Origin of the sequence: Streptomyces sp. LBL, from assembly GCF_029893585.1 — a bacterium.
Lineage (GTDB): Bacteria > Actinomycetota > Actinomycetes > Streptomycetales > Streptomycetaceae > Streptomyces.
Genome location: NZ_JARXYX010000010.1, coordinates 1 through 114,651, shown reverse-complemented (window position 1 = coordinate 114,651; position 114,651 = coordinate 1). Strand labels below are relative to the sequence as shown.

The window sequence follows — 114,651 nt, the reverse complement described above, 5'->3', positions numbered from 1 at the left end:
CTCGATCAACCAGCCGTTGACGACCAGCGTCTTGAGGCAGGGGTACAGCGTTCCGTAGCTGAACGCACGGAACACACCCAGCGATGTGTTGAGTCGTTTTCGCAGCTCATAGCCGTGCATCGGGGACTCGCGGAGCAGGCCGAGTACGGCGAACTCAAGGATCCCGGAACGCCGGCTCATGGTCGCCTCCTCTCTGCCGCGGACGGGCCGTGACGGTCTTATGCCGAGCTGATGTATCGACTCGATACATCAAGACGATAGAACGGCCTTCCGGATGGGACAAGTGGGGGAACGGTGAACGGGGTCACATCATTGATTCAAGGGAAGCAAGTTGCCTGTTTTGGGGTGACCTTCGTCGCTGGGCCGGTTTTGAAGGTGCGTAGTCTGTGCGCCATGCACACCACCGGGAACCGAGTGACGCCTGCGGAGCGTCGTTGTCCTCGGTGCAGTACGGGTGAATGCGAGACCTACCGCATCCGTACTTCGGGGGGACCGGAAACCAGCCGCCGTTTCCAGGCGCGCACGGGTGCGCCTGCCCGAGGAGTAGTCGTTCGATGAGTGAGCACCGTCGCAAACCGCCGCAGCCGCAGGGAGGCGGACGTGCCGCGGCCCGACGCGGCCAGTCCGGCTCGTCCTCCGGCCGCCGTGCGGCACCGCGAGGCGCCACCGGGTCTCTCTCCGACTCCTATGGGACGAGTTCCCAGGAGTCGGAGTCCTACGACCCGGGAGGTGAGGAGCGGCCGTACAGCAGCCGCGCCGAGGCCCGCCGGGCCTCGCAGAGAAGTACGGGCGGCCGGCGCAGAGCGGCCGAACCAACAGGTGGGCGCGGTGGCCCCCACGGCTCCGCGGGGCGCGGTCGCGCGGTCGCGCCCGGCAAGAGGCGGATCATCGACTATCCGCGCGCCGGCAAGTACGGCGCGGCGCGCTGGATGCCCTCGTGGAAGCTGGTGACCGGACTCTTCATCGGCTTCTTCGGCAGCATGGTGGCCGTCGCGGGCATCGGGTACGCCATGGTGCAGGTGCCCGACGTCGCGAAGACCGCGAAAGCCCAGAACAATGTCTTCTACTGGGCCGACGACAGCGTGATGGTGGCCACCGGTGGTGAGACCAACCGCCAGGAACTCAACCTTTCGCAGATCCCGAAGAACATGCAGTACGCCGTCATCTCGCAGGAGAACAAGACCTTCGAGACCGACAGCGGCATCGACCCGAAGGGCATCGCCCGCGCCGTCCTCAACATGGCCAGGGGCGGCGAGACGCAGGGTGGCTCCACCATCACCCAGCAGTACGTGAAGAACGCGATGCTCAACGACCAGTCGCAGACGGTCTCCCGGAAGTTCAAGGAGATCTTCGTCTCCGTCAAGGTCGGCACCACGGTCCCCAAGGACAAGATCATGGAGGGGTACCTGAACTCGGCGTACTACGGTCGTAGTGCGTACGGGATCCAGGCGGCCGCGCGCGCGTACTTCAACAAGGACGCGGAGAAACTGGACGCGGGGCAGTGCGCCTTCCTGGCAGCGATGCTGAAGGGTGCCACCTACTACGATCCTGCGGGCTCGCAGTCCATCGACCCGGCCGCCGCTACCCCTGACGCCAACAGGAAGCGGGCCCTGCGGCAGATGCAGGACACCTTGGACAAGATGGTCGAGTACGGCCATCTGAGCCCGACGGAGCGGGCCAAGTTCACCACGCTCCCCACATCGCAGAACCCGCGCTCGAACAACCAACTGAGCGGCCAGGTCGGCTACCTGGTCGACCTCGCCAAGGCGTACCTGATCAACAACACGAACATCAGCGCCGACGACCTGCAGCAGGGTGGCTACTCGATCCATACGACCTTCGACAAGAAGAAGGTCGACGAGCTCGAGAAGGCGGTGCAAAAGGTCCGGAAGGCGAACATCAAGCCCAAGGAGCGACCGGATACGGACAAACACGTTCAGTTCGGTGGCGCCTCCGTGGATCCCGCGACCGGCGCGATCAAGGCCATCTACGGCGGCGAGGACGCGACAAAGCACTTCACCAACAACGCCGACGCGACGGGCGCCCAGGTCGGTTCGACGTTCAAGCCGTTCGTCCTCGCGGCGGCGATGAAGTGGGGCGTGCGGGATCCTGATGGTCTTCCGGAGCAAGCGCAGGACGAACGGACCCAGGTCAACCCGCAGAGCCTGTACAGCGGCAAGAACGATCTCAAGATCAAGGAATACGACGGATCGATCTGGAAGAACGAGAAGGGCAAGGAGTGGCTCCAGGAGAACGACGGCAGGAAGTCGGTCGGCTCTCCACCGAGCTACAAGATTGACCTCCGTGAGGCGATGCGGGAGTCCGTGAACTCCGCCTTCGTACAGCTCGGTATGGACGTCGGGCTGGACAAGGTGAAGGAGTCGGCGGAGGAGGCCGGCCTCCTGGAGAACAGCCTGGCCGGCACCAACTACCCGTCCTTCTCCATCGGTATCTCCGACCCCAGCGCGATCCGTATGGCCGGTGCCTACGCCACCTTCGCGGCCAGCGGCAAGCAGAACGACCCGTTCTCGGTCGTGAAAGTCACGAGCAAGAACGGCACGGAGTACACGCACGAGGCCAAGACGAAGGAGGCGTTCGCTGCCAAGGTCGCCGACAACGTCACGGACGTGCTCAAGACCGTGGTCGACAAGGGCACGGGTACCAACGCCAAGCTGAGCGACCGTGAAGTAGCCGGCAAGACCGGTACCACCGACGGCAACAAGTCCGCCTGGTTCGTCGGATACACGCCGCAGCTGTCCACGTCGATCACCATGTTCCGCCTGGACGACGACGAGACCAAGAAGAACCGCGAGTTTCTGAAGATGTACGGAACAGGTGGCCAAAAGAAGATCCACGGCGCCTCGTTCCCGTCCGAGATCTGGCACGACTACATGGAAGAGGCGCTGAAGAACACGCCGCCGAAGAACTTCCCGACGCCGGAGCCCATCGGTGAGGTCATCAACGATGATCCGATCTCGACGCCCACTCCGACGTTCAGCCAGACCGAGGAACCCAGCCCGACGCAGAGCCCGTCGCCCAGCGATTCGCCGACCGCCTCCCCCTCCTCCTCTCCCTCCTCGTCGCCGACACCGACGGAGTCCTGCCAGTTCGACTGGCAGTGCCCCGGCCAGGGTCAGGACAACGGCGGAACGGGCAATGGTGGCACCGACGGGGGCGTGACGTCCTCGCCCACAGGAACCGCGACGGACGGGACCGGGACCACCAGAGGGAACGGCAACAACGGAGGCCTCTTCCAAGGGCCGACCGGTTAGGCGCCATATCGCCCATCGAGGGTGTTTCACGTGAAACATGGGCCGCCGCACCTACCAGGTGTGGCGGCCCTCAGCGTCTTCCTGGGCGCGTACGGCAGGATGTGCCCCATGCCCAGCGCAGAATCGACGCAAGCGAGTGTGCACGAGCCGGAGCGGGTGCGGCCGACGAAGGATGACGCGGTCGCCGCGGCCGCCAGTGAGTTCATCGGTGGCCCTGTGGGACGGCGGGCCCTGCTCGGGACGTCCTGGTGGACTCCCGTCCGGGTGATCGCGCTGGTGGCGATCGGTATGTTCGCCCTCGGTCTGGTCCAGAAGGCGCCCTGCTACAACGGCGCCTGGTTCTTCGGAGCCAGCTCGCAGTACACGCACGCCTGCTACTCGGACATCCCGCATCTCTATCAGGGGCGCGGCTTCGCCGACGGGCTCGTCCCGTATTTCGACAAGCTGCCCGGCGACATGCAGTACCTCGAATACCCGGTGCTGACCGGTGTGTTCATGGAGGCCGCCTCGTGGTTCACGCCCGGCAGCGGCAGCATCCAGGACCAGGAGCAGTGGTACTGGATGGTCAACGCCGGGATGCTGATGGTGTGCGCGGCCGTCATCATCGTATGCGTGACCCGTACGCACGCCCGGCGTCCCTGGGACGGTCTGCTGGTCGCTCTGGCGCCCGCCCTCGCGTTGACCGCCACCATCAACTGGGACCTCCTGGCGGTCGCTCTGACCGCCGCGGCGATGCTGATGTGGTCCCGGAGCCGCTCCCTCGCCTTCGGTGTCCTGCTGGGGCTTGCGACGGCCGCCAAGCTCTATCCCGTCTTCCTGCTCGGGCCGCTCTTCGTGCTGTGCTGGCGGGCGGGCAAATGGCGGGACTTCGGAAAGGCTCTTGGAGGCACGGCCGTCGCCTGGCTGGTCGTGAACCTTCCGGTGATGCTGTTCGCCTTCGACGGCTGGTCGAAGTTCTACACGTTCAGCCAGGAGCGAGGCGTGGACTTCGGGTCCTTCTGGCTCATCCTGGCCCAGAACTCGAAGAACCCGCTCACCACGGACTCCGTCAACATGTTCGCCACGCTGCTGGTGCTGCTGTGCTGCGTGGGTATCGCGGCACTGGCGTTGACCGCGCCGCGTCGGCCGCGCTTCGCTCAGCTCGCCTTCCTGATCGTCGCGGCGTTCATCCTCACCAACAAGGTCTACTCGCCGCAGTACGTCCTGTGGTTGGTGCCGCTGGCCGTGCTGGCCCGGCCGAAGTGGCGGGACTTCCTGATCTGGCAGGCCTGCGAGGTCGCGTACTTCCTGGGGATCTGGATGTACCTCGCGTATACGACCAGTGGCGATGCTCACAAGGGCCTGCCGACGGACGGTTATCACTGGACCATCGCCCTGCACCTGCTGGGCACGCTGTATCTGTGTGCGGTGATCGTGCGCGACATCCTCATGCCGGAGCGGGACGTGGTGCGTCGGGCAGGCGACGACGACCCCTCGGGCGGTGTGCTCGACGGCGCGGAGGACGTCTTCGTATTCGGCCCCGCCGCACATCGTCCGCGGCACGCGGCTGACTTCGAGGGGCCTCAGGTGGAGTGGGGCGGCCGGGGATCGACCTCCCCCGCGGGGCCGCCCATGGACGGTTCGCTCTGAGTGAACACAGTGTGAGCCGGTCTGCGTGAGTCACACAAAAGGCCGTACACGAGGTTCCGTGTACGGCCTTTCCGTTGTCCGAGGGTGCTCAGCGGTCGACGATCCGGTCGAACTGCGTGGTGGTGTGCCGCAGATGAGCCACGAGTTCCTCGCCCACCTTCGGCTCCGCGGCGTCCGCGGGCACGAACAGGATCGAGACCTGCATGTGCGGCGGCTCGGCGAACCAGCGCTGCTTGCCGTCCCAGACGAACGGGGAAAGGTTCCGGTTGACCGTGGCGAGGCCGGCGCGGGCGACGCCTTTGGCACGCGGCATGACGCCGTGCAGAGCCTTGGGGGCCTCCAGACCCACCCCGTGCGACGTACCGCCCGCCACGACCACCAGGAAGCCGTCGGAGGCCGCCTTCTGCTGCCGGTAGCCGAAGCGGTCGCCCTTGGCCACACGCGTGACGTCCAGGACGGCACCGCGGTACTCCGTGGCCTCGTGGTCGCCGAGCCACAGCCGCGTGCCGATACGGGCCCGGAACCGGGTTTGCGGGAACTGCTGCTGCAGCCGAGCGAGATCCTCGGCCTTGAGGTGGCTGACGAACATCGTGTGCAGCGGCAGGCGGGCCGCGCGCAGCCGGTCCATCCAGCCGATGACCTCCTCGACGGCGTCCGAGCCGTCGGTGCGGTCCAGCGGCAGGTGGATGGCGAAGCCCTCCAGGCGGACGTTCTCTATGGCGGTGTGCAGCAGGGGCAGGTCCTGCTCGCTGATGCCATGGCGCTTCATCGAGGACATCACCTCGATGACCACGCGAGCGCCCACGAGACCGTAGACCCCGTCGATCGACGACACCGAGCGGATGACCCGGTCGGGCAGCGGCACCGGCTCCTCGCCGCGCCGGTACGGCGTCAGCACCAGCAGGTCACCGCCGAACCAGTCCTTGATCCGCGCGGCCTCGTACGTCGTACCCACGGCGAGGACGTCCGATCCCAGGCGCGTGGCCTCCTCCGCCAGCCGCTCGTGTCCGAAGCCGTAACCGTTGCCCTTGCAGACCGGGACCAGCCACGGGAACTGCTCCTGCACGTGCTTGTGGTGCGCCCGCCAGCGCGCGGTGTCGACGTAGAGCGTGAGCGCCATGGCCGGACCTGGAACCTTTCTGGTGGCTGCGGTGTATCAGAGATATGGGAGCTATTGAAGCGAAGAACGCGACATCAGCGGCGCGACATGTAGATGTCGAGCGCCTTGTGGAGCAGCTTGTTGAGCGGGAAGTCCCACTCGCCGAGGTACTCGGCGGCCTGACCGCCAGTGCCCACCTTGAACTGGATCAGGCCGAAGAGGTGGTCGGTCTCGTCCAGCGAGTCGGAGATGCCGCGCAGGTCGTAGGCGGTCGCGCCGAGCGCGTAGGCGTCACGCAGCATGCGCCACTGCATCGCGTTCGAGGGCCGGACCTCCCGGCCGATGTTGTCGGAGGCGCCGTAGGAGTACCAGACGTGCCCACCGACGATCAGCATCGTCGCCGCCGACAGGTTCACGCCGTTGTGCTGGGCGAAGTACAGCCGCATGCGATTGGGGTCCTCGGTGTTGAGGGCCGTCCACATGCGCTGGAAGTACGACAGCGGGCGGGGCCGGAAGTGGTCGCGCACAGCAGTGATCTCGTACAGGCGCTGCCATTCCTCGAGGTCGTGGTAGCCGCCCTGGACGACCTCGACGCCCGCCTTCTCGGCCTTCTTGATGTTGCGGCGCCACAGCTGGTTGAAGTTCTTGTGCACCTCTTCCAGGGAGCGGTTCGCCAGCGGGACCTGGAAGACATATCGGGGCTGTACGTCACCGAATCCGGCGCCCCCGTCCTCACCCTGCTGCCAGCCCATGCGGCGCAGCTTGTCGGAGACTTCGAAGGCACGCGGTTCGATGAAGTCGGCCTCGATGTCCCGCAGTCGCTTCACGTCCGGGTTCTGGATGCCCTGCTTGATGGAGACCGCGTCCCAGCGCCGGATGATCACCGGCGGGCCCATCTTCACGGAGAAGGCGCCCTGCTGCTTGAGGTGCGCGAGCATCGGTTCCAGCCAGTCGGTCAGATTTGGCGCGAACCAGTTGATGACCGGGCCCTCGGGCAGGTAGGCGAGGTAGCGCTTGATCTTGGGAAGCTGCCGGTAGAGCACCAGCCCCGCGCCGACCATCTCACCGGTGCGGTCGTCGAACCAGCCGAGGCTCTCAGAGCGCCACTCGGCCTTGACATCCGCCCAGGCCGGAACCTGCATGTGGCTCGCCGACGGCAGGCTCTGGATGTACGCCAGATGCTGCTCGCGACTGATCGTCCTCAGGGTCAGGCTCATTCGGGGCGCTCCTCGGGCTGGTGTGTCCCCATGGGTACAGGGGCTCCGGCTCTAGCGCCGAAGCCTACTGCGCCTTTCGAGCGCCCCGACTGGGCATGCGGCACCTTCGCTCCGGCTCCTGAGTCGCCGGGCGTACCGCGGTGCCTTATGAGGGATGTGGAGTGAGCCGTCCGTGGCGTCAGAAGACCCCGCCGAAGAGACCACCGTGCGCCATGCCGAGGAAGAAGCCGACCCCCGACGCGCCCAGACCGAGGATCAGCCCGAACCGTTCCCGGGTCGTCACCGAGATCCACTGCCCGAACGCGCCGGTGAGGATCCCCACGAGGCCGGTCCAGGAGCTGAGCAGGTGCAGGTCGTTGAACATCGCCGTGACGAACGACGTGATACCGAGCACCAGGGTCACCGCGAGCAGCGTGTCCTGGAGTGGGTGGGGCTTGCCGTCCGTGGCGAACAGCCCTCCGACGGTGTTGGGTCGCAATGCCTGTGCCATGGGGCACCTCCTGCGAAAGCGGCGCATCGTAGCGCCATACACACCCGATGTGTACAGATTGACGGCCCTCACGGCCGGATTTCAACTGGAAGCCGGTGTGCGGGTAGTCTGTACCCTCTGCACCGATGTCTGCCCACGTCGCGACAGAGGACTCCCCTTCGGGACTCCGATTGTCAGTGGCGGCCGATACCGTTGCGTACGCATCACAACCCTCCTGCCACGGAACCGCCGTGGCCGTTGAGTCCGAAGGAGGTGGGTTCCACATGCGTCACTACGAGGTGATGGTCATCCTCGACCCCGATCTGGAGGAGCGCGCTGTCTCCCCCTTGATCGAAAACTTCCTCTCCGTCGTCCGTGAGGGCAGCGGAAAGGTCGAGAAGGTCGACACCTGGGGCCGTCGTCGTCTCTCGTACGAGATCAAGAAGAAGCCTGAGGGCATCTACTCGGTCATCGACCTGCAGGCCGAGCCTGCGGTCGTCAAGGAGCTCGACCGCCAGATGAACCTGAACGAGTCGGTCCTCCGGACCAAGGTCCTCCGTCCCGAGACTCACTGAGCTCTCCGCTCAGCCGAACTCGGGATTCGAGTAGCAGCACAAGCAGCCAGCAGCAAACCCGCCGAGAGGTTCCCCCATGGCAGGCGAGACCGTCATCACGGTCGTCGGCAATCTTGTCGACGACCCCGAGCTGCGCTTCACCCCTTCCGGTGCGGCGGTCGCGAAGTTCCGTGTCGCGTCCACCCCCCGCACCTTCGACCGTCAGACGAACGAGTGGAAGGACGGCGAGAGCCTGTTCCTGACCTGCTCGGTCTGGCGTCAGGCGGCGGAGAACGTTGCCGAGTCGCTCCAGCGAGGCATGCGCGTCATCGTGCAGGGCCGGCTGAAGCAGCGGTCCTACGAGGACCGTGAGGGTGTCAAGCGCACGGTCTACGAACTGGACGTCGAGGAAGTCGGCGCCAGCCTGCGCAGTGCCACGGCCAAGGTCACCAAGACCACCGGCCGTGGTGGCCAGGGCCAGGGTGGTTACGGCGGTGGTGGCGGCGGCGCCCAGGGTGGCGGCGGCTGGGGCGGAAGCCCCGGTGGCGGCGCCCAGCAGGGCGGCGGCGGTGCTCCCGCCGACGACCCGTGGGCGACCAGCGCTCCCGCCGGTGGCAACCAGGGCAGCGGTGGCGGCGGCGGTGGTGGCGGCTGGGGTGGAAACTCCGGCGGCACCAGCGGTGGCGGCTACTCGGACGAACCCCCCTTCTAGGCCTCACGGCCGAGGGTGGGTCGTACCCACACTTCTTGATCACACAGGAGATACACCATGGCGAAGCCGCCTGTGCGCAAGCCGAAGAAGAAGGTCTGCGCTTTCTGCAAGGACAAGGTCACGTACGTGGACTACAAGGACACGAACATGCTGCGGAAGTTCATTTCCGACCGCGGCAAGATCCGTGCCCGCCGCGTGACCGGCAACTGCACGCAGCACCAGCGTGACGTCGCCACGGCTGTGAAGAACAGCCGTGAGATGGCGCTGCTGCCCTACACCTCCACCGCGCGATAAGGGAAGGGTGACCGACTCATGAAGATCATCCTCACCCACGAGGTCTCCGGCCTCGGTGCCGCGGGTGACGTCGTCGACGTCAAGGACGGTTACGCTCGCAATTACCTGATCCCGCGGAAGTTCGCTATCCGCTGGACCAAGGGTGGCGAGCAGGACGTCGAGCAGATCCGTCGCGCTCGCAAGATCCACGAAATCCAGACCATCGAGCAGGCCAACGCTGTGAAGGCCCGGCTCGAGGGCGTCAAGGTCCGTCTGGCCGTCCGCTCCGGCGACGCCGGTCGTCTCTTCGGTTCCGTCACCCCGGCCGACATCGCTTCCGCGATCAAGGCTTCCGGTGGCCCCGAGGTCGACAAGCGCCGCATCGAGCTGGGTGCGCCGATCAAGACGCTGGGCGCCCACGAGACGTCCGTCCGTCTGCACCCTGAGGTTGCCGCCAAGGTCAACCTCGAGGTCGTCGCGGCCTGATCGTCGCGCTCGGCTTGGACAGCTGGAAAGGGGCCGCACCTGCCGGGTGCGGCCCCTTTGACGTGTTTGTGGCACGGCCAGGTCGGCATGTTTCACGTGAAACGACCGAGTTGACCGGGTGGGTACGTTTCACGTGAAACGGTCAGCGCGTTGCACCCGTCACCAGCCAGCGGCCGGAGCGGGTGCGTAGCCCCAAGGTCAGCATGCGCACCGTCATCATCAGTGTCATGGCGACCCAGAGGGCGGTCAGCCCACCGTCCAGCACAGGAACGAGCAGAGCGACCGGGGCGAAGGCCGCCAAGGTGAGCAGCATGGCCCACGCGAGGTACGGACCGTCACCGGCACCCATGAGTACTCCGTCCAGGACATAGACGATGCCGCAGATCGGCTGCGAGATCGCCACGATCACCAGAGCGGGCAGAGCGGTGTCCTTGACCACGGAGTCGCTGGTGAACAGTGGCAAAAAGACCGGCCGACTCATCACGACCAGCATCCCGAGCAGGAAACCGACCGCGGCACCCCACTCCACCATGCGACGGCACGCCTGACGGGCGCCTTGGGGATCACCGGCCCCCAGATAGCGACCGATGATCGCCTGTCCGGCGATGGCGATGGCGTCGAGGGCGAAGGCCAGCAGACTCCACAGGGACAGGATGATTTGGTGGGCAGCGATGTCGGCATCGCCGAGGCGGGCCGCGACGGCCGTGGCAATCATCAGGACCGCGCGCAGAGACAGCGTGCGGACCAGCAACGGGACGCCGGCCTGAGCTGAGGACCGGATCCCGCCGGCGTCAGGACGTAGGGAGGCTCCGAACCGACGGGCACCGCGGACGACCACCACCAGATAGGCGGCAGCCATGGAGCACTGGGCGATGACGGTGCCCCAGGCGGAGCCTGCGATACCGAGGTTGGCGCCATAGACGAGGCCCACATTGAGAGCGGCGTTGGCGACGAAGCCTGCAACGGCGACGTACAGAGGTGTCTTGGTGTCCTGTAGCCCGCGGAGAACACCGGTCGCTGCGAGAACGACGAGCATGGCCGGGATACCGAGGGACGAGATCCGGAGATAGGTGGTCGCATACGAAGCGGCCGTGTCGGATGCGCCGAAGAGTTCCACGATCCTCGGTGCGGTGGGCAGGACGACGGCGATGACGGCGGCACCGAGCAACAGCGCCAGCCAGACGCCGTCCATACCCTGACGAATGGCGGCCTGGAGATCACCTGCGCCGACGCGCCGGGCGACGGCGGCCGTGGTGGCGTAGGCGAGGAAGACGAAGATGCTGACGGCTGTCGTGAGGAGGGCCGAGGCGATGCCGAGACCGGCGAGTTGTGCCGTCCCGAGATGGCCGACGATCGCACTGTCGGCCATGACGAAGAGGGGCTCGGCGACGAGCGCGCCGAAGGCCGGTAGGGCCAGTGCGATGATCTCTCGGTCGTGCTGTCGCCGGGCAGCCCTGGGGGTCGCGGGAGCCTGTGTCATGCGCACCAATCTAATCGTCCACAGGTAAGAGATGCAATGCACATATGACCCTTACTCAACTTCTTGCGATACCCGCTTCGGTGTGCGGATGGAGCTGATCTTGGTCCCATCGGGAAAGTTTTTCTTCTACACAGCCGGTGGATGGGGAATTCGCAGGTCAGAGCCGCATTCGCGAGTGAGGTCCAGGCTTGTTCACAGGCCTGTCCACCGGGTCGTGCACAGGTTTTACGGAGTTCTCCACAGCATCTGGGCCGTCGTCCACATGGCCTGTGGATAACCAGATTGGCTGACGGTGCCTGCGGGCCTACGGTGGTCCGACGCCCACTCCCGTTCGTCGGCCGGTAAACCGCCACAAAACCGACGTGCCTGAACCGGAGTTGGGCGTCTCATTTGTCAGTGGCGTGCCGTAGACAAGAGTGGCACGCGAGGTCCGCTCCGCGGACGGGAGGAGGTGTCTCGGTGAGTATTTCCGAGCCCTTGGACGATCCTTGGGCCGACAGCGGTCCCAGTGATCGTCTGCCCCCGTCCCGCCGACGCAATGACGGAGCCCGGGGCCGCGACGAGCAGCACGACCGCGGCGGGGAGAACGGCTCCTGGGACGGCTCCGGTTCGGCCTTCGAACGGGTTCCGCCGCAGGATCTCGACGCCGAGCAGTCCGTGCTCGGCGGCATGCTCCTGTCGAAGGACGCCATCGCCGACGTCGTCGAGGTCCTCAAGGGCCACGACTTCTACAAGCCCGCGCACGAGACGATCTACCAGGCGATTCTCGACGTCTACGCCAAGGGCGAGCCGGCCGACCCCATCACGATCGCCGCCGAGCTCACCAAGCGTGGCGAGATCAACAAGGTCGGCGGCGCATCGTATCTGCACACCCTTGTCCAGACCGTGCCGACGGCGGCCAACGCTGAGTACTACGCCGAGATCGTCCACGAGCGGGCGGTCCTGCGCCGTCTGGTCGAGGCCGGCACACGCATCACGCAGATGGGATACGCGGCCGACGACGACGTTGACGAGATCGTCAACCGCGCCCAGGCGGAGATCTACGCGGTCACCGAGCAGCGCACCAGTGAGGACTACCTGCCGCTCGGCGACATCATGGAGGGCGCGCTCGACGAGATCGAGGCGATCGGCTCGCGCAGCGGCGAGATGACCGGTGTCCCCACCGGCTTCACGGACCTCGATTCGCTGACCAACGGCCTGCACCCGGGGCAGATGATCGTCATCGCGGCCCGCCCCGCCATGGGCAAGTCCACGCTGGCGCTGGACTTCGCACGCGCGGCGTCGATCAAGCACAACCTGCCCAGTGTCATTTTCTCTCTCGAAATGGGCCGCAACGAGATCGCGATGCGTCTGTTGTCCGCCGAGGCGCGCGTAGCACTGCACCACATGCGCTCCGGCACGATGACGGACGAGGACTGGACACGCCTTGCGCGTCGGATGCCCGAAGTGTCATCGGCGCCGCTCTACATCGACGACTCCCCGAACCTCTCCATGATGGAGATCCGCGCGAAGTGCCGCCGGCTGAAGCAGCGCAGCGACATCAAGCTGGTGATCATCGACTATCTGCAGCTGATGCAGGCCGGTGGTTCGAAGCGTTCCGAGAGCCGTCAGCAGGAGGTCTCGGACATGTCCCGAAACCTCAAGCTCCTGGCCAAGGAACTGGAAGTCCCGGTGATCGCGCTCTCACAGCTCAACCGTGGTCCCGAGCAACGTACGGACAAGAAGCCGATGGTGTCCGACCTGCGTGAGTCGGGCTCCATCGAGCAGGACGCCGACATGGTGATCCTGCTCCACCGCGAGGACGCCTACGAGAAGGAGTCGCCGCGCGCGGGCGAGGCGGACATCATCGTGGGCAAGCACCGTAACGGCCCGACGGCCACGATCACGGTTGCCTTCCAGGGGCACTACTCGCGGTTCGTGGACATGGCGCAGACCTGATCCACCGCTCTTGTAGGTTTCCAGATCCCGTGGCCACTTTCCACCGGCGATGGCCACTATGTGGCCAATAGGACACGGGTCTGGAAATCATGCCGATTGAGCGAGTAGTTCCGCCCTTCGTGTACAGGACCTCACCAGTTATCGTCTCAGCGGGCCAGAGCCCGCTCACCGGTGTAATTGATGATCATGGAAGAGACATCAAGTGACTGACACCGTGACCGAGTTCGTGGCCGCCGATGACCAGGCGGATCCGTCGCCGGAGGCCGCGACGGTCGAGCAGAAACTGATCGACCAGCTCGTCGGGCAGGCCCGCAGCAAGGGGCTGCAGCTGACCGGCGAGGGCGGGCTGCTGCAGCAGCTGACCAAGGCGGTTCTGGAGTCCGCCCTGGAGGGCGAGATCACCGACCATCTCGGGTATGACAAGCACGACCCGGCGGGCAAGGACGGCGGCAACTCCCGTAACGGCACGCGGTCCAAGACGGTGCTGACGGACATCGGGCCGGTCGAGATCGACGTGCCGCGCGACCGGGAGGGCTCCTTCGAGCCGGCCATCGTCAAGAAGCGGCAGCGCCGGCTGACCGGCGTGGACGAGATGGTGCTCTCGCTGTCCGCGAAGGGCCTCACGCACGGGGAGATCTCCGCGCACCTGGCCGAGGTCTACGGCGCGAACGTGTCCAAGACGACCATCAGCACGATCACCGACAAGGTGATGGACGTCATGGCGGAATGGCAGAACCGTCCGCTCGACCGCGCTTGAATTCCATCGATGGTTGCGAACGCCCCGGAAGGAGATCGTTCGCATGCCTCGTGGAGGAGCCAACCGCAAGCCCACTGCCGCCAGGCGGCAGTACTTCGAGCTGGTGCGTCAGGGATTGAAGGGGGCTGCGGCAGCCCGCCAAGTGGGCGTATCCACCAGCTGCGGATCCAAGTGGTTCATCGAAGCTGGAAGCATGATCATCCCCGATGTCTCCGTCTCACCACGCTTCCTCACCCAGGACGACCGCATCGCCGGCCCGGTGGACCTGGATAAGTCGGGTTCCAGGATGCATGTCCTGCCCTACGCCGACGGACTGCCTCTACGCGTCGGACTCTCCGCGGCCAACAACCCACGACAGGCTCGCCCTGAAGCCGACACTGCCCCATTTGCCCATGGCTGTGACAGTCGATTCGCGCATCTCGGGGAGCCGTTCAGGATCGCGGCAGTGCCGACGAGCCCTCATGATCCACGACCGTGATCGCAGATGCCTCGCAGAACCCGGCCGGCCCCGTCCCGTCCCGTCCCGTCCTTGACGACACCACAGCAACAGCGTCAGTACCCAGCGCAGTGCGGGGACCGCGGATCGACCTCGAACGGGGCGGAATGGCGGGCAGCAGGTACGGGCATCTGCCGGTCGGTCGCAGACGCGATGGGGGTCCGTCTCTGGGGCCAGGGCCTTGACCGCTTGCTCGACTTCGGCGGGACTGGACGGGGCGAGTCGCTTCAGCGATCCCGAGGCCGGGAGGCCACCGCCTCGGGGCCTTGACCGTCAAGCGCTGCAAGGGGTGTTGCCCGGGCAGAAGCGGAAGTCAGGCCACCCACTCCTTGAGTTGGCGCACGAGCCCGGCGGGGTCGTCGCCGGTCGGGGTCACCTGGAGATTGGTGACGCCGGACTCGCGGAACGCTTCGATCCGCTCCCGGACGTAAGAGGCTGGGCCGACGAGGTTGATCTGTTCAAGGAGTTGGAATGGGACCTTGGCCTCGGCTTCCTTCTTCTTGCCGTCGAGGTAGAGGTCCTGGATCTCCTTGGCCTCGGCTTCGTAGCCGTAGCGTCGGACGAGGTCGTTGAAGAAGTTCTTGCCGCGGGCGCCCATGCCTCCGATGTAGAGCGCGAGTACCGGCCGCGCGAGGTCGAGTATCTCCTTCACGTCCTCGCCGACAGCGACGATGCCACCGGCGACGACCTCCAGGGGCGCGAGGTTCTCGGAGCGCTTCGCGGTTCCCGCGGCAAGCGCGTCGCCCCATACTCCGGCGGCGCCCTCGGGGGAATACAGGAAAGGCAGCCAGCCGTCGGCGTACTCCGCCGCGCCTTCGACTGATTTCGGTCCCAGCGCGGCGAGGTAGAGCGGAACCGAGGGGCGTAGCGGCCTGGTCATGATCTTCAGCGGCTCGCCAACACCGGTGCCCTGACCGGCGGGGAGCGGGATCTCGAAGGAGCGGCCGCTGTAGTCGACCGCCTCGCGCCGCAGCGCCGCGCGGATGATCTCGACGGTCTCCTTGGAACGGCCGGTCGACTGTACGAAGGGCATGCCGTGCCACCCCTCGATGATCTTCGGGTTGGAGGCGCCGAGGCCGATGATGGCGCGACCGCCGGACACGCTGTCGAGGCCGGCCGCGGTCGATGCGAGCATGGTCGGGGTGCGGGAGTAGACGTTGAGGATGGCTGCCCCGATCTCCACGCTTGAGGTGCGGGCGGCCAGGTAGCCCATCAGGGTCGGCGAGTCGTAGCCGTACCCTTCGGCGACCCAGACGGTGTCGAGCCCGGCGGCCTCAAGTCGAGCGATGTGGTCAGCGGCCTCGCGCGGGGCGGTGCCGTAGGTGAGCATCGTCGAGATCTTCATGGTCCGCTTCATGAACAGTGCCTCACTTCGAAGTCGGCGAGTCGAAGCTCGCGCCCATGCCGATGCCGGCGCCGCCGTCGACGGGGATCACCGCGCCGGTGACGAATCGCAAGTTGGGTGACACGAGCGCACCGACCAGGTCGGCGAACTCACGGGGCTCCCCGATGCGTCCCATCGGTACCCCGTTCCCGAGGCCGGCTTTGGACAGCTCTGGCTGCCGTTCCAGCATTCCGCCCAGCAGGGCGGTGTCGAAGAATCCGGACAGCAGAGTGTTGACGTTGATGTCCTGCCTGGCGACCTCCAGGGCGAGGGTCCTGGCGTAGCCGATCACCGCCGACCACACGCTGACGGGCGCCGCCATGCCGACGGCCGGGCGTTCGACGACGCCGGAGACCACGTTGAGGATGCTGCCGCCTTCGGCGGTCATGTACGGCAAGGTGGCTCGCACGGATCTGACGACGTAGAAGAAGTGGCGCTCGAAGGCCTTCAGCCACACCTCGTCGGTGAGCTCGGAGATGCGCCGGATCGGTGGTCCGCCGTCGTTGGTGACCAGAACGTGAACGGCTGGACCGAACCGCTCAAGGGTCGAGGCGGTGACACGCTCGATGTCGGTGTCGGCTGAGCAGTCGGCGGCCAGCCCGAGGACTTTCTCCTCGCCGTAGGCGCCGGCAAGCCGTTGCGCGGCGGCTGTGACCTTCTCCGCGCGTCGCGCGAAGATCGTGACATTGGCGCCTTCCTTCAGAAGACGATCGGCGATGGCGTATCCGAGGCCGTCGCTGCCGCCGCCGACGATGGCGACCTTGCCGGTCAGTCCGACGTCCATCACTGAACTCCGATCGAGGTGAGGAAGGTTTCGGCGTTGCCGGAGAACACGTCATCGAGGACGTCGCAGGAGAAGCCCTCCTCGCGCCACTCCTTGACCAGCCTCTCGTGGGTGAGCATCGGGTAGTCGGCTCCGAAGAAGACCTTCTTGCGCAGGCGCTTACCGATCTCGCGCTTGAGCTCGTCGGGGAAGTAGCGCGGTGACCAACCGTGGAGCTCCATCCACACGTTCGCCTTGTGCAGTGCGACCGCGATCATCTCCGACTGCCAGGGCCACGCCACCCGAGCCGCGATCACGTTCAGATCGGGATACTTGGCCGCGACGCGGTCGACGTAACGGGGGTGGCAGCCCTCCAGGGTGATGCCCATGCCTCCGCGGGTGCCGGCCCCGGTGGCCGACATGCCGACATGGACCAGGATGGGACGGTTGGCCTCGATGCACATGTTCAGACAGGTCTCCCATTCCGGCTGGTCGGGTGTCCCGGCCGGTGTGAAGGAGTGGACCGTCAGTCCGACGAGTCCCGTCCCCTCGCTCAGGCAACGCTCAAGTTCCCTGACATGAGCTGGTTGCGTGGGATCGATACCGATCCAGTTGCCCAGTACGACGTCGGGGTGCTTGCGCGCATAGTCGAAGGCGTAGTCATGCTGGTCGCGCAGTGCACCGGCGTCCATGGTGTAGGTGAACGCGAAGTCGAGCATCGCCTTGACGTTGGCGCGGCGGAACTGGACGGCCTGCTCCTCGTCGCTGACGAAGCTCATGTCCCACTTGAAGTAGCCCCGCAGGGCCTCGCGGTCCTCGGCGGTCTCGTACGGGCTTCCCTTCCATCCTCGCTCTGTGCCCCAGTGGGAGTGGAAGTCGATCAGTCGGGCCGGCGGTACGTTCACGCTGAGTGCCTTTCGGAATGGCCGTGGGAAGGGCATCGGGATGGTCAGTGGACATTGCGGTTCGAGTCGCCCCAGAACGGCGCGCGCAGGCGCTTCTTGTCGATCTTTCCCACCGGCGTGGCGGGAAGTGAGTCCACGACGACGACCTTCTTGGGCGCGTACATCGAGCCCTTGACCTGCTTCACGTAGGACTGGAGCGCGGGAATGTCGATCTGTCGCCCCGGTCGCGGGACCACGAACGCGGTGACGATCTCGCCCCAGCGGCTGTCCGGCACGCCGATGACGGCGGCTGAGCCCACCGAAGGGTGCGCTGTCAGAACGGCCTCGACTTCGCTGGCGTAGATGTTGAAACCGCCCGAGATGATCATGTCCTTCTTGCGGTCCACGATGTAGATCAGGCCCTCGGCGTCCTGGCGGGCGAGGTCTCCGGTGTGGAGCCATCCCCCCTTGAGTGCCGCTTCTGTCTCGTCGGGGAGGTTCTTGTAGCCCTGCATCACCCCGCGGCTCTGCATGACGATCTCTCCCACCTCGCCCGGAGGAACGTCGTGGCCGTGGTCGTCGATGAGCCTGATGCGGTTGCCGACCACGGAACGGCCACAGGAGGCGAGTTGCTCAAGGCTCGCGGTGTCGTGTGCGGCCTTGGTCAGGACCGTCCCGATGCCGGCCGACTCCGTCTGCCCGTAGATCTGGGAGAAGACCGGACCGATCCGCTCGCGAGCCTCCGCCAGGCGCACCGGCGACATCGGTCCGGTGGCGTACCAGATGACCTCAAGGCTGGAGAGGTCTCTGGTCTCCGGACGCTCCTGATCCAGCAAGGTGTAGATCATCGTCGGAAGGCCGCTCACACAGTTGATGTGCTCGGCCTCGATGACGTCGAGGAACCGGCTGGGTTCGAAGCCCTGCTCGATCACGACCGTGCCGCCACGCAACAGTGCCGGGATGACGGCCAGCCCGGCCGCGTGGGTGAGCGGGGCCGCTGCCAGGTACCGCGGGAGGTGTGGCTGCTCGAAGTCGGCCATGTACACATGGACCATCTGCACCATCGACCGATGAGGCTGCATCACGCCCTTGGGTCTGCCGGTCGTCCCCCCGGTGTACTGCAGCCAGGCGACATCCGTCTCCGTCGCCGGACCACGGTCGAGCGATCGAACCGCCGAGGGCTCGCCCTCGGGCAGGCCACCGGCGGCGGGGATCACCATCAGGTGTCGCAGGGAGTCGACCTCGGCGAGGACCTGGCGTCCATGCTCCTCCAGGGGCGCGGTCACCACCAGCACCGTGGCCTCCGCGTCCTCGCAGACGGTGATGTGGTCCGTGACCGAGGCCAGCGTCTGCAGCCCGGTGAAGCGGCCGCCCAAGAGATACGTCGCGGCCTGGACGATCCACGATTCAGGCATGTTCGGACTGAGCATCGTGACCCCCGCGCCGAGCCCCACGCCCCGACGGGCCAGCGCGGAAACGTACTGCGAGAGAAGGTCCCTGACGTGTGCATAGGTCAGTCGCCGGTCGCCGGCCACGAAGGCCTCGGACGAGCTGTGCCGGCTGAGCGCCTGCATGATCAGGTCACCTAGCGTGACTCCGGAGGATGCCGTCGTGGCGGCTGCCGAAGCCACAGCGCCGTGACCTGGAAGGTGGTGTGCCATGCCTCAAAGCGTGGCCGCCGAGCGGGCGGGCGCGCCACCGAAGTTCCGCCTCGAATTTCGGATAACCCGCCAGACCGGCGGAGGCAGTGCTCAGCGGTGAGCTGCACCCGCAGTGGAGCGGTAACGACCGGGCGTCTGACCGACGAGATCGGTGAAGGCGTTGATGAAGCTGCCGGGGTTCGCCCAGCCAAGTCGCATCGCCGTCTCGGTGACCGAAGTACCTTCACAGAGTTCGAGCAGCGCTCGCTGAATCCGCAGCAGCGTGCGCCACTGGTGGAAGCTCATCGACAGTTCGCTGCCGAACAGCCGACTGAGAGTCCGTTCGCTCGAACCGGTTCGGTGCCCCAGCTCCGCCAGCGTCGCCGAAATGGCCGGGTCGGCGTGCAGCAGGTCGGTGACGGCCTTGAGGCGAGAATCGCCAGGCTCCGGCAGCCGTAGTGGCTCCTGCGGGGCGCGGATCAGCTCCGCGCCGATCACTGCGAGCAGCAGACGGCCACGCTCACCGGCGGCAGGCTCTTGCTCGCTGCTCATCGCCAGGTATGCCTCGCGCAGCAGCGCACTGGCCACGAAGACCGAGGGCTCGGGCGGTAGTTCCTCGGACAGCGCTGCCGGAACCGGGAGCACGCGGACATCGGTCTCGCCGTAGGAGCGACTGCTGTGGACATAGAAGGGCGGCACCCACGTGATGCGGTTCGCCGGCGCCACCCAGGTGCCGACCCTGGTCGTCGTGACGAGCGCCCCGGAGGCGGCGTACCTCAGCTGGCCGTAGTCATGGAAGTGCGCGGCGATGTCCTCACCGTGCGCCATGGGCTCGCAGACCGGCGAGTCGTCGGTCCAGAACACTGGCTGCTGCGCAACCTCAGTCATCAGCGGACAGCATAGCTCGCGTTGGCGGGCCATCAGAATAGGAGCTTACGAATTCAGTGACGCGCCTGTGAGGGCCCACTCCTCATCGTTCATGTCCGAGGCGTACCGGGGCCTGGCCCCGGTACGCGGAGGCCTCCTGTGGCACCTGCGGAGCAACCGCTGACCCTCCGGCGTCTGGTCCGCTCGGCGTGCACCTGCGTGCACGCCGAGCGGACCACCCTCGCGGTGCGCGTGGCCGGTTGCCCGGCGGATACGGACTCAGGGAGGTCAGACCACCTCCACGCTGTCCAGCTCGGCGAAGTGCTCGCCCTTGGGCAGGCGGACCGTGGCTCGGCGACCTCCCCCAGGATCAGGCCTTCCACAGCGAAGGGCTTACGGGCAGGAGACTTCACCTCTCCCGACGCCCGTGAGGGCCTGTCCGCGTTCGCCGAACGCCGGCAACCGGACTTTCCCTTCGCGCCGTGACGCGAGGGGCGACGCTCACTGATGAGCCGGGGCATTCCGAGCAGGGCGGGGCTCGTGAGATGGCTCCACCGCCGGGCCCGCTCACCGCGCCCGGAAAGCTGTTTGGACAGCTTCCCGGGCATCACGGACAGGGCACCGGCACCGGTCGGTTCACCACGTACAGCTTCTTCGGCCAGCCGATGCGGTCCAGGCGATTGAACAGAGCCTTGATGTTGGTCGGGTTGAGCTTGATGCAGCCGTTGGAGTAGTAGTCGTTGGGGCTGCTGTTGGTCCACCGCTCGGACTCGACGGTGCCCTGCGCGCCGTTCGGCTTCATCTCGCTGTGGATGAACTGGTGCGCTGGACCAGCTCAAGACGGGAGTTAGTGACCGAACCCTTGTCGAAGCGCAGGTAGTAGGCGTCGGTCGCCTGGGCGGATGTCCGGTTCTCGTCGCGCGCTTGTGCCGGGGTGGCCGCGGTGGCGCCGAGACCACCGACGAGGACGGCAGCGAGTGCGAGAGGGACGATGCGTGCGGGCTTCACGTTATTACGCATGAGAGGTCGTTAAGTCCGTTTCTGTTAGCGGCCTCGTCCGGGTTGGGTGAGGCCAGGACGACGTCGCCGATGACCAGCCCCAGCACGTCGACGGCCAGTCCCCGCTTGCGGCCCGACACCTTCTTGTTGGCGTCCAGTCCCGTCGTGGTCTTCGGGACACCCGTGGCCGCGCGGACGGACTGGGTGTCGATGATTACGAGGGACGGGTCCTCTCATCGCCGGGCTCTCTCCCGCACCTGGCAGCGCGGGAGTTCCTGGATCCGCTGGTCAAGACCGTCTTCGCGCCACAGGCCGAAGTAGTAGAGCACTGCCGACCAGGCCGGCAGGTCATGGGGCAGATAGCGCCACTGACAGCCCGTCCGGTTCTGGTAGAAGATCGCGTTCACGACCTCCCTCAGATCGCAGGCCCCGGGATCGCCGGTTGCCGACCGTGCCACCCTGTCCTGCTTCCAGGCCGTGATCATCGGCTCGATCAACGCCCAATGCTCATCCGACAAGTCGCTCGGATACGGCCTTCGGTCCATACCCGCATCCCGGCATGCACATGACGAACGAACGGCCCGTACGGGAACCAGTACCACGATCGAGCGATCACCAACCGGGAAAGATCGGACTTAACGACCTCTCAGGGCGGTGCAGCCAAAGGTGCTCAGCTTCTCGAGACGAGGATGCTCGGCGTAATCGGGAGGCGATATGGGCGTTGGATGCGGAACACTTCGCAAGCTGATCAAGATGCAGCCCGTCCTGGAGATTTGTACCCCTGACGGCTTCGACCTCTGGCCTGTCGCTGCGATCGAGCCGTTCGGCTTCCTGCCTCTCAGCGGGGAACTCTCACCCGCTGAGGTCGGGACGGTGGTGATGCGCATCGCCGACTACAACAACGTCGACTCCGATGGCGACCCGGCACCACAATCGGCCAACGCGCTCGGCTCTTTCTTGCACGGACTTCTCACGGTTGAGGACGACGTCGTCGCGCCCGGCGGCCTGCGAGTCATCGACACCTCCACCGGTATCACCTTCCTGCCTGGCTGCTGTGACGGTCTGGAGAGCTGGCGGGACTGGCATCGGTTCGTCGACGACGGCAACCCGCTTGGATTCGGGCACGATCCCGTGTCACCTATTGCGGAGCGCTTCGGCGACACCGTCAGGCTCACTGTCAACGCCGACCAGCGCGACAGTCCAGTGATTGCGCTGTCCGTCACCGAGTTCCGCCACCTACTCGCCAGTGCCGAGCGCGACTTGGCTGAATTCCTCGCGCTGGCCGCAGACTGGGCGTCCGGGCACCTGCCTGACTACTGTGCTCCCGTCACGGCTGCTCTCGCCTGCGTTCTCGACCTGCCCGTTCCGACCGTGCTGCCGAAGTCGTAGGACGGCCGGCTCGGCTTCCCCAGCCAAGAAGTCGGCGCCGGGGAGAGCCATCGTGCGCGACGCGGTGAGCACGTTCGCGCGACGTGTACACAGACAGGTGACCCTCCTGTCACGGTCCTGCAGGGAGTAACCCGGCTTGCGGCGTCTGCGGTTGGCACGGGCGCGGCCTCTACAGCTGGAGCTTCTGACCGTCCGGTGAACCTTTTCTTGGGCAGCGGTGTCGCCGTTTCGGCCGGGCGAGCTAGGAAAATGGCTGATGTGAGACCCGCAGCTCGGAGCGTTCACTCGTATGGGGAAGTGTGTAGGGTCTCGCGGCTGATGTCGTAACCTCACGGCCGTGCCGTACCGATGTCGTATACGACATCACTGTGAGACTAGCGCGTGGGTGCTGCTGCTCAGCGCCTCGTCTCGTACCTGGTCAGGACCACGCCGCCGGGAAACGTCCGCGTCTCCACCAGGTTCAGGTTCACCCAGCTGTCCAGCGCGGTGATGAACGGCGTGCCGCCGCCCACCAGGACCGGATGGGCGGCGATCACGTACTCGTCGATCAGCCCGGCGCGCATGGCCGCCCCGGCGAGCGTTGCGCCGCCGATGTTCATTGGGCCGCCGTCCTCGGCCTTGAGCCGGGTGATCTCGGCGATCGCGTCGCCGGTGACCAGGCGGGCGTTCCAATCGACCTTGTCGATCGTCGAGGAGAACACCACCTTCGGCGTGTCCCGCCAGTTCCGCGCGAACTCGATCTCCGCCGGGGTGGCGTTGGGCTGCTGGTCGCCGGTCGGCCAGTAGGAGCTCATCGTCTCCCACAGCTTGCGCCCGTACAGCGACAGGCCACTCGCCTGCTCGTGGTCGAGCCACCACTGGAACAGCTCGTGGCTCGGCGTTCCGCTCCAGCCGATGTCGTCGCCGGCCGCGGCGATGTAGCCGTCCAGGGTCAGGTTCATGCCGTAGATCAGTTTCCGCATGGCCTAGCCTTCCGTCCGTGGGTGTCCGGCGTATAGACCAGCGCGGCGCGGGAAACTCATCGGTGCGCGATCTGGGCTCGCCGGTAGTCCTCGTGCTCGGGGCTCAGCGTGGTGTACTCGGCCGACACGGGCGAGCCGCCTGATCTCGACCTCGCCCTTGCGAGGAAATGCCACGGATCTGAGACTGATCGTGGGTGACAAGGCCGTGAGACAGCCAAGAACGCCCAGGTCACGCAAGATCGACATATCACGAGCGGCGAGACCTTACAGTATTCGGTTACATTCAGCCAGGTTGGAAGAAGGCGAGCATTTTCTGGCTGGCGTCCGGTGACGTCAGGATTTCCTGAACGTCCGCGGACATCCGGGCGGCAGCGCTGGTGCGTTCGAACATCTCGCGTTCGTATTCTTTGACGGCGGCCCGAAAATCGTCCGGGTGCGCGGCCAGCGCGAGAGCGAGCAGGGCGCCGTCGAGCAGCGCCATGTTGGCGCCCTCTCCCACCGGCGGCATCAGGTGCGCGGCATCGCCGAGCAGCGTGACGCCTGGCGTCGACGGCCAGGTCAGGCCGACCGGGAGAGTGGTGATCGACCGCGGCACGACCGTGTCGTCGCAGGCCGCGATCAGCGCGGTGAACCGTGAGTCCCAGCCGGGGAGCAGGTCGATCAGTCGCGCCCGGGTGGCGGCAGGGTCGTCGAACGGGATCCCGCTGGTGGCGAACCAGTCCTCGGCGGTGTTGTAGAAGCTGAGGCCGATGCGAACGCGGCCGTCGTCGTTGCGCTGCGCCGCCAGGGACAGTCCGTTGCCGAGCACCGAGTAGTTGCCGCGCCCGACCATCGCCGCGAGGAAGTGGTCCGCTGGGGGCACGCGTTCACATCCGCCGACAACGGCCTGCTGCACTTCGCCGACGGCAGGCAGCGCCCGCTGGCCGGAGTGGATGTCGAGCATGCCGCCCTGACCGCGCGCGCCGCGTGACGATTCACGTTCATACACGACGGAATCCACGCCGTTCACGTGCAACACCCGGGCGAGAGCCAGGCCGCCGAGGCCGGCTCCGAGCGGCGATCCAGTTGGCCGACGCGGACGGCCTGGAGGCGGTGTCCCTACGCAAGGTCGCCGCCGCGCTGGGCGTCGGGCCGATGCGGCTGTACAGCTACATCGCCGGCAAGGAGGAGTTGCTCGACCTGATGGTCGACGCGATCCACGCCGAGATCCGGCCGGTCGGCGAAGGCTGGCGGGAGGTGCTGCGGTCTCTTGCCGAAACCACCCGGCAGGCCGCTCACGAGCATGAATGGCTCGCCGATCTGCTCGGCGGGCGACCGCAGCTCGGGCCGCACGCGCTGGCCAGGGGGGAGGCTGTGGTGGCCGCGCTGGGCGGCGTTGAGGTGGACGCCATCATGCCGGTGGTCACCACGGTCGACGCGTACGTGATCGGCGCGGTGCGCCGGGAGATCGCCGAGCGGCGTGCCGAGCGGGCCACGGGGATGGACGAGAAAGCGTGGCAGGCCTCACTCGGGCCCTATCCGGAGCGCACCTTCGCCACCGGCCGATTCCCCGCGCTGGCCACGGTGGTGCGCGACGCCGCCCACCTGGACGCCGACCACACCTTCCGGATCGGCCTCGGCTTCCTGCTCGACGGCATCGAAGCCCGCATCTCAAGGTGACGCGCGGCCGAAGGACCGGACCGGTACCGCCGTGCCAGGTCGGCGCTGACGCGTTGAGACGACGCAACCTCACCAAAGCGCGTGGAAACTGAAGAAAAGCCACAGACCTGAGATTCGCGCCGCATTTCATCCCGTGCGCAACGCAGGGATCCGCTGGTAGCTGAGATCAACCTGTCAGCGGCAGTGTGAGTCTGGGAATGAGCGCCGTGTCGAGGCGATGCGCGAATTCGACAAGATCGTCGACACCCGGAGGTCTGGCCCGAGCGGTCTGTGATCAGCGGCCGTCGGCCACAGGAAAAATGAGTTCGACGGCCCGGTGCCCTGCGGGGTGGACTGGCGGCATGACGACATCTCAGGAAGAGTTGCTGCCCGCCACGCGCCGGGCGTTGCTGCACCGGATTGCCGTGGCCCAGGCCGAAGGACGTGCCCCGTCGCTGGTGGCGGCGGTGGTCCGGGACGGGCGGGCCGTGTGGCACGGCGCCAGGACATCGGTGGACGGACATGGGCCGGACGAGAACGTGCAGTACCGGATCGGCTCGATCACCAAGACCTTCACCGCGGTGCTCGTACTACGGCTGCGAGACGAGGGCGTGCTCGATCTGGCTGACCCGCTGGAGAAGTATCTTCCGGGCACCGACGCGGGGGAGGCCACTGTCGCCGAACTGCTTGCCCACACCAGCGGGCTGGCTGCGGAGGCGCCCGCGCCGTGGTGGGAGCGCACTCCGGGGGCCCTGCGTCCCGAACTCGCCGACGTACTGGGCGACCGGCCCTTCCTGCATCCGGCCGGCCGCCGCCACCACTACTCCAACCCGGGTTACACGCTGCTGGGGGCGCTCGTGGAGAAGCTGCGCGGGGCTCCTTGGGAGGAGGTGCTGCGGTGCGAAGTGCTCGAACCGCTGGGCCTCGACCGTACGAGCGCGCAGCCGCGAGCACCTCATGCGGGCGGATGGGCGGTGCATCCCTGGGCGGATGTGGTGCTGGCCGAACCGGTCGAAGATCTTGGCCGGATGGCTCCTGCTGGTCAACTCTGGTCCACCACCGCGGATTTGGCGCGGTTCGCAGTCTTCCTGGCACGGGGGGACGAACGGGTGCTCAGCGCGCGGACCGTCCAGGAGATGCGGTCACCCGCGGCGCCGGCGGAGGCTGCGGATGTCGCGGACGGCGCCACCTACGGTCTCGGCCTGCAGATCCAGTACCGGAATGGCCGCCTGCTCGTGGGGCACTCGGGCTCACTGCCAGGATTCCTGGGCTGTCTCACCCTCAGCGTGGCGGACGACGTCGCGGCGGTGGTCCTGGCCAACTGCACCTCCGGTCCACTGCTGGGGAGCGTGGCCGCCGATCTCGTACGGATCGTCGCCGAGGCGGAGCCGCGTATTCCCGAGCCCTGGCGACCCCTCACCGAAGTCGACGCGTCCGTACTGGAGTTGGCGGGTCAGTGGTACTGGGGGACCCATGCTTTCGGCCTGCGGGTGACAGCCGACGGTCTCCTCTCGCTGGAGCCGCTGTCCGGCAAGGGGCGCCGCTCGCGGTTCAGGGCCAACGCCGACGGTACCTGGACCGGCCTGGAGGGCTATTACGCGGGAGAGCTCCTGAAGGCCGTACGACGGCCTGACGGGGCCGTCAGCCACCTGGACCTCGGTTCGTTCGTGTTCACACGCCAGCCGTACGACGAGGGGGCTGCTCTGCCAGGTGGAATGGATCCCGAGGGGTGGCGGGGCATCGGTTAGGCGTCCTTGTGTGCCGACGGCCTGTTTCACGTGAAACAGGCCGCCGTTCATGCGGCTGCCGCGCCATGGCGGCTGCAAGGTCATAGGTGGAGCTTGAAACCCACATGTGAGGCCATGAAGCCGAGCCGCTCATAGAAGCGGTGGGCATCCGTGCGGGTGTTGTCCGAGGTCAACTGAACCAGCTGGCACTCCTGTCGACGGGATTCGCCGATCGCCCACTCGATGAGGCGCGTGCCCAGGCCGCTGCCGCGTTCATCGGCGTGAATGCGCACCCCTTCGATGATCGACCTGGTGGAACCGCGCCGGGACAGCCCTGGGATGACCGTGAGCTGCAACGTACCGACGACACGACCCTCGCGTGCCCCGACGACCAGGTGCTGGTTCGGATCGGACGCGAGACGGTCCAGTGCCGCCAGGTACGGGGTCACATCGTCCGATGACTCCCGCTGGGCGCCCAAGGGGTCGTCGGCGAGCATCGCGACGATCGCCGGGATGTCCTCCGCCGTGGCGGGACGTATCTCAAGATCTTCCATGGGCGCACCTTAGGCGCAGGGCACCGGACAGGGCAGATGCGCTGAGTGAGATACTCGTCGTTTGCACATAAAGCGCGTCTGCAACTATCGTCTTCATCGGTAACACGCTCTTGCAACTACCCGGGAAGGTGCCATCCTGTGCCGCTCGCGCTTCTGGCTCTCGCGATCGGGGCCTTCGGAATCGGGACGACCGAGTTCGTGATCATGGGTCTGCTGCCCGAGGTCGCAGGCGACTTCGGGGTCTCCATCCCCACGGCCGGGTTCCTGGTGACCGGCTACGCGCTCGGCGTCGTGTTCGGTGCCCCGCTGATGACCGTGCTGGGCACGAAGATCTCCCGGAAGCGGATGCTGATGCTGCTGATGGGGCTGTTCATCGTCGGCAATCTGCTGTCCGCCCTCGCCCCGGCCTTCGCCGTCATGCTGATCGGCCGTGTGGTTGCCTCGCTCGCGCACGGGGCCTTCTTCGGCATCGGCTCGGTCGTCGCGGCCGACCTGGTCGCCCCCGACAAGAAAGCCGGGGCGATCGCGATGATGTTCACCGGCCTGACCGTCGCCAATGTGGTCGGCGTCCCGGTGGGCACGCTCGTCGGGCAATCTGTCGGCTGGCGAGTCACCTTCGGGATCGTCGCGGCCCTCGGCGTCGTCGGTCTGCTCGGCGTCGCCAAGCTCGTTCCCGAGATACCCAGGGCGGAAGGCGTACGCCTGCGGCACGAACTGGCCGCCTTCAAAAACGCACAGGTACTGCTCGCGATGGCGATGACGGTCCTCGGCTTCGGCGGCGTCTTCGCGGCCATCACCTACATCACGCCGATGATGACCCACGTCACCGGCTTCGCCGACGGCTCGGTCACCTGGCTGCTGGTCCTCTTCGGCCTCGGCATGGTCGGCGGCAACCTCATCGGCGGCAGGTACGCCGACCGCGCCCTGATGCCCATGCTGTACGTATCCCTGGGCGCCCTGGCCATCGTCCTCGCGTTCTTCACGCTCACCGCCCATCACAAGGCCCTGGCGGCCGTCACCATCGCGCTGATCGGCGCCCTGGGCTTCGCCACCGTCCCGCCCCTGCAGAAGCGTGTCCTCGACCAGGCGCAGGGCGCACCGACCCTGGCGTCGGCCGTGAACATCGGCGCCTTCAACCTCGGCAACGCACTGTCCGCTTGGCTCGGCGGGCTCGTCATCTCGGCCGGCTACGGCTACACCGCTCCCAGCTGGGTCGGCGCCGCTCTGGCCGCGGCCGCTCTGCTCCTGGCCTTCCTCTCGGCCGCGCTGGAGCGCCGTGACAGCACGCTCAGCACGGTGGTCACGCAGACCGATTCGGCGGATCAGCGGGCTGCCGTCCACCAGTGAGCGGTACAGACGGAAGAGCTGAGCTGTTCAGACGGGAGGGCCTGAGTTGTGCAGGGCCGAAGGTCTGGGCCGTGCAGAGCTGAGCCAGACGTGGGTGCTCCGGTGCCCGGAATCTCCGGGGACCGGCGTCGTCGTGCCGGAACCTCTCAGCCCGCTGCCACCGTCAGCGGAGCGAACCGTCGGCTCCAGTCGCCGGGCAGTTCCGGGATGCCGTACGTCATGATCGCGTTGAAGGCCACAGATGCCAGGCCGTGCTCTTTCGCCCACGCCAGCAGTTCTTCGTGTCGTACGTCGATGTCGGTGCGCAGCGGGCGGTCCGTGTGGGCGGCGAGGGAAGTGATCAGGGCCTTGGCCGTCCTGGTGTCGCGGGCGATCAGCGGACCGACGACGTGGGTGTCCATGTTGGGCCACGCGGCCGCGTATCCGATGATCCGGCCGTTCTCCTCGGCGACGCGCAACTGGTCGGCGAAGGCGGGCAGCCGGGTGATGATGTGCGTGCGATCGGCGCCGAATGCCTCAGCGTCAAGTCGCAGGAGGGTGGTGAGGTCCTCGGCGGTGGCCGCACGTGTGGCGATCCGCAGGTCCGTTTCCTCGGGCGTGACGTGCCCGCACAGCATCTCGGCCCGGCCGGTGACCTTGAAACCGAGCTCCTCGTAGAGCGGGCGTCCGTTCGGCGTCGCGTGCAGGGTCAGCGGCGTCATGCCCATCGTCGAGACGATGTGACGCATGAGCCGGCGCCCCACTCCCTGGCGGGCATGGCGTTCAGCGACCAGGACCATTCCGATGGCACCGAGGTCGGGGCGATCCCGCGATCCGTACTCGGTGACGACACAGGCGGCGACGAGTCCGCCGTCGGGGTCGTCAATGCCGTAGCCGTTCCCGGCAGTGAGGAGAAAGGCCCACTTGTGCTCTTCGCGGGGCCACCCCCGGTCCTGGGACAAGTCGGCACAGGCGGCGTGATCGCGAAGCGTCAGACGGCGGATGGGCAGAGCGCTGAGGGAAGGAGTCGGCACGCAGGTCAGGCTGTCCGAAGTGGGCCCTCGACGTCTACCTGTTTCCGTGGGGACGTACGAGCTTTTGGCCACGTCATGGCCAACTGCACCGCGCCTGAACAGGCGTTGGGTGTTTCACGTGAAACATCGGCGAACAGGGCCTGCATGGAGGGGAGCGACTACTGAGCCGTCACCCCTCGTGGCAATCCGCAGTGCCGCTGCATCTTCGCCGCGGTCAATGCGGACCGCCATCTGTTCCGTCTGTCGCCCAATATGTATATGGGGAGAGATCTGCGGGAATCTCATGAAATGGTATGGCGCTTCTGGTAATTGAAGAAATCCATGGTTCGCCCCTCTCTTCATTCATGGCGGAGGAGGGGGGACTTGTCTGCGGACCGGCGGCCGGTATGGTCGACTCCGGTTCGCGTCGGGGCGAGGTGTACATCCTGTGCGCCCTGTGCGAACCCAGAACAAGGCAATGCAGCCCAACGAGACGGAGAGATCGAAGACCTGATTTTCCGGTCATACGACCGGGCGGGCGGTTCGCCGGAGGCGGGTCCCTACCGACTGGGACGCTGCGGTGAGAGTACTGCGGCCAATGTCACACTCTCGCCTTACTTGTCCGTACGGAGCCGGAACACGGGTTGAATGTGGCCGCATTGGCTGCGGCAACGAACGGGGAAAGCAAGCCGTCTGCGGGGGAAAGCAGGCATCTTCCGACCGAGGAAGTGCGCAGACCGACTGAAAGATGTTCGAGGCGAGGCACACCATGGACGCTCCGACCACCATGTCGGCCGACAACGGCACTTCCGGCGGCGGGGCCGGCTGGTTCACGCCGCGCAAGCAGCCGCCGACGACTCCTGGCAGCGCACCGGAGGCGACCGAGGGCAGCCGCCTGGCCGGGATGCGCCCCATGGGCCGGACCCCGACCGGCACGACCCCGTCGCCGAAGGCGCCCACACCGCCCGACAGGACCGACGAAACGCAGCGGCCCCCTTCGACGACCGACGAAACGCAGCGGCCTCCTTCGACGACCGACGAAACGCAGCGGCCCCCTTCGACGACCGGGGACATACTGTCGCCCGCTCCCACCACGGACGACATAGCGAGGCCTACGACAGTCGGCAGCCCGGCCCCGACAGAGACTGCCCCCCTACAGTTCTCCGGCCTGCAACAGCCCGTCGGCACACAGCCCTCAGGCACACAGACTGTTGGACTCCAGGACGCCGCGATACAAGCCCCCGAGATATCGTCCCCCGGCCGTGCAACTGTCCCTGCCTCGCGAAAGGCGCCGCCCTCGGAAACTCTCCTCGCCGAAACCCCACGCGCCGAAGCCCCGCCCACAGAGGCCCCACCTGCCGAAGTCCCTCGCGTCGATCAGCGCGTACCCGACCAGCGGTCCGCCCCGTCCCCGGAAGCCTCTCCGGACGCTGTCCTCATCCGCCGGACCATGGCTGAGATCAGCCCCGTCGCCGACAAGGTCACGTCGTACTTCTACGCGCTGCTCTTCGTACGCCACCCCGACCTCCGGCCACTGTTCCCGGCGGCGATGGACACCCAGCGGGACCGGTTGCTCAAGGCGCTCCTCACCGCGGCCGAGCACATCGACAACACCGAGATCCTCGTCGACTACCTGCAGAACCTCGGCCGCGGTCACCGAAAGTACGGCACCCGGGCCGAGCACTATCCGGCGGTCGGCGAATGCCTGATCGGAGCCCTGAGCAAGTACTCCTCCGGCTGGGACACGGAGATGGAGGGAGCCTGGGTACGGGCGTACACCACGATCTCGCAGGTGATGATCGACGCGGCGGCCGCGGACGAACTGCGCGCTCCGGCCTGGTGGTACGCGGAGGTCGTCTCGCACGACCTCAGAACGCCGGACGTCGCGGTCGTCACCGTCCGTCCCGATCAGCCCTATCCCTTCCTCGCCGGGCAGTACACGAGCGTGGAGACGCCCTGGTGGCCGCGGATCTGGCGGCACTACTCCTTCGCCTCAGCACCCCGCTCCGACGGCCTGCTGTCGTTCCACGTGAAGGCCGTCCCCGCCGGCTGGGTCTCCAACGCCCTGGTGCATCGCGCCCGCCCCGGAGACAGCATCCGGCTCGGCCCGCCGGCCGGTTCGATGACCGTGGATCACACCTCCGACAGCGGACTGCTCTGCCTCGGTGGCGGCACCGGGATAGCGCCGATCAAAGCGCTGGTCGAGGACGTCGCCGAGCACGGGACGCGGCGGCCGGTCGATGTGTTTTACGGCGCCCGCACCGACCACGATCTCTACGACATCAACACGATGCTCCGGCTCCAGCAGTCCCATCCCTGGCTCTCGGTCCGCGCAGTCGTCGACCAGCAGGCGCATCTCCAGCTCCCCGACGCCATACGCGAGTACGGCCCATGGGGCGAGTACGACGCCTATCTTTCGGGCCCGCCCGGCATGATCCGCAGCGGGCTGGACGCGCTCAGGGACATCGGCATCCCGTTTGAGCGCATACGCCATGACTCGTTGGAGGAACTCGTCGCCGCCTCGTCGTGAGGCGGGGATCAGCCCAGGTCCGGCGCGTGCATGGCACGTACGCCCTCGATGTTGCCGTCCAGATAGTGCCGTAGCGACAGGGGCACGAGATGGACGGACGCGATGCCCACCCGGGTGAAGGGCACCCGCACGATCTCGTACTCGCCGATGGGCTCGTCCACCTCGGGGCCGTGCCGCAGAGCCGGGTCCATCGACGCCAGATGGCAGACGAAGAAGTGCTGCACCTTCACGCCGGTCGCGCTGCTGTCCGCGCCGATGTGTTCGACGGTGTCGACGAAGCAGGGCACCACATCAGTGATCTTGGCGCCGAGCTCCTCGTACACCTCGCGGTGCAGGGCATCGACGACGGTCGTGTCCTCCGGCTCGACCCCGCCGCCGGGAGTGAGCCAGTAGGGATCCATGCCGGGCTTGGTGCGCCTGATCAGGATCAGGTCGTCACCGTCCAGCAGAACGGCGCGTGCGGTGCGCTTGACCACGGGTCGGACGGTCATGGGAGAAATGTGGCCCGGCTGGTTCCACGTGAAACATCTCGAAACGTGACCAGCTGAGCTCACCCGGTGATAAGCCCGCATCAGACCTCAGACCCAGCCGCGTGCGGCCCGTAGAAGCCATTGGTGAGCCCGCGTGATGTGCGGCATGGCGAGCGTTCCGGTGCGAACCACCAGGAAATACGTTCGCAGGGGCGGCACCGCGGGCTCGTGCAGCGCGACGACGTCCCCGCGCCGCAGGGCAGTCGCGCACAGATAACGGGGCAGCACCGCGAACCCGGCGCCTGCGACCGCGCAGGCGAGGACCGCACGCAGGTCGGGGACGATGACGGTGCCCGGGGCGGCCGGACGGGAATCGAAGACAGAGGCCCAGTAGCGGGAGACGAAGGGCAGCGTCTCGTGCACCTCGACGACCGGGACGCTCTCCAGCGCGTGCGCTCCCTCGACCGTGAGGACGCTCTCCAGCGACCGTGTTCCCTTGCGGCGCGCCCTTCCGGTGCCGAGCAGATCGACCCAGCGCGGAGCGGCCACCAGAACGTGCTCCTCGTCGCAGAGCGGAGTCGCCGTGAGCAGGGCACCGCGCGGACGGGCCGTGCTGATGGCCAGATCGTGATGCCCGGCGGACAGTCCGTCCAGCGCCTCCTCGGCGTTCCCGAAAGAGGCACGCAGCGCGAAGCCCTGGCCGTCCTCGCCGGTCAGCGTGGTGAGTGCGGGCAACGCCCGCTCGGCGGTGAACTCGGGAGGGCCGACGAGATGCAGCGTGCGCAGGGAAGACTCGTCTTCCAGCCCGGTCTCGGCTATCTCCACCAGGGCATCGAGATGCGGCGCCGCCTTGTGGGCGAGTTCGTCGCCGATGGTCGTCGGGATGACCCCGCGGGCCTGGCGCAAAAACAACGGTCGGCCGAGCTGCCGCTCCAGGGTGCGGATCTGCGAGGTGACGGCCGGCTGGGACAGGCCGAGCAGTGCGGCGGCGCGAGTGAAGGAACCGGCCCTGTGCACCGTCACGAAGGTGCGCAGCAAGGCCAGATCCATGGCGACGCCCTCCTCTTCCCTGCCCTTCTCCCGGCCCCGAGGCAGGGCCCAACTATAAATATGTCGATAGGCCCCTGTCGCTACCGTGATTGGACACTGACACAGAGTCAACTAGCCTTGGTCGCGCGGTTCTTGCGCGCGGAACCGAGGACGGTCCGAGCCACGAGGGGGGAGGCTCGGACCGTCCGTTGTACGGAGCCGGAGACCGTTCGGCGCGGGTGCGAAGCGGACTTGGAGACGAAGCGCAGAGGGCCCCAAGTGGGTCAGAAGGCCGACTCGTCCAGCGCCCGCAGCACGTCCGCCACCAGGTCCTCGGAATCCTCGGCACCGACCGAGAAGCGGATGAAGCCCTCCGGCACGGCGTCTCCGCCCCACCGCCCGCGACGCTCGGCCGTGGAGCGCACCCCGCCGAAACTGGTCGCGTCGTCCACCAGCCGCAGCGCGTCGAGGAAACGGTCGGCACGCGCGCGCGTGGGCAGCGTGAAGGAGACCACGCACCCATAGCGCCGCATCTGCTGCGAGGCGACCTTGTGCGAGGGATCGCCGGGCAGTCCCGGATAACGCAGCCCGGTCACCTCGGTACGCTCCCGCAGCGCCTCGGCGAGCACCAGGGCGCTCGCGTTCTGCCGCTCGACCCGCAGTTGGAGCGTGGCGATCGAACGGTGCGCGAGCCACGCCTCCATGGGCCCCGCGATCGCCCCGACGATCTTGCGCCAGCGGCGTACGGCGGCCATGGCCTCGGTGTCACGGCCGGTGACGTATCCCAGGAGGACGTCGCCGTGCCCGGTCAGCTGCTTGGTGCCGCTGGCCACGGAGAAGTCGGCGCCCAGCTCCAGCGGACGCTGTCCGAGCGGTGTCGCGAGCGTGTTGTCGACCGCCACCAGGGCGCCACGCGCGTGTGCCGCCTCGACGAGCCGCCGGATGTCGCACACGTCGAGCCCGGGGTTCGACGGGCTCTCGATCCACAGCAGCCGCGCGCCCTCGAGGGCGTCGAGCTGTCCATCGCCCGCGGTCGGCGCGGTGCGCACCTCGATGCCGTACGCCTCCAGCTGGCCACGGACCAGGGGCAGCGCCTGGTAGCCGTCCTCAGGCAGGACGACCGTCTGCCCGGCGCTCAGCTGCGAGAAGAGCACCGAGGAGACGGCAGCCATCCCGGAGGCGAAGACGAGCGTTTCGACGCCGTCCTGCCCGGGCGCCTCCAGTTCGCCGATCGCTCGCTCCAACAGGGTCCAGGTGGGATTGTCGTCGCGGCCGTAGGCGTACGGACCCGTCACCTCACCCGGCAGATGGAAGTGCGCGGCGAACACCGGGCCCGGCAGGGTCGGTTCGTGTTTGACCGGCTCGGGCAGCCCGGCCCGCACCGCGCGGGTGCCGTCACCGGCGCCTGGAGGACCCGCCGGACCGGCCTCGTCATCCTTGCCCAAGTCGCTCCTGCCCGAGTCACTCATGCCGCCCGCCCCTCCACGTCCTCGCGTACCGCGGCAAGCAGACCCTCGCTCGCGGCCTCCACCATCTCAAGGCACTCCTCGAAGCCGTCCATGCCTCCGTAGTACGGGTCCGGAACGTCGAGGTCATCACCCGCGGACGAGTCGTAGGAACGCAGCAGCCGCACCTTCTCCGCGTCCTGTGCGGTCGGGGCGAGGCGGCGCAGGGCCTTGAGGTGGCCGGTGTCGAGGGCGATGACGAGATCCAGGCGGGAGAACCAGGAGGGCTGAAACCGGCGTGCGGTGTGCGCGCTGTCGTAGCCGTTGTTCACGAGGACGGTGACGGTACGCGGGTCGGCACCGTCTCCCTCGTGCCAGCCGCCCGTGCCGGCGCTGTCGACCTCCACCTGGTTCTCGAGCCCGGCCTCCTGTACGCGGGCGCGGAAAACGGACTCGGCCATCGGGGAGCGGCAGATGTTGCCGGTGCAGACGAAACAGACGCGGTAGGTCATGGCGTGCTCAGTCCTCGTCGGGCAGGACGAGGTGCAGCGCCCAGGACACGATCGAGATGATCAGGCCGCCGAGGACGGCGGTCCAGAAGCCCTCCACATGGAAGCTCAGGTCGAGTTTGTCTGCCAGCCACGAGGTGAGCAGCAGCATCAGGGCGTTGACCACCAGGGTGATCAGGCCGAGCGTCAGGATGAACAGCGGGAAGGTGAGCACCTTCACGATGGGCTTGACCAGGAAGTTCACCAGGCCGAACAGCAGGGCGACGAGGAGCAGGGCCCAAATCTCCTTCCCCGTGTTGTCGCCCGTCAGGGTTATCTTGTCGAGCAGCCATACGGCGACTGCCAGGGCGCCCGCGTTGGCGATCGTCTTGACTACGAAATTCTTCATGTGTCTGATCGTGGCAGACGAGATCGGTTACGAGCACAAGCAGGGGCGGACGAAGTCGATGAAGGCATTCCGGTTGGATGAACTGGAGGCGGAGCGCGCCGCCAATGACGGCGCCTACCTGCAGTTCCTGCGGGAACGGAACATGTCGGTCGGCCTGTACGCGCTCGACGCGGGCGAGGGCGACCCGCAGCAGCCGCACAACCAGGACGAGGTGTACTTCGTGGTCAGCGGCCGCGCCGCGATCACCGTCGGCATGGAGACCACCCAGGTCGCGCGCGGCAGCGTGGTGTACGTGCCGGCCGGTGTCGCGCACAAGTTCCACCACATCAGCGAGGACCTCAGGGTGATGGTGGTGTTCTCTCCGCCCGAGAGCTGACCTGGGACCTCGGGGTTCCCTAGGGGATCAGTCAGGGGCGGGCAAGGGGTGCGAGGCCCCCGCCGGACCCCTCTTCGCCCTAGCATCGAGTGCAGGACATCAGATGGACTCGGCACCAGGAGTGCCGGGATCCTGGACAGGCATCAGAGAGGTTGGGGCGATGGGAGAGATCTTCGCGGGACTGCCGTGGTGGGTGAAGTGGGTCGCGGTGCCGGTCATCGCCCTGGTCGTGTTCGGCGGGTTGATAGCCACTGTCGTCGGCTTCGTCATCGGAGTGCTGTTCAAGCTGCTGGTCTTCGTGGCACTGGTCGGCGGACTGATCTACGTCGTACGGAAGTTCATGTCGAGCTCCTCGTCGCGCAGCGACTGGTGAGGTGACCGGGGCTCCCGGTGCGACAGGGCAGCCGGGGCGCCCGAAGAGCCTGATGGGATCAGGGCGACCGGAGCGGTGAGTGAGAGGTAGGCACGGGGCAACCGGCGATCGGTAACAGGAATCACCGGTTCCCTCGCGCGAGGGAAGTTTCCGAGCAGGCCGTCTGCGAGCGGCGGCGGACGAATAGAGTCCGGAACTCGTCGCGGGGGACAACCCCCGTGAGCGGCGAACACCCACTCCCGTGTTCCCCGCACGGGCCGCCCTCACGCTATGGGAGTGCCCCTTGGCCACGGTTGACACCGCCCACACGGAAACCCCCGCACCCACCCGGGCCGCCGACCCGACTCCGGGGCCCCGCATCCGGCCCCCCGAGCAACCCACTCCTCCGACCGGACGGTTGCGCTCGACTCCACCTACCGAGCGATCCGCACCGTCGGCGCAGTCCCTCTCGACAACGACCCCTCCCGTACAGCGGCACACGACGGAACCCTCCGCTCCGCTCCACTCCGCAACCCTCATCGGGTCGGTGCAGCGTGCGATGCGCCTGCTGGAGGCCGTCGCCGAGCACGAATACGGAGCGCCGGCCAAACAGCTGGCCCGCGAGACGGGTCTGGCCCTCCCCACGGCCTACCACCTGCTGCGCACCCTCGTGTACGAGGGCTATCTGAGCCGGGACAAAGGGCTTTTCTTCCTCGGCGAGGCGGCCGAGCGACTGGGCAGCAGCGGAGCGCGGCAGAAACGTCGCAGCACCGTCGTGGACACCCTCGCCGACTGGCGCGACACCATCGGCGCCCCCGTGTACTACGCCATGTACCGCGACGGTGAGATCGAGGTCGTCTGCGTCTCCGACACCCCGTGCAATCCGGCGGTCGAGGAGTGGGCCGACTTCCGCGAGACCGGCCACGCGCACGCCATCGGTCAGTGTCTTCTCGCCCAACTGGACGAGGACGCCCGCCGTGACCACCTCGACCGCCACCCCGTGCAGTCCATCACCCCGTACACGGTGCGTGACAGCCACAGCCTGCTCCGGCGGCTCGAACGCATGCGGCGCATGGACCCCGTGACGGAACGGCAGGAGTACGCGCTGGGCACGGTGTGCGCGGCCATTCCGATCACCGTGGGCACTACGGCCGCGACCATGGCCATTTCTCTCCCCGCGCACCAGGCAGATCGTCTACCTGCGGCGACGCAGCAGTTGCAGCACGCCATGGGGCGACTGCTGGGGTCACTCGCGATCTCTATCAGTATCTGAAAACTCACTCCTTGTGATCTGGTGTATACGTTCAGCAAGATGCCATCAGTGTCAGAGGGACCATTCCCGGCCAGTCGACGTCACACGACGGGGTAGCGATGCGCGAGACCGTACAGGCAGAGGTCATGATGAGCTTTCTCGTGTCCGAGGAGCTCTCCTTCCGCATCCCGGTGGAGCTGCGCTACGAGACCTGCGATCCCTATGCCGTCCGGCTGACCTTTCATTTGCCCGGCGATGCACCCGTGACCTGGGCCTTCGGTCGTGAGCTGTTGATCGACGGGGTGGGCCGGCCGTGCGGGGAAGGAGACGTACGGGTCTCGCCCGCCGACGCGGACACACTGGGTGACGTACTGATCCGGTTGCAGGTCGGCGGCGACCAGGCGCTGTTCCGTTCGTCCACGGCCCCGCTGGTCGCCTTCCTCGACCGAACCGACAAGCTGGTGCCGCTGGGTCAGGAGGGCGCGCTGGCTGACTTCGACGCCCACCTCGACGAGGCGCTGGACCGCATCCTGGCGGAGGAACAGAGCGCCGGCTGAAGCGTTCCGCCACCGTCGGTGCCGGAACGCTTCACCGCTGTCGCATGGCGGCAGGAACGCTTCTGCTCGGGTGACGGGACGGGATGGCGACCCGCGAGGCGCCGCGGGGGCGCCGAATGGGGCGGGATGTGGCTCGTGAGGGGGTGCGGGGAGGGACGGCGCGTCTGGTGGCTGCGAGTCCTTGCGGAGGCCGACCCGGCGGGTCGGCGCTCCGGCTGACTGCTCAGGTCGGGCGGACGTCCCGCGTCAGCGCTTGCGCCGACGTCCCTTTCCGCCGCGTGCCGGAGCCGGGCGCTCGCCGGCCGCGACCGGTTCCGTGCCCGTCATAGCACCCGCCCCAGCGGTCACCGGCTCACGACCCGGCCGGTCGGCCGAGACCACCAGGGCCGCGAGGGCCGTGGTGACCGGTACCGACGCGACCAGGCCGATCGAGCCCACCAGGGTGCGCACGATCTCCTCCGCGACCAACTCGCTGTTGGCGACCGTCCCCACGCTGCTCTGGGCGATCGAGAAGAGCAACAGCAACGGCAGCGCGGCACCCGCGTACGCGAGGACGAGCGTGTTGACGACGGACGCGATGTGGTCACGGCCGATGCGGATGCCCGCCCGGTACAGCCCGCGCCAGCCCGTCGACGGGTTGGCCTCGTGCAGCTCCCAGACCGCCGAGGTCTGCGTGACCGTCACGTCGTCCAGGACACCGAGCGAACCGATGATGACGCCGGCGAGCAGCAGACCGCTCATGTCGATCGACGGGTACAGGCCATGGATCAGACCGGTGTTGTCGTCCGTGTTGCCGGTGAGCGCGGCCCAGCCGATGAACAGCGAGCCGAGGACGCCGATCAGCAGCAGCGATATCAGGGTGCCCAGTACCGCCACGGAGGTTCTGGCCGACAGGCCGTGGCACAGATAGAGCGCGATCAGCATGATGGCGCTCGCCCCGATCACCGCCACGACCAGCGGGTTCGAGCCCTGCAGGATCGCCGGCATGATGAAGAAGTTCAGGATCAGGAAGCTGATGGCGAGCGCGACCAGCGCCATGAGACCGCGCAGTCGGCCCACCACCACGACGGCGAGCGCGAAGATCCCGGCGAGCAGGGACATCGGCAGGCGACGGTTCACATCGGTGACCGAGTACTGCAGGTTCCTGGGAGCGGAGGGCTCGTAGGCGACCACGACCTTCTCGCCCTCATGCAACTGCCGTGACTGGTCCGGCTGCACGATCTCGGTGAACGTACGGCCCTTGTCCTTCCCGGTGTCGACCCGGATCGTCGCCCTCTTGCAGGTGCCGTTCGCCTGCTGCTGCGCGGACGGGCCCTCGGCGGTGGAGGTGTCACCGGTCGGGGTTTCCCCGGAGGCGTTGGCGGACTGGCAGCTGATGCTCTCGACTTTGCTGACCGTCGCTTGCTGGCTCTGCCGGTCGAAGCCGACACCAGTGCGCTCGTGCGCCGGCGCACCGCCCGGCCACAGCACCGCGAGCCCGACCACCACCGCGGCACCGAACGGGATCAGGATCGCCGCGATGACCTTGCGCAGGTGCTTGGAGACGGGTGCGGCAGGCCCGTGACTGTGCGAGTGGCCGTGCCCGCCACCGGGCCCCGGACCGTGGCCGTCGCCAAGGCCGCGACCGTCGGCAAGGCCATGACCGTCACCCGGGCCGTGACCGGTGTGCGGGGCCGGCCCGTCGCCGGAGCCGCGACCGTTGACCGGGCCCGGCTCATCGCTGTGACCGTTGCCATCGCCTGACCCGTGCCCGTGCCCGTGCCCGTGCCCGTGTCCCTGCCCACCACCGGCCCCTGAACCGGGGACGTATCCACCACCGCCTCTGGAGCCGTGGTCCTCTTCGTGCGCGTCACCGTGGTCGTTCCCGGCTCCGGTGCCGAACCAGCCGCTGTGTCCACCACCGGAACCGCCGCCGTCTCCACGGCGTGTACCGTTCCCGGCTCCGGGCCTTCGGGGCGGTTCGGGTGGCGGGTACGGGGGCTGATGTGTTGTGGTCACCGACCGATCATCGCAAGAACGGACAGAGGCCCACTGTTCACCGCGCCATAAAAGAAGTTAGCGTGGGGGCACCTTTGCACACGCGGGAGCTCGGAGCACCGGGCTGAGAGGGCGCTGACCTCCGTCCCAGCGATGTTTCACGTGGAACGTCAACTGGATCCAGTGATGTTCCACGTGAGATGCCGACAGACGGAAGCCGCTGCGTCGACCGCCGAACCTGTTACCGGGTAATGCCGGCGTAGGGAGTAGGTCTCATGGCCAACAAGGACGCACGCACGTCTGTCTCCAGCCAGGACGAAACGCCTGTTCAGGGCGAACAGTCCCAGGAGGCCGGAAAGTCCATCGGCTGGCACAAAGCGTACGTCGAGGGCTCACGCCCCGACCTGCGGGTGCCGGTCCGTCAGGTGCACCTCACCAACGGGCAGTCGGTCACGCTGTACGACACATCGGGCCCGTACACCGATCCGCTCGTCGAGACCGATGTCCGCAGGGGCCTGTCGCCGCTGCGGGAGAACTGGATCCTCGCCCGTGGCGACACCGAGGAGTACGCGGGTCGCCCCGTCCGCCCCGAGGACGACGGGATCAAGCACACCTCGCCGCGAGGCGGGCTGCGCAACCTCGATGCCGTCTTCCCCGGACGGTCCCGTCTGCCTCGCCGCAGCCGCGACGGAAACGCGGTTACCCAACTCGCGTACGCCCGGCGCGGCGAGATCACGCCCGAGATGGAGTACGTGGCCATCCGGGAGAGCGTCTCACCCGAAGTGGTCCGCGAGGAGATCGCGGCGGGCCGGGCCGTGCTGCCGGCCAACGTCAACCACCCGGAGATCGAGCCGATGATCATCGGCAAGCGGTTTCTGGTGAAGGTCAACGCCAATATCGGCAACTCCGCGGTCACCTCCTCCATCGAGGAGGAGGTCGACAAGATGACCTGGTCGACCCGTTGGGGCGCCGACACGGTCATGGACCTGTCCACCGGCCGCAACATCCACACCACTCGGGAATGGGTGCTGCGCAACTCCTCCGTTCCCATCGGCACGGTGCCGCTCTATCAGGCGCTGGAGAAGGTGGACGGCCGTGCTGAGGAGCTGACCTGGGAGATCTACAAGGACACGGTCATCGAACAGGCCGAGCAGGGCGTGGACTACATGACCGTCCACGCGGGTGTGCGCCTGCCGTACGTGCCGCTGACGGCGAACCGTAAGACGGGCATCGTCTCCCGCGGCGGCTCGATCATGGCCGCGTGGTGCCTCGCTCACCACAGGGAGAGCTTCCTGTACGAGAACTTCGAGGAACTCTGCGAGATCCTCGCCGCCTACGACGTCACGTACTCGCTGGGCGACGGGCTGCGGCCGGGCTCCATCGCGGACGCCAACGACGAGGCACAGTTCGTGGAGTTGCGCACGCTCGGGGAACTCAACCGGATCGCCAAGCGTTTCAACGTACAGACCATGATCGAGGGCCCGGGCCATGTCCCGATGCACAAGATCAAGGAGAACATCGACCTTCAGCAGGAGATCTGTGATGAAGCTCCGTTCTATACGCTCGGCCCGCTGACCACGGACGTCGCGCCGGCGTACGACCACATCACCTCCGGCATCGGTGCCGCGATGATCGCCTGGTGGGGCACGGCCATGCTCTGCTATGTCACGCCCAAGGAGCACTTGGGCCTGCCCAATCGTGACGACGTCAAGACCGGCGTCATCACCTACAAGATCGCCGCCCACGCAGCCGACCTCGCCAAGGGGCACCCAGGCGCGCAGGAGTGGGACGACGCGCTGTCCGACGCCCGCTTCGAGTTCCGGTGGGAGGACCAGTTCAACCTGGCCCTCGACCCGGACACGGCACGCGAGTTCCACGACGAGACCCTCCCGGCCGAGCCCGCCAAGACCGCTCACTTCTGCTCGATGTGCGGGCCCAAATTCTGTTCGATGAAGATCTCCCAGGACATCCGCCGCCGGCACGGCGGGAGTCAGGAGGAGATCGAGGAGGGCATGGCCCAGAAGTCGAAGGAGTTCGCGGCGGCGGGCAACCGCGTGTACCTGCCGCTCGCGGACTGACGGCAGCCCACAGGTAGGGCCCGCGTACGCCCTCAGCGCGCGCCTGACCGGCTCCAGGGCCCCACCCGGCCGCGGCGGGGCCATTCCCGGTGCAGCGGAAGGAACGAGCGGCTGCGGGGGGAAGGAAGCACGGAAGGAAGCATCCCGATCGGAAACGGGCCGCGCCCGGACCTTCGGCTTGCGCTCCCCTGGAGGCTGGTGGGGGCGCAAGCCGAGGGGCCGCTCCGGCTACTCCGGCTTGTGCTCCGGTCCCCCGAAGTCCGGGCTGGTGTAGTCCGGGCTCGTGAAGCTCGGGCGCGAGCCGGTGGCGCCGTCGTCCGGGCTGCTGAAGCCGGGCCGGTCGTAGCCGAGGTGCGGGATGCGGCTGATCGGCGCCGGCGGTGCCGTACGCGGCAGTGCAGCGGTGCCGGGGCCGGCGAGGGCCTCCCGCAGAAACGGCAGGATGCCGCGCTCCAGCAGCGCCTCGCACCATGCTTCCCTGGCTCGCGTCACCTCCGCGCTCATCTCGCCGTACGGTCCGGCGGTGAGCGAGGGCCGGTTGCGCAGGGCGGTGAGGAGCAGCCCGACGGCGGCGACGAGGATCGAGGCCGCGGTCATGGCGCCGAACACCCATCCGATGGTGAGCATGGTCTGGGCGAACGCCCGCTCGGGGTCGAGCACTTTGAGGATGTACCCCACGAGCAGGAAGATCGCCGCGGCGGTTCCGGCCAGGACGGGTGCCAGGACCGCGGCGACGGCGATGGCGCCCGCGCCGGTGGTCTCGGCGACCTCTCCCATGGTGGTGGCGAGCCCCATCGCGTCGCTGCCCGGCTCCGCTGAGCCGGTGTCGCGGTTGGACGACGGGGTGGACGGCGCCGGGTGACGCAGTTCCTCGCGGACCTTCACGTAGTGCTGGTACTCGGTCGCCGCGGCCGCCGTGATGAGTGCGGTGGCGTTGAGCGCCATGGTGCGCAGCTGTTCCGGGTTGAGCCGCTGTCCGACAGCGGTCAGTTCCGGGCGGTCGGGTGCGGAGCGCAGCACCTCCTCGAGGAGCCGCTCGTATTCCTGGCGGTCCTCGCTCAGCAGGTGCTGCGGAACGCTGTTCATGTGCATCCCCCGATGCTCCGTAGGGCTTGGGGCTCGCACGCTGACGAGCCGTCGGGCAGAAACGGAGGGGAGCCTGCTACGGATAAGCCGATGGTAGAGCGATGACGGTACGGCGTGACAGGGGGTTTACCGAAAATGCGCTGTGGCCTGTGCCGTTGCCGGTCGGTCCGGCATGGGGAACGTTTGTCCCGGGAACGTTCAGATATCCAGCGGCAGTTGCTGGACCAGCAGCTTTCCGGCCATGGTCACTCCGCCGTCCATCGCGATGGCGAGTCCGTCGGCGTACAGATGCGGTCCCTCGACCGCGGGACCGGCCCGGTCCTCGCCCTCGTCGGATCCGATCTCGCCCAGCAGGTACGGAATGGGACTGTGGCCGTGAACGATGCGGCCGCCGCCGTACATGTCGAGCAGCGAGCGCACATGGTCGGCGCCGCCCTCGTCGCGGAAGGAGAAGCGCTTGGTGAGCTTGCGGAACAGGTCCCACACCTCGTCCGGGTCGTTGCGCGTGATCGTCTCGCGGACGGTGTCGTTGACCGCTTCGATCGAGTCGCCGTAGTCGAGGTAGGCGGTGGTGTCGGAGTGGACGAGGAGGTGTGCGTCGACCTCCTCCATGGCGTCCAGGCGGGCCATCCACTGCAGATGATGGTCCTGCAGACGGTCCATGTCGGTCTTCTGACCGCCGTTGAGCAACCAGGCCGCCTGGAAAGTGGCGGTGCCCGCGCCGGAGTTGACGGGGGTGTCGCCGAACCGCTTGGCGCCGAGCAGGAGGAGCTCGTGGTTGCCCATGAGGGCCTTGCAATAGCCGCCGGCCGCGGCGGCCTCGGCGGACAGCCGCATCACGAGGTCGATGACGCCGATGCCGTCCGGGCCGCGGTCGGTGAAGTCGCCGAGGAACCACAGCCGGGCGGTGCCCGCGCACCAGTTGCCTTCGGCGTCGAGGAGGCCCTTGTCCTGGAGGGCGGCCACCAGTTCGTCGAGGTAGCCGTGCACGTCCCCGACGACGAACAAGGGGCCGGGGCCGGACGTCGGCTGCGGCGCCGGGAGGGCGTCGGCTTCGGTGACCATCTGCAGCGTGTCACCCCGGTTGATGACCGGCAGGTCGCGCTCCGTGGGCGTGTACCCCTCCGGGTGATCCACCGGTTCCTCGAGCGGGCTGACCGTGTCACCGGTGGGCACGCCCTGCGGGAACGGACCGGTCTCGTGGACGTACGCGGGTACCCGGAAGTCGCGCAACGTCGCCGTCCGCTCCACCTCGGGTCCCTGACCGGCCCCCTGAGTCATCAGACCCCTCCACCATCGCGCCGCATCTGCACCGCTTCGGACTGCCTGGTCGCAGCGGCCCGCGGTGTCGTGGGCCCATCATAGGAATGCGGATCGCGCCGTGTGATGACCCAGGGGTGCTGAATCGGCGCAGGACTCCGGTTCACCGTGGCTTTCGCCCCGATTGGGCAGGGGTTCGACCGCCCGGTGACCGAGCGGTGAGAGTCCGGTCACCGTCTCTGTTCCGCCCTGCCGCACGCGTCTGCCGCCTTCCTCGACCGCCTGCGCTACTTCCCCTCGGGCGAGCGCGGCGGACTGACCGTCGTCCGTGGCGGACGTCGCTGGGACGAGGTACGCACGATCAGCTCGGTCGGTATCACCTGCTCGACCGGCTGGTCCGACTCGACCCCCTCGATGGCGTCGATGAGGAGCTGGACCACGGCGGTGCCGATGCGGCGCGGTTTCAGGGAGAGCGTGGTGACGGGCGGCTCGGTTTTGGCGTACACGGTGGACTCGCTGCAGCAGACCAGAAGCAGGTCCTCCGGCACGCGCAGTCCGTAGCGACGGGCGGCGGCGAGCAGGTCGGTGCCGTTCGGGTCGAACAGGCCGTAGACGGCGTCCGGGCGGTCGGGGCGGGCGAGCAGCCGGTCGGCGGCGACGGCGCCGGCGCACGGATCGTGCGCCGGGTAGGCCTCGTACACCGGATTCTGGCCCACCCGCTCGCACCAGCGCAGGTATGCGGTGGTCGACAGGTGGGTGTACGTGTCCGTGGTGGTCCCGGTCAGCAGGCCGATGCGGCGGGCGCCGGCGGAGGCCAGGTGGTCGAGGATGCCGAGGACGGCGGCCTCGTGGTCGTTGTCGACCCAGGCGGTGACCGGGAGCGCACCGGCCGGGCGGCCGTCGGAGACGACCGGTAACCCCTGCCGGACCAACTCGCTGACCACCGGGTCCTGGTCGGACGGGTCGATGACGACCGTGCCGTCGAGGGCGACGTTCGACCACACGTCGTGGCGGGAGGTCGCGGGGAGGATCACGAGCGCGTAGCCGCGGGCGAGCGCGGCCGAGGTGGCGGCTCGGGCCATCTCGGCGAAGTACGCGAACTCGGTGAAGGTGAAAGGTTCATCCCCGTATGTCGTCACGGTCAGACCGATCAGTCCGGATTTGCCGGTACGGAGGGTGCGGGCGGCGGCCGAGGGTCGGTAACCCAGCCGGTCGGCGACTTCGCGGACATGGCGTCGGGTGGCGTCCGGGAGCCTGCCTTTCCCGTTGAGGGCATCGGAGACGGTCGTGATGGAGACTCCGGCGGCGGCGGCCACGTCTCTGATGCCCGCCCGTCCCGGCCGGCTGCCTCGCCGTGAGGTTTCCGCGCGACTCACCTGGTGCTTCCCTGCTGCTGTCATGGCGAGCCGATAGTAGGGCTCATACGGTGGGGTAGGGCGGACGCATATGCACACATTGACAGGCACGTTTCTGCAAGGTCATGTAGGGTCAATTACCTTAGAAAGCAAGGGAGTTGATGGGTTCAGCGGTAGGACGTGACGTATCGGCGCGCACCAGCCTGCCAAGTCGCTGATGTTTCGAAGAGGTCTCAACTCACCTTCATGAGGGATGCGCGCCACGGCGTGAGCCACCGGCGCACAGATATATGTGACCGCGCCCTCGGATTCGTGTGCCTTCGTACGGCGATACGGCTGATGCCCAGGTGGCAGCTGAGGCGGGACGGGCGGCGGACGAGGTGACGGCGCACCTGTACGCAGCGGCGCCGAATCCTCATATGGTGAGGAGTAATGAAAGTCGGCGGTTCTGACGGTCCGCCGGTGGTCACGAGGAGGACTGCGGTGAGTGAGACGAGCCCCAAGCTGCGCGCCGAGCTGGAGGGTGTCCCCACCTATGTGCCGGGCAAGCCCGCCGCTGCCGACGGCCCGGTGGCCTACAAGCTGTCCTCCAACGAGAACCCGTATCCGCCGCTGCCCGGTGTGATGGAGACGGTGATGGCCGCGGCGTCGTCGTTCAACCGCTACCCCGACATGGCCTGCACGGCCCTGATGGGCGAGTTGTCGGAGCGCTTCGGCGTCCCGCTCTCCCACCTGGCCACCGGCACCGGCTCGGTCGGTGTCGCCCAGCAACTGATCCAGGCGACGGCCGGAGCCGGCGACGAGGTGATGTACGCCTGGCGGTCCTTCGAGGCGTATCCGATCATCACGCAGATCAGCGGGGCCGCTTCGGTGCGGGTGCCGCTGACACCGGGCGATGTGCACGACCTGGATGCCATGGCGGACGCGATCACCGACCGGACCCGGCTGATCTTCGTCTGCAATCCCAACAACCCCACGGGCACGGTCGTGCGTCGGGCCGAACTGGAACGGTTCCTCGATCGGGTGCCCGGTGATGTGCTGGTCGTGCTGGACGAGGCGTACCGCGAATTCATCCGCGACCCCGAGGTCCCGGACGGAGTGGAGCTGTACCGCGAGCGGCCGAACGTCTGTGTGCTGCGCACGTTCTCCAAGGCGTACGGCCTCGCCGGTCTGCGCGTCGGCTTCGCGATCGCCCATGAGCCGGTGGCGGCGGCGCTGCGTAAGACGGCCGTGCCCTTCGGTGTGAGTCATCTCGCACAGGAGGCGGCGATCGCTTCGCTGCGTGCGGAGGACGCGCTGTTCGGCAGGGTCGGCTCCCTGGTGTGTGAGCGCACGCGGGTGGTCGACGCGCTGCGCGCCCAGGGCTGGACGGTGCCCGAGACGCAGGCCAATTTCGTGTGGCTGCGCCTGGGAGAGCGCACGGTCGAGTTCGCGCAGGCGTGTGAGCAGGCGGGCGTGGTGATCCGGCCGTTCGCGGGTGAGGGCGTCAGGGTCACGGTCGGGGAGACCGAGGCGAACGACATCTTCCTGAAGGCGGCGGAGGGGTTCCGGAAGGAGCTGTAGGGCTCCGCGAGGTCGGTCAGGCGTCCACCAGGCACCCGCGTACCAGCGTGAGGGCCTGGTGGGCGCCTGTTTCACGTGGAACAGGGGCCCCCTTGACGCGGGGAGAACGAGGTGCTGCATAATTGCTTGTGAATGTGAACGCTTTCACAAGCGGGTGAGTAAGGAGCGGTAACGTGGACCTGGCTTTGGCGCCGGAGACCCTGGCGCGCTGGCAGTTCGGCATCACGACCGTCTACCACTTCCTGTTCGTCCCCCTGACGATCTCGCTGGCCGCCCTCACGGCCGGGCTGCAGACCGCCTGGGTGCGCACGGAGAAGGAGAAGTACCTCAGGGCCACCAAGTTCTGGGGCAAGCTCTTCCTGATCAACATCGCCATGGGCGTGGTCACCGGCATCGTGCAGGAGTTCCAGTTCGGCATGAACTGGTCCGACTACTCGCGCTTCGTCGGCGACGTCTTCGGTGCCCCGCTCGCGTTCGAGGCACTGATCGCCTTCTTCTTCGAATCCACCTTCATCGGCCTGTGGATCTTCGGCTGGGACAAGCTGCCCAAGAAGATCCATCTGGCCTGCATATGGATGGTCTCGATCGGCACGATCCTGTCGGCGTACTTCATCCTCGCGGCCAACTCGTGGATGCAGCACCCCGTCGGCTACAAGATCAACGAGGCGAAGGGGCGGGCCGAGCTCACCGACTTCTGGCTCGTACTGACCCAGAACACCGCGCTCGCCCAGGCCTTCCACACCCTCTCCGCGGCCTTTCTCACGGGCGGCGCCTTCATGGTCGGCATCTCCGCCTTCCACCTGCTGCGCAAGAAGCACATCCGCGAGATGAAGACCTCGTTGCGCCTCGGTCTCGTCACCGTGGTCATCGGCGGCATGCTCACCGCGATCAGCGGTGACACCCTCGGCAAGATCATGTTCGAGCAGCAGCCGATGAAGATGGCCGCCGCCGAGGCCCTGTGGGACGGCGAGTCACCCGCCCCGTTCTCCGTCTTCGCCTACGGCGACGTCGACGCCGGCCACAACAAGGTCGCCGTGGAGATCCCCGGCCTGCTGTCCTTCCTCGCCAAGGACGACTTCACCTCGTACGTCCCCGGCATCAACGACGTCAATAAGTCCGAGCAGGAGAAGTTCGGGCCCGGCGACTACCGGCCCAACATCCCGGTCGCCTACTGGGGCTTCCGCTGGATGATCGGCTTCGGTATGACGTCCTTCGCCCTCGGACTGGCCGGACTCTGGCTGACCCGCAAGAAGTTCCTGCTGCCGCAGCACCTCAGGGTCGACGACGACGAGGTGCCGCGTCTGGTCCTCTTCAGGAAGAAGGCGCTCGGTCCGACGCTCACCACCTGGTACTGGCGCATCGCGATCCTGACCCTGGCCTTCCCGCTGATCGCCAACTCCTGGGGCTGGATCTTCACCGAGATGGGCCGCCAGCCGTGGGTCGTCTACGGCCTCTTCCAGACCCGCGACGCGGTCTCCCCCGGGGTCTCCCAGGGCGAGGTCCTCACCTCGATGATCGTCTTCACCAGCCTGTACGCCATCCTCGCCGTCATCGAGGTCAAGCTGCTCGCGAAGTACGTGAAGGTCGGCCCGCCCGAGCTCACCGAGGCCGACCTCAACCCGCCCACGAAGATCGGCGGCGACTCCCGTGACGCCGACAAGCCGATGGCCTTCTCGTACTAGGCCGAGGGAGCTGCACAGTCATGGAACTGCACGACGTCTGGTTCGTCCTCATCGCCGCCCTGTGGACCGGGTACTTCTTCCTGGAGGGCTTCGACTTCGGGGTCGGCATCCTCACCAAGCTGCTCGCCCGGAACCGGGCCGAGAAGCGGGTGCTGATCAACACCATCGGTCCCGTCTGGGACGGCAACGAGGTGTGGCTGCTCACGGCCGGCGGCGCGACCTTCGCCGCCTTCCCCGAGTGGTACGCCACGCTCTTCTCCGGCTTCTACCTGCCCCTGCTGCTCATCCTGGTCTGCCTGATCGTCCGGGGTGTCGCCTTCGAGTACCGGGCGAAGCGGCCCGAGGAGAACTGGCAGCGTAACTGGGAGACCGCGATCTTCTGGACCTCACTGCTCCCGGCGTTCCTGTGGGGCGTGGCCTTCGGCAACATCGTGCATGGCGTGAAGATCGACCAGAACTTCGACTACGTCGGTACCGTCTGGAACCTGCTCAATCCGTACGCGCTCCTCGGCGGTCTGGTGACGCTGACGCTGTTCACCTTCCACGGCGCGGTGTTCACGGCGCTCAAGACCGTAGGGGACATCCGGAAGCGGGCGCGGAAGCTGGCGTCGGGCGTGGGTCTGGTCACCGCGGTGCTGGCGCTGATCTTCCTGCTGTGGACGCAGGCCGACGGCGGTGACGGCAAGAGCCTGGTCGCGCTCGCCGTGGCGGTCGCCGCACTGGTGGCGGCCCTCGTGGCCAACCAGGCAGGGCGTGAGGGCTGGTCGTTCGCCCTGTCCGGGATCACCATCGTCGCCACGGTGGCCATGCTCTTCCTGACGCTCTTCCCGAACGTCATGCCGTCCTCGCTCAACGCGGAATGGAACCTGACCGTCACCAACGCCTCGTCGAGCCCGTACACCCTGAAGATCATGACGTGGTGCGCGGCGATCGCCACGCCGATCGTGATGCTCTACCAGGGCTGGACCTACTGGGTGTTCCGCAAGCGGATCGGCACGCAGCACATCGCTGAAACCGTGCACTGAGGTGTGTTTCACGTGAAACCAATCGATCCACGTCTGCTCCGGTACGCCCGTGCCACCCGGTTCTTCCTGGTGGCGGTGGTCGGCCTGGGCGCCGTCGGGGCCCTTCTGGTCATCGCGCAGGCGATGCTCATCGCCGAGATCGTGGTGGGCGCCTTCCAGCACGGGTTGCCGGTCACCGAACTCCGTACTCCCCTGCTGCTGTTGGTGGCCGTCGCGGGCGGCCGCGCGCTGGTCTCCTGGCTCACCGAGCTCGCCGCGCACCGGGCGAGCGCGGCGGTGAAGTCGGAGCTGCGTGGACGGCTGCTGGAGCGTGCGGTCGCGCTGGGGCCCGGGTGGCTGAGCGGGCAGCGGACCGGGTCGCTGGTCGCCCTCGCCACGCGGGGGGTCGATGCCCTGGACGACTACTTCTCGCGCTACCTCCCGCAGTTGGGGCTCGCGGTGGTCGTGCCGGTGGCGGTGCTGGCGCGGATCGTCACCGAGGACTGGGTCTCGGCGGCCATCATCGTCGGGACCCTGCCGCTCATCCCGGTCTTCATGGTGCTGATCGGCTGGGCCACACAGTCCCGGATGGACCGTCAGTGGCGGCTGTTGTCCCGGCTGTCCGGGCACTTCCTGGACGTGGTGGCCGGCCTGCCGACCCTCAAGGTCTTCGGGCGGGCGAAGGCGCAGGCCGAGTCCATCCGGAGCATCACCGGGGAGTACCGGCAGGCGACCATGCGGACGCTGCGGATCGCCTTCATCTCGTCGTTCGCGCTGGAGTTGCTGTCGACGCTGTCGGTGGCGCTGGTCGCGGTGACCATCGGGATGCGGCTCGTGCACGGGGACATGGACCTGTACATCGGCCTGGTCGTCCTCATGCTCGCGCCCGAGGCCTATCTGCCGCTGCGGCAGGTGGGGGCGCAGTACCACGCGGCGGCGGAGGGCCTGGCCGCCGCCGAGGAGATCTTCTCGGTGCTGGAGACGCCGGTGCCGGTCTCGGGTTCCGGGACCGTGCCGAGGGGTGCCCTGGTCTTCGAGGCGGTGACCGTCCGGTACCCCGGGCGGTCGGAGGACGCCGTGACGGAGGTGTCCTTCGCCGTCGAGCCCGGGGAGACGGTCGCGCTCGTCGGGCCGAGCGGTGCGGGTAAGTCGACGCTGCTGAACGTGGTGCTGGGCTTCGTCCGCCCCGGTGAGGGACGGGTGTCGGCCGGGGGAGTCGATCTCGCCGAGGCCGACCTGGAGGAGTGGCGGTCGCGGATCGCGTGGGTGCCGCAGCAGCCGCACCTGTTCGCCGGGACGATTTCCGAGAACGTACGGCTGGTCCGGCCCGACGCCGACGATGCCGCCGTACGACGGGCGTTGGCGGACGCGGGGGCGCTGGAGTTCGTGGACGCGTTGTCCCACGGCACAGGGACCGTGCTCGGTGAGGACGGGGCCGGGCTGTCCGCCGGGCAGCGGCAGCGGCTCGCGCTGGCCCGGGCGTTCCTCGCCGATCGGCCCGTGCTGCTGCTCGACGAACCGACGGCGGCGCTCGACGGGGCCACCGAGGGCGAGGTCGTGGAAGCGGTACGGCGACTGGCGGTAGGACGGACGGTCCTGCTGGTGGTGCACCGGCCGGCGCTGCTCTCGGTGGCGGACCGGGTGGTGCGGCTGGCCGAGCCGGTTTCCCCCGCCCGGAGGGAGCCAGGGCCCAGGGCGGCCGAGGTGCGCACGCTCGAGGCCGGACCGGCCCTCGCACCCGGCGGACCGGAGACGAGGGAGCTGATGGTGGCCGCCCGCGGTGTCCTGCCCCGCGTGCGGGCCATGTCCGGTGCCCGGCGGGGACGGCTGATGCTCGCCCTGCTGCTCGGGAGCCTCGCGCTCGGCAGTGCCGTCGGCCTCATGGCGACCTCGGGGTGGCTCATCTCGCGGGCCTCGCAGCAGCCGCCCGTGCTCTATCTGATGGTGGCCGTGACCGCGACGCGGGCCTTCGGGATCGGGCGGGCCGTCTTCCGGTACGCCGAGCGGCTCGTGTCGCACGATGCCGTGCTGCGGATGCTGGCCGACACCAGGGTCGCCGTGTACCGGCGTCTGGAGCGGCTGGCGCCCGCGGGGCTGCGCCGTACTCGGCGGGGCGATCTGCTCTCCCGGCTGGTCGCCGACGTGGACGCCCTGCAGGACTACTGGCTGCGTTGGCTGCTGCCCGCCGGTGCTGCCGTGGTCGTGTCCGCCGCCTCCGTCGGCTTCACCGCGTGGTTGCTGCCGGAGGCCGGAGTGGCTCTCGCCGCCGGACTGCTGGCCGCGGGTGCCGGTGTCCCCCTGGTCACCGGTTCCGTGGCCCGACGGTCCGAGCGCAGGCTGGCGCCGGCCCGGGGCGAGCTGGCGACCCGAGTGACCGACCTGCTCACCGGGACCGCCGAGCTGTCCGTCGCCGGTGCCCTGCCCGGACGTACCGCCGAGGCGCGGCGGGCCGACGGGACGCTCACCCGGATCGCCTCACGCGCCGCCACCGCCACCGCGCTCGGTGACGGACTGACCGCGCTGTTCGCCGGTCTGACCCTCGCCGCCACCGCGCTCGTGAGTGCCCAGGCGGTCGCCGACGGGCGGCTGGACGGCGTGGTGATGGCGGTCGTCGTCCTCACCCCGCTGGCTGCTTTCGAGGCCGTCCTCGGACTGCCCCTCGCCGTGCGGTACCGGCAGCGGGTGCGCCGGAGCGCGGAGCGTGTGTACGAGGTGCTGGACGCGCCCGAGCCGGTCAAGGAGCCGGCGCGTCCCCGGCAGGCGCCCGCGGCACCGTTCCCCGTCGTGGTCCGAGGCCTCGTGGCCCGGCACGCCGGGCAGGGCCGGGACGCGCTCGCCGGAGTCGACCTCACCCTGGCGGAGGGGCACCGGATCGCCGTGGTGGGGTCGTCCGGGTCCGGCAAGACGACGCTCGCGCAGATTCTTCTGCGCTTCCTGGACACGGACGCGGGGTCGTACACGCTGGGCGGCGTGGACGCGTACGGGCTGGACGGCGACGCCGTACGGCGGCTCGTCGGGCTGTGTGCGCAGGACGCGCACCTCTTCGACAGCTCGGTGCGCGAGAACCTCCTCCTTGCCAGGAAGGACGCGAGCGAGGACCAACTGCGCGACGCGCTGAGGCGGGCCCGGCTGCTGGACTGGGCCGACGGTCTGCCCGACGGGCTCGACACGCTGGTCGGCGAGCACGGAGCGCGGTTGTCCGGCGGGCAGCGGCAGCGGCTGGCGCTGGCCAGGGCCTTGCTGGCCGACTTCCCCGTCCTGGTGCTCGACGAGCCCGCCGAGCACCTCGACCTGCCGACGGCCGACGCGCTCACCGCCGACCTGCTGGCCGCCACCGAGGGTCGTACCACCCTGTTGATCACTCACCGGCTGGCCGGCCTGGCGGCGGTGGACGAGGTGATCGTGCTGGACGAGGGGCGTGTGGTGCAGCGGGGGACGTACGCGGAGCTGGCGGCGGCGGAGGGGCCGCTGCGGAGGATGGCGGAGCGGGAGGAAGCGGCGGATCTGCTGATGGGGGCGCGGTAGGAAGCCGTGCCGGCGACCGTGCGGTCCGTCGCCGGCCGGCTGGAGCCGCACTCCACGCCGGACCGGATCTGCGAGACCGCTGCGGCCCTGGCGGTCACGTCCCGAGGTCGTTCGGCGCAGCGGTCCGAGCTTCCCCGTGACCCGTCTGCCGCAACCGGTCCCCCAGCCGTACGACTTGAACAGGACCGCACCCCCATGGCCGGGTCACGATCGCTGATATGCGCTCACTTCGCTGTCACCCGCTGCTTGTTCCGGCGCTGCTGTGCGCGGTGGCCGTCTTCGCGGTCCGTCCCGCCGACGCGCGCGACGGCGGTGAGGGCGAGGGCGCGCACGGGCCCGCGGGCTCCGGGGTCAGCGGGCAGGTGGCCCGGTTGTACGAGGACGCGGCGGTGGCGACGCAGCGGTACGAGGCGGCACGGCGCGAGGCCGACGGTCAGCGGGCGCGGGCGCTGCGGGCGGAGGCGCTCCTCGACCGGGAGCGGGGGGAGATCGCGGTGGTGCACGAGGAGCTGGGCCGCATCGCACGGGCCCAGTACCGCAGCGGTGGCGGACTGCCGATCACCGCGCAGATCATCCTCGCCGGCAGCCCGGACGAGCTGATGCGCGGTCAGCACGTCTTCTCCCGGACGCAGCTGGCCCTCGAGAACGCGATCGACAAGAGCCGCCGAGCCGAGCGCCGGCTCGCCGCGGACGAGGCGAAGGCCGTCGCGGTCCGGCGGGCCCTGGAGCAGCGGAATGCCCAACTCGCCGGTCTGAAGAAGGACATCGAGCAGAAACTCGACCAGGCTCGCCGGCAGTTGCAGGGGCAGGCGGACGCGTCCGTCGCGGCCGGTGCCTGCCGTGGTGCCGTCCGCCTGGATCAGCCGCAGGCGGCCTTCAAGAGCGCGTGGGTCGTTCCGGTGGAGGCGTACGAGCTCTCCGCCGGCTTCGGCAGCGGCGGTGCCCGGTGGGCCAGTCGGCACACCGGGCAGGACTTCGCGGTGCCGATCGGCACACCGGTGCGGGCGGCCGGCGCGGGCCGGGTGGTGAAGGTGTCGTGCGGGGGCGCCTTCGGCATCGAAGTGGTCGTGGAGCACATGGGCGGCTACTACACGCAGTACGCCCATCTCGCCGCCGTCACCGTCGACCAGGGCGACCAGGTGAGCCCGGGTCAGTGGATCGGGCAGTCGGGCACGTCCGGCAACTCCACCGGCCCGCACCTGCACTTCGAGGTGCGGGTCACCCCCGAGATGGGCTCGGCGGTGGATCCGGTGCCGTGGTTGGCGGCGCGCGGGGTGCCGTTGGGACAGTGACCGGACGAGGACCGCCGGGAGCTATCCGTGGTCTGCCAGCAGCTGCTCGATCACGACCGCGACACCGTCCTCGTTGTTGGCGACCGTCCGGCCGCCGGCAGCCGCGATCACATCCGGGTGCGCGTTGCCCATCGCGTACGACCGGCCCGCCCACGTGAGCATCTCGACATCGTTGGGCATGTCCCCGAAGGCGACGACCTCATCGTGCGAGATGCCGCGCTCGGCGCAGCACAGGGCGAGCGTGCTGGCCTTGGAGACCTCGGGACCGCTGATCTCCAGCAGGGCGCTGGGGCTGGAGCGGGTGACGCCGGCCCGCTCACCGATGGCGAGGCGGGCGAGAGTGAGGAAGGCGTCCGGGTCGACCGTGGGGTGGTAGGCGAGGATCTTGAGGACCGGCTCATGGGCACCGGGGGCGTCCGGCGCCAGCAGATCCTCGGCCGGTGCCAGGGAGTCGGGGACCTCCAGGTGCAGCTTCGGATAGTCCGGCTCCTGGTAGAAGCCGTACGTCTGCTCCACGGCGTACACCGTGCCCGGCGCCGCCTCGCGCAGCAGCCGTACGGCGTCCAGGGCGTTCTCCCGGGCCAGTTCCCGTACCTTCACGAACCGGTGCGCGCCCGGGCCGCCGTGCAGGTCGACCACGGCGGCGCCGTTGCCGCAGATGGCCAGGCCGTGGCCGTGGACATGGTCGCTGACGACGTCCATCCAGCGGGCCGGGCGACCCGTGACGAAGAAGACCTCGATGCCCGCCTGCTCGGCGGCGGCGAGGGCGGCGACGGTGCGTGGGGAGACCGACTTGTCGTCGCGCAGCAGGGTGCCGTCCAGATCGGTGGCGATCAGGCGCGGCGGAACGGAGGCGGCCGGGGTCTCGGGCTGTCGAGTCGCTGAGGTCACCCGGCCATTCTCCTGCAGAGGGTCGGCACGTCCGCGCGGGCCATCGCGGATCTGCGGTACCACCGTCCTCACCTGCGCTGTTACCGCAGCTGAGCGGGTGCCTCCATGGCGATCCGCTCGAAGACCTTCTGGTCCGCGGCGAAGTCCGAGTCGGGGATCGGCCAGTGCGTCACGATCTCGGTGAAGCCCAGTTCCCGGTGCCGGCCCGCGAAGTCCACGAACGCGTCGAGGGAGTCGAGCGGACGGGCGCGGTCCGGGGTGAAGCCGGTCAGCAGGATCCTGTCCAGGTCCTGCACGTCCCGCCCGAGCGCGGCGCACGCGTCGGCCAGCTTCTCGGTCTGTCCGCGAAGGGCCTGAACCGACTGTGCGGGAGTGCCGCTTTCGTACAGCCTGGGGTCGCCGGTGGTCACCCAGGCCTGTCCGTACCGAGCGGCGAGCTTGAGCCCGCGTGGACCGGTCGCGGCCACCGCGAAGGGCAGCCGGGGCCGCTGTACGCACCCGGGGATGTTGCGCGCCTCGTGCGCCGCATAGTGGTCACCCTCGTGCGACACGCCCTCGGCGCCGTCCTCGGTCAGCAGCCGGTCGAGGAGTGACACGAACTCGGCGAAGCGGTCGGCACGCTCGCGCGGGGTCCACGGCTCTTGCCCGAGCGTGGTGGCGTCGAAACCGGTGCTGCCCGCGCCGACACCGAGTGTGATCCGCCCGCCGGAGATGTCGTCGAGGGAGATCAGCTCCTTGGCGAGGGTCACCGGATGCCGGAAGTTGGGCGAGGTGACGAGAGTACCCAGCCGCATACTCTGCGTAGCTGTCGCTGCTGCGGTCAACGTGGGTACGGCCCCGAACCACGGGCCGTTCCGGAAGGTGCGCCAGGAGAGGTGGTCGTAGGTGTAGGCGGTGTGAAAGCCGAGTTCTTCGGCGCGCTGCCAGACCTTCTGTCCCTCGCCCCACCTGTGGATGGGAAGGATTACGGTGCTCAGTTGCATGCCTACGACCCTATGCTCCGGTGACTGCGAGCAGTGCTGATGGATTTGTACTACATCCCGGTGCGCTGCCAGATCGCGGTGAGCGCGGTAACGGGGTCGGTGTCGGCCGGTGCCGCCGGCCACCATTCGCCGTCGTTCTCCTGGAGGTAGGGGTACCAGCGGGCGTCGGGCCCCAGGCGCAGCTGGATGCCGTGGTCGAGGAGGGTGAGGCGGTTGCGCCAGGCCCTGAGGCGGACGGGGGCGTCGGTCATCTCGGCGAGGGCCGTGGTCAGGGCGGTACGGGCTGCTGTCATCGCCGACGGTTCCGGGCTGTGGGGCTGTTCGGCGACGGTGATGCCGGTGGGGCCGCCGTGGCGCCATGCGCGGGTGAGACGGGCGAAGGCGATCGGGCTGGCGCCGGTGTTCTGGACCAGGTGGTGGAACCACTCGGGGCCGGGGCCGCTCGCGGCGATGCGTACGGCGTCCTGGTGCTGGGTCAGCCGCAGGGTGGTGGCGTCGCCTGACAGCAGCCGTGCCGCGCGTGCGGAGACATCGGTCATCAGGCGCTCCAGGTCCGCGCCGACGAGACCGCTGCCGGTGGGCGGGGGGACCGGCAGCGCGGCGGCGTGGGCGGACGGTTCGGGCAGGTCGGGCCACCCCGGATCGTGTTCGGTCAGGACGGTCCACGCGGCGTAGGCGCCGGCCGCGTGGATACCGGCCGGAGCGGGCGGCGCGTCGACGGTCCGGCCCGCAGTGCGGCGTGCGCGCAGCTCCGCGAGGACGTCGTCCCGTCCGCGGCCCCGCAGCGCGAACAGCACGAACGGGTCGTCGTCGATGGTGGCGGCGATCGCGTAGCAGAGCGCGGCGGCGTGTTTGCAGGGGTGGCCCCAGTCGGGGCAGGAGCATTCGGGGTCGAGCTCGGTGGGTTGCGGGAGGAGGGGGACGCCGGCGTGGCGGGCGTCGTCGATGAGCTCTGCGGGCATCTCACCGTCGAGGAGTGCGGCGAGATGCCCGGCTCGGGCCGCGATGGTGTCGAGGAGGGTGTCCCACTGGGCGTCGGTGAGGACGGGCAGGTGGACGGCGGAGCGGTACGGGCGCGGGCGGCTGCCCTGGACGGCGGCCTTGACCTGGCCGGGGGCGATGGTGACCGGGCCGACCATGCCCTGGCGGGCGTAGGTGCGTCCGCGGGCCAGGCGCCCCGAGTCGAGGGTGGAGTCCTCCAGGGCCGTCACCCATGCCTGCCCCCACCAGGTCGCGGCGAAGGCCCGCCTGCCGCGGGCGGGTGCACGGCGAGGTCCGGGGACGGACGGGCTCATGACTGCCTCCCCAGGGCGACGAGTTCGGCGAGGTCGGCGTCTGACAGTTCGGTCAGAGTGGCCTCGCCGGAGCCGACGACGGCGTCGGCGAGCGCCCGCTTGGATTCCAGCAGCTTCGCCACCCTGTCCTCCACGGTGCCTTCGGCGATGAGCTTGTGGACCTGGACGGGCTTGTCCTGGCCGATGCGGTAGGCACGGTCGGTGGCCTGGTCCTCGACAGCGGGGTTCCACCAGCGGTCGTAGTGCACGACATGGGTGGCGCGGGTGAGGTTGAGGCCGGTGCCGGCCGCCTTCAACGACAGCAGGAATACCGGCACTTCGCCTCTCTGGAAGCGTTCCACCATCTCCTCGCGTGTGGTGACGGGCGTGCCGCCGTGCAGGAAGAGGGTGGGGATGCCGCGTTCCGCGAGATGTTTCTCCAGCAGAGTCGCCATCTGCTTGTACTGGGTGAAGACCAGCACGGACTCGCCCTCGGCGGTGATGGTGTCGACGAGTTCGTCGAGGAGGTCGAGTTTGCCCGAGCGGCCGTGCAGCGGTGTGGACTGACGCAGGCTGTGCTCTTTCAAATACTGGGCGGGGTGGTTGCAGATCTGCTTCAGCGCGGTGAGGAGCTTGAGGATCAGACCGCGGCGGGCGATGCCCTCGGCTTCGGCGATCTCCGCCATGGTCTCGCGAACCACCGCCTCGTACAGACTCGCCTGCTCGGTGGTCAGCGGGACGACTCGGTCGGTCTCGGTCTTGGCGGGCAATTCGGGCGCGATGCCAGGGTCGGACTTCCTGCGGCGCAGCAGGAACGGGCGGACGAGGCGGGACAGCCGTTCGGCGGCCTGTGCGTCCTCGCCCGACTCGATCGCGCGGGCGTGGCGGTCGCGGAAGGCGGCGAGGGGGCCGAGGAGTCCGGGGGTGGTCCAGTCGAGGAGCGCCCACAGTTCGGAGAGGTTGTTCTCCACGGGGGTGCCGGTGAGGGCGACGCGCGCGCGGGCGGGCAGGGCGCGCAGTTCGCGGGCGGTGACGGCGTAGGGGTTCTTGACGTGCTGTGCCTCGTCGGCGGCGATCAGTGACCAGGCGTTCTCGGCGAGGGCATCGCGGTCGCGGCGCAGCACTCCGTAGGTGACCAGGACGATCTCGTCCCTGGCCAGATCCTTCAGATGGCGGTCGCCGCCGTGGTAGCGGCGCACGGGGGTGGTCGGCGCGAACCGGGCGGCCTCGCGCTGCCAGTTGCCGAGCAGCGAGGTGGGGCAGACGACGAGGGTGGGGCCCGCGGTGGCGGGGTCGGTCTGGCGGTGCAGATGCAGCGAGAGCAGGGTGATGGTCTTGCCCAGGCCCATGTCGTCGGCGAGACAGCCGCCGAGGCCGAGCTCGCACATCTCGGCCAGCCAGGCCAGGCCCCGCTTCTGGTAGTCGCGCAGCGTGGCCTTCAGAGCGGCTGGCTGGGTGGCGGGCATACGGGATTCGGGGTCGCGGATACGGGCGACGAGGTCGCCGAGCGCCCCGACCGCAGCGCAGGTGATGGTCTCCCCGTCCCGCTCCACCTCGCCGGTCAGCGCGGCGCCCAGGGCCTCCATGGGAGTGAGCGGTTCCATCCGGCGGCGTCTGGCGCGGGCCACCAGTTTCGGGTCGGCGACCACCCACTGATCGCGCAGCCTGACGAGGGGGCGGCGTGCCTCGGCGAGGGCGTCCATCTCGGTCTCGGTGAGCGGGTCGCCGCCGAGCGAGAGCTGCCAGCGGAAGTCGAGGAGGGCGTCGGCGTCGAGCATGCCGCCGGCACTGGAGCCGGGCGCGGTGCGCTGCCCGATCTCGGTAGTCGCGGTGAGTGCCTTGACGAGCTCGCGCGGCCAGTGCACGTCGATACCGGCGGCGCGCAGCGTGTCGGTGGCGTCGCCCAGCAGGTCGAACGCCTCGTCGTCGGTCAGTCGTAGCTGGTCCGGGGTGGCGTCCTTCAGCAGTCGGTCGAGCGGTGACCAGACGCGGGCGCCTCGGCGCAGTGCGAGCAGCGTCTCGGTCTCGGCGCGCGGGCCGAGAAGGCGATCGGTCTCGGCCGGTTCGCTCCAGAGCCGTGCGGCCTCCACGACGAGCGACGGATCGGCCGCGGTGTGCAGTTGCAGCACGGCCCGGAACTGCCGACGCCGACCCTCGGGTACGTCGACCCGCAGCGAGACGCCGACGTCGGCGGTGAACGCGGCGGCGGTCTCCTCGGCCCACTCCCGCAGCGCGGGCACGGCGCGCGTCTCGCGCCAGGCGTACGGCAGCGCTCCCATCGCGAGCGGCGCCGCCGGGGTACGGACCAGATCGTCCGCGACAGCGTCGCAGAACTGGCGTACCAGCGCGACCGGTTCCGCGATGCGCAGTGGAGCCGGGCCGGGCTCGGGCAGGCAGTGGGCGTGGGGTGGGAAGGCGGCGCCGAGCGCGTCCAGCGTCTGCCGCTGTACGACGGTGAGGGGACCCGCCTGCCAGGTGTCGTAGCCGACGTCGGTGAGGGCCGGATGGAGACGGCCGTCGGCGAGCAGCCGCAGCGCGAAACTGGAGGCGGCCTGCCAGGCCGCGGCGGACGGATGCGCCGGCCGGGCGTCGGCCAGGGCGGCGACAGCGACGGCGGCGGACAGCGCGTAGCCCTCGACTCTGCGGCGTCGGACCGACCGGCCGTGCGGCAGTACCAGTTCCACCGACTCGGATTCGATGCCCTCGGGCACTGTGCCGTCTGCCGCCGCTGCCCCGGTGGGCTTCCAGAGCAGCAGCCGTCCGAGGCGGGCGGGTTCGCCGGGCAGGAACACCGCCGCCCAGCCGCCGTCGAGCAGGGCGACCGCGAAGGCGGTTGCCTCCGGTGTGGCGAGCGGTGGCGTGATCCTCGTGCTGGTGCGTGGTTCTCGTACGACGACCCGTGCCACGCTCATTCGCCCCATCGTGTTCCAGGCGGCCCTCGCCGCGTCCCGCTCACCAGGCAGTCCCATCATGGAGGGTCGGCGCCACCTTGCTCAAACCCGGATGTCCGCGGCTGTTACCTTTCGGCACGCATGGCCCCGGTGTCACTGGCAGTGGGTACGATGCACCCGCGTGCGGACGTGTGCCGAGCGAGACGGCCATGGGGCGCATATCGCAGTGTGCTCGGGTCATGGCGGACACGACACGTATCACGGTGACGCTCGAAGCCGCCGGTCTGCACGGCCACAAGTACGCGATCGACGCGACCGTGGCCGAGGTGGCCCTGCGTCAGCCGGGCCCGGTGGTCATGCTGACCTCCGATGTCGACGACATGGCCCGGCTGTGTGGCGACCGTGTCCGGCTCATCGGCATCTGAGAGGGGCAGCTGCCAAAGCTGACCGAAGGAAATCCTCGCAGGTCACGCCGCGGTAGGTGAAAAAGCCTCGACCGAGGTGACGAGGGTGCCGAGGCGGATTCGCTCGGTGACGGCCGCGGCGGCGGTCAGGGTGGGTACGGCACCGAACCAGGGCCCGTCGCGAAAGCTACGCCAGGACAGGTGGTCGTAGGCGTACGCGGCGTGGAAGCCGAGTCGTTCGGCACGAGTCCAGGTCGGACGGCCGCCTTCGTGCCAGCGGCGGTGAGGGAGGATCACAGTGCTCAGGCGCATAACCCGTCGACAGGTGAGATCGTCGACGGAGCCCGCCTGGAGGAGCTCGGGTGCCCCTGACCGGTCCGCGCGCCGGGAGAGACGTGAATCACGCGAATGGTTTTGCTTCCGATGTTTGATCCACAGCCAAGTGGAGTTATCCACAGGGGAATTGGCGATTCTGTGGACAACCACCCTTCGTTTCAAGGGGCTTCGTCAAAATCAACTGATGGGTCGTGACTTATGACGAGCCAGTCCAAGGCCCTTGCCCGCAGCTCCGGTTCGAGGGCGGACGCGATGAACTGAACGACGCCCTCCACACCAACGAGCTCTTCGACGGCCCGCATTGTCTTGGCGGGGATCGTCACGGAACGGGTCCGGACGTGGGGTGCCGGGGTCCCCTCCGTTCCGGGGTGCAGCAGCGGATGCCGTACCGCGAACAAGCGCATGGCCCGGGCGAGTTCGGCGACCACTGTCTGCTGCGCGAGGGGGCGCACCTCGTCGTACGAGAGAAGCCGCGATGGCCGCATCCACGTCGGTCGGGCGGTGCGGTTCGTCGGGGCAGCGGGCGACGACGTACTCGGTGGTGAACTCCAGGAAACCGGGGCGATGTGCTCGACCTGGGCCCTCAACTCCTTGAGCGGACCAGGGATCGCGGGCAGCGTAACGCCTGCCGCGTGCAACTCCAGTGCGACAGCAAGCTCTTGGGGGCTCGAGAAGATGGCGTCGTCGTCCCCGGGGACCGACTTCTGCTCGCCCTGCTCGCCCAGTTCCACGGCCGCGGCAACCCCCGCGGCAACCCCCGCGGCAAACCCCGCGGCAACCCCCGCGTCGACCGACGTGTCGCCGAGCCGTCGACCAGCTCGGCCCGGGAGATCGGTACCGCCGCCGTCCGCGCCCGGCGCTCCCGCGCGCCCTCAAGAGGCGCCTGGGTCACTTCTCCTCCACCCGGCGCCGCGTGTCGATCGCGGTACGTGTCCGTAACGTGACACTGGTGAATGCGACAGTCATGGGAGGCTGCGTCAACGACGCCTGTGCCGGACTGTGGACAACCGGGCGGATGTGGAAAACCGGGGCCGCGTTGTTCGACCTCAGGGGGACCCCTAGGGCCCCGTACGACTCGAGGCTGATACCAAGACAGCTCTGCGGAGTGATGACCGGCGTGGTCCGCGTCACTATGGTCGAAGACGTGACTGTGATCGCGACCGAAAGCCTGAGCAAGCGGTACCCCAGGGTGACCGCGCTTGACCGGCTCTCCGTGGATGTCGGGCCCGGTGTGACCGGACTCGTCGGAGCCAACGGAGCCGGCAAGTCCACACTGATCAAGATCCTGCTGGGTCTGTCCCCCGCCACCGAGGGCCGCGCCGAAGTGCTCGGCCTCGATGTCGCCACCAAGGGCGCCGCCATCCGCGAACGCGTCGGCTATATGCCGGAGCACGACTGCCTGCCGCCCGACGTCTCGGCCACCGAGTTCGTCGTGCACATGGCGCGCATGTCCGGCCTGCCGCCGACCGCCGCCCGCGAACGCACCGCGGACACCCTCCGCCACGTCGGCCTGTACGAGGAGCGCTATCGCCCCATCGGCGGCTACTCCACCGGCATGAAGCAGCGCGTGAAGCTCGCGCAGGCCCTCGTGCACGACCCGCAGCTGGTCCTCCTGGACGAGCCGACCAACGGCCTCGACCCGGTGGGCCGCGACGAGATGCTCGGCCTCATCCGCCGCATCCACACCGACTTCGGTATATCGGTCCTGGTCACCTCCCACCTGCTGGGCGAACTGGAGCGCACCTGCGACCACGTGGTCGTGGTCGACGGTGGCAAGCTGCTGCGCTCCAGCTCCACCACCGACTTCACCCAGATCACCGCAACCCTCGCGATCGAGGTCACCGACACCGACGAGCACCCGGACGGCACCCGCGCGGTGCGCGAGGCGCTGCACGCGCGCGGGGTGGACGTCCTCGACGGTGCCGGCGCCCTGCCGGGCGCCGGACACGTGCTGCTGCTCACCGCACAGGGCGAGGAGACATACGACGTGGTGCGCGATGTGGTCGCCGACCTCGGCCTCGGCCTGGTGCGCATGGAACAGCGCCGGCACCACATCTCGGAGGTCTTCACGGACAGCGACGAAGAGCGCGACGCAGAGCGGAAGGAGGCGGTCGGCCATGGCAACTGAGCACTCCGTAGTACCTTCGGGTGACCAGACCCGAATCCACAACATCGGCTACCGCAGCTACGACGGCGCCCGCCTGGGCCGCGCCTACGCCCGACGCTCCCTCTACTCGCAGTCCCTGCGCGGCTCCTACGGCCTCGGCCGCTCGGCCAAGTCCAAGGTGCTGCCGATGCTGCTGTTCGTGGTGATGTGCGTACCCGCGGCCATCATGGTGGCGGTCGCGGTGGCCACGAAGGCCAAGGAACTGCCCCTCGACTACACGCGCTACGCGATCGTCATGCAAGCCGTCATCAGCCTGTACGTCGCCTCGCAGGCACCTCAGTCCGTCTCGCGCGACCTGCGCTTCAAGACCGTGCCGCTGTACTTCTCGCGGCCCATCGAGACCGCGGACTACGTACGGGCCAAGTTCGCGGCGATGGCCTCGGCGCTGTTCATTCTCACCGCCGCCCCGCTGCTGGTGCTCTATGTGGGCGCGCTGCTGGCCAAGCTCGACTTCGCCGACCAGACCAAGGGGTTCGCGCAGGGACTCGTCTCCGTGGCACTGCTCTCGCTGCTCTTCGCCGGCCTCGGCCTCGTGATCGCCGCGGCCACCCCGCGCCGCGGCTTCGGCATCGCGGCCGTGATCGCCGTCCTGACCATCTCCTACGGCGCCGTCTCCACCCTCCAGGCCATCGCCGAGGCGCAGAGCAGCACCGGATCCATAGCCTGGATCGGCCTGTTCTCGCCCATCACGCTCATCGACGGGGTGCAGTCCGCGTTCCTGGGCGCCAGTTCGGCGTTCCCCGGAGGGGGCGGCCCGACCAACGGGGAGGGCACGGTCTACGTCCTCGTCGCGCTGGGCATGATCGCCGCCTGCTACGGCCTCCTGATGCGCCGCTACCGAAAGGTCGGACTGTGACCACGCTCAACATCGACCACGTATCGCGCTGGTTCGGCAACGTGGTCGCCGTCAACGACATCACCATGACCATCGGCCCCGGCGTCACCGGCCTCCTCGGCCCCAACGGCGCCGGAAAATCCACCCTCATCAACATGATGGGTGGCTTCCTTGCCCCCTCCACCGGCACCGTCACCCTCGACGGACAGCAGGTGTGGCGCAACGAGGCGATCTACAAGCACATCGGTATCGTCCCCGAGCGCGAGGCGATGTACGACTTTCTCACCGGGCGCGAATTCGTCGTCGCCAACGCCGAGTTGCACGGCCTGGGCGCCAAGGCGGCCCAGAAGGCGCTGGCCACGGTCGAGATGGAGTACGCGCAGGACCGCAAGATCTCGACGTACTCCAAGGGCATGCGGCAGCGCGTGAAGATGGCGAGCGCCCTGGTCCACGACCCGTCGCTGCTGCTGCTGGACGAGCCGTTCAACGGCATGGACCCACGCCAGCGCATGCAGCTGATGGACCTGCTGCGGCGCATGGGCGACGAGGGCCGCACCGTGCTGTTCTCGTCCCACATCCTCGAAGAGGTCGAGCAACTTGCCTGGCACATCGAGGTCGTGGTGGCCGGACGGCACGCGGCCAGCGGCGACTTCCGCAAGATCCGCCGCCTGATGACCGACCGCCCGCACCGCTACCTGGTGCGCTCCAGCGACGACCGCGCTCTCGCGGCCGCGCTGATCGCCGACCCGTCGACGTCCGGCATCGAGGTCGACCTCGCCGAGGGCGCCCTGCGCGTCCAGGCCGTCGACTTCGGCCGCTTCACGGCCCTGCTGCCGAGGGTCGCGAGGGACCACGGCATCCGGCTGCTCACGGTCTCGCCGTCCGACGAGTCCCTCGAGTCCGTCTTCTCGTATCTCGTCGCGGCGTAGGAGGCCCAAGATGTACGACCCCACAGTCGCCCGGCTCACCTACCGGGCCCTGCTCGGCCGGCGCCGGGCCCTCATCCTGAGCGCGTTGCCCCTGCTGCTGATCGCGATCTCGGTCGTGGTGCGCGGCCTCGCCGGTGCCGACGACCAGACAGCGGCCGACCTGCTCGGCGGGCTCGCGCTCGCCACCATGGTGCCGATCATCGGCGTCGTCGCGGGCACGGGAGCGATCGGCCCGGAGATCGACGACGGCTCGGTGGTCTACCTGCTGTCCAAGCCCATCAAACGGCCGACGATCATCTTCACGAAGCTGATCGTCGCGATCGCCGTGACCATGGTGTTCTCGGCCGTGCCGACGCTGATCGCCGGTTTCATCCTGAACGGCAACGGTCAACAGATCGCCGTCGCCTACACGGTGGCCGCCCTGGTCGCCTCCATCGCCTATGCGGCGCTCTTCCTGCTGCTCGGCACGGTGTCGCGGCACGCGGTGGTGTTCGGGCTGGTCTACGCGCTCGTCTGGGAGGCCCTGTTCGGCTCCCTGGTGGCCGGGGCCCGCACGCTCAGTGTCCAGCAGTGGTCGCTGGCCGTCGCCCACAAGGTGGCCGGCGGGGACCTGGTGACCTCGGACGTCGGACTGACGACGTCGGCGGTCCTGCTCGTCGGGGTCACCGTCCTCGCGACCTGGTACGCCGGACAGAAGCTCCGGTCACTGAAGCTTGCGGGCGAGGAGTAGACGCCCGCTTGTTGACTGGGACTTCACCTCTGTCCGGCCACACTGGGCAAACGGGACGTTCGGCTGGGAGGACGGGGATGGCAGGCGAGACACCGCAGCACGACGGCCGCGGCCAGTCCGGGGACGTATGGGACGACTTGGTCCTCGACGAGGACTTCATACGGTCCGCCGACACGTCCGAACCGTCCGCCCGGGCCCGGATGCTCGCCGCCCGCTGGCGCAACGAGCAGCCGGAGCCCCAGCCCTGGCGCTCCGACGAGCCGCCCGCGGGGTGGTTCTTCAGCAAACGCCGGCGCAGGTGGCGCCGCCGGTAGTACCCGGCCTCGGGGATGTTGCGGCCCACCGGTTCCGGGGGGTTTGCGGTCGCCTGTTAATCAGTGGCGTCGAACTCGGCGTCCAGGCACAGTGGTTGTGTCCAGGACGCCGGGTTCGAACCGGCGCCACGCACTGGGGAGGGGCCGGACGATGTCCATGCACGACAGTTCGTCCTGCTCCCATCAGGGCAGCCCATGGCGGACTCCGGAGTAGTTACTCCTCCGTCGAGTCCGTCCGTACCGGGAGCTGCCCGGGGCGGCCGCTTCGAGCGCGCGACGCGCTGCGTTCGCGTGAGGCCGCCCACCCGGAGGATTGGCCGAGTGGTAAGGCACTGGCTTGCGCTGCGTTCCCTGACAGGCGAGTCATGGTCGGGCCTGGAAAGCCCGCGCACGTTCGATTCGTGCATCCTCCGCGAGACGTTGTCACTGGGACTGGGCCGACATTGCAGGGCCGGCCCCCCGCCCTGCGGAACAACCGCCACGGCGGCGAACATCCGAGCGACCGCCCTCAGCCAGCCAGCCAGCTCAGCAACAGCCCTCAGCTAGTGCCGCGGCAGGCAATGTTTGCCCGAGAAGGAGCGGCGTCTGGTGCGTGCTATCGGCGTGCCGGGCGGAAGCCCTCGTACTGGATGTACTTGGGCTTTCGCCCGGTGCGGCGAGAGTGCGTGCCAGGCGTCGCGACGGGGCGAACATTGCCTGTCGCGGCACTAGCCAGCCAGCTCAGCTCAGCCACCGCTCCAACACCACCGCGATCCCGTCCTCCTCGTTCGAGGACGTCACCTCGTTCGCCACCGCCTTGAGCTCCTCGTGGGCGTTGGACATGGCCACGCCGTACGAGGACCAGGCGAACATCGGGATGTCGTTGGGCATGTCACCGAAGGCGATGGTGTCGGCGGCCTTCATACCGAGGCGGCGGGCCGCGAGGGAGAGACCCGTGGCTTTGGAGAGGCCGAGGGGGAGGAGCTCGACGATGCCCTCACCGGCCATCGCGACCGTGACGAAGCCGCCCGCGGCGTGGCGGGAGGCCTCGGCGAGCTCGTCGTCCGTGAGCGTGGGGTGCTGAATGTAGATCTTGTTCAGCGGGGCCGTCCACAGGTCGGACGCGTCCGTGAACGGTGTCGCGGGAAGCCTGCCGGTGACCGCGTAACCGGGGCCCACCAGCACCTCGCCGTCCAGTCCGTCCCGGCTCGCCGCGAGGTACAGCGGGCCGACCTCCGCCTCGATCTTCGCCAGCGCCACCCCGGCCAGCTGCCGGTCGAGCGTCACCGACGTCAGCAGGCGATGCTCGCCGGCGTCGTACACCTGTGCGCCCTGGCCGCAGACCGCGAGGCCGTCGTAGCCGAGATCGTCGAGGATGTGCCGGGTCCACGGGACCGCGCGGCCCGTGACGACGATGTGGGCGGCGCCCGCCGCGGTGGCTGCGGCGAGCGCCTCACGGGTGCGCTGCGATACCGACTCGTCGGAGCGCAGGAGCGTTCCGTCGAGGTCGGTCGCGATCAGGCGGTAGGGAAAGGCCGGGGCAGCGGACGTACTCACTTGGCGACCGGCTCCAGGACCTCACGGCCGCCCAGGTACGGACGCAGCACCTCCGGCACCCGTACGGAGCCGTCGGCCTGCTGGTGGTTCTCCAGGATCGCGACGATCGTGCGCGGTACGGCGCACAGCGTGCCGTTGAGCGTCGCCAGCGGCTTGACCTGCTTGCCGTCCCGCATACGGATCGACAGCCGGCGGGACTGGAACTCGGTGCAGTCCGAGGTCGAGGTCAGCTCGCGGTACTTGCCCTGGGTCGGGATCCACGCCTCACAGTCGAACTTGCGGGCGGCCGAGGAGCCGAGGTCGGCCGAGGCGACGTCGATCACCCGGAACGGCAGCTCCAGGGACGTCAGCCACTGCTTCTCCCACTCCAGCAGACGCTGGTGCTCGGCCCGCGAGTCCGCGGGGTCGACGTACGAGAACATCTCGACCTTGTCGAACTGGTGGACGCGGAAGATGCCCCGGGTGTCCTTGCCGTGCGAGCCGGCCTCGCGGCGGAAGCAGGGCGAGAAGCCCGCGTACCGCAGGGGGAGCCGGTCGGCGTCGATGATCTCGTCCATGTGGTACGCCGCGAGGGGGACCTCGGACGTGCCGACGAGGTAGAGGTCGTCATCGGCGAGGTGATAGACGTCCTGGGCCGCCTGACCGAGGAAACCGGTGCCGGCCATCGACTGCGGGCGGACCAGCGCGGGCGTCAGCATCGGCGTGAACCCGGCCGCCGTGGCCTGCCCGATCGCCGCGTTCACGAGCGCGAGTTCGAGGAGCGCGCCGACTCCCGTCAGGAAGTAGAAGCGCGAACCCGAGACCTTGGCGCCGCGCTCGACGTCGATCGCGCCGAGAATGGTGCCGAGCTCCAGGTGGTCCTTCGGCTCGAAGCCCTCGGCGCCGAAGTCACGGACCGTGCCGTGCGTCTCCAGCGTGACGAAGTCCTCCTCGCCGCCCACGGGTACCTCGGGGTGGACGAGGTTACTGAGCCTGAGGCCGAGTTCCTGGGCGGCGGCGTCGGCGGCGGCGCGCTCGGCGTCCGCGGCCTTGACGTCGGCGGCGAGCTGGCTCGCCTTCCTCAGCAGCTCGGCCTTCTCGTCGCCGGAGGCCTTGGGGATGAGCTTGCCGAGCGCCTTCTGCTCGGCGCGCAGCTCGTCGAAGCGGACGCCGGACGACCTGCGCAGCTCGTCGGCAGACAGGAGGGAGTCGACGAGCGCGACGTCCTCTCCACGGGCGCGCTGGGACGCGCGCACACGGTCGGGGTCCTCACGGAGCAGGCGAAGGTCAATCACGCGCTCAAGGCTACCGGTGCGGGGTGACGGCTCACGACTCACTATTCCGAGGCGTGCGCCGAATCGCGCCTTACGTTTCTTTATCAGCCGAATTGCCCTCTGTATTGCTGAGTGCCCCCCGTGTTCCCTGTGTCAATAAAACGGTGTCTCACTCCCTGGGACGAGTCATATGAGGGGCGTCGGGTTGACTCGATATTCCTTGTGCGGGAGGGGACTTGAGGGCCTCTCCGGTCGCCGGAATCCACAGCCCCGAAAAGTTATCCACAGGCTGTGCGAAAGATCTGTGGATACTGGATGTGATCATTCCGAATCGGCTGTGCGGCACGAGGAATTCCCCGCCCAAACCGGTCGCACACCCACTTTCGGGTGGAAATAGGTCACCCCGGGGGATGGACCGAGGGAAACGGGTGGACGAAGGGTGACCTACGAGGCGGTGGCGAGCCGGGGGTCGAAGGGTGATATGTCGACCGAATGGCACTTCGTTGTCGACTTGTCCCCAGGTCGAGAAGCTGACCTGTGGATAACTTCTGTGGATAACTAAAATCAGCAGGTAGGACAGGTGTGACTGGCCGGAAACACCCTAGAAACGTCCGTCCTGGCACCGCGTCACCCAGTCCGCCGCCGCGACGAACTCCTCGTCGGAGGTCCCCACCAGCGGCAGCCGTACGTCCGCCACCTCGGCATCCGCCCGCGGGTACGAACCGAGGAAGCGCACGTTGAGACAGATCCGTTTGAGCCCCATCAGGGTCTCGGCAACCCGGCGGTCGGAGATATGGCCCTCGGCGTCGATGCAGAAGCAGTAGTTGCCGATGCCGGCGCCGGTGGGCCGGGACTGCAGCAGCATCAGGTTGATGCCGCGCGTGGCGAACTCGCCCAGCAGGTCGCGCAGGGCGCCGGGATGGTCGTCGCGCTGCCACAGCACGACGGAGGTCTTGTCGGCACCGGTGCGCGCGGCGGGCCGGGCCGGGCGGCCGACCAGGACGAATCGCGTCTGGGCGTTCTCCGCGTCGTGGATCCCGGTCTCCAGGGCCTGCAGGCCGTACCGGGTGGCGGCGAACTCGCCCGCGAAGGCGGCGTCGTACTGGCCCTCCTGGACCAGACGGGCGCCGTCCGCGTTCGAGGCGGCCGACTCCCAGTGGGCGTCCGGGAGGTTCCTCTTGAGCCAGTTGCGCACCTGCGGCTGGGCGGCCGGATGCGCGGAGACCGTCTTGATGTCGGACAGTTCGGTGCCCGGGCGGACCAGCAGCGCGAAGGTGATCGACAGCAGCACCTCGCGGTAGATCATCAGGGGTGCGCCCGCGACCAGTTCGTCGAGCGTGGTGGTGATCCCGCCCTCGACGGAGTTCTCGATCGGCACGAACGCGGCCTCGGCCTCGCCGCCGCGGACCGCGTCGAGCGCGGACTGTACGGACACATACGGAATCAGCTCCCGCGTCGCCGCCTCAGGAAGGGTGCGCAGAGCGACTTCTGTGAAGGTGCCCTCGGGACCGAGATACGCATAGCTCGCTGGCATGACCTCACCCTAATGGGCCTTGCGAAACGCAGTGCACGCATCTCGCAACCGCCACCCCTCAGAGCGACGGAGTCACCCCTCCAGCAGCCGCTGCCCCACGTACTCCCCCTGAGCTGCCCCGCCCGGTACGGCGAAGAGGCCGCTGGCCTCGTGGCGGATGAACGGGGACAGGGCGTCACCGCGGTCGAGCTTGCGCTGGACCGGGACGAAGCCACGCAGCGGGTCGGCCTGCCAGCAGATGAAGAGGAGGCCGGCGTCGGGGATCCCGTCCTGGTCGAAGCCGTCGTGGTAGGAGAACGGCCGGCGGAGCATCGCCGCGCCCCCGTTCCGGTCGGGGCGTGTGATGCGGGCGTGCGCGTTGACGGGGACCACCAGGTTGCCCTTGGCGTCCGTCTTCTCCAGGTCCATCTCGGTCGTCTCGCTGCCCCCGGTCAGCGCCGCCCCGTCGGACTTGCGGCGCCCGATCACGTTCTCCTGGGCCGTGACCGAGAGCTTCTCCCAGTCGTCGAGGAGCATGCGGATCCGGCGTACGACGGCGTAGGAGCCGTTCGCCATCCACGCGGGCGTGCCGGACTCGGGTACGAAGACGCGCTGGTCGAAGTCGACCTCGTTCGGCTTCGGATTGCGGGTGCCGTCCATCTGGCCCATGAGGTTGCGGGCCGTCATGGGATGGGACGTGGCCCCCGGTGAGCGGTTGAAGCCGTTCATCTGCCAGCGGAGCCGGGCGGCGCTCCCCGCGCCCTTCTGGAGGGCGCGCAGCGCGTGGAAGGCGACCAGTGCGTCATGGGCGCCGATCTGCACCCACAGGTCGCCGTCGCTGCGCTTCTTGTCGAGGTGGTCGGAGGAGAAGTCGGGCAGCGGGTCGAGCGCGACCGGGTGTTCTTTCTGCAGGCCCGTCCGGCCGAAGAAGCTGTGGCCGAAGCCGAAGGTGATCGTCAGCGAGGACGGGCCTGCGTCCCGGGCCACGTCTGTGTCGTCGTGAGGCGCCGCCTCGCCCGCCATCAGCCGCTGGGCCGTCTGCGACCAGCGGCGCAGCAGCGCGGCGGCCTCCTTGCGGCCCGCCCCGGCGGCCAGGTCGAAGGCGGCGAGGTGGCCGCGGGCCTGGAGGCCGTCAGTGATCCCGGGCTGATGTTTCCCGTGAAACATCACCCGCTCGGAGCCCAGAGAGGTGAGCGGCGTGGCCTGGGCCGGCTGGGCCGTGTAGCCGACGACCCCGCCGGCCGCACCGAGGACGAGCCCGGTGGCCCCGGCGGTCCCGAGCAGCTTCCGCCGGGTGAGGCCCTCCACGGAGGTGGCCGTTTCGGAGGCGCCCTCCTCGAGTGCGGGAGTGCGGGCCTCCGGAATGGACTGGTCAGGCATGATGATGGGTCAGCCGATCTGCGCGTTCTTGGAGACGGTCGTCTGGTCGATGTCGGAGGTCCGCACGGTCACCGCGATCTTCCACTCGCCCGCCACGGGGATCTGCACTCCGCTCGCCGACCAGTGACCGGTGGTGATGTGGTCGGGCACGACGGGCAGTGGCCCGATCTTCTTGGACTCCAGGGTGAAGGCGACCTTCACCTCGGGGATGTCGAAGGCACGCCCGTTGGGCCGCTGGACATAGACGTGCATCTCGTTGCCGCCCACGCGCGCGGGGTCGATGTCGACCGTCACGACGCCCTTGCCGTCCTCGCCGCCCGTGTCGAACGACATGTCGAGGGTCAGCGCACCGGCCGACGAGTCCGAGGAGGACGAGTCCGATGAGGCCGAGGCCGAGGAGGTGGACGCCTTGGCCGCCTCCTCCGTGCGCCCCGGCTCGGTCTGTGTCAGCACGGTGGTGACCGCGAGCAGGACGACGGCGACCCCGGCCTCGGCGAGCACCGAGCGGCGCAGTCCGAACCGGTTCGGGTCGGCGTCCCGCGCCTGCTTCTGTCGCGCCGCGTCCATCGCGACCCGCTGCCGGGCTAGCTGAGCGGCCCGCTGGGAACCACCGGCCCCCTTCGAGTCGCCGGCCCCGTTCGCGTCGCCGCTCCCCTGGGAACCTGTGCTCCCCTTGGAACCACCGGCCCCCTTCGAGTCGCCGCTCCCCTTGGAACCTGCGCCGCCCTTGCCCCCACCAGCACTCTTCGAGGCACCGGCACCGGCACCGGCCGTCACCCGCTGCTTCTGTGACCTGGCCCGCTGAACCACCGTGTCCGCCAGCCCTGCCGTCCACCGCCGCGAGATGTACGCGATGCCGACCAGCAACACCACGAGTCCGATCTTGGCCAGCAGCAGCTGCCCGTACCGGGTTTCGGTGAACGCCGACCAGGATCCGAGCTGACGCCAGGACTGGTAGACGCCGGTCACGACCAGCGTGACCACGCTGGTGAAGGCGAGCGTCGAGAAGCGGCGTACGGCGGCGGTGTCGACGGGCCGGTCCGAGGGCGCCCAGTACAGCGCGCCGAGCAGCGCCGCGAGCCCGCCGAGCCAGGTAGCGACGGCCAGCAGATGGAGCACGTCGACGGGCATCGCGAGGCCCGCCTGGAGCCCGACGGAGGCGTGCTCGGACATCGCCCAGCTCGCGGCGAGCCCGGCGGCCACCACGGTCCCGCCGACGGCCAGCCCGAAGTTCAGGTCTCGCTTCTCCTCGCCCTCGCGTTTCTCGTACGCCCCGAACAGCACCGCGATGAACAGCGCCGCCGCGGCGAGGAGCAGCAGCCGGGAGACCAGCGCCGCACCTGTCTTGGTCTGCAGCACCTGTCCGAGCAGGTTCAGGTCGAAGATGTCGCCGGCTTTCCCGGAGGTGGTGTAGGAGCCGCGCAGGAGCAGCTGGAAAAGGGTGGCCGCGGTGAGCGTGAGCCACCCGGCGACGACGAGCCGCTGCATGGCCCGCACCCCGGCGCCGCGCTGCCAGCAGGCGAGCACGAAGGCGGCACCGCCGACCAGCACGATGAAACCGGCGTACGACATGTACCGGCCGAACCCGTAGAGCCAGCCGACGACCCCGCCGCCGGCCGTGCTCCCTGACACCGTGGCGGAGGTTGCGGAAGGCGCGCCCACGGAGAAGGTGTAGGCGCCGGAGACGGGGTGGCTGTCCGCGGAGACGACCTGGTAGGTGACGGTGTACGTGCCGTCGGGCAGACCGCTGTGCAGTTGCACCGCGTAGGTCGTGCCGTTCACGTTGGACGGCTTGCCGCGCTGGACGGGCTTGCCCTTGGGGTCGAGCACGCGCAGCGAGTCGGCGGACGCCGAGACCTGCTCGGAGAAGGTCAGCGAGATCTGGGTGGGTGCCTTGTCGACCACCACCCCCTGCTGGGGATCGCTGCCGGTGAGCGCGGCGTGCGCGGAGGCCGGCGCGGCGGTGGTGAGAAGCAGCCCGGCCGCGGCCAGGAGCAGCAGCACCAGGGTCCGGACGCGGGGGGCGATGGTCTGCGTCAAGGGGGTCCCTCCCTCAGTGTCCGGTCGTCGGGGTGTAGGTCGCCGACTTCACCGGCATCTTGACGACGACCGGGTCGGACGTGGCGAAGTGCAGTTCGACCGAGATGGTCTGGCCCTGCTTCGGCTTGCGCTTCAGCTTGTCGAACATCAGATGGTTGCCGCCGCTTTTGAACACGAGTTGACCCTGTGCGGGGACGGGGAGCTGTTTGAGCTCCTGCATCGCGCCGCCGACCGTCTCGTGCATGGTGACCTCGCCCGCGGAGCTGGTGATCGAGGTCAGCTCGTCCTTCGTGTCGCCGGCGTTGGCGATCGTCAGGTAGCCGGCGGCCATGTCGTCGGAGACCGGCTGCGGTATGTAGGCGCCTGAGACGGAGAGGCCGCCCCCGCCGTCGGAGCCGCTGCCGGAGCCGCTGCCGGAGCCGCTGTCGGAGTCGGAGCCGCACCCGGCGAGGAGCAGGGCTCCGGACAGGACGACCACCGGGACAATGGGAGGCCTCACGGGTTCTCACCCTTGATGATCTTGGGGAGGTCCTTGGTGTAGTCGTCGACCGTGGCGTCCTCGCCGTACAGCAGGTATCCGGCGTCGGTCTTCGGGGAGAAGGCGACGACCTGGGTGCCGTGGACGGAGACGAGTTTGCCGTTCTTGTCCTTGTGGGTCGGCTCGATGGAGATGCCGAGGGTGCGGGCGCCGGCCTGGATGGTGGAGAAGTCGCCGGTGAGGCCGACGAACCGGGAGTCGATGCCCTTGAGCCACTTGCCGAGTTCGGCCGGGGTGTCCCGGCCCGGGTCCGTGGTGACGAAGACCACGCGCAGCTTCTCCTGTTCGGCCTTGGGCAGCTGCTTCTTGGCGACGGCGATGTTGTTCATGGTCAGCGGGCAGACGTCGGGGCAGTGCGTGTAGCCGAAGTAGACCAGGGTGGGGCTGCCCTTGGTCTCCTGGCGGAGGTCGTACTTCTTGCCCTGGGTGTCGGTGAGGACCAGATCCGGCTTTTCGAACGGTTGATCGAGAACCGTGGCGGCCTTGTCCGAGCCGGCCTCCTCGGACACCACGGAGACGGGTGAGCCGCTGTCGTCACCGCTGCCGCAGGCGGAGAGGGTCAGGGTGGCGGCGGCGAGCAGCGCGGCCGCGGCGAACGTCTTCTTGCGCATAGAAAAATGTCCCAGATGTTGATGGTGCCGACGTCCACCGGGGTCGTACGCACAGCCGTACAAACAGTTGTACGACCCCGGTGGGCGGTGGCCGGGCGATCGTCAGGCGGTGGTGCGCCGGCGTCCGGCGAGGACGCCGTAGGCCACCCCGACCACGCCGACGACGATGCCGACGACGCCCAGGACTCGGGCGGTGGTGTCGCTGTTGTCGGCGGGAGCGGCGGCCGCGGCGGTCTTCCCAGTGGACGCGGTCTTGGCGGAGGTCTCCGCGGCCGCGGACGAGCCGTGGTGGCCGTCCTCGGAGGCGGCGGACAGCGTGAGCACGGGAGCCGGGTTCTCGGGCTCCTGCGCGCCGTCCTTCTGCTCCTCGATCCAGCGCACGACCTCGTTGTCGGAGTACGTCTGGATCGTCTTGAAGACCATGTCGTCCGCGTCCTCGGGCAGCGCGCCCACGGAGACGGGGAACTTCTCGAAGTAGCCGGGCTCGATGCCCTTGCCGTCGGCGGTCCAGGTGACCTTGCTGACGGCCTCGGTGATCTGCTCGCCGTGGGCCTCGACGGGCTTTGCGAGCTTGGACTTGGTGACCTTGACGCTCCAGCCGGCCATCGGCTCCGGCATCACCGAGGCCAGCGGGTGGTCGCTCGGGAAATTGACCTCGAGCTTGGTGGTCGAAGCGTTGTCACGCTCGTTGGGGACCTTGAAGTCCAGGACCGCGTAACCGCCCTTGGCGGCGGACCCCTCGGGTTGCACGCTGACGTGCGCGAACGCGGGTGAGGACAGGCCGACGACGGCGGCGGCGGCGACCGCGCCGATGACGGCGAGACGAGAGGCCTTCATGGACAGCACTCCACTTCGGGTGGGTTTCCGGTTCCGGTGAGGAAGAGAGGGTGCGCGTAAGTGATCACTGAGGAACACGGGCACACGCGCGTGCCGCACGACGGCGGCCCCTGTCCACGGAGGTGGAGCGTGCGGGTCGACGTCGTGTCAGGCGGTGAGAACGAGAGCGGCGACGGCGGGTGGGCCGCGCCTGGTCACCGTGTGCTGGAGTGCGGTGGTGCGTGGTGGCGGCGGCGTGAGCAGGGCGGTGCGCGGCCGGCGCGGACCGGCCTCGGGCGTGCCCGGCAGTCCGGCACGCAGGGCGCGCACCAGCGCGAGCGCTCCGCGCAGGGACCGTACGAGCGCCCCCTCGGCGACCGAGTGCGCGGATACCGCGGACAGTTCGGCGAGCCGCAGCAGCGCCAGGTCTCCGCAGCGCAGCAGCCAGCCGGCGGCGAGGGCCGCGAGGACGTGCCCCAGCAGCATCGGCAGCGAGGGAAGCAGCGACATGGAGGAACCCGCGGCGGTGGACAGGGCGTCCGCCGGGTGGGGCGTGACTCCCGTTCCGGTTCCGCCCGTCGTGACCGGGTGGACCCGGGCGTCGACGAGGATCTTCTGGGCCTGGACGGGGCTGATGGCGGCGGCGGTGGTCCCGCACACGAGCCGTGCGGCCTGTTCGACCAGTGAGGCGTCGGACAGGGAAGTCATCGACGCCATCGAGGGCAGCGATCCCAGGGATGCCGATCCCGCCGCGGCCGTCGCCGTATCCGCAGCCATGCCGTGCTGGCCCAGGCCGAACAGCACGTGCAGTCCGGTCTGGCCGAGGGCGAGCAGTGCCGTGATCCCGGGCAGCGAGCGCTCGCGTCCGGCGAGCGGCGCCGCCACCAGGACGGCCCCCAGGAACCCCGCGCCCAGCGTCCACAGCGGAACCGCGGCGCAGGAGGTGAGGGCGTGCCCCAACGCGGCCAGCACGACGCAGACCGCGGCGAACACCGCGGCCCGCAGAACCCGGAGAGCTGCTCCGGAGCGCGTCGTGCGCGAGTGGGGGGCAGTCATGGCGGGCTCATCATCGCACTGCCCTTATGGGCGTCATGTGGCAGGTCCGCAAGATGACGTACGGGAGCTACGACCGGAAGGTCCCGTGTGCCACACGCTGCCCCACATACACCGACCGCCACTCTCGGTACATCCCCCGTATGGGCGGCATCACGTCAACTGTGTGCTTACACCGGTGCGGTCGCGGCAATACGTAACGGTATGTCGAGCCGCGGCCGGGAGGCTGGAGCATGAGCATCTGGTGGTCACTCCATCTTCGGCGCGAAGCTGCGAGCGTGCCGCTCGCCCGGCGCCTGCTGCTCGGCACCATGGAGACCGCGGGAGTCGATCCCGAGGTCTCGTACGACCTCTCCGTGGCCCTCAGCGAGGCCTGTGCGAACGCTGTCGAACACGGCGGGGACACCGCGTGCGGCGGCCCCTCGGAGGCGTTCCGGGTCACCGCCTACCTCGACGGCGAGAAGTGCCGCATCGAGGTCGCCGACTCGGGCCCCGGCTTCGCCCGCGTCCAGGCCGTCCGTCCCGCCCCCAGCGGGGCCGAGAACGGACGAGGCCTCTGTCTCATCCAGGAACTCGCCGACCACGTCCACATCGGCAACAAGCCAGGACGAAGCGGCGCGGTGGTCAGTTTCGACAAGATCCTGAAGTGGCGGAAGGACGCGCCGCTGATGGCGGTGTAGCACCCCGCGGGAAGCCCGCCCGCAGGGCAGGTCGGCGGCACCCCCACACCCTCATGGGTGCGGGGAACCCGCGCGACCAGCCACGAATGACCCGTAGCCGAACATCAACCCTTGAGGGCCGCCATCCAGGACTCCACCTCGTCGGACTGCCGGGGCAGGCCTGCCGAAAGGTTCCGGTTGCCGTCCTCCGTCACCAGGATGTCGTCCTCGATCCGCACACCGATCCCCCGGTACTCCTCCGGCACCGTCAGATCGTCGGCCTGGAAGTACAGACCAGGCTCGACGGTGAGTACCATCCCCGGCTCCAGCGTGCCGTCGACATACGACTCCACGCGCGCGGCAGCGCAGTCATGGACATCCATGCCGAGCATGTGCCCCGTCCCGTGCAGCGTCCACCGCCGCTGCAGCCCCAGCTCCAGCACCCGCTCCACCGGCCCCTCGACCAGCCCCCACTCCACGAGCCGCTCGGTCAGCACCCGCTGGGCCGCGTCATGGAAGTTCCGGTACTTCGCCCCCGGCTGCACCGCCGCGATTCCGGCTTCCTGGGCCTCGTGCACGGCGTCGTAGATCTTCTTCTGGATCTCGCTGAATCGTCCGCTGACCGGCAGCGTGCGTGTGACGTCGGCCGTGTAGTACGTGTGCGTCTCGACGCCCGCGTCGAGCAGCAGCAGGTCACCCGACCTGACCGGCCCGTCGTTGCGCACCCAGTGCAGCGTGCAGGCGTGCGGACCGGACGCGCAGATGGAGCCGTAGCCGACGTCGTTGCCCTCCACGCGCGCGCGGAGGAAGAACGTGCCCTCGATGTACCGCTCGGAGGTGGCCTCGGCCTTGTCCAGAACGCGTACGACGTCCTCGAAGCCACGCACGGTCGAATCGACCGCCTTCTGCAGCTCGCCGATCTCGAACTCGTCCTTGACCAGTCGCTCCTCGGAGAGGAAGACCCGCAGTTCCTCGTCGCGCTCGGCGGTGACCTTGTCGGTCAGCGCGGCCTCGATGGCGGCGTCGTAGCCACGCACGAGCCGCACCGGACCGGTGGCCTCGCGCAGCGCGTCCGCCAACTCGCGCACGTCGGAGGCGGGGATGCCGTACAACTCCGCCGCCTCGGTGAGGGAGTGGCGGCGGCCGACCCACAGCTCGCCCTGGCCGGAGAGCCAGAACTCGCCGTTCTCCCGGTCGGAGCGCGGCAGGAGGTAGATCGTGGCCCGGTGGCCGTCGGCGGCGGGCTCCAAAACGAGCACCCCGTCCTCGGTCTGGTTTCCGGTCAGGTACGCGTACTCGACCGACGCGCGGAACGGATAGTCCGTGTCGTTCGAACGGGTCTTCAGATTGCCCGCCGGAATCACCAGACGCTCACCGGGGAAACGCGCCGACAGCGCGGCACGCCGCGCGGCCGTCTCGGCGGCCTGAGCGATCGGCTCCAGGCCGCGCAGCTCCGTGTCGGCCCAGCCGGACTTCATGTTCTCGGCCAGTTCGTCGGACACGCCCGGGTACAAGCCGTTCTTCCGCTGCTTGGGGGGCTCTTCCGACTCTTCCGGGCCCGCTGCGTCAGCAGCACAGTCAGACACTGCCGGGGTGAGCTCGTCGGCCACGGTCATCCTCCTAGATAGGGCACTGGACCCCCTCCATCGTACGGTCGTACGGAAGGGGGCCCGGGGCCACAGGACCTGTTACCGGCGGCTACTCGAAGTGCGGCTGCTCGACGTGCGGCTACTCGAAGTGAGCGGCGAGCAGCACGACGTCCTCCTCGGAGTCCGCCTCGTCCGGCCCGCCCGGCAGTACGGTTCGCAGGACATGGTCGGCGATGGCGGCCGGGTCGTGCCGCAGCGTCTTCGGTACCCCGGCCGCCGCCGCGTGCAGCCGCGCGAAAGCGCGGTCGGTGGGGTCGCCGGTGCGGTGCAGCAGCCCGTCGGTGTACAGCAGAACCGTCTCTCCGGCCTCCGCCTGGAACTCCACGCTCGGCGCCTCCCAGCAGGCGAGCATCCCCAGGGGCGCCGACACGGACGTCTCCACGAACTCGGTGCGCCGCTCCCCGACCAGCAGCGGCGGGCAGTGCCCGGCACCGGCCAGCGTGATCTTGCGCAGCGCGGGCTCGCAGTAGGCGAACAGGGCGGTGGCCGAGCGGGCGGGCTCGGTGAGTCGGAGCAGCAGTTCCAGGTCGGACAGCACGGCGACGGGGTCCTCGCCCTCCATCACGGCGTACGCCCGCAGGGAGGCCCTGAGGCGTCCCATCGCGGCGATCGCGCTGGCCCCGGAACCCGTCACCGAGCCGACGGCCAGCCCGAGCGCGGCGTCCGGCAGCGGCAGTGCGTCGTACCAGTCGCCGCCGCCGCGCGGGCCGGTGCGATGACGGGCGGCGAGCCGCACTCCGGCGACGCGGGGGAGCCGGGACGGCAGCAGCTCCTCGGAGATCGTCGCCATGCACGCGCGCGTGCGCTCCATCTCGACCAGCCGGGTCAGGTGCTGGCTCGCGTACCGGGCGTACAGACCGACCAGGTGGCGCTGGCGTTCGGTCGGCTCGGCGGGCTCGTCGTAGAGCCACACGGCGGCGCCTAGACGGCCGGTGGTGTCGTCGGTGGTCAGGGGGAGTGCGTAACTGGCGGCGTAGCCGAGGCGGGCGGCCACCTCACGGTGCCGAGGGTCGAGCCCCTCGTCCGCGAACAGGTCGGGCTGGGCGATCTCCCGGTCGGCGCCCGGCAGTCCGTCGAGGATGCGGCCGTACGCCAGGGAACTGCGCGGCACGGTCTCGATGTGGCCGAGGTCGGCGCGGCCGAGGCCCAGGCCGATGGTGGTGTCGGGGCCGAGTCCGTCGCCCGGCTCCAGCACGACGAGTCCGCGGCGGGCGCCCACCAAGGCGGCTCCGGCGCGCAGTACTTCCTGGAGACCGCCGGCGAGCGCGTCCGTGCAGGCCAGGCGTTCGGTGAGTTCGTGCAGTGTCGTGAGGTCCGAGACCCAGCCGGCGAGACGGTCCTGGAGCAGGGCGCCGGGGGCGCTGGACGAGAGCACCGCAGAGGTCTCTGCAGAGGTCTCTGCGGCGACAGGCGCGGGCGCGACAGTGTGTGCGGGGGAGGGAACCGTTGGATCGATTCCAGCCACTTTCGGAGGGTGAGGGGCGTTCATGAGGTCCGGCTTTCCGGCCGGTGCATACTGCTCAAAAGCATCGCAAACCCCCATGTCATTCTGCGTCGCCAGCAGTGTCTCCACATGTACACGCACTCCTCAGGGGATGTCCAGCATTGTCCTGCCGGGATTCCTGGTGTCCGTGCGTTTCCGGTGCGCCCCTTGCCGGAAGGTAAAGTTGGCTTAAAACTGCCCCAGGTAGAGGCTTATTGCGGTCGACTGGCCTTGCTCCACAGAGCGTCACACCGGTCGTGATGGGTACCTACTCGGAGAAGGCCAGGGGTGGTTGGCAATCACCCGGAACCTGGCGACGGACCCGGGCGTCTTAGTCACCGACGACCGAGCCCCATCCTCCCGTGGCGGAGGCGAAGAGAAATACGCGTGACGGCAAACGCCAGACTTCGCCACCCCCACGCCACGCTCGTGCTCTTGATAGACCGCAGGTATGGGCGAGGCTGCCGCGGACGCAGCCGATGTTCGGCCCATAGGGGTTCCCCTTGTCTCAACAGGGGTGTGATGCGCCAACAGGTACGCACAGTGAAGTGATCGACACATGATGTGATGTGGTCCTCGGTGTTGCCAGCGGTGCAACGGAAAGGAACGAGCGCTCATGCGCGAGATCCTCGGAAGGCGACACAGGCTCCTGTCCCAGCGTGGCGACGGGAGGCCTGAGTTGATCAGTGCGGCCCTGACCTTCGCCAAGGAATGGCAGTGGCCCGTACTCCCGGGTGTGGCGGCGGATCCGCAGGGTCGCGACCGCTGCGGCTGCCCGGATCCCGAGTGCACGGTGCCAGGCGCCCACCCCTTCGACCCAGGCCTCCTCGCGGCCACCACCGACGAACGCATGGTGCGCTGGTGGTGGGCCAACCGGCCTGCCGCCCCCATCGTCCTCGCCACCGGCGACACGGCGCCCTGCGCGGTGAGCCTGCCGGCGCTCCCGGCCGCCCGTGCCCTCAGCGCGCTAGACCGCGACGGCATGCGTCTCGGCCCGGTCGTCGCCTCGCCGACGCGCTGGGCGATCCTCGTGAAGCCGTACTCGCTGGAACAGTTGGGCGAACTGCTGTACGCCAAGGACCATGTCCCCGGCTCCCTCCGCTTCCATGGCGAGGGCGGCTACCTCGCCCTGCCCCCGTCCGAGACCGGCCAGGGCGAGATCCGCTGGGAACGCGCCCCACTGCCCGGCTCGGCGGCCCCGTGGGTGCCGGATGTCGAGGCCGTGGTGGACGCGGTGGTCGAGGCGCTCACTCGTACGGGTGTGAGCGCACCCGAGTTGTAAGGGTGTCGGGCGCGGACGGAACCGGCCGCACGCTCCCGCTCGTTATCTTCCGGCGTATGAACCTCCGTCTCCTCGCCCTCGCGGGCGTCGCGGCTTGCGCGGTCGCGCTGCCGCTGGCCGTGGCGTCCGCAGGGCCGGTGGGCGACGAGGGCCGCCCGCCCGTGCGGGCGTCCGGGCAGGCCGATGCGCGGGATTCCGTACGTGCGTCCGGGCGGGTTGATGGGCGGGATTCCGTACGGCCTTCCGCCCGTGTCGACGCCAAGGCATTCTCCGCCGAACCCGGCCTCCCCGGCGCTCGACCAACCTCGCGTGAGGGGACCCCTGCACCCTTCCTGCTCGGCCTGGGTCTGGCCACCGCCGCCCGCTGCGGCCCCGAACTCACCTCCCCCGACGGTGTCGAGGCCCAGACCTGTGTGATGACCCAGGGTGAGGAGAACTGGGCGCGTACGTACTACCGCAACGCGACCGGCGGCGCGCTGGACACCGTCCTGAGTCTCCTGGGACCCGGTGGCCGCGCCGTGCAGATCCGCTGTGCGATTCCCGCCGAGGACGAGCCCGGAACCTGCGAGACGCCTCGGGAGCGCACTCAGGGCCACCTGGACGGCTACACGGCGGTCACGGAGTTCGCGGCGAAGAGCGGAGATGGGCGGCTGCTGCTGCGGTCCGGGAGCAACTCCAGGACATCCACCGGCAGTTGATGCGCGATGCCATACCGTGAAGAAATCCGCGCAAGGAAGAACCCGGTTGCTGGCGACGGGGGATGCACCAGCAACCGGGCTACTCAAACGGTAACAAGAGATCGGCAGTTCGCAAATTCGATCTCGACTTGTCTTTGGCTATTCGGACACCGACTGGCTTGTCCTGAGCGGGAGTTGTGAGCCACGGGTCACTCGTCCCGTGCGGCTGACCGGCCAGTCAGCCGCACGGATTTCGTCAACTCAGCGTGACCTGACGGTTGGTGAGCCCTCCGCGCGCGCGGCGCTCGTCGGCGGTCAGTGGGGCGTCCGTGGCCAGGGCGTCCGCCAAGCGCTCGGCGAACTCGGCGGCCGGCTTCTCGATGTCCTCCGCCGTGATGGCGCTCGGCAGGTCCCAGACCGGCACGGTGAGCCCGTGAGCGCGGAAGGAGCCCACGAGGCGGGTGCCCTCGCCGAGGCTGGAACGGCCCGCCGCGTGCAGCCGGGCGAGAGCGTCCAGAAGCTGCTCCTCCGGGTGCGGCATGACCCAGCGCAGGTGGTTCTTCTCCGGTGTCTCGCACCAGTACGCCGCGTCCACGCCGGTCAGCCGCACGGTCGGGATGGCGGCGGCGTTGGCCCGCTCCAGGGAGGCGGTCACCTCCGGAGTGGCGTTATCCGCGTCCGGAATCCAGAACTCGAAGCCCGGGTGCACAACTGGGTCGAACGCACCTTCGGGGGTGAGCAGATCCTGCAGCCGCGGACCGTCGGCCGGGGCACGGCGCCCCTCAACCGGGGTGCCGGGCTCCACGGTCAGCGCACGCTGGAGGGTGTCGGCGAGGTCGCGGCTGATGTCGCCCGACGCCGTGTCGTTCTGCAGACCGATCAGCACCGAGCCGTCGTCGCGGCGCAGCGCGGGCCAGGCCATCGGCAGGACCGTGGCCAGCGTGACCGACGGAACGCCCTCGGGAAGGCCGCCCTTCAGCGTCAACGCGACCGTCGCGGCCGGCACCAGCTCGCGCAGCGCCACCCAGTCACACTCCCCCGGCAGCCCCTCGAAAGGACGGTGCACCAGCTCGGTCGCGGCCTGCGCGGCCGCCCGGCCGTGACACGCCTTGTAGCGGCGGCCGCTGCCGCACGGGCAGGGCTCGCGGGCACCGACGACCGGAACGTGCCCATCAGCGCCTACGGCGCGGGCCCCGTCCGTGATCTGTGGCCGCTTGGCCTTCGTCTGGGTGCGCTTCTTGGCCATGGTGGGTGTCTCCCGGTTACGGCTCGTCTCGTACGGGCGCGAGCCTAGCCGTTCACGACTTGACCGACGGGAGCCTGTGGACAACGGGGACGGATGTGTCGACTTGTGGATGTGGATAACGGGAGCCGATGCGCCGGCCTGGGGGTAACGGGCCGGGTTGTCCTGGTCACCGGGGGTCGAGTCCCAGGCCGGGCTCAGTCCCGGTCGGCCCGGTTCTCCGGCATCCTGGATCTCGGGACCGCCCGAATTTCTGAACAACCCGGTCTTCTTGGGTCATCCCGGTCTTCTCGGGTCAGCCCAATTCTCGGGTCAGCCCAATTCTCCGACCGGTCCAGCTCTCCGACCGGTCTCCGGTCGGTCGAGTTTGCGGACCGGTTCAATCCCTGTCGTCGAACGCGTCCGCGAAGTCCCGGACCGGCAGGGCCGGTACCGACGGTGCCGTGACACGCGTGGCGAAGTCGTCACGGCGGTGTCCGGCGTCCGGATCATGAACGTCGGCATGGACAACGACCCACACCGTGACCTCGCCCCGGGCGTCGTCCCGGACGCCCCAGTCCTCCGCCAGTTTCGTGATGATGTTCAGCCCGCGGCCGCCGTGCGCGGTGACCGAGGGCGTGGCCGGAGCCGGGCGGGTGGGCCCGCCGCCGTCCGTCACCTCGACCATGAGCCTGCCGCCCGCGTCCACCCGCCAGGCGGCACGGACGTCGCCATCCCCGGCCAGGGCGTCGCCCAGCGGCCGACCGTGCTTGCACGCGTTGCTCAAAAGTTCGGAAAGAATCAGGACGGCGTCGTCGATGACCGATTCCGATACGCCGCCGCTGCGCAGTTGCGCACGCATATGGCGCCTTGCCCGGCCCACGCCCGCAGGGCCATGGGGTACGGCCATGCTCGACGACGCGGGCACCTCCTGTGCCACCACCAACGCCACCCCCGAGACCTCCTTTGCCCCACGCCACGGTGTGGATGCCCCTTTGGCCTGTACCGGAAACCGGTCAATCCAGGTCCCACGACGCATTCGCAACGATCGAATACAGATCGAACGCGCCGGAGCACACCCTGTAGCGATGTGGCTGGATTTCGACGGTATGTCGAAGGTGGAGGATGCCGTTCGACGGGCGAACGGGTCAAGGATTCTTCACAGGTCTTTACCAGTCACCGGCCGAGTCGACGCAACACCGCGGCCGGACGATTGGTGATGATGGCGTCGATGCCCAGGTCGAGACAGAGATCGACGTCCTCCGGCTCGTTCACCGTCCATACGTGCACCTGGTGGCCGGCCTCCTTCAAGCGCTCGATGTACGCGGGGTGATTGCGCACGATCCGGATCGAGGGGCCCGCGATCCGGACACCCGCGGGCAGTCGTCCGTCGCGCAGTCGGGGCGAGACGAACTGCATCAGGTAGACCGTCGGCAGTGTCGGTGCGGCGGCCCGCACCCGGAGCAGTGAGCGGGCCGAGAAGCTCATGATCCGGACCGGCGACTCCCCGGCCGAGTCCGGGGCGTCGAGCCCGAAGCGCTTCAGCAGGTGCATCAGTCGCTCCTCGACCTGCCCCGCCCACCGCGTGGGGTGCTTGGTCTCGATCGCCAGCTCCACCTGCCGTCCGGCGTCCGCGACCAGCTCCAGCAACCGCTCCAGGGTCAGTACGGAGGTGTCCTCGCGGTCCTCGGGGCGGAACTCCCAGTCGGGCTCCTCGTCGCGCGTGCGCCAGAAGTCCCGTGTCCTGCGCGAGCCGAAGTCCAGGGCGGCGAGGTCCGCGAGCTCCAGTGCGGAGACCGCCCCGCGGCCGTTGGACGTACGGTTGACGCGACGGTCGTGGACGCAGACGAGATGGCCGTCCGCGGTCAGCCGTACGTCGCATTCGAGGGCGTCGGCACCGTCCTCGATCGCCTTCCGGTACGCGGCAAGCGTGTGCTCGGGGGCCTCTTCGGAGGCTCCGCGATGGGCGACGACCTGAGTGCGGTGCTGTCGTACGTGGGTCACCGCGTCATGGTGCCACCGCGCGAGGGTACGCGTGCGAATGGTTGCCTCGGAGTTGCGTCCTGTTTGCCCGATGTGACGTATGTAAAGAGTGGCGGCGGACCCACAGGCACCGCTTATGGTGCTCTGACGGCCTGTGGGAAAAGCTGACGGCAGACAACAAGACATGTACAGCTGCACCGGCGCCGGACCGTCGGGCAACGTGCGCGAGCGTGACCGAGTGCGACCGACAACAACAGTCGTGGATCGAGGAGACAAGCTGTGAGCACCGAGAACGAGGGCACCGCGGTACCCCCGGCCCCGTCCGCACCCCCCGTGCCGGTGGATGCTCCCGCTGCTTCGGCGCCCCAGGAGTACCCCGCTCCTGGCGGAGGCGCCCCGACGACTCCGATCCCGCCGGTGCCCTCGACAGGCCCCGGCGCCCATGAGCAGGAACTGGTGCGCGCCGGTCAGGCGCCCGCCCCCGCCTACTCCTCGGCGGACCCCGGAGGCGCCCCCCAGGGCCAGCCGTATGGGCAGCATCCTCAGGGCGCCGCTCCGGAGAGCGGCTGGCCCCCGCCCCCGCCAGCCACCCCGTCGTACGCCGACGGCGGCTCCGGCGGCGCGGGCCCCCAGTGGGGCGCGGCCTACCAGCAGCCCGCTCCGAAGCCCCGCAGCGGGCGCGGTGGGCTGGTCGCCGCGATCCTGGTGGCCGCGCTCGTCGCGGGCGGCCTGGGCGGCGGCCTCGGCTACACCCTGGCCAAGGACAACGACAACGGCTCCTCGACGACCGTCTCCGCCTCCGACAGCGGCGGCTCCGTGAAGCGCGACCCGGGCACGGTCGCGGGCGTGGCCGCCAAGGCGCTGCCCAGCACCGTCACCATCGAGGCGGAGAGCAGCAACGGCGAGGGCGGCACCGGCACCGGCTTCGTCTTCGACACCGAGGGCCACATCATCACCAACAACCACGTGGTGGCGGAGGCCGTCGACGGCGGGAAGGTCACGGCGACCTTCCCGAGCGGCAAGAAGTTCGACGCCGAGGTCGTGGGCCATGCCCAGGGGTACGACGTGGCTGTCATCAAGCTCAAGAACACCCCGAGCGACCTCAAGCCGCTCACCCTGGGCGACTCCGACAAGGTGGCTGTCGGCGACTCGACGATCGCGATCGGCGCCCCCTTCGGCCTGTCCAACACGGTCACCACGGGCATCATCAGCGCGAAGAACCGCCCAGTGGCCTCAAGTGACGGCAGCGGCTCCAACGCCTCCTATATGAGCGCCCTGCAGACGGACGCCTCGATCAACCCGGGCAACTCCGGCGGCCCGCTGCTCGACGCGCAGGGCAACGTCATCGGCATCAACTCCGCGATCCAGTCCTCGGGCGGCGGCGGCCTCGGCGGGACCAGTCAGTCCGGCTCGATCGGCCTCGGCTTTGCCATCCCGATCAACCAGGCGAAGTACGTCGCCCAGCAGCTGATCCAGACCGGCAAGCCGGTCTACGCGAAGATCGGCGCGTCCGTCTCCCTGGAGGACGGCACGGGCGGTGCCAAGATCACCGAGCAGGGCGCCAGCGGCTCCGAGGCGGTCGAGGCGGGCGGCCCCGCCGCGAAGGCCGGCCTCAAGCCCGGGGACGTCATCACCAAGCTCGACGACCACGTGATCGACTCCGGCCCCACCCTGATCGGCGAGATCTGGACCCACAAGCCCGGCGACAAGGTCACGATCACCTACGAACGCGGCGGCAAGACCCACACGGTCGAACTCACCCTCGGCTCCCGTACAGGCGACAGCTGACCGCCATCCACTCGAACCACCCGTTACTCTTGTCCCCGCGCTGCCGGTGACGGTGGCGCGGGGAGGCGTGCCCGAGCGGCCTAAGGGAACGGTCTTGAAAACCGTCGTGGCAGCGATGTCACCGTGAGTTCGAATCTCACCGCCTCCGCAGCGTGAGAGCCTCTGACCAGCGAAAAAGGTCGGGGGCTCTCGTCGTGTCCGCTCTCCTTGAGCGACCCGCTGTTTCCCGTGGGTCCCCGGCCGATCGCGCACGCGAAGGGCACGGTCATGCTTCATGCCGCAGGCACACGAACTCGTGAGCGGGAATGACAGGCTCTCCGGGTGCGGGATCGATGGCGCCGATCCTGATGGCTACTGTCGCCACAGCGATCGGGGTGTTCGCTGCTCTCGGGCGCATCAAACGCCAACGGTGTCGCGGAGGGACCTTCTTCGCAGGCAGCTCGAACGTGGCCAGTTCGACCCAACGGTCATAGTTGGTGGGGTAGCAACGCACCGGCGTATCGCAATGCTGGCACGTGCGGGGTTCGATCCATGCCACGTCATCCGGGGCGAACTCGGGCTCCGGTGCCGCTGTGGCGCCCTCGTTCAGGGCAAGATCGTTGGCGACCTTGTTCCAGCACCTGTCGCAGAGTTCGGATGACAGGGGGATGATCCGTCCGCGCTCACGAACGTCGGGCCCGTGCGAGGAGCACAACAGGCACTCAGGCTGGCTGACACTGTGGAGAACCGCCATTTTTTGAGTGTGAGTGCGCGGTACACCATGCAGACAGGGCGCCTTTCGGCCTTATTCGGCGAAGTCGGGCATGGCGCGCGGGCAGGTCGCCGGCAGGTCACGCTGTCGTCGGCGGCTCTTTGCGGCTCTCGCCGACGGAGGGCCTCCCGGGGGGTCCCTTGAGGGGCCGGCGGCGGGCCTCAGTGAGGGCTCGTCCGAGTTCCTCGCGCGCCCGCCGCTGGATGCCCTCGCTGTCGTGCAGGATCTCATCCAGCTCCTCGGGCGTGGCCGGGACGGGCGGCGGTCCCTCGTCGGTGAGACGGTCGTAGAGCCAGTCGCATGCCCGGGCCTCGTCCGGGAACCGCTCGCGCACCTCTCGCCGGCCACGCTCGTGGACTCCCACGACCCACGTGCCGCCGCGTTCCTCCAGGAAGTAGTGGTCCATCGGGCGATGGCCGCCGGGGCAGTCCGGAATCTCGTAGTTCGCCTCAGGGACCCTGGCCGCTCGAAGAGCCTCGCACAGCTGGAAACGGTCCATGGAACAAGTCTCCCACCAGGCGCGAAGTGGGATCCGCCCACAAGCGGACCCCACTTCGCGCCACGTCATGGCGACGCAGAAACCCTCCATGCTCGTACGTATGTTCGAAAAAAGGAGGAGGGCTGGCCTCGACTCGCCGAAGCGTGCGGATTGGCGGCACACGTGCGGGAACGCTTCATCTCTTGTGCCCCTTGAGTGTGAGTTGCACATACCCGTCCCTGCCTGGTCGTTGAGGTCATGAAAGGGGTTTATCGACTTTGTCGTCACGCTTGAGGGGGAATCATGGCTTCCAGTGCGGCATCCGTACCGCCCGCGTCATCGCCGCCGTCACCGCCCTTCCTCTGGCTGCCGCGCTCTTCACCGGCATGGCGGCGGCGGACAACGGCGCGTTCGTGGAGGACGGATCGAGTGCGTCCGTGACGACAGCCGTGGCGGGCGTCGCCGGCGGCGGCGTCGGTGGTGACAACTACGGCAACTCGGCCACCACGCAGCAGCAGGCTGTCGGCTCCGGTGCCTCGAATCAGAGCAATGCTGCCCAGGTCAACGGCTCCGCGTTCACGGCCGTCAATCAGGGGAACGACAACACGTCCGTCAACTTCACCCCCCTGTGGTGGTGATCTGAGGGGGTCGGCGTTCGGGCGCCGGTCTCCTGAACTCCCGTGCATGGGGTGCTCTGTGGGGTGACAAGCGTCTGCGCGGCGGTGCTACAGCATCGCCGCGCAGACGTTTTCGTGGGCAGGCCGGCGTTTTCGTGCGCGGGGCGGGTGTCGCGGAGCGGGCCGGCGCGTCTGGCGTGGGGTCGAGGGAGTTCGGCGCCGGAAGCGACGGCCACCGTTCTTCGCGTGCCGGGCCGCCGGTCTTGACACCTCTCCTTATCTGACGGACAGTCAGAAATCTTTGGGAGGACGGTGGGAACCGGACCGGCGGCTGCGGTGTACCAGAAGTGTCCAAGCGAGGTGGCATGACGCGGCACGGCACGGTGCGGTGCGGCACGGCACAACGCCACGCCACGCGACGCGGCTGGGGACACGAGGGACGGGCAGAGGACAGCGAGGGGGCGAAGATGAGCGACACGTCGGGGGCGAGCGATGCCCCGGAAAGCACGGAGCGGCGGCTGAAGACGTTCGAGGGGCGGTCCGCAGCCGTCGCCGGCGTCGGAAAGGACCCCGTCAACGAGCCCATGATCCGGCACTGGTGCGAGGCAATGGGCGACACCAACCCGGCGTACCTCGGCCCGGACGCCGTCGCCCCGCCCACCATGCTCCAGGTGTGGACCATGGGTGGCCTCACCGGTCACACCGGGCGAACAGAGGCGTACGACGAACTGCTCACCGTCCTCGACGAGGAGGGCTGCACCGCGGTGGTCGCCACCGACTGCGAGCAGGAGTACGTCAGAGCCCTGCGCCCCGGAGACGAGATCACCTTCGATTCGGTCATCGAGTCGGTGTCGGAGCGCAAGACGACGAAACTCGGCACGGGCTACTTCGTGACGACCCGGATGGACGTACGCGTGGGCGAGCACCTCGCGGGCACCCACCGCTTCCGCATCCTCAAGTACGCCCCGGCACACCGACCGGAGAGGAAGCCCCCGGCCCGCTCGGTCGTGCGCCCCCGCCCCGTCGTCAACCGCGACAACGCCGGCTTCTGGGACGGCGTTCGACAGCACCGGCTCCTCATCCAGCGCTGCTCCGCCTGCACGACCCTGCGCTTCCCCTGGCTCCCCGGCTGCCACGCCTGCGGCTGCCCGGACTGGGGCACGATCGAGGCGAGCGGGGAGGGCACCGTCTTCTCGTACGTCGTCCTGCACCACCCGCCCTTCCCGGCCTTCGACCCCCCTTACGCGGTGGCCCTGATCGAACTCGCGGAGGGCGTCCGGGTGATCAGCAACGTGGTGGGGGTGCCCTACGACAAGGTGCGGATCGGCCAGCCGGTCCGGCTCGAATTCCAGCAGTACGACGACGAGTTGGTGCTGCCGGTCTTCCGTGCCGGAGGGGAGGCCGCGTGAAGGCAGGCGCAGACGATGAGAAGGGCGGCCCCAAGGGGCGCATCAAGCAGGCCGAGGACCGCATGACACCCGGCGACGAACTCCCGCCGCTGGAGATCCCGATCACCCGCACCCTCGTCGTGGCCGGGGCCATCGCCTCCCGCGACTACCAGGACGTCCACCACGACGCCGAACTGGCCCGGGAGAAGGGCTCCCCCGACATCTTCATGAACATCCTGACGACGAACGGCCTGGTCGGTCGCTACATCACCGACCACTTCGGCCCACGGGCCGTACTCCGCAAGGTGGCCATCAGACTCGGCGCTCCCAACTACCCCGGGGACACGATGGTGTTGACGGGGGCCATCGAGAACGTGACCGAGTCGGTGGACGGCGACACCGCAACCGTCCGTGTGATCGGTGACAACGCGACCGGCAGACATGTGACCGGCACAGTGACGGTCACCCTGCCGAGGAGGAAGCCACCGGGGCGGGAGGAGCAAGGCGAACCGGGTGAGGTAAGGGAGTTGGCGGAGCCCCGCGAGGAAGAGGAACCGGCAGAGCGAGGAGCGCCGGGATGAGCGTACGCACCAGGGACACGCTCGGCGGACGCGCGGCGATCGTCGGTATCGGGGCAACGGAGTTCTCCAAGGACTCGGGACGAAGTGAGCTGCGGCTGGCGGCGGAGGCGGTGCGGGCCGCACTGGAGGACGCCGGGCTGCGGCCAGCCGACGTGGACGGAATGGTCACGTTCACGATGGACACCAGCCCGGAGATCACCGTCGCCCAGGCCTGCGGGATGGGCGAGCTGGCCTTCTTCGCCCGCGTCCACTACGGCGGCGGGGCGGCCTGCGCCACCGTCCAGCAGGCCGCGCTCGCCGTCGCCACGGGCGTCGCCGAGGTGGTCGTCTGCTATCGCGCCTTCAACGAACGGTCGGGCCGCAGATTCGGCTCGGGCGTACAGCACCGGGAGCCGTCGGCGGAGGGGGTCGCGCTCGGCTGGTCCCTGCCCTTCGGACTGCTCACCCCGGCATCCTGGGTGGCGATGGCGGCCCAGCGGTATCTGCACACATACGGCCTGACCCCGGAGGCGTTCGGGCACGTGGCGGTGACGGACCGCAGGTACGCGGCGACCAACCCGGCGGCCTACTTCCACGGCCGCCCGATCACCCTGGCCGACCACGCGTCCTCTCGCTGGATCGTCGAGCCGCTACGGCTGCTGGACTGCTGCCAGGAGACCGACGGCGGCCAGGCGCTCGTCATCACCTCGGTGGAGCGGGCCCGTGACCTGCCCCACCGGCCCACCGTCATCACGGCGGCCGCCCAGGGTACGGGCCGGGCGCAGGAGCAGATGACCAGCTTCTACCGCGACGACCTGACCGGCCTGCCGGAGATGAACGTGGTGGCCCGGCAACTGTGGCGGACCTCCGGACTCACGCCCGCCGACATCGAGGTGGGGATCCTGTACGACCACTTCACCCCGTTCGTGCTGACACAACTGGAGGAGTTCGGCTTCTGCGGAAAGGGGGAGGCGTCCGACTTCGTCGCGGAGGAGCGGCTGCCGCTGAACACGCACGGAGGGCAGCTGGGTGAGGCATATCTGCATGGGATGAACGGCATCGCGGAAGGTGTACGTCAGATCCGAGGCACGGCCGTGAACCAGATACCGGGAGCGGGCCGGGTCCTTGTGACGGCGGGAACGGGTGTGCCGACGTCGGGCCTCATACTGACCTCGGACGTCTGAGACACGGCAGCGAGCCGCCGGCGGAGGAACCGAGGGGCCACCGCCCCTGCCGTCGGCGGCACGGCGACCGTCTGGCGGGTGCGCCCGCAGGGCCAACGCGACCGTCTGGTGGGCAGGGCCAACGCGACCGTCTGGCGGGCGAGCCGGTAGTACCAAATCCGGGTCCGCCCTTGGACCGTCCTCCAGGGGTAACCGGCGGCAGCCGTCGGCGGACACCCCCCAGGGGCAATCCCGCAGTACCCCCGGCTCTCTCGTCCACCTTCAGGAGGTGTAGCCGGCACCACCCCTACAACCTGAGGCGGAGTTGTCTTCGGGACCTGCGGCCGATGAGCGGGAGGGGCCCTCACTCATAGCGTTGAGTCATGACCACAATCGTCTGCACCAGCGCTCCGGAGGCAGCCACGCCGGCGACGCAGGTCCTTCCGTACCCTTCTTACCCGTCGTACCCCTCCTTCTCCTCGTACGTGAAGGCCCGCCAGCCGGTGCTGCTGCGTACTGCCCGGTCACTCACCGCGAACCCGTGCGACGCGGAGGACCTGCTGCAGACCGCGCTCGCCAAGACGTACGTGGCCTGGGAGCGCATCGAGGACCATCGTGCACTCGACGGCTATGTGCGCCGCGCGCTCCTGAACACGCGCACCTCGCAGTGGCGCAAGCGCAAGGTCGACGAGTTCGCGTGCGACGAATTGCCCGAGCCGGAGCCCGTGCCCACCGGTGGCGACCCGGCGGAGCAGCAGGCGCTGCACGACGCGATGTGGCGGGCGATCATGAAGCTGCCCGCCCGGCAGCGGGCGATGGTCGTCCTCAGGTATTACGAGGACCTCAGCGAGGTCCAGACCGCCGAGGTGCTCGGGGTGTCCGTCGGCACAGTGAAGTCGGCAGTGTCCAGGGCCCTGGGCAAACTCCGCGAGGACCCCGAGCTCGGCCTGGCCCGATAACACCGGATGCGCGGGTCCCTGGTGGGCCCGGACCGGTGAAGTCTTACGTGTCCTGGGTGGGCCCGAACCGGTACCGGCAGCACGCCGTGAGCGTAAGGTGACGCGATCGATCATCCTGCCCTAGTGGCATACCGTGCGGTATGCGCGGAGAATCTGCGCAGCCCTTACTGCCGCGTAGGCAACGTCGCCTCGGGAGGACGCCGTGCTGAGCACCATGCAGGACGTACCGCTGTTGATCTCCAGGATCCTGACCCACGGGTCGACGGTCCACGGCACTTCGCAGGTGATCACCTGGACCGGGGACGACGACCCGCAGCGCCGTTCCTTCGCCGAGATCGGCGCCCGCGCCGCCCAGTTGGCGCACGCCCTGCGCGAGGACCTCGGAGTCGTCGGCGACGATCGTGTGGCAACTCTTGCTTGGAACAACGCCGAGCATGTCGAGGCCTACTTCGCGATCCCCTCCATGGGCGCGGTCCTGCACACGCTCAACCTCCGTCTCCCGCCTGAGCAGCTGGCGTGGATCGTGGGCCATGCGGCCGACCGGATCGTGATCGCCAACGGTTCACTGCTCCCCCTGCTGGCCCCGCTGCTCCCGCACCTCGAAACGGTCGAGCACGTGGTCGTGACCGGGCCGGGCGACCGTACCCTGCTCGCGGACGCGGCCGTTCAGGTGCACGAGTACGAGGACCTGATCGCCGGGAAGCCGACCACGTACGACTGGCCGGAGCTGGACGAACGCCAGGCCGCCGCCATGTGTTACACCTCCGGGACGACGGGCGACCCGAAGGGCGTGGTCTACTCCCACCGTTCGGTCTACCTGCACTCCATGCAGGTCAACATGACCCAGTCGATGGGCCTGACCGACCAGGACACCTCGCTCATCGTGGTCCCCCAGTTCCACGTCAACGCCTGGGGTCTGCCGCACGCGACCTTCATGACCGGCGTGAACATGCTGATGCCGGACCGTTTCCTCCAGCCGGCCCCGCTCGCCGCGATGATCGAGCGTGAGAACCCGACGCACGCGGCCGCCGTCCCCACCATCTGGCAGGGCCTGTTGGCCGAGCTGACCGCGAAGCCCCGGGACGTCTCCTCCCTCCGCCAGGTCACCATCGGCGGCTCGGCCTGCCCGCCGGCGCTGATGGAGGCGTTCGACAAGCTGGGCATGCGGGTCTGCCACGCCTGGGGCATGACGGAGACCTCGCCGCTCGGCACGGTTGCCCGTCCGCCGGCCCAGGCGGTCGGTACGGAGGAGGAGTTCCGGTACCGACTCACCCAGGGCCGTTTCCCGACGAGCGTCGAGGCCCGCCTCACCGGCCCCGGCGGCGAACGCCTCCCCTGGGACGGCGAGTCGGCCGGCGAGCTGGAGGTGCGCGGCCCCTGGATCGCGGGCGCCTACTACAACGGCCCCGACGCCGAACCCCTGTGCCCCGCCGACAAGTTCAGTGAGGACGGCTGGCTGAAGACGGGGGACGTGGGCACCATCTCCCCCGACGGTTTCCTCACTCTCACCGACCGCGCCAAGGACGTCATCAAGTCCGGCGGAGAGTGGATCTCCTCGGTGGAGCTGGAGAACGCGCTGATGTCCCATCCGGACATCGCCGAGGCGGCCGTCGTCGCCGTCCCCGACGACAGGTGGGGCGAGCGCCCGCTGGCCACGGTCGTCCTCAAGGAGGGCGCCACCGCCGACTTCGAGTCCCTGCGTGCCTTCCTCTCCGGCGAGGGCCACATCGCCAGGTGGCAGCTCCCGGAGCGCTGGACAATCGTCGAGGCGGTCCCGAAGACCAGCGTCGGAAAGTTCGACAAAAAGGTGCTGCGCAGGAGGTACGCGGACGGACAGTTGGACATCACGAAGCTCTGACGAACACGAACACGAACACGAACACGAACACGAACACGAACAGGAACAGGAACAGGAACAGGAACAGGAACAGCGACGAGGACGGCCGCGGCGAGAGCGGTGGTCCCCGCGGCCGCCGCACCGGCGACCAGCGCCGCGGCCGTGACGAGCGACAGGACGGCGACCAGCCGGCGCCGGTTGACGCTGTCGCCGAGCGGGGCGAAGACCAGGAGGCCGGTGGCGTAGCCGAACTGGGCGACCGAGGCGACCCAGGCGACGGCGGAAGGGGTCGAGCCGAAGTCGTGGGCGATGAGGGGGAGCAGCGGGGCCGCGAGGTAGATGTTGGCGGCCGTGACCGCGGTGGCCAGGGTGATCAAGGGGAGGAGGAAGCGGGTGGCGGTGTCCGGCTGACGGGTCGGCGTACGGCCCTGCTGGGCGGTGACTGTGGTCGACATGGGGACGGAACTCCTTAGACCCGACTCTGTCCATCAATCAACCAACTGGTTGGTTGATGGAGCGAACAGTCCCGCCGGCGTCCGCATTCCCCATCCGTTCCCGGGTAACCAAACGGTTGGTTACCAGGCGGCTACCCTGCCTTCATGGCAGTCAGAGACCCCGAGGCCACCAAGGCGCGGATCTTCGAGGCGGCGGTCGCCGAGTTCGCCCGTCATGGCATCGCGGGCGCCCGCATCGACCGGATCGCCGCCACGGCCAAGGCGAACAAGCAGTTGATCTACGCGTACTTCGGCAACAAGGCGGAGCTGTTCACCCAGGTCCTGGGAATCTGCATGGTCGATCTCGCCGCCGCCGTCCCGGTCGACCCGGACGACATGGAGGGCTGGATCGACCGCCTGATCGACTATCACACCGCCCACCCCGAACTGCTGCGCCTCCTCTTCTGGGAGGGCATGGAGTACGGCACCTCCGAACTCCCCGACGAGGCCGAGCGCCAGGACCACTACACCCGCAAGGTCGCCGCCATCGAGGACGGCCAGGCCCGGGGTGTCATCACGGACGCTTTCCCGCCCCGTGACCTGCTGTTCCTGCTGACGGCCCTCGCCAACTGGGCCGCCGTCGTCCCGCAGATGCGCCGCGTCCTCACGGGCCCGGAGGACGCCGACCGCGAACGCCTGCGCGCCTCGATCAAGGCGGCGGCACGGAGGCTGGTCGAGCCCTAGGCGCGCCCCGCAGTGTGCCCCGGGTGCACCCAGGGCACACTGCGGGAGTGCCCCGAGCGTGCCCCGAGTGGGGCCCGGGCGAGGTCGGCTCCCTCCCTGAGGCGACGAAGGCAGTTCCCCCGATTCGGTTCAGTTGGTGCTGATTCGGTTCAGTTGGTGCCGATGCGGGACAGCAGGTCGACGATCCTGCTCTGCACCTCGCCGCTCGTGGACCGCTCGGCGAGGAAGAGGACCGTCTCCCCGGACGCCAGCCGCGGCAGGTCCGCCTGGTCGACGGCGGCGGTGTAGACGACGAGCGGGGTGCGGTTGAGCTGCCCGTTCGCGCGCAGCCAGTCCACGATGCCGGCCCGGTGTCGATGCACCTGCATGAGGTCCATCACGACGAGGTTGGGCCTGAGCTGCCCCGCCAGCGTCACGGCGTCGGCGTCACTCGCGGCCCGGGCGACCTGCATCCCGCGCCGCTCCAGTGCCGCGGTCAGCGCGAGCGCGATCTCCGCGTGCTCCTCGATCAGCAGGACGCGCGGCGGATGCTGCTCGCTGTCGCGCGGCGCAAGCGCCTTGAGCAGTACGGCGGGATCGGCGCCGTACGCCGCCTCCCGCGATGCCTGTCCGAGCCCGGCCGTCACCAGCACCGGCACCTCGGCCGCGACCGCCGCCTGCCGCAGCGACTGCAGCGCGGTCCGCGTGATCGGTCCGGTCAACGGGTCCACGAACAGCGCGGCGGGGAACGCCGCGATCTGCGCGTCCACCTCCTCGCGCGAGTGCACGATGACCGGCCGGTACCCGCGGTCGCTCAGTGCCTGCTGCGTGGTCACGTCAGGCGCCGGCCACACCAGCAGCCTGCGCGGGTTGTCCAGCGGCTCCGGCGGCAGTTCGTCGTCCATCGGCTGAAGGCGCGGCGGATCCGCCACCTCGACGGCGCCGCCCGGCCCGTCCAGGGGCTCGGGCCCCTCGGCGGCGTTCACATCCGGTGCCCCTATGGCGTACGACCGTCCCGTTCCCTCGGTCGCCTGCACCAGCCGGGACTGCCCGGCGAGCGACGCCTGCGGCTGCGACTGCTGCGGTACGACGGCCTGGTCGCCCTGTGGGTGCGAACGGGCCGCCTGCTCCGAGTGCCCGGCACCGGGGTCGTTCCGCGTCCCGAGCTTGCGGCGCCGACCGGAGCCGCCCGGCTGATGCGGGGGAGGCGTGGTGGACGGGAGCGGGGAAGCAGGATGCGATGCCTGCGGGTGCCGGGTGAACGGTACGCCCTGGCCGAGCGTGCGCACGCTGATGGCCCTGCCCTGGGTGGAGTTGGGGTCCGCCGGGGCCTCGGGGGATACGGCAGGAGGGGCGATACCTGCACCCGCACCCGCACCTACGCCTGCACCTACGCCTGCACCTACGCCTGCCCCTACGTCTACGCCTGCTCCGGTTGCTTCCGCGGGGAGGGGCTGGGCGGCGCGGGGGTGGCCTGCGGCGGCCTCCGGGGGGAGTGGAGCGCCGGGCCCGGGGGTGCTGGTGGGCTGCGCTTGCGACGGCTGGGGTCCGGTGGGCGGTACGGGGGTTGCGGCGCCGTTCGGGGGGATGGGCATGCCGGCGGCGGACGTGTCCTGGGCACCGGGCCACTGCTGGGGGGCGGGTGCGGGTGCGGGTGCGGCTGCGGTGGCCTGGGCGGGGGCGCCGGCCATGCCGGGAGTGTGAGGGGCTTGGGCAGCGGCGCCGGGGGCGGTTGTGCCCTGGGCGGGGGTGCCGTGGGGCGGGACGCCGTGGGCGGGTGCCGACTGGCCCGGGGGGATCTGACCGGGGAGGACCTGACCGGGCGCGGCGTGACCAGGGGCAACTTGGCCGGGGACGGCCTGCCCGGGGGCGCCCTGGCCGGGTAGGGCTTCGGCTGGGAGCGGCTGGCCTGCGGTGTTGGCGTTGGGCACGCCGAGAGCGGTCGGGGCGCCCTGCGCCGGGAGGCTCTGGGCGGGCAGGACCTGATGGGGAACTGCGGCGGCCTGGCCGGGCGCGGTCGGCCCCGCAGTGAGCGGCAGGCCGGGCACCGGAGCGCCAGGCCCAGGCTGACCAGGCACGGCAGCGCCGGGAAGGGCCTGCCCCGGCACGGGAGCGCCGGGTACGGGCTGCCCGGGTACGGCCTGTCCGGGTACGGCCTGCCCGGGCACCAACTGCCCAGGTACGGAGCCAGCGGGTACGGAGCCAGCGGGTACGGAGCCAGGTACGGAAGCGCCGGGGGCGAGCTGCCCCTGGGCGAGTTGAGCGGGCAACCCGTCCTGTCCGGGCGCGTTGTGCGCCGGAAACGGAGCGGAAGCCGGGACACCCTGGCCCGGTGTCGTCTGCGCCGGGCCGACCAGGCCGGCCGGAGCCACGACCGGCTGGCCGGGCGACATCTGAACTCCGTGAGCGGCAGCACCCGGCGCGGGCACCGGGGCACCCGGCTGACCGACCGGCACCGGCTGACCCGCCGCACCGCCATGTCCCGCCGTACCACCCTGCCCGACCACGCCACTCTGCCCGGCGGCCGCAGGGCCCTGGGCCGTGCCCGCCTGAGACACACCCGTCTGGGCCGGTGTGCCCTGCGCGGCCTGCCCGGCGGCCGAAACAGCCAGGGCAGAGACCTCTTCAGGCGTCCCGCCGGCTTCCGCCTCCGCCTGTTGACCGACCGCCCGCCGACGGCGTCCCGTCGGTGCGTTCGCGGGGTGCGGCTGCGGCGGAGTGTGGTCGTCGGCCTGACTGTGCGGCACGGCGTCGTGCCACCCGTCATCGACACCGGCGTCGGCGGGCGCACCCTGGCCGGGAACCGGCACCAACCCCTGAGCCTGAGCCGAGCCCGGAGCCACCGCCTGACCGTCTGTGGCGTCTGTGCCATCTGCGCCATCTGCGCCATCTGTGCCGTCCGTCGGGCGGTCCGCGTCGGCGGGCGGCAGGGCGAACACCGTACGAGGGCCGGCTTCCTGCGCGGCGGCGCGCTCGCTGGCCGCGGCCAGCGCACGCCGACGCCGTCCGGTGGGCTGCTGTGCATCGTCGGCAGGGTCGGCGGAGGCCCCCGCCGGCAGTGCCGGCGGCAGCGCGTGCTGTTCGCCGCCGTCGCGCAGGGCACGCCGTCCGCCGGACGCGGGTACGCCCTGCGGCGGCACCGTACCGCCCAGACCGGTCCCCGCGGCCGCGGTCCCGGCCGCATGCTCGGCGGCGGTGACGACGGCACCCTCCGACACACCGGCGACACCCGCGACGGCCGCGGCGATCTCCGTACGGCCGTCACCGTCACCGCCGCCGTCGTCACCCCCACCGGCACCGATCTCGGCCGGTTGCCCGCGCCGCCGTCCGGAACCGCCGGACACGTCGCCGCTCTCGCCCGCCGCCTGGGCCGGGACGGGGGCGGACTCCTGCGCCGCGGCAGCCCGCCGCCTGCGCCGTCCGGTAGGTGCCACGGCCTCCGTCTCGGTGCCCTCGCCGTCGGCGCCTGGCACCTCGCTCTCCAGGAAGGCGTCCGTGGTGGCCCGCCGGGCCCGCCGCCGTCCGCCGCCGGAAGTGGTGTGCGTGCTCTGCGTGGCCTGCTCGGGTACGGCACCCTGGCCGGGAGCGGCCTCCAGCGCGGCCGGTCCCGGAGCCGCGACGGCCCCGGCCCCACCACCGAGGGGCACTTCAAGGACGTAGGCATTGCCGCTCATGCCCGGCACTTCGTGCGTCTGCAGCACGCCACCGTGCGCGCGCACGATCCCGCGCACGATCGGCTCGTGCACCGGGTCTCCCCCGGCGTACGGTCCGCGTACCTCGATCCGTACGACCTCGCCGCGCTGTGCCGCCGCCACGACGACGGTGTTGTCCATGTAACCGCCCGCCGAAACGGGCGCGTTGCCGGTCGCGTCGACACCGGCGACATCGGCCACGAGATGCGCGAGCGCGGTCGCGAGCAGCCGGGAGTCCACCTCGGCCTCGATGGGCGGCGCGTGCACGGCGAACTGCACACGTCCGGGTCCGATCAGCTCCACGGCCCCGTCCACACCCGCCGCGACCACGGCGTCGAGCATCACCTTCGTACGAGTGATGCCGTCGGCGCCGGTGTCGAGCCGCTGGTATCCGAGGACGTTGTCGATGAGCGTGGTGATCCGCGAATAACCGGCCGACAGGTGATGAAGCACCTGGTTGGCCTCGGGCCACAACTGCCCCGCGTCGTCGGCGGCCAGGGCGGAAAGGTCGCGGCGCAGTTCGTCCAGGGGACCGCGCAGCGACTGGGCGAGCAGCGTCAGCAGTTGCTCGTGCCGTCCGGCGAGGGCCTCGTAACGGTCCTTCTCCCGCTCACCGAGGGCGGCGTACCGCTCCTCGCCCGCGGCGAGCTCCTCCTCGTGCTGCTCCCGGATCTCCTCCAGCTCGTTCACGTGCTTCTGGCGCAGCGCGGTGAGCTCGGAGGCGTGCTCCTCGGACAGCCGCTCCAACTCCTCGTCGTGGCGCTTCTCGACGGTGGCCTTCTCCTCGGCGAGCGCGTCGTACGGACGCCGGTCGGTGAAGGTCAGCACCGCGCCGACGAGTTGGTCGCCGTCGCGGACGGGCGCGGTCGTCAGGTCGACCGGAACCTTGTCGCCCTTCTTCGACCACAGCGCCTGCCCGCGCACCCGGTGCTTGCGCCCGGAGCGCAGGGTGTCGGCGAGCGGCGACTCCTCGTACGGGAAGGGCGTGCCGTCGGAACGGGAGTGCAGTACGAGGTCGTGCAGTTCCCGCCCGCCGAGGTCACTGGCCCGGTAGCCCAGTATCTGAGCGGCGGCCGGGTTGACGAGGACGATCCGCCCGTCGGTGTCCGTCCCCACGACACCCTCGGCCGCGGCTCGCAGGATCATCTCGGTCTGCCGCTGCGAGCGAGCCAGCTCGGCTTCGGTGTCGACGGTGCCGGACAGGTCCCGTACGACGAGCATCAGCAGCTCGTCGGCGCTGTAGCCGTGTCCGTCGTAGGCCTGCTGGCCGTTCTCCAGATTCGCGCTCGTGACCTCGACCGGGAACTCGTTCCCGTCGGTCCTCCGGGCGATCATCCGGGTCGGCTTGGTCCGACCGCGCGGGTCCATGTGGTCGGGCCGCCGCATCGAGCCCGGGATCAGCTTGGAGTCGAACTGCGGCAGCAGATCGAGCAGCCCGCGCCCGACGAGGGCTGTCCCCGGTGACTCAAACGTCTCGAGCGCGATCGTGTTCGCATTGACGACGGTTCCATTGGCGTTGACCAGCACCAACGCATCCGGAAGGGCGTCCAGTATGGCTGCGAGGCGAGCAGCGCCTCGGGATGGCCTGCTGCTCACGAGACGCTTCCTCCCTGTTACCGCACCTTGCCGACCGTTCGGGCCATCTTGCCAACCGGCCCGCACCGTGTCACGCGAGGGAGTCTAAGGGCACCGGTTGCGCTCGCGACGCCGGATGAGAGGGAGGTCGCACGACGAAGTGACGTAGAACATGTGACCGCATCCACGCCCGAATCCACGACGACATGCCTGGGCTCCCGATTCCGCTCGGCGTGACCTGGGCGGGACCTGTCCAGGACCTTTCCGGGACTTTTACGGAGCCGGGGCGTCCGCCATGTAAAGGCGGGGGCGTGCGAGGGAGGCGTGAGAGGTGAGAAGAGCGCGGGGTACGGGCCGAGGATGCGCGGAGACTGGGCGTCCGCTCTGGCGCCCGGCTGGTGAGCTGCTCAGAAACCCATTCTCGGAAGCGACTCAGAAGCCCATCCTCGGGAACTGCTCAGGAACCCGGCCTCGGGAACTGCTCAGGAACCCGGCCTCGGGAACTGCTCAGGAACCCGGCCTCGGGAACTGCTCAGGAACCCGGCCTCGGAAGCGACTCAGAAGCCCTCCTCGGAAGCTGCTCAGGAGCCCCAGCCTGGGCAGCTGCTCAGAAGCCCAGCCTGGGCAGCAGCGGTACGAACCGGTCCCAGCGCCCGATCTCACAACCGTTGGTGCGGTCGAACGTCGTGTCGACGGGTCGTCCGGCCCAGGTCCCGGTGACATGCGCGGTGGCCGGCCCGCCGTACTGCATGGTGCAGACACTGTCCTCCGGCGCGGGGCCGAAGGTGTCCTTCCCCCATCGAGTGTTCCGGTCGACGACGGCACACGCGCCGCCGGCGTCGGGATGGCTCCCCCCACTGGGATGACAGTCCACCTCGTACGTCCCGTCGGCACCGCCGCCCGCGTTCCGCACGATGACGGTGAGATGGTGATCACCGCCTGCCGGCCGGTCTTCATCGCGCGCGGGCGGGGGCGCGAGCGCGGCGGGAGCGGCGGCGGCCGCGGGCACCGCGGACAGGGGGACGACCGTGCCGACGGCCCCGACCGCGACGAGCAGCGGAGCGAACCGTGTGAACCGTGGGAGCCGGCCGAGCCGGTTGACCTGCGACATGACCTGACTAACGCGGCAGCCGCCCAGACGTTGCACCGCCACCCCATCACTCCCATCGCCCCCACCATCGCTCCCACCGCCCCCTGCCACCACCACCACCGACGTCGCTGCTAACGACTTTGCTCTGCGGGCCGCCCGCCTAGTACCGTGGGAGGCGATTGGTGACAGCACGCTCGACTGTGTCATCATCTGCACGCACCACTCGCGCTCGCGCGGGCGGCTGTGCTGGAGGCGTCGCCTAGTCCGGTCTATGGCGCCGCACTGCTAATGCGGTTTGGGTTTTAAAGCCCATCGAGGGTTCAAATCCCTCCGCCTCCGCAGCAGATCACGAAGCCCCGGTCCACAGACCGGGGCTTCGTCGTTCTCCCAATTCCCCCATCTGGCGCGTTTCCGCAGCTCACAAGCGGTATGGCTAACGGATTTCACATGGCGGCGGCAGTCATGTAATGTTCTTCCTGTCGCCGCGAGCGGGCCAGAAGGGCCAGGAACGGCGAGAAAACAGAACAAGCACTCGTAGCTTAACGGATAGAGCATCTGACTACGGATCAGAAGGTTGCAGGTTCGAATCCTGCCGAGTGCACACAGGTGAGAGGCCCCGGAGAGATCCGGGGCCTCTTGCGTTTCAGGGGCGTACAGCAGCGAAGTACAGCAACCGTGTCAGCCGGTACCGCCCATGGCGTCGGACAGCTGGCCGATCGCGGCGCGTACCTCCTCCTCGCTCGCTTCGGCGTAGACCTCCATCGTCATGGCGATCTGCGAGTGCCGGAGGATGCGCTGGGCCACCTTCGGGTGCACTTTGAGCGCGACCAGGAGCGAGCTGCATGTGTGCCGGGTGTTCCGGAGCGGGATGACCCGGAGCCCGGCACGACGAGCCCGGAGGGCGAACATGCGGGTCATATTGCCCGGTTCGATCGGCGTGCCGTACTTCGTGGTGAAGATCAGGTCATGGCTTCCCTGCCAGAGCTCCCCGGCGGCTTCCCGATCGCCTACTGCTGAGCGCGACGCATCCGCAATGCCTTGAGGCAGAGCGCCGGCAGGGGGAGGAAATCGTCAGAGTCTTCGGTCTTGGTCTCGCGGTGAAGGATCTCCCGCCCCGCGCGCTGGATCTGGTGATCGACGTACAGCTCTCCCCGCTCGAAGTCGACGGACTTCCACGTGAGGCCCAGGACCTCACCACGACGCAGGCCGAGGCAGAGCACCAGGACCCAGGCGGCGACGAGATGGTCATCCCGGGCGGCGGCATCGGTGAGGAACTGACTGGCTTCGGCAACGGACCACGGCTTGATCCGACGGCGACGAGGCTTCGGCACCTTCACGAGCGAGGCCACGTTCTTGCTGATCTCCTCCTCGGTGACCGCGTGGGTCAGTGCCGCTCGAAGAGCATCGCGCGCAGCCTGGATCACGCGACGGGACGGGTACGCCTCGCAGCACTCCCCGATGGCACAGCACTTCCGGCGGGTGGGCGCCCGCTTGGCGTCCTTGCTCTGGGCACAGCACTGGCAGACAGCCTCCAGCTTGGTCAGCCACTCACGGACGTCCCGGACCGTGAGCCGATCCAGCCGCTTGGAGCCGAGGTGAGGAGCGATGTAGAGCCGGAAGCAACCCTCGTACGAGACGTACGTCAGAGGCGCCAGGTTCGGCTTCACGACCGAGTCGAGCCAGTAGGAGAGGAACGCGGCCACGGTCCGGTGCCGGGTAGCGACGGGCCCCTTCTTCGCCTCCGCGTGGAGGTTGAGCCACTTCTCGTGGACTTCCTCGCGAGTCTTGCCGTAGGCGTACTTCCGGGCCCGCTTGCCGTCCGGCTTGGTTACCCAGACGTAGGCGGCGTAGCCGTTCTTGTACGGGTAGATCGAGCCTTCGCCGTTGCCGCGCTTGCCGCTCATGCCGCCCACCCCTGTTCGGCTTCCTGGGCGCGACGTTCGATGTACTCGTCCACATAGCGGAGCAGGATGCGGCGGTTACGGCCGTCCTTGACGGAGCGGATCTCCCCGGTCAGGACGAGCATCTTGGTCTTGGAGAGGCCGTAGCCGAGCATCTCAGCGACCTCGCGTGTGGTGTGCCACTTTCGTTCGATCACTGTCGTGGTCATGCGGCGGTTCCTTCCAGGGTGAGTTGGTCGCGTAGTGCTTCGCGGGCGGTTTCGCGGTTGTGTTGGAGGTCGCGGGCGATGGTGGCGGCGAGGACTGATTCGCCGGGGGTGTGGCCGTGTCCGGCGTACTGCCAATCCGTGAGGACGAGGACGTTGTCCGGCTCGCGGTCCTCCAGGCCGAGGGCTTCGCGTTCCTGGGCGGCGCGGAAGTCGGCGCGGGCCTGGCGGAGTTCGCCGAGGGTGGTCGAGTAGCGGCGGGACTTGGAGGAGAAGTGGCCGCGGAAGCCGAGCATGTGCGCCGAGGCCCACAGGCGCCGGTCGGGGTAGAGCGGATCGAGGATCTTGCACGCTTCGATGAGGCGGCGGGTGTGGTCGGGCACGTGGTGGCGGTCGAGTTCGGAGAGTTCGCCGATGCGGCGGTCCAGGGTGCCAGTGTTCTCGGCCGCCTTGGTCGCGTACTTGGCGACGTAGGACGCAACGGCCTGTTCGGTGATGTCGGAGCCGTCACCGAAGGCCTTGACCGGGCGGACGTCGAGCTGGGTGCCCCAGCGGAAGGTGCGGGCGGGCTGGTCTGAAACGGCCGGCACCGACACCGACGTGTAGGAGTGCGTGGCCCAAGTTGCTTCGGGACGAAGCGGTCTGTGTCTTCCGCACGGATCACGAGCGGTCGGCGCCAGGGCCCTCCAGGGTATGGCCGACACAGATGAGGTCTTGGACGGCAGCTCACCGGGGCACGATGAGTGCATGGCATCGGAGTGGATAGCCCCTGTGGTCACCGGCGTCTCAGGAGCGCTAGGAGTTGTGTTCACGTGGCTCGCAGGAGCGCAGGGCAGAGCACACGCAGAGCGCATGGTTGCCCAGTCACGAGAAGCCGAGCAGCGCACCTATTTACGTAAAGAGCGGCGCGATGCTTACTTCGCGGCCCTTCGCGTAGCCGTCCTCGATGTGCGCCGTTTGCGGTACGAACATGCTCGCAAGGTCAGAAAGCTCCGCGAGGTAGAGCGGTACTGGACGAAGACCAAACGCATCGAGATGAGCATGGAGGCCCTGATTGCTCTGCACGCGTTCGGCAGCGACGAGGCTCGCCAGTTCTCTGTGGCATGGCGGGTGGCCACAGAAGCAAACGATCTGGACACTATGCAACGGCTTGTCGAACAGTTCCGTGCACTCATGCGGGTGGAGCTCCAAGAAGGCTAGGCACCGCCGGCCGCATCACGTCGGAACGGGCGCCACAGCGGAATGAGCATGACCGCTGCCTGTCGAATGTGTGTCGAAGGACGTCTTCCGAGCCGGTCGAGTGACCACAAACTAGCAGGTCAGACGCAGCTAAAGCCCCTACTGGCTTTGCGCCTTCTAAGCCCCAGGTCGCTCACTGAGTCATGATCTGTTGATGGATGAGTACGCGTGGCCCACGGGCCCGGATCTGCCGGCCGCAGATGTAGTTCTCCAGAGCTGGGCGCCAACCGTCGCAGCTTTGCCCGTGGGGACTCACATCACCGGAGAGGTCATCGGCCGCCAGCCCTTTGGCGTCTTCATACGTATGGACGGTGTGCCCAACGCCGTGGCGCTGGCCGAGATCACGGCCATGCCGCTGGGGATGGAGTTGCCTGCCCTCGGGGCCTCCGTCGAGGGGGAAGTCTTCTGGCACGCCCACAACCACCAGGTGAGGGTCCGGCTGGATGAGTGGCGGACGTCTGCGGAGTGATCGTTCCCTGGGCCGTCTCTGGGCCGTGCGAGGGCGCCCGAGGCTACTCAAGGGCGACCGACAGTGACAGGCGAGCCGTAGCGGCTGAGGGAGGAGTCCCAGATCAGTGCCCCCGGCCAAACAGGTTTCCCCCGGAGGGCGGCGGTCGGGCAAAATGGGGTGTTTCTAGCCACAGACACCGAAAGAAGGGCAGGTCAGGAGGTTCTTCCTCTTGACCTGCCCTTCCTCCAGGAGCGGTGCTATTCAGGCGCTGCCAAGCGGTGACCACGGCTGGTCGCTACGCGGAGCGTGTCCCTCAGAGCTCCCGTCAGGTCCTTCGCCAGGAGGCGTAGGTCGTTCGGCTCCGTATCGACGTCAGCGAGCATGCCTGACGCCTGGTCCAGAAGTTCGGTTGCCCTGCCGAGTTGTGCCGATTCCATGGTGTCGGCCAGGCGGGACATGTGACCGTCACTGTCATCGGTGCTGAGAAAGCAGGGTTTGCCGTCGGGTCCGGCCCACGGGAGGAGCCGCAGTTCGTTTGACGTCGTCATTCTTCCGCCGCCCTCTCGTCGATCACGTATGGAGTGGTGAACACCGCGTCAGCGCGGTCCCCCGGCAGCACAAAGAGCGCAGCCTCGACCACGCGTCCACCGGTGTCGGCCATCTGGCGTGTGATGGCGAGGACCGCCAAGGCAGAGCTGATTCGAAGGACGGATGCCTCGTCCGGTGTCGGGAGTCGAACGCTGACCTTCTCTCGGACTTCAGCCAGCGGCGGGTGGAGCTCGGGGAATCGCGTCATCGTCCCCTCGTACGAGGGCGACTCGCGGAGGGCGGCGGCCGGCGCCAGGTCGCAAGGGACGTAGATGCGCGCCAGGCTGTGCGGTCTCTTGCCCTCATGGCTGAGGCAAAGGAATTCGGTCAGGGGACTGTTCGTCGGCACCTTCAGCAGGGTCGCCAGATGCCCGCGGGCCTGAATCCTGGTGGTGTGGACGGTGACGCTCGGAGCTGCGTGAGCAGCGTTCTGTCCGTCGGGTGTGCGGCACCCTCCGACGTACCTGATCCTGCGTAGGGGACGGCGAACGAAGTTCCCCTTGCCATGGACCTTTTCGATGAGGCCTTCCGCTTGGAGCACGGCGAGAGCGTTCCGCAGCGTCGGTGTGCTGACCCTGTACTCCGAGGCGAGGTGGGCCTCAGCAGGAAGACGCTCGCCGGGTTTGATCCGGCCGGTGGCGATCCGGTCCCGGAGGTCATCGGCGATGGTGTCGCGGCGAGAGGGCACGGGCTAAATCACCGCCTCGCACCCTTTGGAGCCGCAGGGCGTCGAGCCGACTACCCATGTGCATGGTCAGCAACTCGCCGGAGTCGAACACAAGTCGCTTGGCTCCAGCGGGCAGTTGAAAGAGGTCGATCACTCGGCAGTCCTGGCCTCCGACCTGGATGACGTCGCCGCGCTGCACGCTGGCGGAGGTGATCTCGACCGGGGAGAGGACGACGCCACCGGGTAGTTGTCCCCTCACGTCACCACCTCTGTCGGCACTTCCTGATGGGTGAACGTGTGACAGGGGCAGTCACAGGCTTCGTAGATCACCGGTACGTCGACCGGTGCGAGAACCGGGCAGGACTCCGCGCAGGCGTAATGCGTACCGATCCGGCACGAGACCGACCGGTAGGAGTCAGCTTCCGCCCGCGTGGTGTGGGGCGGTTGGCGAGGAGGCATCAGCGGTCACCCACCGAGGCGAGCCAGGGGCCAGCAAAAGGAGGGCATAGGGGGGCCGTTGAGCGGTGCCGCACATGCTCCTCACTGGCCAGCACGTACGGGCGGACAAGCGCGGTCTCCTCGCCCATGAGCGCGCCCATGTGTTCTCGATGCCGGCGCAGTAACAGCGGTGCCCCGCAGGCGAATGCGGGGGCGGCAGCCAACGTCCGTGCGGGGTTTGCGGCGCGGCGGTGCCGGCCCTTGGGGCGGTACCGCGCACTGACGCACGAGAGGGTACGGCGGATACGATTGAACACGCTGCTCAGCTCCTATCGCTGATGGCCTGGTCCCCCGACATCGCCCGTCGCGGGGACCGTTTTGCGTACGACCGCCCAGAGGGTGCGGCCGTTCGAGCTGGTGGCGAGGAGACCGAAGCGGTCGGCCTGCGCCACCGCTTCCAGGACCTCCCGCCATGACTGGGCGGAAAGTGGTTCCGGTACCTCCGCCTCGATGGCTGTGCAGTCGTCGCGCTCGTCCACACGCGTGGCGAGCCCGACGGCCGATAACCGGGCTGCGATGGCCTCCGCGCTCACCTCGTAAGCAGGCACAGGGCATCCTCCGGTTACCGACACTCACGTTGAGTGAGGCTAGTTAACTAGATTAGAGCTAGTGGACTAGATTTTCCATATGTCTGAGCAGCCGCCCTATCTCCGCATCGCCGACGAACTGCGGCGGCGGATCGCGGAGCATGAGTGGGCGCCGGGGGACCGACTTCCTTCCCGTGCGCAGATCGCCCAGGAGTGCGGGGTGGGCGAGAACGTTGTCCGCCGGTCACAGGAACTGCTGATCTCTCAGGGTGTGTTGGAAGGTCGCGCCGGTTCCGGCACCTACGTCGCCGAGCCCCAGCGGCGCGTACGGGTGGTCCGTTCATCGGCGCGCGAGCAGCCCGAGGGCTCCCCGTTCCGTGCGGACATGAGGGCCGTGGGCAGGCAAGGCGACTGGGAGAGCCGGACTGAGGCCAAGGTCCCGGCACCGGCGGAGATCGCGGCGCGTCTTGGCATCGCCGAGGGTGATCCGTGTGTCCGCACCGCGTACGAGTTCCTCGCCGACGGCAGGCCGGTGCAGCTTTCGACGAGTTGGGAGCCCTACGACCTCACCGCCGGCACGCTCGTCGTGCTCCCCGAGGGAGGACCGCACGCCGGGGCGGGCGTCGTGAACCGTATGGCCGAGATCGGCATCACCGTCAGCCACGCCGTGGAACAGCCCGAGCCACGCCAGGCGACCGCCGAGGAGGCGTCACTCCTGGGCATCCAGAAGGGCTCACTGGTCACGCACATTCGGCGGACGTACTACAGCGACCAGGGGCGGCCCGTGGAGACCGCGGACATCGTGGTGCCCGCCGCTCTCTGCGAGATCGTCTACGAGATTCCGATCAGCCGGTAGTCAGTCGCCCTGCTGTCCGTTGCCGATGTACTCCAGCAGTCATCCGCGCGCTCCCAGCCGTGCCCATTCCATGCCCGATCGAGCGGGAAGCCACGGGGAAACACGGCGATGAGCGGGCAGCGGACAGCACTGTCAACGGTCATCGAGATGCCCAGGTGGGCGGTCGTCGGGTGTCCAGGCTGGTGGCCATCAGAAATCCATGCCTGTGGCCAGTGGTGTTGCTGGGGTGGGGGTCAGCTCAAGGGGATCACTCCCTTGCCGGCCAGGGCCTCGGAGAGGCGGTGTGAGTCGCCGGTGGTGGTCACGAGGTGAGCGTGGTGCATCAGGCGGTCGGTGCTCGCTCCGGCGAGGGTCTTGGGCATGATTGTGTCGAAGCCTGAGGGGTGGATGTTGCTGGTCACGGCGATGGAGCGGCGTTCGTAGGCCGCGTCGATGATGCGGTAGAACGCCTCGGCGGCGTCCTCACCGACCGGAAGCAGGCCAATGTCATCGATCACGATCAGATCGGCCCGGCAGATCCGGGCGACGGTGCGGGCGGTCGACCCGTCGACCTTCGACTTGCCGATGGCGGCGCTGAGGGTCTCGAGGGTGAACCAGGCCACCCGCAGGTCCTTCTCGATCGCGGCCTGGGCCAGGCCCTCAGTGAAATGGCTCTTCCCGGTCCCTGATGGGCCCGCAATCACGAGGTTTTCCGCGCGGCCGATCCACTCCAGGGTGGCCAGGGAGTTCTGGGTGGGCTCGGGGATGGTGGAGTCCTCGGCCCGCCAGGAGGCCAGGGTCTTGCCGGTGGGGAAGTTCGCCGAGTGCCGACGAAGCCGCCGGGTGGCCGCGTCGCGGCCGGTGACCTCCTCGGAGATCAGCAGCCGCAGGACCTCGGCGGGGTCCCAGCGTTGCGCGCGGGCGGTGGCCAGCACGTCGGGTGCGGCCTTGCGCATATAGGGCAGGCGCATCCGGCGCATCAGCTTGTCGAGCTCCTCGGGCAGCGCCGGGGCCTGGGGAAACGTCATGGTTATAAATTCCTTCGTCGGTCGCAGTGGGCGTCGATAGGCTCGGCGGGTGATCAATATGGCGGTGCGTGGGGACAGCGGGAACGTCGTGGCCCGGGCCGAAGGCGGCGTGGAGTGGACCGCCGCCTTCGCGGACCTGGACCCGGCCGGGTTCCCGATGCTTTGGGCTCTGACCCCGTATGGGGATGCGGTCTTCAATCAGCGGCAGGTGCCGCTGCTGCTGGCGGAGCTCGACCGACTCCCGGCCGCGTGCGGCGGTGATTGGGTCGGGCAGGCCCGTGAGTTGTGCCGGGTCGTTGAGCGGGGAATGCACCTGTATCTGTGGTTCATCGGCGACTGATTGCGGTCAGTCGGCCCTCGACTGCCTTGCTGTCGAGGGCTGTTGACCCAATGCCTGCCAGGCGATGGTGCCGCTCTGGACGGAGTGGGCCTCGTCTGCGCGGACGACCTCCCCGACCGGTTTGCTGGCCGCGATGTGCTCCAGGATGGAGACCAGGTCGCCGTCGGCGAAGCGCCCGGAGGCGGCTGCCAGCCCGAGGGCCTGGTCGACCGTGCCGGCGCCCAGGACGGCGGCGAGCTCGACAGCGCGGGCCATCTTGGCGCGGATCCGGGACGCGCCGGCGGGTCCGGCTTCCTTGAGCCAGCGTCCCGCGCCGGGACCGATGCCCACGAACGCGATCTCCGCCTCCGAGCGAGGCTGCAGCCGGGGCTGGTGAACACTGCGGCCGTCGGGGTGGTCCGGGTAGTGCGCGTCGATGATCTGCGGGACCCCGGGAGTGGACAGCTGGTGGCGCCAGATCTCGGACAGATCACCGGAGTTGGTGCGGGCGGTGATCGACAGTTCCTCGCCGACCACCCGGCACCACACCCTTGCGCCGGTGTAGCCCGGCGGGGTCGAGTAGCGCACCGCGTTGAAGCTGATGGTGCGGTCCGAGCCCACCACGCGCTCCTCGCCCAGCGCGAGCGCCAGCGGCTCGACGGGCAGGACGTGCAACGTGGTGCGCTCGATGTCGAGGCGGTCCGCCGGTATCTGTCCGGTCGCCCGGTGTCGGCGCGTGTTCACCGTGTCGCACCAGATCCGGCAGGCATCGGCGAGCTCGGCGAAGGAGTCGTAGGCGGGCAGCAGGTTCGCATCAGTGGGGACCAGGTCGGCCTTCGCGATGCGGACCGTGGCCTCCGCGCCGCCCTTGCTCTCGGGGTCGTAGGGGACACAGGACACGACCTGGCAACCGTAGTGCCGGCCCGCGGCGACCATCTGCGGGTGCCGGACCGGGATCCCGGCGATGTGCTCAACGGTGACCGTCTTCGCGTTGTCGGTCAGCACGTAGGTCGGGGCCCCGCCGATCCGGCGCAGCGTGGTGTCCAGGCAGGCCACCAGAGTGCCCAGGGTGCAGTCCCAGACCGGGATGACCACCCGGAAGCGGGACCAGGACAGCCACGCGCAGAACAGCCAGGTCCGCCGGCCCGCGATGCGCGGACCCTCGCCCCAGTCGAACTGCAGCCACCGGCCCGGCTCGGGGATCCACGGGCGGTAGGTCCGCCGCTTGCCTGCCTTCCAAGCGGTCTTCGCCGCGTTAACCGCCCGCCGGGTCGAGCGCGCGCTGCCCGGGTAGCCCATCTTCACGAGCTTGTCGTGGACCACGTCGGCGCGGATCGTCGCCTTCGACTGCTCGACCCACTCCTCGATCTTCTCCAGGAACGCGTCGATCAGCTTCGGCCGCGGCTCGCGCTCGTACGGGTTCCGCCCGCTGTCACGGGCCTCGACATACCGCTTGACCGTCTTCGGGTCATGCCCCGTCAGAGTGGCCGCCGACCAGACTGTCTCCGTCAGGTCGTACGCCTCGAATATCTCCATGATCTCTCTGTCAGACTTCGTCACAGGACCTCTTCGACCAGTTCGCTGATGCTTCGCAAACACCAGCAAACAGGACGGAGGGGTCCCCTTCAGATACGGGGAGCTATCAGGAACACCGCAGGCCGGACGGCCATCCACCTGGATTTCTGGTGGCCATCAGCCGGGACTCAACTGGCCGCACACCCGGACTTTGCCACGTCCGCCGACAAGCACAACGGGCTCTGACCGTATGTCCTGGTCAGAGCCGTTCGGCTTGACTCGCCCAGTGAGACTCCACCACCCGCGTGGTTAACCTCGCGCTTTCATGAAGCCTGGTGTCCGACGGGTGGTCAGATAAACGAAAAGCGCCTCTGACCAGCAAGAATGAGGATTGTCGAGGTCCTTATTCCCGCCGCCGTCGGAGGCACTTTCCAGGTGAAGAAGCGTATCGGGTCCTATCCGCGTGTTCGTACCGAGGGCGGTGGCCGGGCGGTGGTCTCGCAGGCAGGTGGGGTGCTGCTGGTCGAGACCGTCCGCAAGACAGGCCTGGACATGGCGATATCGGCGGCGTTGGCACCTTGGCGGCGGCCGAGGGCGGTACACGATCCGGGGAAGATCCTGCTGGATGTGGCCCTGGCGGTCGCGCTCGGCGGGGACTGCCTGGCCGATGTGGGCATGCTGCGGGCCGAGCCGGCGGTGTTCGGGCCGGTGGCTTCCGACCCGACCGTCTCGCGGCTCACCGACACCCTCGCCGCGGCCGGGCCGAAGGCCCTTCACGCGATCCGTGCCGCGCGGGCCGAAGTACGCCAGCGGGTATGGAAGTTGGCCGGGACCTCGGCGCCGGATGCCGCGGGCGAGGTGATCGTGGACCTGGACGGGGTGCTGGTGCTGGCGCACTCCGACAAGCAGGGCGCGGCAGCGACCTGGAAGAAGTCCTTCGGCCACCACCCGTTGATGGGCTTCGTCGATCACGGAAGCGGCGGCACCGGAGAGCCTGTCGCGGCCCTGCTCCGGCCGGGCAACGCGGGCAGCAACACCGCGGCCGACCACATCACCACCACCCAACTCGCCCTGGCCCAGCTCCCGAAACGGCATCGACGAGGCCGCTCCACGCT

95 protein-coding genes, 4 tRNA genes, 9 pseudogenes and 1 riboswitch (1 of these 109 only partly in view) are annotated in these 114,651 nt (G+C 68.9%); of the genes and pseudogenes, 49 read left to right on the top strand and 59 right to left on the bottom strand.

The window, feature by feature from the left end:
• Positions 1-180, bottom strand: the beginning of a protein-coding gene (locus M2271_RS14505) for a PadR family transcriptional regulator (RefSeq protein ID WP_280887596.1). Its footprint begins 504 nt before the window's first position; the window shows 180 of its 684 coding nt (coding positions 1-180); the start codon lies at positions 178-180; the stop codon falls past the left edge of the window.
• 374 nt (positions 181-554) lie between these two features.
• On the opposite strand from M2271_RS14505, the gene M2271_RS14500 reads away from it, so the two are divergent.
• Both M2271_RS14500 and M2271_RS14495 read left to right on the top strand, forming a co-directional pair.
• Positions 555-3,272, top strand: coding sequence for a transglycosylase domain-containing protein (locus M2271_RS14500; RefSeq protein WP_280887595.1), 2,718 nt, complete (start codon positions 555-557; stop codon positions 3,270-3,272).
• Positions 3,273-3,380: 108 nt separating this feature from the next.
• A complete protein-coding gene (locus M2271_RS14495; protein WP_280887594.1) occupies positions 3,381-4,901 on the top strand; it encodes a glycosyltransferase 87 family protein in 1,521 nt (506 codons plus the stop codon).
• An 88-nt stretch (positions 4,902-4,989) separates the two neighbouring features.
• Here M2271_RS14495 and M2271_RS14490 read toward each other — a convergent pair whose 3' ends face one another.
• From M2271_RS14490 to M2271_RS14480, 3 genes are all read right to left on the bottom strand, one after another.
• Positions 4,990-6,021: an alanine racemase gene (locus M2271_RS14490; RefSeq protein WP_280887593.1), complete on the bottom strand. Its 1,032-nt coding sequence runs from the start codon at positions 6,019-6,021 to the stop codon at positions 4,990-4,992.
• Between the two features lie 74 nt (positions 6,022-6,095).
• Positions 6,096-7,217 carry a peptidoglycan bridge formation glycyltransferase FemX gene (gene femX, locus M2271_RS14485; RefSeq protein WP_280887592.1) on the bottom strand — a complete coding sequence of 374 codons (1,122 nt, stop codon included), beginning with the start codon at positions 7,215-7,217 and terminating at the stop codon, positions 6,096-6,098.
• A gap of 178 nt (positions 7,218-7,395) precedes the next feature.
• Entirely contained in the window at positions 7,396-7,707 is a 312-nt protein-coding gene (locus M2271_RS14480; protein WP_280887591.1) for a hypothetical protein, read from the bottom strand.
• Between the two features lie 263 nt (positions 7,708-7,970).
• Here M2271_RS14480 and rpsF point away from each other — a divergent pair, with 263 nt between their 5' ends.
• The 4 genes from rpsF to rplI all read left to right on the top strand — a co-directional run bounded on the left by rpsF (position 7,971) and on the right by rplI (position 9,711).
• Positions 7,971-8,261, top strand: coding sequence for a 30S ribosomal protein S6 (gene rpsF, locus M2271_RS14475; RefSeq protein ID WP_280887590.1), 291 nt, complete (start codon positions 7,971-7,973; stop codon positions 8,259-8,261).
• Between the two features lie 76 nt (positions 8,262-8,337).
• Entirely contained in the window at positions 8,338-8,952 is a 615-nt protein-coding gene (locus M2271_RS14470) for a single-stranded DNA-binding protein (protein WP_280887589.1), read from the top strand.
• A 57-nt stretch (positions 8,953-9,009) separates the two neighbouring features.
• Positions 9,010-9,246 (top strand): 30S ribosomal protein S18, encoded by a 237-nt coding sequence (gene rpsR, locus M2271_RS14465; RefSeq protein ID WP_003949403.1) that lies wholly within the window; start codon positions 9,010-9,012, stop codon positions 9,244-9,246.
• An 18-nt stretch (positions 9,247-9,264) separates the two neighbouring features.
• Positions 9,265-9,711 (top strand): 50S ribosomal protein L9, encoded by a 447-nt coding sequence (rplI, locus tag M2271_RS14460; protein WP_280887588.1) that lies wholly within the window; start codon positions 9,265-9,267, stop codon positions 9,709-9,711.
• A 142-nt stretch (positions 9,712-9,853) separates the two neighbouring features.
• On the opposite strand, the gene M2271_RS14455 is transcribed toward rplI, so the two are convergent.
• Positions 9,854-11,191: an MATE family efflux transporter gene (locus tag M2271_RS14455; protein WP_280887587.1), complete on the bottom strand. Its 1,338-nt coding sequence runs from the start codon at positions 11,189-11,191 to the stop codon at positions 9,854-9,856.
• 459 nt (positions 11,192-11,650) lie between these two features.
• Between M2271_RS14455 and dnaB the strand changes: the two genes are divergently transcribed.
• Both dnaB and M2271_RS14445 read left to right on the top strand, forming a co-directional pair.
• On the top strand, positions 11,651-13,129 hold the full coding sequence (gene dnaB, locus M2271_RS14450) for a replicative DNA helicase (RefSeq protein ID WP_280887586.1): 1,479 nt from the start codon (positions 11,651-11,653) through the stop codon (positions 13,127-13,129).
• Positions 13,130-13,412: 283 nt separating this feature from the next.
• A pseudogene (locus tag M2271_RS14445) lies at positions 13,413-13,877 on the top strand (transposase); the annotation flags it as partial.
• Between the two features lie 818 nt (positions 13,878-14,695).
• Here M2271_RS14445 and M2271_RS14440 read toward each other — a convergent pair.
• From M2271_RS14440 to M2271_RS14405, 8 genes and pseudogenes are all read right to left on the bottom strand, one after another.
• A complete protein-coding gene (locus M2271_RS14440; RefSeq protein ID WP_280882415.1) occupies positions 14,696-15,727 on the bottom strand; it encodes an LLM class F420-dependent oxidoreductase in 1,032 nt (343 codons plus the stop codon).
• A gap of 22 nt (positions 15,728-15,749) precedes the next feature.
• Positions 15,750-16,550: an SDR family oxidoreductase gene (locus M2271_RS14435; RefSeq protein ID WP_280887585.1), complete on the bottom strand. Its 801-nt coding sequence runs from the start codon at positions 16,548-16,550 to the stop codon at positions 15,750-15,752.
• The gene (locus tag M2271_RS14430; RefSeq protein ID WP_280887584.1) at positions 16,550-17,434 is read right to left on the bottom strand and encodes an amidohydrolase family protein; all 885 of its coding nucleotides are present in this window, start codon (positions 17,432-17,434) and stop codon (positions 16,550-16,552) included. The genes M2271_RS14435 and M2271_RS14430 overlap by 1 nt, the downstream gene beginning before the upstream one ends.
• 44 nt (positions 17,435-17,478) lie before the next feature.
• Positions 17,479-18,987 (bottom strand): AMP-binding protein, encoded by a 1,509-nt coding sequence (locus tag M2271_RS14425; protein WP_280887583.1) that lies wholly within the window; start codon positions 18,985-18,987, stop codon positions 17,479-17,481.
• Positions 18,988-19,164: 177 nt separating this feature from the next.
• Complete coding sequence (locus tag M2271_RS14420; RefSeq protein WP_280887582.1) at positions 19,165-19,941, bottom strand: helix-turn-helix transcriptional regulator; 777 nt, start codon at positions 19,939-19,941, stop codon at positions 19,165-19,167.
• A gap of 586 nt (positions 19,942-20,527) precedes the next feature.
• Positions 20,528-20,722, bottom strand: coding sequence for a hypothetical protein (locus M2271_RS14415; RefSeq protein WP_280887581.1), 195 nt, complete (start codon positions 20,720-20,722; stop codon positions 20,528-20,530).
• Positions 20,719-20,940: a hypothetical protein gene (locus tag M2271_RS14410; RefSeq protein ID WP_280887580.1), complete on the bottom strand. Its 222-nt coding sequence runs from the start codon at positions 20,938-20,940 to the stop codon at positions 20,719-20,721. The genes M2271_RS14415 and M2271_RS14410 overlap by 4 nt, the downstream gene beginning before the upstream one ends.
• A 47-nt stretch (positions 20,941-20,987) precedes the next feature.
• Positions 20,988-21,464: pseudogene (locus tag M2271_RS14405) on the bottom strand (transposase); the annotation flags it as partial.
• 208 nt (positions 21,465-21,672) lie between these two features.
• On the opposite strand from M2271_RS14405, the gene M2271_RS14400 reads away from it, so the two are divergent.
• The gene (locus M2271_RS14400) at positions 21,673-22,308 is read left to right on the top strand and encodes a hypothetical protein (protein WP_280887579.1); all 636 of its coding nucleotides are present in this window, start codon (positions 21,673-21,675) and stop codon (positions 22,306-22,308) included.
• A 395-nt stretch (positions 22,309-22,703) separates the two neighbouring features.
• On the opposite strand, the gene M2271_RS14395 is transcribed toward M2271_RS14400, so the two are convergent.
• Both M2271_RS14395 and M2271_RS14390 read right to left on the bottom strand, forming a co-directional pair.
• A complete protein-coding gene (locus M2271_RS14395) occupies positions 22,704-23,270 on the bottom strand; it encodes a dihydrofolate reductase family protein (protein WP_280887578.1) in 567 nt (188 codons plus the stop codon).
• A gap of 283 nt (positions 23,271-23,553) precedes the next feature.
• On the bottom strand, positions 23,554-24,258 hold the full coding sequence (locus M2271_RS14390; protein WP_280887577.1) for an FAD-dependent monooxygenase: 705 nt from the start codon (positions 24,256-24,258) through the stop codon (positions 23,554-23,556).
• Positions 24,259-24,335: 77 nt separating this feature from the next.
• On the opposite strand from M2271_RS14390, the gene M2271_RS14385 reads away from it, so the two are divergent.
• Both M2271_RS14385 and M2271_RS14380 read left to right on the top strand, forming a co-directional pair.
• A complete protein-coding gene (locus M2271_RS14385; RefSeq protein ID WP_280887576.1) occupies positions 24,336-24,929 on the top strand; it encodes a TetR/AcrR family transcriptional regulator C-terminal domain-containing protein in 594 nt (197 codons plus the stop codon).
• A gap of 341 nt (positions 24,930-25,270) precedes the next feature.
• On the top strand, positions 25,271-26,656 hold the full coding sequence (locus tag M2271_RS14380) for a serine hydrolase domain-containing protein (RefSeq protein ID WP_280887575.1): 1,386 nt from the start codon (positions 25,271-25,273) through the stop codon (positions 26,654-26,656).
• 80 nt (positions 26,657-26,736) lie between these two features.
• Here M2271_RS14380 and M2271_RS14375 read toward each other — a convergent pair whose 3' ends face one another.
• On the bottom strand, positions 26,737-27,189 hold the full coding sequence (locus M2271_RS14375; protein WP_280887574.1) for a GNAT family N-acetyltransferase: 453 nt from the start codon (positions 27,187-27,189) through the stop codon (positions 26,737-26,739).
• A gap of 138 nt (positions 27,190-27,327) precedes the next feature.
• On the opposite strand from M2271_RS14375, the gene M2271_RS14370 reads away from it, so the two are divergent.
• Complete coding sequence (locus tag M2271_RS14370) at positions 27,328-28,536, top strand: MFS transporter (protein ID WP_280887573.1); 1,209 nt, start codon at positions 27,328-27,330, stop codon at positions 28,534-28,536.
• A gap of 146 nt (positions 28,537-28,682) precedes the next feature.
• Here M2271_RS14370 and M2271_RS14365 read toward each other — a convergent pair whose 3' ends face one another.
• Positions 28,683-29,549: a GNAT family N-acetyltransferase gene (locus tag M2271_RS14365; RefSeq protein WP_280887572.1), complete on the bottom strand. Its 867-nt coding sequence runs from the start codon at positions 29,547-29,549 to the stop codon at positions 28,683-28,685.
• A 748-nt stretch (positions 29,550-30,297) separates the two neighbouring features.
• Between M2271_RS14365 and M2271_RS14360 the strand changes: the two genes are divergently transcribed.
• Positions 30,298-32,058 (top strand): globin domain-containing protein, encoded by a 1,761-nt coding sequence (locus M2271_RS14360; protein ID WP_280887571.1) that lies wholly within the window; start codon positions 30,298-30,300, stop codon positions 32,056-32,058.
• An 8-nt stretch (positions 32,059-32,066) separates the two neighbouring features.
• Here M2271_RS14360 and M2271_RS14355 read toward each other — a convergent pair whose 3' ends face one another.
• The 5 genes from M2271_RS14355 to M2271_RS14335 all read right to left on the bottom strand — a co-directional run bounded on the left by M2271_RS14355 (position 32,067) and on the right by M2271_RS14335 (position 35,899).
• Positions 32,067-32,549, bottom strand: coding sequence for an NUDIX hydrolase (locus M2271_RS14355; RefSeq protein WP_280887570.1), 483 nt, complete (start codon positions 32,547-32,549; stop codon positions 32,067-32,069).
• Positions 32,550-32,636: 87 nt separating this feature from the next.
• Positions 32,637-33,578, bottom strand: a complete 942-nt coding sequence (locus M2271_RS14350) for a LysR family transcriptional regulator (protein ID WP_280887569.1) — start codon at positions 33,576-33,578, stop codon at positions 32,637-32,639.
• Positions 33,579-33,841: 263 nt separating this feature from the next.
• A complete protein-coding gene (locus M2271_RS14345; protein ID WP_280887568.1) occupies positions 33,842-35,026 on the bottom strand; it encodes a cystathionine gamma-lyase in 1,185 nt (394 codons plus the stop codon).
• Positions 35,023-35,514, bottom strand: a complete 492-nt coding sequence (locus tag M2271_RS14340) for a low molecular weight protein-tyrosine-phosphatase (protein WP_280887567.1) — start codon at positions 35,512-35,514, stop codon at positions 35,023-35,025. Before M2271_RS14340 ends, M2271_RS14345 begins: the two co-directional genes overlap by 4 nt.
• Before the next feature lie 7 nt (positions 35,515-35,521).
• Entirely contained in the window at positions 35,522-35,899 is a 378-nt protein-coding gene (locus M2271_RS14335) for a phage holin family protein (protein WP_280887566.1), read from the bottom strand.
• A 58-nt stretch (positions 35,900-35,957) separates the two neighbouring features.
• On the opposite strand from M2271_RS14335, the gene M2271_RS14330 reads away from it, so the two are divergent.
• The 4 genes from M2271_RS14330 (at position 35,958) to M2271_RS14315 (ending at position 38,436) form a co-directional block, all read left to right on the top strand.
• Positions 35,958-36,275 (top strand): cupin domain-containing protein, encoded by a 318-nt coding sequence (locus tag M2271_RS14330; protein ID WP_280887707.1) that lies wholly within the window; start codon positions 35,958-35,960, stop codon positions 36,273-36,275.
• A gap of 160 nt (positions 36,276-36,435) precedes the next feature.
• Entirely contained in the window at positions 36,436-36,648 is a 213-nt protein-coding gene (locus M2271_RS14325; RefSeq protein WP_280887565.1) for a DUF5326 family protein, read from the top strand.
• Positions 36,649-37,165: 517 nt separating this feature from the next.
• Positions 37,166-37,900: an IclR family transcriptional regulator C-terminal domain-containing protein gene (locus M2271_RS14320; RefSeq protein WP_280887706.1), complete on the top strand. Its 735-nt coding sequence runs from the start codon at positions 37,166-37,168 to the stop codon at positions 37,898-37,900.
• A gap of 98 nt (positions 37,901-37,998) precedes the next feature.
• Entirely contained in the window at positions 37,999-38,436 is a 438-nt protein-coding gene (locus M2271_RS14315; RefSeq protein WP_030665994.1) for an SsgA family sporulation/cell division regulator, read from the top strand.
• A gap of 246 nt (positions 38,437-38,682) precedes the next feature.
• Here M2271_RS14315 and M2271_RS14310 read toward each other — a convergent pair whose 3' ends face one another.
• The gene (locus tag M2271_RS14310; RefSeq protein ID WP_280887564.1) at positions 38,683-40,434 is read right to left on the bottom strand and encodes a YibE/F family protein; all 1,752 of its coding nucleotides are present in this window, start codon (positions 40,432-40,434) and stop codon (positions 38,683-38,685) included.
• Between the two features lie 72 nt (positions 40,435-40,506).
• Positions 40,507-40,696: riboswitch (TPP riboswitch) on the top strand.
• Between M2271_RS14310 and thiC the strand changes: the two genes are divergently transcribed.
• Positions 40,689-42,491: a phosphomethylpyrimidine synthase ThiC gene (thiC, locus tag M2271_RS14305; protein ID WP_280887563.1), complete on the top strand. Its 1,803-nt coding sequence runs from the start codon at positions 40,689-40,691 to the stop codon at positions 42,489-42,491. It overlaps the preceding riboswitch by 8 nt.
• A gap of 228 nt (positions 42,492-42,719) precedes the next feature.
• Here thiC and M2271_RS14300 read toward each other — a convergent pair whose 3' ends face one another.
• The 3 genes from M2271_RS14300 to M2271_RS14290 form a co-directional block, all read right to left on the bottom strand.
• Positions 42,720-43,583: a hypothetical protein gene (locus M2271_RS14300; RefSeq protein WP_280887562.1), complete on the bottom strand. Its 864-nt coding sequence runs from the start codon at positions 43,581-43,583 to the stop codon at positions 42,720-42,722.
• 192 nt (positions 43,584-43,775) lie between these two features.
• Entirely contained in the window at positions 43,776-44,858 is a 1,083-nt protein-coding gene (locus M2271_RS14295) for a metallophosphoesterase (RefSeq protein WP_280887561.1), read from the bottom strand.
• Between the two features lie 266 nt (positions 44,859-45,124).
• Entirely contained in the window at positions 45,125-46,237 is a 1,113-nt protein-coding gene (locus M2271_RS14290) for a LacI family DNA-binding transcriptional regulator (protein WP_280887560.1), read from the bottom strand.
• A 438-nt stretch (positions 46,238-46,675) separates the two neighbouring features.
• On the opposite strand from M2271_RS14290, the gene hisC reads away from it, so the two are divergent.
• The 5 genes from hisC to M2271_RS14265 all read left to right on the top strand — a co-directional run bounded on the left by hisC (position 46,676) and on the right by M2271_RS14265 (position 55,258).
• Complete coding sequence (hisC, locus tag M2271_RS14285; protein ID WP_280887559.1) at positions 46,676-47,755, top strand: histidinol-phosphate transaminase; 1,080 nt, start codon at positions 46,676-46,678, stop codon at positions 47,753-47,755.
• 173 nt (positions 47,756-47,928) lie between these two features.
• The gene (locus tag M2271_RS14280; protein WP_280887558.1) at positions 47,929-49,437 is read left to right on the top strand and encodes a cytochrome ubiquinol oxidase subunit I; all 1,509 of its coding nucleotides are present in this window, start codon (positions 47,929-47,931) and stop codon (positions 49,435-49,437) included.
• Between the two features lie 20 nt (positions 49,438-49,457).
• The gene (cydB, locus tag M2271_RS14275) at positions 49,458-50,462 is read left to right on the top strand and encodes a cytochrome d ubiquinol oxidase subunit II (protein ID WP_280887557.1); all 1,005 of its coding nucleotides are present in this window, start codon (positions 49,458-49,460) and stop codon (positions 50,460-50,462) included.
• Between the two features lie 12 nt (positions 50,463-50,474).
• A complete protein-coding gene (gene cydD, locus M2271_RS14270) occupies positions 50,475-53,966 on the top strand; it encodes a thiol reductant ABC exporter subunit CydD (protein WP_280887556.1) in 3,492 nt (1,163 codons plus the stop codon).
• 218 nt (positions 53,967-54,184) lie between these two features.
• Entirely contained in the window at positions 54,185-55,258 is a 1,074-nt protein-coding gene (locus M2271_RS14265) for a M23 family metallopeptidase (RefSeq protein ID WP_280887555.1), read from the top strand.
• Positions 55,259-55,279: 21 nt separating this feature from the next.
• Here the strand turns inward: M2271_RS14265 and M2271_RS14260 are convergent, their stop codons facing one another.
• The 4 genes from M2271_RS14260 to M2271_RS14245 all read right to left on the bottom strand — a co-directional run bounded on the left by M2271_RS14260 (position 55,280) and on the right by M2271_RS14245 (position 61,318).
• The gene (locus M2271_RS14260) at positions 55,280-56,149 is read right to left on the bottom strand and encodes an HAD hydrolase family protein (RefSeq protein WP_280887554.1); all 870 of its coding nucleotides are present in this window, start codon (positions 56,147-56,149) and stop codon (positions 55,280-55,282) included.
• A gap of 80 nt (positions 56,150-56,229) precedes the next feature.
• Positions 56,230-57,132, bottom strand: a complete 903-nt coding sequence (locus M2271_RS14255) for an LLM class flavin-dependent oxidoreductase (RefSeq protein WP_280887553.1) — start codon at positions 57,130-57,132, stop codon at positions 56,230-56,232.
• Between the two features lie 50 nt (positions 57,133-57,182).
• Positions 57,183-58,427, bottom strand: coding sequence for an SWIM zinc finger family protein (locus tag M2271_RS14250; RefSeq protein WP_280887552.1), 1,245 nt, complete (start codon positions 58,425-58,427; stop codon positions 57,183-57,185).
• Complete coding sequence (locus M2271_RS14245; protein WP_280887551.1) at positions 58,424-61,318, bottom strand: DEAD/DEAH box helicase; 2,895 nt, start codon at positions 61,316-61,318, stop codon at positions 58,424-58,426. Before M2271_RS14245 ends, M2271_RS14250 begins: the two co-directional genes overlap by 4 nt.
• A 248-nt stretch (positions 61,319-61,566) precedes the next feature.
• Here M2271_RS14245 and M2271_RS14240 point away from each other — a divergent pair.
• A pseudogene (locus tag M2271_RS14240) lies at positions 61,567-61,722 on the top strand (DNA-binding protein); the annotation flags it as partial.
• Positions 61,723-61,794: 72 nt separating this feature from the next.
• Here M2271_RS14240 and M2271_RS14235 read toward each other — a convergent pair.
• A pseudogene (locus tag M2271_RS14235) lies at positions 61,795-62,013 on the bottom strand (LLM class flavin-dependent oxidoreductase); the annotation flags it as partial.
• 182 nt (positions 62,014-62,195) lie between these two features.
• A pseudogene (locus tag M2271_RS14230) lies at positions 62,196-62,780 on the bottom strand (MerR family transcriptional regulator); the annotation flags it as partial.
• Positions 62,781-63,187: 407 nt separating this feature from the next.
• Here M2271_RS14230 and M2271_RS14225 point away from each other — a divergent pair.
• From M2271_RS14225 to M2271_RS14200, 6 genes are all read left to right on the top strand, one after another.
• Entirely contained in the window at positions 63,188-64,165 is a 978-nt protein-coding gene (locus M2271_RS14225) for an ABC transporter ATP-binding protein (protein WP_280887705.1), read from the top strand.
• Positions 64,155-65,060: an ABC transporter permease gene (locus tag M2271_RS14220; RefSeq protein WP_280887550.1), complete on the top strand. Its 906-nt coding sequence runs from the start codon at positions 64,155-64,157 to the stop codon at positions 65,058-65,060. The genes M2271_RS14225 and M2271_RS14220 overlap by 11 nt, the downstream gene beginning before the upstream one ends.
• On the top strand, positions 65,057-65,968 hold the full coding sequence (locus tag M2271_RS14215) for an ABC transporter ATP-binding protein (RefSeq protein ID WP_280887549.1): 912 nt from the start codon (positions 65,057-65,059) through the stop codon (positions 65,966-65,968). The genes M2271_RS14220 and M2271_RS14215 overlap by 4 nt, the downstream gene beginning before the upstream one ends.
• A 10-nt stretch (positions 65,969-65,978) precedes the next feature.
• On the top strand, positions 65,979-66,698 hold the full coding sequence (locus M2271_RS14210) for an ABC transporter permease (protein WP_280887548.1): 720 nt from the start codon (positions 65,979-65,981) through the stop codon (positions 66,696-66,698).
• 77 nt (positions 66,699-66,775) lie between these two features.
• Positions 66,776-67,012, top strand: a complete 237-nt coding sequence (locus M2271_RS14205) for a hypothetical protein (protein WP_280887547.1) — start codon at positions 66,776-66,778, stop codon at positions 67,010-67,012.
• A gap of 307 nt (positions 67,013-67,319) precedes the next feature.
• Positions 67,320-67,425 (top strand) — tRNA-OTHER (locus M2271_RS14200).
• 307 nt (positions 67,426-67,732) lie between these two features.
• On the opposite strand, the gene M2271_RS14195 is transcribed toward M2271_RS14200, so the two are convergent.
• The 9 genes from M2271_RS14195 to M2271_RS14155 all read right to left on the bottom strand — a co-directional run bounded on the left by M2271_RS14195 (position 67,733) and on the right by M2271_RS14155 (position 77,755).
• The gene (locus M2271_RS14195; protein ID WP_280887546.1) at positions 67,733-68,548 is read right to left on the bottom strand and encodes an HAD family hydrolase; all 816 of its coding nucleotides are present in this window, start codon (positions 68,546-68,548) and stop codon (positions 67,733-67,735) included.
• A complete protein-coding gene (serS, locus tag M2271_RS14190; protein ID WP_280887545.1) occupies positions 68,545-69,822 on the bottom strand; it encodes a serine--tRNA ligase in 1,278 nt (425 codons plus the stop codon). The genes M2271_RS14195 and serS overlap by 4 nt, the downstream gene beginning before the upstream one ends.
• Positions 69,823-70,402: 580 nt before the next feature.
• A complete protein-coding gene (pheA, locus tag M2271_RS14185; RefSeq protein WP_280887544.1) occupies positions 70,403-71,335 on the bottom strand; it encodes a prephenate dehydratase in 933 nt (310 codons plus the stop codon).
• Positions 71,336-71,407: 72 nt separating this feature from the next.
• A complete protein-coding gene (gene efeB, locus M2271_RS14180; protein WP_280887543.1) occupies positions 71,408-72,694 on the bottom strand; it encodes an iron uptake transporter deferrochelatase/peroxidase subunit in 1,287 nt (428 codons plus the stop codon).
• 9 nt (positions 72,695-72,703) lie between these two features.
• Entirely contained in the window at positions 72,704-74,734 is a 2,031-nt protein-coding gene (locus M2271_RS14175; RefSeq protein ID WP_280887542.1) for a copper resistance protein CopC, read from the bottom strand.
• Between the two features lie 13 nt (positions 74,735-74,747).
• Positions 74,748-75,233, bottom strand: a complete 486-nt coding sequence (locus tag M2271_RS14170; RefSeq protein WP_280887541.1) for a copper chaperone PCu(A)C — start codon at positions 75,231-75,233, stop codon at positions 74,748-74,750.
• Positions 75,230-75,883, bottom strand: a complete 654-nt coding sequence (locus tag M2271_RS14165) for an SCO family protein (protein ID WP_280887540.1) — start codon at positions 75,881-75,883, stop codon at positions 75,230-75,232. The genes M2271_RS14170 and M2271_RS14165 overlap by 4 nt, the downstream gene beginning before the upstream one ends.
• Before the next feature lie 102 nt (positions 75,884-75,985).
• Entirely contained in the window at positions 75,986-76,720 is a 735-nt protein-coding gene (locus M2271_RS14160) for a YcnI family protein (protein WP_280887539.1), read from the bottom strand.
• A 147-nt stretch (positions 76,721-76,867) separates the two neighbouring features.
• The gene (locus M2271_RS14155) at positions 76,868-77,755 is read right to left on the bottom strand and encodes a hypothetical protein (RefSeq protein ID WP_280887538.1); all 888 of its coding nucleotides are present in this window, start codon (positions 77,753-77,755) and stop codon (positions 76,868-76,870) included.
• A gap of 230 nt (positions 77,756-77,985) precedes the next feature.
• Between M2271_RS14155 and M2271_RS14150 the strand changes: the two genes are divergently transcribed.
• Positions 77,986-78,432, top strand: coding sequence for an ATP-binding protein (locus tag M2271_RS14150; RefSeq protein ID WP_280887537.1), 447 nt, complete (start codon positions 77,986-77,988; stop codon positions 78,430-78,432).
• A gap of 104 nt (positions 78,433-78,536) precedes the next feature.
• Here M2271_RS14150 and M2271_RS14145 read toward each other — a convergent pair whose 3' ends face one another.
• Together M2271_RS14145 and M2271_RS14140 are read right to left on the bottom strand one after the other, a co-directional pair.
• Entirely contained in the window at positions 78,537-80,021 is a 1,485-nt protein-coding gene (locus tag M2271_RS14145) for an aminopeptidase P family protein (RefSeq protein WP_280887536.1), read from the bottom strand.
• A gap of 118 nt (positions 80,022-80,139) precedes the next feature.
• On the bottom strand, positions 80,140-81,603 hold the full coding sequence (locus M2271_RS14140) for a PP2C family protein-serine/threonine phosphatase (protein WP_280887535.1): 1,464 nt from the start codon (positions 81,601-81,603) through the stop codon (positions 80,140-80,142).
• Positions 81,604-82,159: 556 nt separating this feature from the next.
• Between M2271_RS14140 and M2271_RS14135 the strand changes: the two genes are divergently transcribed.
• Together M2271_RS14135 and M2271_RS14130 are read left to right on the top strand one after the other, a co-directional pair.
• Entirely contained in the window at positions 82,160-82,825 is a 666-nt protein-coding gene (locus M2271_RS14135; RefSeq protein WP_280887534.1) for a bifunctional DNA primase/polymerase, read from the top strand.
• A 56-nt stretch (positions 82,826-82,881) separates the two neighbouring features.
• Positions 82,882-83,523 carry a hypothetical protein gene (locus tag M2271_RS14130; protein WP_280887533.1) on the top strand — a complete coding sequence of 214 codons (642 nt, stop codon included), beginning with the start codon at positions 82,882-82,884 and terminating at the stop codon, positions 83,521-83,523.
• A 235-nt stretch (positions 83,524-83,758) separates the two neighbouring features.
• On the opposite strand, the gene M2271_RS14125 is transcribed toward M2271_RS14130, so the two are convergent.
• The 3 genes from M2271_RS14125 to M2271_RS14115 form a co-directional block, all read right to left on the bottom strand.
• Positions 83,759-84,748 carry a DUF5926 family protein gene (locus M2271_RS14125; protein WP_280887532.1) on the bottom strand — a complete coding sequence of 330 codons (990 nt, stop codon included), beginning with the start codon at positions 84,746-84,748 and terminating at the stop codon, positions 83,759-83,761.
• A 376-nt stretch (positions 84,749-85,124) separates the two neighbouring features.
• Positions 85,125-85,763, bottom strand: coding sequence for an ATP-binding protein (locus M2271_RS14120; protein WP_280887531.1), 639 nt, complete (start codon positions 85,761-85,763; stop codon positions 85,125-85,127).
• Positions 85,764-85,900: 137 nt separating this feature from the next.
• Positions 85,901-86,728: a glycerophosphodiester phosphodiesterase gene (locus M2271_RS14115; RefSeq protein ID WP_280887530.1), complete on the bottom strand. Its 828-nt coding sequence runs from the start codon at positions 86,726-86,728 to the stop codon at positions 85,901-85,903.
• A gap of 258 nt (positions 86,729-86,986) precedes the next feature.
• Between M2271_RS14115 and M2271_RS14110 the strand changes: the two genes are divergently transcribed.
• On the top strand, positions 86,987-88,495 hold the full coding sequence (locus tag M2271_RS14110; protein ID WP_280887529.1) for a trypsin-like peptidase domain-containing protein: 1,509 nt from the start codon (positions 86,987-86,989) through the stop codon (positions 88,493-88,495).
• A gap of 61 nt (positions 88,496-88,556) precedes the next feature.
• Positions 88,557-88,643, top strand: a tRNA-Ser gene (locus tag M2271_RS14105).
• A 117-nt stretch (positions 88,644-88,760) separates the two neighbouring features.
• Here the strand turns inward: M2271_RS14105 and M2271_RS14100 are convergent.
• Both M2271_RS14100 and M2271_RS14095 read right to left on the bottom strand, forming a co-directional pair.
• On the bottom strand, positions 88,761-89,228 hold the full coding sequence (locus M2271_RS14100) for a DUF6083 domain-containing protein (protein WP_280887528.1): 468 nt from the start codon (positions 89,226-89,228) through the stop codon (positions 88,761-88,763).
• Positions 89,229-89,325: 97 nt separating this feature from the next.
• The gene (locus M2271_RS14095; RefSeq protein ID WP_280887527.1) at positions 89,326-89,745 is read right to left on the bottom strand and encodes a hypothetical protein; all 420 of its coding nucleotides are present in this window, start codon (positions 89,743-89,745) and stop codon (positions 89,326-89,328) included.
• 269 nt (positions 89,746-90,014) lie between these two features.
• On the opposite strand from M2271_RS14095, the gene M2271_RS14090 reads away from it, so the two are divergent.
• From M2271_RS14090 to M2271_RS14065, 6 genes and pseudogenes are all read left to right on the top strand, one after another.
• A complete protein-coding gene (locus M2271_RS14090) occupies positions 90,015-90,362 on the top strand; it encodes a hypothetical protein (protein ID WP_280887526.1) in 348 nt (115 codons plus the stop codon).
• Positions 90,363-90,808: 446 nt separating this feature from the next.
• Entirely contained in the window at positions 90,809-91,750 is a 942-nt protein-coding gene (locus M2271_RS14085) for an OB-fold domain-containing protein (protein ID WP_280887525.1), read from the top strand.
• A 62-nt stretch (positions 91,751-91,812) separates the two neighbouring features.
• A pseudogene (locus M2271_RS14080) lies at positions 91,813-92,202 on the top strand (MaoC family dehydratase); the annotation flags it as partial.
• 104 nt (positions 92,203-92,306) lie between these two features.
• Entirely contained in the window at positions 92,307-93,473 is a 1,167-nt protein-coding gene (locus M2271_RS14075; protein ID WP_280887524.1) for a lipid-transfer protein, read from the top strand.
• A gap of 362 nt (positions 93,474-93,835) precedes the next feature.
• Positions 93,836-94,411, top strand: coding sequence for a SigE family RNA polymerase sigma factor (locus M2271_RS14070; RefSeq protein ID WP_280887523.1), 576 nt, complete (start codon positions 93,836-93,838; stop codon positions 94,409-94,411).
• A 214-nt stretch (positions 94,412-94,625) separates the two neighbouring features.
• Complete coding sequence (locus M2271_RS14065; protein ID WP_280887704.1) at positions 94,626-96,269, top strand: long-chain fatty acid--CoA ligase; 1,644 nt, start codon at positions 94,626-94,628, stop codon at positions 96,267-96,269.
• A gap of 71 nt (positions 96,270-96,340) precedes the next feature.
• On the opposite strand, the pseudogene M2271_RS14060 reads toward M2271_RS14065, so the two are convergent.
• Positions 96,341-96,703 (bottom strand): annotated as a pseudogene (locus M2271_RS14060) (MFS transporter); the annotation flags it as partial.
• A gap of 144 nt (positions 96,704-96,847) precedes the next feature.
• Between M2271_RS14060 and M2271_RS14055 the strand changes: the two are divergent.
• Positions 96,848-97,426 carry a TetR family transcriptional regulator gene (locus M2271_RS14055; protein ID WP_280887522.1) on the top strand — a complete coding sequence of 193 codons (579 nt, stop codon included), beginning with the start codon at positions 96,848-96,850 and terminating at the stop codon, positions 97,424-97,426.
• A 149-nt stretch (positions 97,427-97,575) separates the two neighbouring features.
• On the opposite strand, the gene M2271_RS14050 is transcribed toward M2271_RS14055, so the two are convergent.
• Both M2271_RS14050 and M2271_RS14045 read right to left on the bottom strand, forming a co-directional pair.
• Positions 97,576-102,693, bottom strand: coding sequence for a PAS domain-containing protein (locus M2271_RS14050; protein WP_280887521.1), 5,118 nt, complete (start codon positions 102,691-102,693; stop codon positions 97,576-97,578).
• 586 nt (positions 102,694-103,279) lie between these two features.
• Positions 103,280-103,783, bottom strand: coding sequence for an SSI family serine proteinase inhibitor (locus tag M2271_RS14045; RefSeq protein WP_280887520.1), 504 nt, complete (start codon positions 103,781-103,783; stop codon positions 103,280-103,282).
• A gap of 227 nt (positions 103,784-104,010) precedes the next feature.
• Between M2271_RS14045 and M2271_RS14040 the strand changes: the two genes are divergently transcribed.
• Together M2271_RS14040 and M2271_RS14035 are read left to right on the top strand one after the other, a co-directional pair.
• Positions 104,011-104,101, top strand: a tRNA-Ser gene (locus M2271_RS14040).
• Positions 104,102-104,290: 189 nt separating this feature from the next.
• Positions 104,291-104,363, top strand: a tRNA-Arg gene (locus M2271_RS14035).
• A 77-nt stretch (positions 104,364-104,440) separates the two neighbouring features.
• Here M2271_RS14035 and M2271_RS14030 read toward each other — a convergent pair.
• The 3 genes and pseudogenes from M2271_RS14030 to repSA all read right to left on the bottom strand — a co-directional run.
• Positions 104,441-105,675: pseudogene (locus M2271_RS14030) on the bottom strand (site-specific integrase).
• Positions 105,663-105,872 carry an excisionase family DNA-binding protein gene (locus tag M2271_RS14025; protein ID WP_280887519.1) on the bottom strand — a complete coding sequence of 70 codons (210 nt, stop codon included), beginning with the start codon at positions 105,870-105,872 and terminating at the stop codon, positions 105,663-105,665. The pseudogene M2271_RS14030 and the gene M2271_RS14025 overlap by 13 nt, the downstream one beginning before the upstream one ends.
• Positions 105,869-106,480, bottom strand: a pseudogene (gene repSA / locus M2271_RS14020) (replication initiator protein RepSA); the annotation flags it as partial. The gene M2271_RS14025 and the pseudogene repSA, both read right to left, overlap by 4 nt.
• A 241-nt stretch (positions 106,481-106,721) precedes the next feature.
• Here repSA and M2271_RS14015 point away from each other — a divergent pair.
• Both M2271_RS14015 and M2271_RS14010 read left to right on the top strand, forming a co-directional pair.
• Positions 106,722-107,069, top strand: coding sequence for a hypothetical protein (locus tag M2271_RS14015; RefSeq protein ID WP_280887518.1), 348 nt, complete (start codon positions 106,722-106,724; stop codon positions 107,067-107,069).
• Between the two features lie 193 nt (positions 107,070-107,262).
• Positions 107,263-107,577, top strand: a complete 315-nt coding sequence (locus M2271_RS14010; protein ID WP_280887517.1) for a hypothetical protein — start codon at positions 107,263-107,265, stop codon at positions 107,575-107,577.
• A 239-nt stretch (positions 107,578-107,816) separates the two neighbouring features.
• On the opposite strand, the gene M2271_RS14005 is transcribed toward M2271_RS14010, so the two are convergent.
• The 3 genes from M2271_RS14005 to M2271_RS13990 all read right to left on the bottom strand — a co-directional run bounded on the left by M2271_RS14005 (position 107,817) and on the right by M2271_RS13990 (position 109,860).
• A complete protein-coding gene (locus tag M2271_RS14005) occupies positions 107,817-108,107 on the bottom strand; it encodes a hypothetical protein (protein WP_280887516.1) in 291 nt (96 codons plus the stop codon).
• Positions 108,104-108,835, bottom strand: coding sequence for a GntR family transcriptional regulator (locus tag M2271_RS14000; protein WP_280887515.1), 732 nt, complete (start codon positions 108,833-108,835; stop codon positions 108,104-108,106). Before M2271_RS14000 ends, M2271_RS14005 begins: the two co-directional genes overlap by 4 nt.
• A 746-nt stretch (positions 108,836-109,581) precedes the next feature.
• Complete coding sequence (locus M2271_RS13990) at positions 109,582-109,860, bottom strand: hypothetical protein (RefSeq protein ID WP_280887513.1); 279 nt, start codon at positions 109,858-109,860, stop codon at positions 109,582-109,584.
• Between the two features lie 79 nt (positions 109,861-109,939).
• On the opposite strand from M2271_RS13990, the gene M2271_RS13985 reads away from it, so the two are divergent.
• On the top strand, positions 109,940-110,695 hold the full coding sequence (locus tag M2271_RS13985) for a GntR family transcriptional regulator (protein WP_280887512.1): 756 nt from the start codon (positions 109,940-109,942) through the stop codon (positions 110,693-110,695).
• A gap of 233 nt (positions 110,696-110,928) precedes the next feature.
• Here the strand turns inward: M2271_RS13985 and istB are convergent, their stop codons facing one another.
• A complete protein-coding gene (gene istB / locus M2271_RS13980; RefSeq protein ID WP_280887511.1) occupies positions 110,929-111,702 on the bottom strand; it encodes an IS21-like element helper ATPase IstB in 774 nt (257 codons plus the stop codon).
• A gap of 58 nt (positions 111,703-111,760) precedes the next feature.
• Here istB and M2271_RS13975 point away from each other — a divergent pair, with 58 nt between their 5' ends.
• Complete coding sequence (locus M2271_RS13975) at positions 111,761-112,042, top strand: hypothetical protein (RefSeq protein WP_280887703.1); 282 nt, start codon at positions 111,761-111,763, stop codon at positions 112,040-112,042.
• Between the two features lie 6 nt (positions 112,043-112,048).
• Here the strand turns inward: M2271_RS13975 and istA are convergent, their stop codons facing one another.
• Positions 112,049-113,557, bottom strand: a complete 1,509-nt coding sequence (istA, locus tag M2271_RS13970) for an IS21 family transposase (protein ID WP_348539169.1) — start codon at positions 113,555-113,557, stop codon at positions 112,049-112,051.
• A 414-nt stretch (positions 113,558-113,971) separates the two neighbouring features.
• Here istA and M2271_RS13965 point away from each other — a divergent pair.
• On the top strand, positions 113,972-114,651 hold a 680-nt coding region (locus tag M2271_RS13965; RefSeq protein ID WP_280887509.1), incomplete at its 3' end, for a transposase.

Excerpts from the sequence above, each read along its gene's own strand:
- M2271_RS14255 (WP_280887553.1), bottom strand. The coding sequence starts at position 57,132 with ATGCAACTGAGCACCGTAATCCTTCCCATCCACAGGTGGGGCGAGGGA.
- M2271_RS14220 (WP_280887550.1), top strand. The coding sequence starts at position 64,155 with ATGGCAACTGAGCACTCCGTAGTACCTTCGGGTGACCAGACCCGAATC.
- M2271_RS14395 (WP_280887578.1), bottom strand. The coding sequence starts at position 23,270 with ATGCGGAAACTGATCTACGGCATGAACCTGACCCTGGACGGCTACATC.
- M2271_RS14480 (WP_280887591.1), bottom strand. The coding sequence starts at position 7,707 with ATGGCACAGGCATTGCGACCCAACACCGTCGGAGGGCTGTTCGCCACG.
- pheA (WP_280887544.1), bottom strand. The coding sequence starts at position 71,335 with ATGCCAGCGAGCTATGCGTATCTCGGTCCCGAGGGCACCTTCACAGAA.
- M2271_RS14290 (WP_280887560.1), bottom strand. The coding sequence starts at position 46,237 with ATGACAGCAGCAGGGAAGCACCAGGTGAGTCGCGCGGAAACCTCACGG.
- M2271_RS14205 (WP_280887547.1), top strand. The coding sequence starts at position 66,776 with ATGGCAGGCGAGACACCGCAGCACGACGGCCGCGGCCAGTCCGGGGAC.
- M2271_RS14150 (WP_280887537.1), top strand. The coding sequence starts at position 77,986 with ATGAGCATCTGGTGGTCACTCCATCTTCGGCGCGAAGCTGCGAGCGTG.
- M2271_RS14265 (WP_280887555.1), top strand. The coding sequence starts at position 54,185 with ATGCGCTCACTTCGCTGTCACCCGCTGCTTGTTCCGGCGCTGCTGTGC.
- M2271_RS14415 (WP_280887581.1), bottom strand. The coding sequence starts at position 20,722 with ATGAAGCCGAACGGCGCGCAGGGCACCGTCGAGTCCGAGCGGTGGACC.
- M2271_RS14410 (WP_280887580.1), bottom strand. The coding sequence starts at position 20,940 with ATGCGTAATAACGTGAAGCCCGCACGCATCGTCCCTCTCGCACTCGCT.
- M2271_RS14490 (WP_280887593.1), bottom strand. The coding sequence starts at position 6,021 with ATGGCGCTCACGCTCTACGTCGACACCGCGCGCTGGCGGGCGCACCAC.
- M2271_RS14340 (WP_280887567.1), bottom strand. The coding sequence starts at position 35,514 with ATGACCTACCGCGTCTGTTTCGTCTGCACCGGCAACATCTGCCGCTCC.
- M2271_RS14335 (WP_280887566.1), bottom strand. The coding sequence starts at position 35,899 with ATGAAGAATTTCGTAGTCAAGACGATCGCCAACGCGGGCGCCCTGGCA.
- M2271_RS14470 (WP_280887589.1), top strand. The coding sequence starts at position 8,338 with ATGGCAGGCGAGACCGTCATCACGGTCGTCGGCAATCTTGTCGACGAC.
- M2271_RS14045 (WP_280887520.1), bottom strand. The coding sequence starts at position 103,783 with ATGTCGCAGGTCAACCGGCTCGGCCGGCTCCCACGGTTCACACGGTTC.
- M2271_RS14100 (WP_280887528.1), bottom strand. The coding sequence starts at position 89,228 with ATGGCGGTTCTCCACAGTGTCAGCCAGCCTGAGTGCCTGTTGTGCTCC.
- M2271_RS14025 (WP_280887519.1), bottom strand. The coding sequence starts at position 105,872 with ATGACCACGACAGTGATCGAACGAAAGTGGCACACCACACGCGAGGTC.
- M2271_RS14120 (WP_280887531.1), bottom strand. The coding sequence starts at position 85,763 with ATGCGTCGTGGGACCTGGATTGACCGGTTTCCGGTACAGGCCAAAGGG.
- M2271_RS14095 (WP_280887527.1), bottom strand. The coding sequence starts at position 89,745 with ATGGACCGTTTCCAGCTGTGCGAGGCTCTTCGAGCGGCCAGGGTCCCT.
- M2271_RS13975 (WP_280887703.1), top strand. The coding sequence starts at position 111,761 with ATGGCGGTGCGTGGGGACAGCGGGAACGTCGTGGCCCGGGCCGAAGGC.
- M2271_RS14360 (WP_280887571.1), top strand. The coding sequence starts at position 30,298 with ATGGACGCTCCGACCACCATGTCGGCCGACAACGGCACTTCCGGCGGC.
- M2271_RS14455 (WP_280887587.1), bottom strand. The coding sequence starts at position 11,191 with ATGACACAGGCTCCCGCGACCCCCAGGGCTGCCCGGCGACAGCACGAC.
- M2271_RS14085 (WP_280887525.1), top strand. The coding sequence starts at position 90,809 with ATGAGCGACACGTCGGGGGCGAGCGATGCCCCGGAAAGCACGGAGCGG.
- femX (WP_280887592.1), bottom strand. The coding sequence starts at position 7,217 with ATGAGCCTGACCCTGAGGACGATCAGTCGCGAGCAGCATCTGGCGTAC.
- M2271_RS14165 (WP_280887540.1), bottom strand. The coding sequence starts at position 75,883 with ATGCGCAAGAAGACGTTCGCCGCGGCCGCGCTGCTCGCCGCCGCCACC.
- M2271_RS14500 (WP_280887595.1), top strand. The coding sequence starts at position 555 with ATGAGTGAGCACCGTCGCAAACCGCCGCAGCCGCAGGGAGGCGGACGT.
- thiC (WP_280887563.1), top strand. The coding sequence starts at position 40,689 with ATGGCCAACAAGGACGCACGCACGTCTGTCTCCAGCCAGGACGAAACG.
- M2271_RS14345 (WP_280887568.1), bottom strand. The coding sequence starts at position 35,026 with ATGAGTGACTCGGGCAGGAGCGACTTGGGCAAGGATGACGAGGCCGGT.
- M2271_RS14055 (WP_280887522.1), top strand. The coding sequence starts at position 96,848 with ATGGCAGTCAGAGACCCCGAGGCCACCAAGGCGCGGATCTTCGAGGCG.
- M2271_RS14375 (WP_280887574.1), bottom strand. The coding sequence starts at position 27,189 with ATGGAAGATCTTGAGATACGTCCCGCCACGGCGGAGGACATCCCGGCG.
- M2271_RS14435 (WP_280887585.1), bottom strand. The coding sequence starts at position 16,550 with ATGGACGTCGGACTGACCGGCAAGGTCGCCATCGTCGGCGGCGGCAGC.
- M2271_RS14015 (WP_280887518.1), top strand. The coding sequence starts at position 106,722 with ATGGTTGCCCAGTCACGAGAAGCCGAGCAGCGCACCTATTTACGTAAA.
- M2271_RS14155 (WP_280887538.1), bottom strand. The coding sequence starts at position 77,755 with ATGACTGCCCCCCACTCGCGCACGACGCGCTCCGGAGCAGCTCTCCGG.
- M2271_RS14355 (WP_280887570.1), bottom strand. The coding sequence starts at position 32,549 with ATGACCGTCCGACCCGTGGTCAAGCGCACCGCACGCGCCGTTCTGCTG.
- M2271_RS14330 (WP_280887707.1), top strand. The coding sequence starts at position 35,958 with ATGAAGGCATTCCGGTTGGATGAACTGGAGGCGGAGCGCGCCGCCAAT.
- M2271_RS14380 (WP_280887575.1), top strand. The coding sequence starts at position 25,271 with ATGACGACATCTCAGGAAGAGTTGCTGCCCGCCACGCGCCGGGCGTTG.
- M2271_RS14010 (WP_280887517.1), top strand. The coding sequence starts at position 107,263 with ATGGATGAGTACGCGTGGCCCACGGGCCCGGATCTGCCGGCCGCAGAT.
- M2271_RS14245 (WP_280887551.1), bottom strand. The coding sequence starts at position 61,318 with ATGAGCGTGGCACGGGTCGTCGTACGAGAACCACGCACCAGCACGAGG.
- M2271_RS14325 (WP_280887565.1), top strand. The coding sequence starts at position 36,436 with ATGGGAGAGATCTTCGCGGGACTGCCGTGGTGGGTGAAGTGGGTCGCG.
- M2271_RS14425 (WP_280887583.1), bottom strand. The coding sequence starts at position 18,987 with ATGCAGGCGCTCAGCCGGCACAGCTCGTCCGAGGCCTTCGTGGCCGGC.
- M2271_RS14070 (WP_280887523.1), top strand. The coding sequence starts at position 93,836 with ATGACCACAATCGTCTGCACCAGCGCTCCGGAGGCAGCCACGCCGGCG.
- M2271_RS14250 (WP_280887552.1), bottom strand. The coding sequence starts at position 58,427 with ATGAGCCCGTCCGTCCCCGGACCTCGCCGTGCACCCGCCCGCGGCAGG.
- M2271_RS14420 (WP_280887582.1), bottom strand. The coding sequence starts at position 19,941 with ATGACTGAGGTTGCGCAGCAGCCAGTGTTCTGGACCGACGACTCGCCG.
- M2271_RS14350 (WP_280887569.1), bottom strand. The coding sequence starts at position 33,578 with ATGGATCTGGCCTTGCTGCGCACCTTCGTGACGGTGCACAGGGCCGGT.
- M2271_RS14300 (WP_280887562.1), bottom strand. The coding sequence starts at position 43,583 with ATGCACATGAACAGCGTTCCGCAGCACCTGCTGAGCGAGGACCGCCAG.
- istA (WP_348539169.1), bottom strand. The coding sequence starts at position 113,557 with ATGGAGATATTCGAGGCGTACGACCTGACGGAGACAGTCTGGTCGGCG.
- M2271_RS14130 (WP_280887533.1), top strand. The coding sequence starts at position 82,882 with ATGAACCTCCGTCTCCTCGCCCTCGCGGGCGTCGCGGCTTGCGCGGTC.
- M2271_RS14400 (WP_280887579.1), top strand. The coding sequence starts at position 21,673 with ATGCAGCCCGTCCTGGAGATTTGTACCCCTGACGGCTTCGACCTCTGG.
- istB (WP_280887511.1), bottom strand. The coding sequence starts at position 111,702 with ATGACGTTTCCCCAGGCCCCGGCGCTGCCCGAGGAGCTCGACAAGCTG.
- M2271_RS14135 (WP_280887534.1), top strand. The coding sequence starts at position 82,160 with ATGCGCGAGATCCTCGGAAGGCGACACAGGCTCCTGTCCCAGCGTGGC.
- M2271_RS14495 (WP_280887594.1), top strand. The coding sequence starts at position 3,381 with ATGCCCAGCGCAGAATCGACGCAAGCGAGTGTGCACGAGCCGGAGCGG.
- M2271_RS14065 (WP_280887704.1), top strand. The coding sequence starts at position 94,626 with ATGCAGGACGTACCGCTGTTGATCTCCAGGATCCTGACCCACGGGTCG.
- M2271_RS14295 (WP_280887561.1), bottom strand. The coding sequence starts at position 44,858 with ATGACTCAGGGGGCCGGTCAGGGACCCGAGGTGGAGCGGACGGCGACG.
- M2271_RS14140 (WP_280887535.1), bottom strand. The coding sequence starts at position 81,603 with ATGGGGGTTTGCGATGCTTTTGAGCAGTATGCACCGGCCGGAAAGCCG.
- M2271_RS14440 (WP_280882415.1), bottom strand. The coding sequence starts at position 15,727 with ATGAAGATCTCGACGATGCTCACCTACGGCACCGCCCCGCGCGAGGCC.
- M2271_RS14210 (WP_280887548.1), top strand. The coding sequence starts at position 65,979 with ATGTACGACCCCACAGTCGCCCGGCTCACCTACCGGGCCCTGCTCGGC.
- rplI (WP_280887588.1), top strand. The coding sequence starts at position 9,265 with ATGAAGATCATCCTCACCCACGAGGTCTCCGGCCTCGGTGCCGCGGGT.
- M2271_RS14160 (WP_280887539.1), bottom strand. The coding sequence starts at position 76,720 with ATGAAGGCCTCTCGTCTCGCCGTCATCGGCGCGGTCGCCGCCGCCGCC.
- M2271_RS13985 (WP_280887512.1), top strand. The coding sequence starts at position 109,940 with ATGTCTGAGCAGCCGCCCTATCTCCGCATCGCCGACGAACTGCGGCGG.
- M2271_RS14005 (WP_280887516.1), bottom strand. The coding sequence starts at position 108,107 with ATGACGACGTCAAACGAACTGCGGCTCCTCCCGTGGGCCGGACCCGAC.
- efeB (WP_280887543.1), bottom strand. The coding sequence starts at position 72,694 with ATGCCTGACCAGTCCATTCCGGAGGCCCGCACTCCCGCACTCGAGGAG.
- cydB (WP_280887557.1), top strand. The coding sequence starts at position 49,458 with ATGGAACTGCACGACGTCTGGTTCGTCCTCATCGCCGCCCTGTGGACC.
- M2271_RS14075 (WP_280887524.1), top strand. The coding sequence starts at position 92,307 with ATGAGCGTACGCACCAGGGACACGCTCGGCGGACGCGCGGCGATCGTC.
- rpsF (WP_280887590.1), top strand. The coding sequence starts at position 7,971 with ATGCGTCACTACGAGGTGATGGTCATCCTCGACCCCGATCTGGAGGAG.
- M2271_RS14315 (WP_030665994.1), top strand. The coding sequence starts at position 37,999 with ATGCGCGAGACCGTACAGGCAGAGGTCATGATGAGCTTTCTCGTGTCC.
- rpsR (WP_003949403.1), top strand. The coding sequence starts at position 9,010 with ATGGCGAAGCCGCCTGTGCGCAAGCCGAAGAAGAAGGTCTGCGCTTTC.
- M2271_RS14125 (WP_280887532.1), bottom strand. The coding sequence starts at position 84,748 with ATGGCCAAGAAGCGCACCCAGACGAAGGCCAAGCGGCCACAGATCACG.